The sequence below is a fragment of the Bradyrhizobium sp. HKCCYLRH3073 genome (assembly GCF_051167995.1).
In the GTDB taxonomy this organism is placed as follows: Bacteria; Pseudomonadota; Alphaproteobacteria; order Rhizobiales; family Xanthobacteraceae; genus Bradyrhizobium.
Genome location: NZ_JBNPUD010000007.1, coordinates 282,327 through 370,045, shown reverse-complemented (window position 1 = coordinate 370,045; position 87,719 = coordinate 282,327). Strand labels below are relative to the sequence as shown.

The 87,719-nt window shown below is 66.3% G+C and carries 80 protein-coding genes and 1 pseudogene (1 of these 81 only partly in view); 53 read left to right on the top strand and 28 right to left on the bottom strand.

The features are described 5' to 3' along the window. The 3 genes and pseudogenes from ACQR1X_RS19210 to ACQR1X_RS19200 form a co-directional block, all read left to right on the top strand. Nucleotides 1-3,945, top strand: a pseudogene (locus tag ACQR1X_RS19210) (hypothetical protein); the annotation flags it as partial. Next, entirely contained in the window at nucleotides 3,945-7,211 is a 3,267-nt protein-coding gene (locus ACQR1X_RS19205) for a hypothetical protein (RefSeq protein WP_434899386.1), read from the top strand. The pseudogene ACQR1X_RS19210 and the gene ACQR1X_RS19205, both read left to right, overlap by 1 nt. Further along, entirely contained in the window at nucleotides 7,165-8,166 is a 1,002-nt protein-coding gene (locus ACQR1X_RS19200) for a glycosyltransferase family 9 protein (protein WP_434899385.1), read from the top strand. Before ACQR1X_RS19205 ends, ACQR1X_RS19200 begins: the two co-directional genes overlap by 47 nt. On the opposite strand, the gene ACQR1X_RS19195 is transcribed toward ACQR1X_RS19200, so the two are convergent. From ACQR1X_RS19195 to ACQR1X_RS19185, 3 genes are read right to left on the bottom strand one after another with little or no spacing between them, the layout of a single operon-like run. Then, nucleotides 8,105-9,139 carry a class II aldolase/adducin family protein gene (locus ACQR1X_RS19195; RefSeq protein ID WP_434899384.1) on the bottom strand — a complete coding sequence of 345 codons (1,035 nt, stop codon included), beginning with the start codon at nucleotides 9,137-9,139 and terminating at the stop codon, nucleotides 8,105-8,107. The two genes, ACQR1X_RS19200 and ACQR1X_RS19195, sit on opposite strands and share 62 nt — an antisense overlap. A 14-nt stretch (nucleotides 9,140-9,153) precedes the next feature. Further along, entirely contained in the window at nucleotides 9,154-10,023 is an 870-nt protein-coding gene (locus ACQR1X_RS19190) for a TIGR01459 family HAD-type hydrolase (protein ID WP_316237500.1), read from the bottom strand. Next, on the bottom strand, nucleotides 10,020-11,294 hold the full coding sequence (locus ACQR1X_RS19185) for an FGGY-family carbohydrate kinase (protein WP_434899383.1): 1,275 nt from the start codon (nucleotides 11,292-11,294) through the stop codon (nucleotides 10,020-10,022). The genes ACQR1X_RS19190 and ACQR1X_RS19185 overlap by 4 nt, the downstream gene beginning before the upstream one ends. Nucleotides 11,295-11,474: 180 nt before the next feature. Between ACQR1X_RS19185 and ACQR1X_RS19180 the strand changes: the two genes are divergently transcribed. The 12 genes from ACQR1X_RS19180 to ACQR1X_RS19125 all read left to right on the top strand — a co-directional run bounded on the left by ACQR1X_RS19180 (nucleotide 11,475) and on the right by ACQR1X_RS19125 (nucleotide 26,634). After that, nucleotides 11,475-12,464, top strand: coding sequence for a sugar-binding transcriptional regulator (locus ACQR1X_RS19180; RefSeq protein ID WP_315804181.1), 990 nt, complete (start codon nucleotides 11,475-11,477; stop codon nucleotides 12,462-12,464). A gap of 38 nt (nucleotides 12,465-12,502) precedes the next feature. Then, the gene (locus ACQR1X_RS19175; protein ID WP_315804166.1) at nucleotides 12,503-13,942 is read left to right on the top strand and encodes an extracellular solute-binding protein; all 1,440 of its coding nucleotides are present in this window, start codon (nucleotides 12,503-12,505) and stop codon (nucleotides 13,940-13,942) included. Nucleotides 13,943-14,047: 105 nt separating this feature from the next. Beyond that, on the top strand, nucleotides 14,048-14,974 hold the full coding sequence (locus ACQR1X_RS19170) for a carbohydrate ABC transporter permease (RefSeq protein WP_434899382.1): 927 nt from the start codon (nucleotides 14,048-14,050) through the stop codon (nucleotides 14,972-14,974). Nucleotides 14,975-14,985: 11 nt separating this feature from the next. After that, nucleotides 14,986-15,843: a carbohydrate ABC transporter permease gene (locus ACQR1X_RS19165; protein ID WP_434899381.1), complete on the top strand. Its 858-nt coding sequence runs from the start codon at nucleotides 14,986-14,988 to the stop codon at nucleotides 15,841-15,843. A 6-nt stretch (nucleotides 15,844-15,849) separates the two neighbouring features. Beyond that, nucleotides 15,850-16,953: an ABC transporter ATP-binding protein gene (locus ACQR1X_RS19160; RefSeq protein WP_315804163.1), complete on the top strand. Its 1,104-nt coding sequence runs from the start codon at nucleotides 15,850-15,852 to the stop codon at nucleotides 16,951-16,953. Between the two features lie 15 nt (nucleotides 16,954-16,968). Next, a complete protein-coding gene (locus tag ACQR1X_RS19155; protein WP_434899390.1) occupies nucleotides 16,969-18,078 on the top strand; it encodes an ABC transporter ATP-binding protein in 1,110 nt (369 codons plus the stop codon). Nucleotides 18,079-18,080: 2 nt separating this feature from the next. Next, nucleotides 18,081-19,661, top strand: a complete 1,581-nt coding sequence (locus ACQR1X_RS19150) for an FGGY-family carbohydrate kinase (protein WP_434899380.1) — start codon at nucleotides 18,081-18,083, stop codon at nucleotides 19,659-19,661. Next, a complete protein-coding gene (locus ACQR1X_RS19145; RefSeq protein ID WP_434899379.1) occupies nucleotides 19,654-20,694 on the top strand; it encodes a 2-hydroxyacid dehydrogenase in 1,041 nt (346 codons plus the stop codon). The genes ACQR1X_RS19150 and ACQR1X_RS19145 overlap by 8 nt, the downstream gene beginning before the upstream one ends. An 18-nt stretch (nucleotides 20,695-20,712) precedes the next feature. Beyond that, nucleotides 20,713-21,459 (top strand): class II aldolase/adducin family protein, encoded by a 747-nt coding sequence (locus tag ACQR1X_RS19140; RefSeq protein ID WP_434899378.1) that lies wholly within the window; start codon nucleotides 20,713-20,715, stop codon nucleotides 21,457-21,459. Continuing rightward, the gene (locus ACQR1X_RS19135; protein ID WP_316181792.1) at nucleotides 21,456-22,964 is read left to right on the top strand and encodes a glycerol-3-phosphate dehydrogenase; all 1,509 of its coding nucleotides are present in this window, start codon (nucleotides 21,456-21,458) and stop codon (nucleotides 22,962-22,964) included. The genes ACQR1X_RS19140 and ACQR1X_RS19135 overlap by 4 nt, the downstream gene beginning before the upstream one ends. Before the next feature lie 213 nt (nucleotides 22,965-23,177). Beyond that, a complete protein-coding gene (locus ACQR1X_RS19130) occupies nucleotides 23,178-25,766 on the top strand; it encodes an ATP-binding protein (RefSeq protein ID WP_434899377.1) in 2,589 nt (862 codons plus the stop codon). A 655-nt stretch (nucleotides 25,767-26,421) separates the two neighbouring features. Next, nucleotides 26,422-26,634 (top strand): hypothetical protein, encoded by a 213-nt coding sequence (locus ACQR1X_RS19125; RefSeq protein WP_315804158.1) that lies wholly within the window; start codon nucleotides 26,422-26,424, stop codon nucleotides 26,632-26,634. 281 nt (nucleotides 26,635-26,915) lie between these two features. Here the strand turns inward: ACQR1X_RS19125 and ACQR1X_RS19120 are convergent, their stop codons facing one another. The 3 genes from ACQR1X_RS19120 to ACQR1X_RS19110 all read right to left on the bottom strand — a co-directional run bounded on the left by ACQR1X_RS19120 (nucleotide 26,916) and on the right by ACQR1X_RS19110 (nucleotide 28,600). Continuing rightward, nucleotides 26,916-27,488 (bottom strand): type II toxin-antitoxin system VapC family toxin, encoded by a 573-nt coding sequence (locus ACQR1X_RS19120; RefSeq protein ID WP_316237492.1) that lies wholly within the window; start codon nucleotides 27,486-27,488, stop codon nucleotides 26,916-26,918. 1 nt (nucleotide 27,489) lies between these two features. Beyond that, nucleotides 27,490-27,858 carry a hypothetical protein gene (locus ACQR1X_RS19115; protein WP_315804156.1) on the bottom strand — a complete coding sequence of 123 codons (369 nt, stop codon included), beginning with the start codon at nucleotides 27,856-27,858 and terminating at the stop codon, nucleotides 27,490-27,492. Between the two features lie 76 nt (nucleotides 27,859-27,934). Beyond that, the gene (locus ACQR1X_RS19110) at nucleotides 27,935-28,600 is read right to left on the bottom strand and encodes a helix-turn-helix domain-containing protein (RefSeq protein ID WP_434899376.1); all 666 of its coding nucleotides are present in this window, start codon (nucleotides 28,598-28,600) and stop codon (nucleotides 27,935-27,937) included. A gap of 207 nt (nucleotides 28,601-28,807) precedes the next feature. Between ACQR1X_RS19110 and ACQR1X_RS19105 the strand changes: the two genes are divergently transcribed. From ACQR1X_RS19105 to ACQR1X_RS19090, 4 genes are all read left to right on the top strand, one after another. Then, entirely contained in the window at nucleotides 28,808-30,304 is a 1,497-nt protein-coding gene (locus tag ACQR1X_RS19105) for an amidase (protein WP_316218256.1), read from the top strand. Between the two features lie 39 nt (nucleotides 30,305-30,343). Next, a complete protein-coding gene (locus tag ACQR1X_RS19100; RefSeq protein ID WP_315804153.1) occupies nucleotides 30,344-30,694 on the top strand; it encodes a RidA family protein in 351 nt (116 codons plus the stop codon). Nucleotides 30,695-30,710: 16 nt separating this feature from the next. Next, entirely contained in the window at nucleotides 30,711-31,949 is a 1,239-nt protein-coding gene (locus ACQR1X_RS19095; RefSeq protein WP_434899375.1) for an NAD(P)/FAD-dependent oxidoreductase, read from the top strand. Nucleotides 31,950-32,171: 222 nt separating this feature from the next. Beyond that, nucleotides 32,172-32,546: a hypothetical protein gene (locus ACQR1X_RS19090; protein WP_315804151.1), complete on the top strand. Its 375-nt coding sequence runs from the start codon at nucleotides 32,172-32,174 to the stop codon at nucleotides 32,544-32,546. Between the two features lie 57 nt (nucleotides 32,547-32,603). Here ACQR1X_RS19090 and ACQR1X_RS19085 read toward each other — a convergent pair whose 3' ends face one another. Next, on the bottom strand, nucleotides 32,604-33,797 hold the full coding sequence (locus ACQR1X_RS19085; protein WP_434899374.1) for a polysaccharide deacetylase family protein: 1,194 nt from the start codon (nucleotides 33,795-33,797) through the stop codon (nucleotides 32,604-32,606). Between the two features lie 240 nt (nucleotides 33,798-34,037). After that, complete coding sequence (locus ACQR1X_RS19080) at nucleotides 34,038-34,874, bottom strand: polysaccharide deacetylase family protein (protein ID WP_315804149.1); 837 nt, start codon at nucleotides 34,872-34,874, stop codon at nucleotides 34,038-34,040. 109 nt (nucleotides 34,875-34,983) lie between these two features. On the opposite strand from ACQR1X_RS19080, the gene mgtE reads away from it, so the two are divergent. The 8 genes from mgtE (at nucleotide 34,984) to ACQR1X_RS19040 (ending at nucleotide 41,671) form a co-directional block, all read left to right on the top strand. Continuing rightward, nucleotides 34,984-36,402: a magnesium transporter gene (mgtE, locus tag ACQR1X_RS19075; protein WP_434899373.1), complete on the top strand. Its 1,419-nt coding sequence runs from the start codon at nucleotides 34,984-34,986 to the stop codon at nucleotides 36,400-36,402. 81 nt (nucleotides 36,403-36,483) lie between these two features. After that, on the top strand, nucleotides 36,484-36,759 hold the full coding sequence (locus ACQR1X_RS19070; RefSeq protein WP_434899372.1) for a helix-turn-helix domain-containing protein: 276 nt from the start codon (nucleotides 36,484-36,486) through the stop codon (nucleotides 36,757-36,759). Nucleotides 36,760-36,835: 76 nt separating this feature from the next. Continuing rightward, nucleotides 36,836-37,654: an aldo/keto reductase gene (locus tag ACQR1X_RS19065; RefSeq protein WP_316181804.1), complete on the top strand. Its 819-nt coding sequence runs from the start codon at nucleotides 36,836-36,838 to the stop codon at nucleotides 37,652-37,654. 147 nt (nucleotides 37,655-37,801) lie between these two features. After that, complete coding sequence (locus ACQR1X_RS19060; protein WP_434847047.1) at nucleotides 37,802-38,674, top strand: hypothetical protein; 873 nt, start codon at nucleotides 37,802-37,804, stop codon at nucleotides 38,672-38,674. Nucleotides 38,675-38,824: 150 nt separating this feature from the next. Next, on the top strand, nucleotides 38,825-39,484 hold the full coding sequence (locus ACQR1X_RS19055; protein ID WP_316181807.1) for a glutathione S-transferase family protein: 660 nt from the start codon (nucleotides 38,825-38,827) through the stop codon (nucleotides 39,482-39,484). Nucleotides 39,485-39,723: 239 nt separating this feature from the next. Beyond that, nucleotides 39,724-39,915: a hypothetical protein gene (locus tag ACQR1X_RS19050; RefSeq protein ID WP_315718364.1), complete on the top strand. Its 192-nt coding sequence runs from the start codon at nucleotides 39,724-39,726 to the stop codon at nucleotides 39,913-39,915. Nucleotides 39,916-40,214: 299 nt separating this feature from the next. Next, on the top strand, nucleotides 40,215-41,207 hold the full coding sequence (locus ACQR1X_RS19045) for a hypothetical protein (protein WP_316181809.1): 993 nt from the start codon (nucleotides 40,215-40,217) through the stop codon (nucleotides 41,205-41,207). A 23-nt stretch (nucleotides 41,208-41,230) separates the two neighbouring features. Further along, nucleotides 41,231-41,671: a DUF1489 family protein gene (locus ACQR1X_RS19040; RefSeq protein ID WP_315804143.1), complete on the top strand. Its 441-nt coding sequence runs from the start codon at nucleotides 41,231-41,233 to the stop codon at nucleotides 41,669-41,671. 169 nt (nucleotides 41,672-41,840) lie between these two features. On the opposite strand, the gene panC is transcribed toward ACQR1X_RS19040, so the two are convergent. Continuing rightward, nucleotides 41,841-42,692: a pantoate--beta-alanine ligase gene (gene panC / locus ACQR1X_RS19035; RefSeq protein ID WP_434899371.1), complete on the bottom strand. Its 852-nt coding sequence runs from the start codon at nucleotides 42,690-42,692 to the stop codon at nucleotides 41,841-41,843. A 261-nt stretch (nucleotides 42,693-42,953) separates the two neighbouring features. Between panC and ACQR1X_RS19030 the strand changes: the two genes are divergently transcribed. The 4 genes from ACQR1X_RS19030 to ACQR1X_RS19015 all read left to right on the top strand — a co-directional run bounded on the left by ACQR1X_RS19030 (nucleotide 42,954) and on the right by ACQR1X_RS19015 (nucleotide 46,906). Next, nucleotides 42,954-43,877, top strand: coding sequence for a division plane positioning ATPase MipZ (locus tag ACQR1X_RS19030; protein WP_315718368.1), 924 nt, complete (start codon nucleotides 42,954-42,956; stop codon nucleotides 43,875-43,877). A gap of 409 nt (nucleotides 43,878-44,286) precedes the next feature. Next, nucleotides 44,287-45,177 carry an alpha/beta fold hydrolase gene (locus ACQR1X_RS19025; protein ID WP_434899370.1) on the top strand — a complete coding sequence of 297 codons (891 nt, stop codon included), beginning with the start codon at nucleotides 44,287-44,289 and terminating at the stop codon, nucleotides 45,175-45,177. Between the two features lie 148 nt (nucleotides 45,178-45,325). Beyond that, nucleotides 45,326-46,084: a VWA domain-containing protein gene (locus tag ACQR1X_RS19020; RefSeq protein WP_316181817.1), complete on the top strand. Its 759-nt coding sequence runs from the start codon at nucleotides 45,326-45,328 to the stop codon at nucleotides 46,082-46,084. Between the two features lie 105 nt (nucleotides 46,085-46,189). After that, nucleotides 46,190-46,906, top strand: coding sequence for a DnaJ domain-containing protein (locus ACQR1X_RS19015; protein WP_316237485.1), 717 nt, complete (start codon nucleotides 46,190-46,192; stop codon nucleotides 46,904-46,906). Between the two features lie 231 nt (nucleotides 46,907-47,137). Here the strand turns inward: ACQR1X_RS19015 and ACQR1X_RS19010 are convergent, their stop codons facing one another. Continuing rightward, nucleotides 47,138-48,877, bottom strand: a complete 1,740-nt coding sequence (locus ACQR1X_RS19010) for a serine hydrolase (protein ID WP_315804137.1) — start codon at nucleotides 48,875-48,877, stop codon at nucleotides 47,138-47,140. Between the two features lie 430 nt (nucleotides 48,878-49,307). Between ACQR1X_RS19010 and ACQR1X_RS19005 the strand changes: the two genes are divergently transcribed. Then, nucleotides 49,308-49,649: a phasin family protein gene (locus tag ACQR1X_RS19005; RefSeq protein WP_315718372.1), complete on the top strand. Its 342-nt coding sequence runs from the start codon at nucleotides 49,308-49,310 to the stop codon at nucleotides 49,647-49,649. Nucleotides 49,650-49,741: 92 nt separating this feature from the next. Here ACQR1X_RS19005 and ACQR1X_RS19000 read toward each other — a convergent pair whose 3' ends face one another. Further along, a complete protein-coding gene (locus tag ACQR1X_RS19000) occupies nucleotides 49,742-51,517 on the bottom strand; it encodes a TadE/TadG family type IV pilus assembly protein (protein ID WP_315804136.1) in 1,776 nt (591 codons plus the stop codon). Nucleotides 51,518-52,004: 487 nt separating this feature from the next. On the opposite strand from ACQR1X_RS19000, the gene clpS reads away from it, so the two are divergent. Next, nucleotides 52,005-52,337, top strand: a complete 333-nt coding sequence (gene clpS, locus ACQR1X_RS18995) for an ATP-dependent Clp protease adapter ClpS (protein ID WP_008960690.1) — start codon at nucleotides 52,005-52,007, stop codon at nucleotides 52,335-52,337. 422 nt (nucleotides 52,338-52,759) lie between these two features. Then, on the top strand, nucleotides 52,760-55,147 hold the full coding sequence (gene clpA / locus ACQR1X_RS18990) for an ATP-dependent Clp protease ATP-binding subunit ClpA (RefSeq protein WP_315804135.1): 2,388 nt from the start codon (nucleotides 52,760-52,762) through the stop codon (nucleotides 55,145-55,147). An 86-nt stretch (nucleotides 55,148-55,233) separates the two neighbouring features. Here clpA and ACQR1X_RS18985 read toward each other — a convergent pair whose 3' ends face one another. The 5 genes from ACQR1X_RS18985 to ACQR1X_RS18965 all read right to left on the bottom strand — a co-directional run bounded on the left by ACQR1X_RS18985 (nucleotide 55,234) and on the right by ACQR1X_RS18965 (nucleotide 59,075). Then, a complete protein-coding gene (locus ACQR1X_RS18985; RefSeq protein WP_316218264.1) occupies nucleotides 55,234-55,995 on the bottom strand; it encodes a sulfite exporter TauE/SafE family protein in 762 nt (253 codons plus the stop codon). Between the two features lie 8 nt (nucleotides 55,996-56,003). Next, entirely contained in the window at nucleotides 56,004-57,428 is a 1,425-nt protein-coding gene (locus ACQR1X_RS18980) for an MFS transporter (protein WP_316181822.1), read from the bottom strand. 99 nt (nucleotides 57,429-57,527) lie between these two features. Next, nucleotides 57,528-57,866, bottom strand: a complete 339-nt coding sequence (locus tag ACQR1X_RS18975; protein WP_315804133.1) for a c-type cytochrome — start codon at nucleotides 57,864-57,866, stop codon at nucleotides 57,528-57,530. Nucleotides 57,867-57,891: 25 nt separating this feature from the next. Further along, on the bottom strand, nucleotides 57,892-58,053 hold the full coding sequence (locus ACQR1X_RS18970; RefSeq protein ID WP_315804132.1) for a hypothetical protein: 162 nt from the start codon (nucleotides 58,051-58,053) through the stop codon (nucleotides 57,892-57,894). 65 nt (nucleotides 58,054-58,118) lie between these two features. Further along, on the bottom strand, nucleotides 58,119-59,075 hold the full coding sequence (locus ACQR1X_RS18965; RefSeq protein ID WP_316218265.1) for a helix-turn-helix domain-containing protein: 957 nt from the start codon (nucleotides 59,073-59,075) through the stop codon (nucleotides 58,119-58,121). 183 nt (nucleotides 59,076-59,258) lie between these two features. On the opposite strand from ACQR1X_RS18965, the gene ACQR1X_RS18960 reads away from it, so the two are divergent. Together ACQR1X_RS18960 and ACQR1X_RS18955 are read left to right on the top strand one after the other, a co-directional pair. Further along, complete coding sequence (locus ACQR1X_RS18960) at nucleotides 59,259-60,275, top strand: carbon-nitrogen hydrolase family protein (protein ID WP_434899369.1); 1,017 nt, start codon at nucleotides 59,259-59,261, stop codon at nucleotides 60,273-60,275. A gap of 210 nt (nucleotides 60,276-60,485) precedes the next feature. After that, nucleotides 60,486-60,878: a hypothetical protein gene (locus ACQR1X_RS18955; protein ID WP_434899368.1), complete on the top strand. Its 393-nt coding sequence runs from the start codon at nucleotides 60,486-60,488 to the stop codon at nucleotides 60,876-60,878. Nucleotides 60,879-60,918: 40 nt separating this feature from the next. Here ACQR1X_RS18955 and ACQR1X_RS18950 read toward each other — a convergent pair whose 3' ends face one another. Continuing rightward, complete coding sequence (locus ACQR1X_RS18950; RefSeq protein ID WP_434899367.1) at nucleotides 60,919-61,854, bottom strand: glycine reductase; 936 nt, start codon at nucleotides 61,852-61,854, stop codon at nucleotides 60,919-60,921. A 142-nt stretch (nucleotides 61,855-61,996) separates the two neighbouring features. On the opposite strand from ACQR1X_RS18950, the gene ACQR1X_RS18945 reads away from it, so the two are divergent. The 8 genes from ACQR1X_RS18945 (at nucleotide 61,997) to nadC (ending at nucleotide 69,183) form a co-directional block, all read left to right on the top strand. Next, nucleotides 61,997-63,010 (top strand): transglycosylase SLT domain-containing protein, encoded by a 1,014-nt coding sequence (locus tag ACQR1X_RS18945; RefSeq protein WP_434899366.1) that lies wholly within the window; start codon nucleotides 61,997-61,999, stop codon nucleotides 63,008-63,010. Between the two features lie 102 nt (nucleotides 63,011-63,112). Continuing rightward, nucleotides 63,113-63,859 (top strand): AzlC family ABC transporter permease, encoded by a 747-nt coding sequence (locus ACQR1X_RS18940; RefSeq protein ID WP_434899365.1) that lies wholly within the window; start codon nucleotides 63,113-63,115, stop codon nucleotides 63,857-63,859. Then, complete coding sequence (locus ACQR1X_RS18935; protein ID WP_434899364.1) at nucleotides 63,856-64,200, top strand: AzlD domain-containing protein; 345 nt, start codon at nucleotides 63,856-63,858, stop codon at nucleotides 64,198-64,200. The genes ACQR1X_RS18940 and ACQR1X_RS18935 overlap by 4 nt, the downstream gene beginning before the upstream one ends. Before the next feature lie 78 nt (nucleotides 64,201-64,278). Beyond that, nucleotides 64,279-64,761, top strand: a complete 483-nt coding sequence (gene tsaA, locus ACQR1X_RS18930) for a tRNA (N6-threonylcarbamoyladenosine(37)-N6)-methyltransferase TrmO (RefSeq protein WP_434899363.1) — start codon at nucleotides 64,279-64,281, stop codon at nucleotides 64,759-64,761. A gap of 15 nt (nucleotides 64,762-64,776) precedes the next feature. Beyond that, a complete protein-coding gene (locus tag ACQR1X_RS18925) occupies nucleotides 64,777-65,733 on the top strand; it encodes an NUDIX hydrolase (protein ID WP_315804123.1) in 957 nt (318 codons plus the stop codon). Between the two features lie 68 nt (nucleotides 65,734-65,801). Continuing rightward, the gene (gene nadA, locus ACQR1X_RS18920; protein WP_316181838.1) at nucleotides 65,802-66,788 is read left to right on the top strand and encodes a quinolinate synthase NadA; all 987 of its coding nucleotides are present in this window, start codon (nucleotides 65,802-65,804) and stop codon (nucleotides 66,786-66,788) included. Beyond that, complete coding sequence (locus tag ACQR1X_RS18915; RefSeq protein WP_434899362.1) at nucleotides 66,785-68,338, top strand: L-aspartate oxidase; 1,554 nt, start codon at nucleotides 66,785-66,787, stop codon at nucleotides 68,336-68,338. Before nadA ends, ACQR1X_RS18915 begins: the two co-directional genes overlap by 4 nt. After that, nucleotides 68,335-69,183, top strand: a complete 849-nt coding sequence (gene nadC / locus ACQR1X_RS18910; protein ID WP_315804120.1) for a carboxylating nicotinate-nucleotide diphosphorylase — start codon at nucleotides 68,335-68,337, stop codon at nucleotides 69,181-69,183. The genes ACQR1X_RS18915 and nadC overlap by 4 nt, the downstream gene beginning before the upstream one ends. Here nadC and ACQR1X_RS18905 read toward each other — a convergent pair whose 3' ends face one another. The 4 genes from ACQR1X_RS18905 to ACQR1X_RS18890 form a co-directional block, all read right to left on the bottom strand. Further along, complete coding sequence (locus ACQR1X_RS18905) at nucleotides 69,184-69,609, bottom strand: HIT family protein (RefSeq protein WP_315804119.1); 426 nt, start codon at nucleotides 69,607-69,609, stop codon at nucleotides 69,184-69,186. Nucleotides 69,610-69,669: 60 nt separating this feature from the next. Next, nucleotides 69,670-70,878, bottom strand: coding sequence for a GNAT family N-acetyltransferase (locus ACQR1X_RS18900; RefSeq protein WP_434899361.1), 1,209 nt, complete (start codon nucleotides 70,876-70,878; stop codon nucleotides 69,670-69,672). Nucleotides 70,879-70,980: 102 nt separating this feature from the next. Then, on the bottom strand, nucleotides 70,981-71,733 hold the full coding sequence (locus ACQR1X_RS18895; RefSeq protein WP_316237479.1) for a glycerophosphodiester phosphodiesterase: 753 nt from the start codon (nucleotides 71,731-71,733) through the stop codon (nucleotides 70,981-70,983). 30 nt (nucleotides 71,734-71,763) lie between these two features. Then, complete coding sequence (locus tag ACQR1X_RS18890) at nucleotides 71,764-72,231, bottom strand: RidA family protein (protein WP_315804116.1); 468 nt, start codon at nucleotides 72,229-72,231, stop codon at nucleotides 71,764-71,766. Between the two features lie 205 nt (nucleotides 72,232-72,436). On the opposite strand from ACQR1X_RS18890, the gene ACQR1X_RS18885 reads away from it, so the two are divergent. Further along, nucleotides 72,437-73,294 (top strand): cell envelope integrity EipB family protein, encoded by an 858-nt coding sequence (locus ACQR1X_RS18885; protein WP_315804115.1) that lies wholly within the window; start codon nucleotides 72,437-72,439, stop codon nucleotides 73,292-73,294. A gap of 8 nt (nucleotides 73,295-73,302) precedes the next feature. Here ACQR1X_RS18885 and ACQR1X_RS18880 read toward each other — a convergent pair whose 3' ends face one another. Together ACQR1X_RS18880 and ACQR1X_RS18875 are read right to left on the bottom strand one after the other, a co-directional pair. Then, entirely contained in the window at nucleotides 73,303-74,610 is a 1,308-nt protein-coding gene (locus tag ACQR1X_RS18880) for a DNA polymerase IV (RefSeq protein ID WP_434899360.1), read from the bottom strand. Next, entirely contained in the window at nucleotides 74,607-74,906 is a 300-nt protein-coding gene (locus ACQR1X_RS18875; RefSeq protein WP_315718395.1) for a DUF3572 domain-containing protein, read from the bottom strand. Before ACQR1X_RS18875 ends, ACQR1X_RS18880 begins: the two co-directional genes overlap by 4 nt. 217 nt (nucleotides 74,907-75,123) lie before the next feature. On the opposite strand from ACQR1X_RS18875, the gene ACQR1X_RS18870 reads away from it, so the two are divergent. From ACQR1X_RS18870 to ACQR1X_RS18835, 8 genes are all read left to right on the top strand, one after another. Then, nucleotides 75,124-75,489, top strand: a complete 366-nt coding sequence (locus ACQR1X_RS18870) for a response regulator (RefSeq protein WP_008964019.1) — start codon at nucleotides 75,124-75,126, stop codon at nucleotides 75,487-75,489. Between the two features lie 12 nt (nucleotides 75,490-75,501). Then, the gene (locus ACQR1X_RS18865; protein WP_316181848.1) at nucleotides 75,502-76,920 is read left to right on the top strand and encodes a PleD family two-component system response regulator; all 1,419 of its coding nucleotides are present in this window, start codon (nucleotides 75,502-75,504) and stop codon (nucleotides 76,918-76,920) included. A 710-nt stretch (nucleotides 76,921-77,630) separates the two neighbouring features. Further along, on the top strand, nucleotides 77,631-78,605 hold the full coding sequence (locus tag ACQR1X_RS18860) for an IS110 family transposase (protein WP_316239658.1): 975 nt from the start codon (nucleotides 77,631-77,633) through the stop codon (nucleotides 78,603-78,605). 626 nt (nucleotides 78,606-79,231) lie between these two features. Next, nucleotides 79,232-79,408 carry a hypothetical protein gene (locus ACQR1X_RS18855; RefSeq protein ID WP_434887032.1) on the top strand — a complete coding sequence of 59 codons (177 nt, stop codon included), beginning with the start codon at nucleotides 79,232-79,234 and terminating at the stop codon, nucleotides 79,406-79,408. 830 nt (nucleotides 79,409-80,238) lie between these two features. Beyond that, on the top strand, nucleotides 80,239-80,646 hold the full coding sequence (locus tag ACQR1X_RS18850) for a DUF1127 domain-containing protein (RefSeq protein WP_434899359.1): 408 nt from the start codon (nucleotides 80,239-80,241) through the stop codon (nucleotides 80,644-80,646). Nucleotides 80,647-81,114: 468 nt separating this feature from the next. Then, a complete protein-coding gene (locus ACQR1X_RS18845) occupies nucleotides 81,115-81,516 on the top strand; it encodes a DUF1127 domain-containing protein (protein WP_315804109.1) in 402 nt (133 codons plus the stop codon). Between the two features lie 186 nt (nucleotides 81,517-81,702). After that, entirely contained in the window at nucleotides 81,703-82,401 is a 699-nt protein-coding gene (locus ACQR1X_RS18840) for an aspartate/glutamate racemase family protein (protein WP_434899358.1), read from the top strand. A gap of 145 nt (nucleotides 82,402-82,546) precedes the next feature. Then, nucleotides 82,547-82,777, top strand: a complete 231-nt coding sequence (locus ACQR1X_RS18835; RefSeq protein WP_315804107.1) for a hypothetical protein — start codon at nucleotides 82,547-82,549, stop codon at nucleotides 82,775-82,777. A gap of 112 nt (nucleotides 82,778-82,889) precedes the next feature. Here ACQR1X_RS18835 and ACQR1X_RS18830 read toward each other — a convergent pair whose 3' ends face one another. The 5 genes from ACQR1X_RS18830 to ACQR1X_RS18810 form a co-directional block, all read right to left on the bottom strand. Next, nucleotides 82,890-84,242, bottom strand: coding sequence for a protoglobin domain-containing protein (locus ACQR1X_RS18830; RefSeq protein ID WP_434899357.1), 1,353 nt, complete (start codon nucleotides 84,240-84,242; stop codon nucleotides 82,890-82,892). A 222-nt stretch (nucleotides 84,243-84,464) separates the two neighbouring features. After that, a complete protein-coding gene (gene rpmG / locus ACQR1X_RS18825; protein WP_006611239.1) occupies nucleotides 84,465-84,632 on the bottom strand; it encodes a 50S ribosomal protein L33 in 168 nt (55 codons plus the stop codon). Nucleotides 84,633-84,751: 119 nt separating this feature from the next. Next, nucleotides 84,752-86,077 (bottom strand): LLM class flavin-dependent oxidoreductase, encoded by a 1,326-nt coding sequence (locus ACQR1X_RS18820; protein WP_316218285.1) that lies wholly within the window; start codon nucleotides 86,075-86,077, stop codon nucleotides 84,752-84,754. A 234-nt stretch (nucleotides 86,078-86,311) separates the two neighbouring features. Continuing rightward, nucleotides 86,312-87,649: an amidohydrolase gene (locus ACQR1X_RS18815; RefSeq protein ID WP_434899356.1), complete on the bottom strand. Its 1,338-nt coding sequence runs from the start codon at nucleotides 87,647-87,649 to the stop codon at nucleotides 86,312-86,314. Between the two features lie 44 nt (nucleotides 87,650-87,693). After that, on the bottom strand, nucleotides 87,694-87,719 hold the 3' portion of the coding sequence (locus ACQR1X_RS18810; RefSeq protein ID WP_434899355.1) for an NUDIX hydrolase. 733 nt of this gene lie beyond the right edge of the window; the window shows 26 of its 759 coding nt (coding positions 734-759); its start codon lies beyond the right edge, outside the window; it ends in the stop codon at nucleotides 87,694-87,696.

Below are 87,719 nucleotides of genomic sequence, written 5' to 3'. Positions count from 1 at the left end.
AACACCGCCGCGAGCTTCACGACCTACACCATGAACCACGCCGCGGTGGCGACCGCGCGCTGCGATAGCTGTCACAACGGCAACTACACCGGCCAGGGCACCAAGGGGGCGCTCGGCACCGCGTCGTATCCGAACCATGTCGCCACCGGCGGCGCCGACTGCGTCAGCTGTCACAGCAAGGCAGCCTCGGGCGGCTTCACGAGCTGGGGCGGTGCGGCGTTCAAGCATGCCGCCACCGACACCAACTGCGCGACCTGCCACAACGGCAAGACGGCGCAGGGCATGACCACGCCGCCGCACATTCCGACCGGCACGCTGCAGTGCTCGAACTGCCACAGCAACACCGCGGCGAGCTTCACGACCTACACCATGAACCACACCGCGGTGGCGACGGCACGCTGCGACAGCTGTCACAACGGCAGCTTCACCGGGCAGGGCACCAAGGGAGCGCTGGGCACCGCGTCGTACCCGAACCACGTCGCCACTGGCGGGGCGGACTGCGTCAGTTGTCATGCCAAGGCCGCCTCGGGCGGCTTCAACAGCTGGGGCGGCGCCGCGTTCAAGCATGCCGCGACCGACACCAACTGCGCGACCTGCCACAACGGCAAGACGGCGCAGGGCATGACCACGCCGCCGCACATTCCGACCGGCACGCTGCAGTGCTCGAACTGCCACAGCAACACCGCGGCGAGCTTTGCTACCTACACCATGAACCACGCGGCGGTGGCGACGGCGCGCTGCGACAGCTGCCACAACGGCAACTACACCGGCCAGGGCACCAAGGGGGCGCTCGGCACCGCGTCGTATCCGAACCACGTCGCCACCGGCGGGGCGGACTGCGTCAGTTGCCATGCCAAGGCGGCCTCGGGCGGCTTCACCAGCTGGGGCGGTGCGGCGTTTGCTCACAAGGCCACCGACACCAATTGCTCCACCTGCCACAACGGCAAGACGGCGTTGGGCATGACCACGCCGCCACATATCCCGACCGGGACGCTGCAGTGCTCGAACTGCCACAGCAACACCGCGGCGAGCTTTGCCACCTACACCATGAACCACGCCGCGGTGGCGACCGCGCGCTGCGATAGCTGCCACAACGGCTCCTACACCGGCCAAGGCACCAAGGGGGCGCTTGGCACCGCTTCGTACCCGAACCACGTCGCTACCGGCGGAGCCGACTGCGTCAGTTGTCACGCCAAGGCGGCGAGCGGCGGCTTCACCAGCTGGGGCGGTGCGGCGTTCAAGCATGCCGCGACTGACACCAGCTGCGCGACCTGCCACAACGGCAAGACCGCGCAGGGCATGACCACGCCGCCGCACATCCCGACCGGCACGCTGCAATGCTCCAACTGCCACAGCAACACCGCCGCGAGCTTCACGACCTACACCATGAACCACGCCGCGGTCGCGACCGCGCGCTGCGATAGCTGTCACAACGGCAGCTACACCGGCCAGGGTACCAAGGGCGCAATCGGAACCGCGTCGTATCCGAACCACGTTGCCACTGGCGGGGCGGATTGCGTCAGTTGCCATGCTAAGGCGGCCTCGGGCGGCTTCACCAGCTGGGGCGGCGCGGCGTTTGCTCACAAGGCCACCGACACCAACTGCGCGACCTGTCACAACGGCAAGACGGCGCAGGGCATGACCACGCCGCCGCACATCCCGACCGGCACACTGCAGTGCTCGAACTGCCACAGCAACACCGCGGCGAGCTTCACGACCTACACCATGAACCACGCCGCGGTGGCGACGGCGCGCTGCGACAGCTGTCATAACGGCTCCTTCACCGGCCAGGGCACCAAGGGGGCCATGGGCACCGCGTCGTTCCCGAGCCACGTGGCGACCGGCGGCGCCGATTGCGTCAGTTGTCACAGCAAGGCCGCCAGCGGCGGATATGTGAGCTGGGGAGGCGCGGCGTTCACCCACTCCGCGGCCAACACCAATTGCTCCACCTGCCACAATGGTTCGAGCGCGAAGGGCCTGACCACCCCGCCGCATATTCCGGTGACGGGCGTGCAGTGCTCGAACTGCCACAGCAACACCGCGGCGAGCTTCGCGACCTACACGATGAGCCATGCCGCCGTGCACGCCACGCGCTGCGACAGTTGTCACAACGGCTCGTATCGTAGCCAGGGCCGCAGAGGTGCGCAGGGGCCGGATCATAGCGCCAAGACGCAGGATTGCGGCTGCTGCCACGTGCGCGCCGCCGCCAATTTCTCCACCTGGGACGACGACCCGCAGAAGCCGGCAGCGGGCTGCTCCACGACGGCGCGGTCGGTGGTTCCTGCTCAGGCCCCGGCCGTCAAGGCGGTGACGCCGGCCTCGACCGCCAACCGGACGATGACGGCAGCAACGAATCCCGATGCAGCACCCGGTACGAACGCTGCACCGGCTACATCTCAGGCCGGCGCTGCCGCCAAGCCTGCGGCGCCATCCAGTTCGACGCTCCTGTTCAGCAGCAAGCCGCTGGCGAACACGGCTGCGACGTCGACGGCCCCGACAGCGGGATCCGAAGCAGGGGCCTCCGCCAGTTCGTCCGGTTCCTCCAATCCCGACAGTTCGGCCAAAGCTGGCGGTGCGGCGGCGTCCGTGCCGCAGCCGTCGGGGACGCCGCCCCGAATGACATCCGCGACATCACCGCTCTCGCCGAATGATCCCCGCGGCAGGCTCTTGCCTCCAACCGATACGGGCAGCGACTCGCCGGAAGCGAAGAATGCCGGTCGGCTTCCGTCGCTGCTGCCGACGTTCAATCCGAGGGCAGGGCTTGCCGGATCGAGCACCACGGAGGCCGGTTCCAGATTCAATCACATGACGGCGCAAGGGCCATGCGCATCCTGCCATAACGGAATGACCGCGCCTGGCAAACCGCCGAAGCACGTCGCAACCGCTGCGCCGTGTGAGACCTGTCACAAGAGCACGACGACGTTCAGCGGCGCCCGGTTCAGCCATACTGGAACGACGGCGGCCTGCGCGAGCTGTCACAACGGCATGGCCGCGAGCGGCAAGCCGCAGAAGCACGTAGTCACCAGCGCGCCCTGTGAGACCTGCCACAAGAGCACGACGACGTTCAGCGGCGCCCGGTTCAGCCATACTGGAACGACGGCGGCCTGCGCGAGCTGCCACAACGGCATGGCCGCGAGCGGCAAGCCGCAGAAGCACGTGGTCACCAGCGCGCCCTGTGAGACCTGCCACAAGAGCACGACGACGTTCAGCGGCGCCCACTTCAGCCACACCGGCACGATGGCGGCCTGCGCGAGCTGTCACAACGGCATGGCCGCGACGGGCAAGCCGCAGAAGCACGTCACGACGAATGCGCCGTGCGAGACCTGCCACAAGAGCACGACGACGTTCAGCGGCGCCCGCTTCAGCCACACCGGCACGATGGCGGCCTGTGCGAGCTGCCACAACGGCATGGCCGCGAGCGGCAAGCCCCAGAAGCACGTGGTCACCAGCGCGCCATGCGAAAGCTGCCACAAGAACACCGTGTCGTTCTCGGGCGCGCGGATGGATCACACCAGCCTGACTGCGCCGTGCGCCAGCTGTCACAACGGCTCCAACGCCACAGGAAAGTCGCCGAAGCACTTCGTGACCAACGTCCCCTGCGAGAGCTGCCACCGGACGGTGAGCTGGAGCTCGGTCAATTACCGGCATATGTCGGCGAGCTATCCGAACCATAGCGCGGCCATCGGCTGCACCGCCTGCCACAGCGGCAACTCGCAGGCCGTTCTGTTCAAGTTCGCGGCCTACAAGCCCGACTGCGCCGCCTGCCACGCCAGTGATTTCCGCCCGCAGCAGCACGCCAAGCTCATGAAGCCGGCGCCGATGGATTACACCGTCGCCGAGCTCAAGGACTGCACAGGCGCATGCCATATCTATGCTGACAAGTCGCAGACCACCATCGTCACCCGCCGCCAGCGGCAGCACCGGGTCAATGGAGGTGGCTGGTGATGCGCGGCTGCTTCAGACAAGCCGCGGCAGCGAGGTCGGCGGGATGGCTGATCGGTCTGCTGGCCGGCTTGCTCGCAATCCTGCTCGACGGGGTCTTTGGCGTTGCACCGGCCCAGCCGGTCATCGATCAGTTCGTCGCCAATGCAAATGCCACGACGATCGGAAACTGCAGCCTTCTGCGGGTCAATTTTCACGTTCGTGTCCGCTACACCGGGCATTTCCCGCTCGACCAAGGCAGCCAGCTCAGCGTCTCGCTGCAATTGGTCGACCGGGACGCCATCATGGCGCGGCGCCTGGTCAGGCGCGAAGGCGTGCGTGTCGACAATGCCCAGGGCTCCGGCCTCCAGGACGTCTATCTGACGCTCGATCAGAACAGGGGACCGATCCTCGTCGTCCAGTTTGCCAGCGAGTTCACCTATCAGATCGTCCAATCCGGCAGCTTCGAGCAGGTGGCGATCGTGGTGGCCCGAAAGGGTCCGGTGTCGGCGTGCAAGGTGAAGGCCCTGGTGCCGAGCGTAGCCGCCCCGGATGCGCCGAAACCGGTTGCGGTCCCCGGTGCGGCGGCGTCGGTCCGCAACGACAATCGCACGATGCAGCAGGCCTCCGCCGCGGACATCCGGTTTGCGGAGGCGTCGATGGACGAGGCTCGCGCGTCGATCAAGAAAGGCAATTTCAGCGCCGCGATCGAGCTCCTGAGGAAGGTGCTGAAACTCCCCGAGAACGGCTCGAGCGCCGAGGCGCAGGAGCTGCTCGGCGTGGCGCGGCAGAAGGCTGGCCAGACCGCTGCCGCGCAGGCGGAGTATGAAGACTATCTGCGCCGCTATCCGACTGGCGAGGGCGCCGAGCGGGTGAGGCAGCGACTCGCCGCGCTTCTCACCGCAACCAGCAGCGCGCCGGCGCGGCCGCGCGACATGCCTTCCGTCACGCCCGACGGCGGAGACATGGGGGCAGGCATGCCGACCAAGGCGGCAGGGCCGAACGGCGACACCCGCTGGTCGATGTCGGGCAGCCTCTCGACCACCTTCATCACCAACGACACGACCAGCGCCGTCAAGGACAGGGCGATTGCGCCGAACCCGAATGCGGATCCCGACGCGCACCGGGTGCATCAGAACACGCTGCTGACCAATTTTGACTTTCTCGGTACCGCCGACAACGACCGCATCAGGACCAAGTTCAGGCTGGCGTTCACCCATGAGCGCCAGTTCGATACCGGAAACGACAAATACGGCGTTTCGACCGCGCAGGTCGACTACACGCTGAAGGAAGCCGACGTGACGTTGCGCGTCGGACGGCAATCCCGCAACACCGGCGGCGTGATCGGCCGTTTCGACGGCGCGGTGCTGAGCTGGCAGAAGAGCCCGGGGCTGCGCTTGAACGTGCTCGCGGGCTCGCCGAACTGGAGCCGCTTCGACGCACCGTTCAAGGATGGCAAGACGCTCTATGGCGCAAGCATCGACTTCGGCAAGATCCTGGGTGGCCTCGAGACCACGGTCTACCTGATCACGCAATACGACCGCAACATCGTCGACCGCCAGGCCATCGGCGCCGAATTCCGCTATTTCGACGCCAACAAGTCGCTGCTCGGCCTGATCGACTACGACACGCATTTCCGCGCGCTCAACGCCGCCGTGTTCTCGGGAACGTATACGTTCGAGGACAAGTCGGTCATCAACGCCTCGTTCGACTATCGAAGAGTGCCATTTCTCTCGACCTGGAATGCGCTGCAGGGGCAGCCCTTCCTCACCCTCTACGACATGATGAAGTTCAATACCGCGGGCGAGATCAGGCAGCTCGCGATCGACCGTACGCCGACGTTCCAGTCGGCGATGGTGAGCTACTCGCGGCCATTGAATGAGACTTGGCAGGTTGCTGCCGATGCCACGGTGACCAATCTCACCGGCACGCTGCCGTCCGGCGGCGTCGACGGCACGCCGGCGAGCGGCCTCGAATATTATCTGTCGGCCCAGCTGACCGGGAACGGCATCATCAAGCCGGGCGATCTGTTCATGGGTGCGCTGCGCTACGCGAGCCTGGCGGACTCCAAGTTCTACGTTCTCGATCTTGCCACGCGCTATCCGATCACGCCCGATCTCGCCATCAGCCCGCGGCTGCGGGCGGGGTACAGGTCCGGGACCCGGACCGACCTGAAGGAGTACACGGTTCTGCCGTCGCTGCTGGTCAGCTATCTCTGGTCGAAGGAGATCAGCCTGGAAACGGAGATCGGCTATCGGTTCGTCGACAGCACGCTCGCCAACGTCAAGACGACGACCAAGGACCTGTTCGCGACGGTCACGTTGCGGCGCGATTTCAACGCCGACGGTGTCACCAAGTGCAACGCCTCGGTCGTCAGTTGCGCCTGGGCCAGGCCTGCAGCGTTGCAGGGCGGGCAGGGGGCAGGCTCGGGCGACATGCCGCTGCAATCGCGCGCGTCGATCCTGCCGTCCTACATGCTGGAGACCGGTGTGCGCTACTGGTTCAGCTCCGGGCAGAATCGCTACCGCTATTTCGCCGATCAGGCTGCGACGCTTCAGGTCTCCCGGCTCGCCTATGGCGGTATGACCGGGCACAGCGGCGAGATGTTCTTCAGGATCGATGCGCTCGACGGTCCGTTCACCAACATGTTTCTGAAGGGCTATATAGGGGCGGGCAAGATCAGCTCGGGCACGCTCGTCGACGAGGACTTCGCTCCGTTCGTCAATCCGTCGTCCAAGACCGTCAGCAGCGTGGGCGGGGGGCTGCAATATGCAAATCTCGATGTCGGTTTCAACCTGCTGGAGACCGAACGCTTCCGGCTCGGCGCCTTCGTCGGCTATCAATATTGGACGGAGACGGTGGACGCGCGGGGCTGCACCCAGGTGGGCGGCAATCCGACGATCTGCGCTCCTGCGCTGGGGCCGGGCGTGAAGGTGGTGACCGAGCAGGATCGCTGGCATAGCGGACGGGCCGGTGTCTCCCTCGACACGCGGCTGTCAGACCGGCTGAGCTGGCAGGCGGAGGCCGCCTATGTCTGGACCACGCAGAATGCGATCGACACGCACTATTTCACGTTCGGGCGCGATCCCGCCTCAGGGCAAGGAAGCGGCTTCCAGGCCGAGACCGTGCTGAACTACCAGTTGACCGACAATTTCCGCATCGGCATCGGTGGGCGCTGGTGGCATCTCAGCACCAATGCCGTCGATTCGTTCAATCAGGTCCTGAGATATACGACGGAGCGCTATGGCGTCTTCCTCCAGGGCTCCTACCAGTTCAATCGGGCAAAATAGCCGGCCGGAGGCGTCCAATCATGAACGACCGGACGGCCATCCGGCCTTCGCGGGACAAACCATCATCATCGCCGCCGATGAAGGACTGGGTAATACGATCCAGTTCGTCCGCTACGTGCCGATGGTCGCAGCGCTGGGCGCGCGCGTGATCCTCGCCGTTCAAGAGTGGTTGCTTCCGCTGTTGTCGAAGATGCCAGGCATTTCGCAGTGTGTTCCTGTCGCGGAGGCCAGCGAACTTGCGGGAGTGGATGTCCAGTGTCCGATCATGAGCCTGCCGCTTGCCTTTCGGACGACACTGGCCACGATTCCAGCGCCGGTGTCCTATTTGCCGGCGCCTGATCCGGATCGGATCCAACTCTGGCAGGAGCGCCTTGGCACCCCGGAGAAATTGCGGATCGGCCTGGTCTGGTCAGGCAATCCCAACCACCTCGACGACCACAATCGTTCCATCCCATTGCGCATGTTTTCCAGCCTGCTCCGCGAGGATGCGGCGTTCATCAGCCTGCAGAAGGAGCCGAAGGCCGAAGACAAGGCCGTGCTCCAGGAGGCGAGCGGGATCGTGGACCTGTCGGGTCTACTTGCCGATTTCGCCGATACCGCCGCGCTGATCTCATGTCTGGATCTCGTGATCACGGTCGATACCAGTGTCGCTCATCTCGCCGGCGCGCTTGGCTGTCCGACCTGGACGCTCCTGTCGTACACGCCGGACTATCGCTGGCTGCTCGATCGTGACGACAGCGTCTGGTACCCGCGCATGCGCCTGTTCCGTCAGCGCGAAAGGCGCGATTGGCGCGAGGTCATCGATCAGGTCGGAGATGCGCTTCGTGAACGGATCGTGGCGAGGGCGTCGTCCCCGCCGGTCTCTAGCGATGATCGCGTGGTCCTCCGCCGCTTCAATTCGACGACTGGCGGCTTGCCGTCAGTTGCTGGCGGTAACGTTCGGCGTCCCAGTTGAGCAGCAACTGCTCGTGCTGCGACGAGAGATAGCCGATATCGGCCGATAGCGGCAGGCGGCTGGTCACGAGCGCGAGGCAGCTCAGCATGGCCTCGGCGCCCGGGCTGGCGTCGCTGCGGATGATGGCACCGAGACCCGGCGCGAGCGCTGCGACGGGCGCGGGCAGGCGGCTCGCTTCGGCGCGCGCGAGCAGCGTGGCGAGGTCGCTGGCGCTCTCGATCGTCGGCAGGCCCGGGCCGAGAAACACGACGTGGTCCGGATACAATGAGCCGCCGGTCGCGATGGCGCGGTTGAACGGATCGGTGGCGATGCCGTGGCTACCAGCATCCTGCGGCAGGCGATAAGCGGTGCCAGCGCACAGACGGCGCAAGGCCGCTGCGTCGGCAGCAGGCGCCGGGCGTACCGGCAGCGCCAGCCGGTGCTCGACGTCATGGACCAGCGCCTCGGCCTGATCGCAGCTCTCGGCACCGACGACGAGGCCGTGATTGCCGAGGGTCAGCACGTCGATGCGGTCGCGCGCGACGATGGCGCTCACTGCGCGCGCCAGCGGCAGCCCGGGATGAAAGTAATCGAGATGGCGCCAGGCGAGCCCGTCCAGCCGCGCCGCAAAGTCATCGCGCGCATCGCGCCGCGCCGCCCAGGCGATGGTGTTGACGGCGTGCACGTGCAGCACGATCCGGTGCGGCAGCAGCGCATGCAGCGCGGTCTCGATCGAGGCGCGCAGGGGACCGGGAGCGGCCAGCGGAATGCGCTCGTCGTCAGCGGCGAGCGCGTCGCGCGCCGCCGGCAGGAGCACAGGCACGAAGATGTCCTTCGCGTCGGCATCGGCAAGCCAGGTGCCGGACGCCTTCACCCACAGCACATCATCCTGCTTGAGCGAGGAGTTGCCGCCGGCGCCTTGCACCAGCTCGATGTTGCGGCCGACCCGCGCCGACATCCGGCGCAACTCCTGAAGCTCGGCTGGCTCGCGCATTTCGCATCTCCTTCTCACCAAGAAAGGTGCTGCATCGTCCAGTTCGGCATGCGGCCGGGCGAAGCTGCGAGCTTGCGCGTTGCCGCAGCCAGGTCGGGCGCGCCGGCCAAGGTCGTGCGATGCACGCCATCGCCGAGCAGCAGGCTCTGCAGGCCTGCGGCGCGGGCGCCGGCGACGTCATGGTCGAGCGAGTCGCCGATCATCAGCACGCGGTGCGGATCCGGATCGCCGAGCTGCTCCAGCGCAGCCGCGAAGATCGGCTGATACGGCTTGCCGACGAAGCTCACCGGGCCGCCGAGCCACTCATAGGCGCGGGCCAGCGTGCCGGGTGCCGGCACGAGGCCGGCTGCACCGAACATCATCAGGTCGGGATTGGCACAGATCATCGGCACGCCCCGTGCCGCTGCTCCGGTGAATCGGTCGCGCCAGAGGTCCGGCTCGGCGAGGTCGTCATCGAGGCCGCCGAGCAGGATGAAGTCGGCGTCCCGCATATCCGTCACGAGGACGAGATCGAGCCCGTCGATCAGCGAGCAGTCGCCGCCCCTGGTGATCAGGAAGCAGGCGCTGCCGCAATCGGTGAACGGCGCGCGCGTCCGGTCGCGTAGTCCGCTCCAGGTCACCTCGCCCGAGGTGAGAATGCCGTCATAGGCCGAGCGCGGCAGGCCGAGCCGGGCGAGGCGCTCGGCATTGGCGCTCGCGCGCTTGCCGGAGTTCGACAGCACCAGGATCTGCTTGCCGGCCTCGCGCAGCCGCAGGACGCAGTCGTGCGCAGCCGGAAGCACGGTCCTGCCGTCATGCAACGTGCCCCATTGATCGAGCAGGACGTGATCGAACCGCTCGGCGATGGCGGACAGGCCGCTGATCTCGCACGCTGCCGCCGTCATTGCGGCGGTCGCTGCAGCGCCAGCAGCGCTGCGCCGTAGCTCGCTTCGGTCTGCGCGGCGACGCTGACGGGCACGCCAATGATGCGCCGGCGGATATCGGTCCAGGCGTCGTTCCGGGCGCCACCGCCGATGCTGATCACGCGCCGCAGCGCCGGTGCGCCGAGCGCGTGCAGGCGCTGATAGGCGAGCGCCTCGACGCTCGCGATGCCTTCGAGCAGCGCCTGGAAGAAGCGGTGATCCTCGGCCGGGCGCGGCGTGATCTTTGGTGCGAGGGCGGGGTCGGCGATGGGGAAGCGCTCGCCGGGTTTGGGCAGCGGATAGTAGTCGAGCCCGGTGGGCTCGTCCGGGCGCAGCAGCGGGGTCATGCGGTCCATGTCGGCGGCGGTGAAATGCGCGAGCAGCGCGGCGCCACCGGAATTCGATGCACCCCCGGCGAGCCATTTGTCACCGAGGCGGTGCGAGTAGACACCCTGATCGGCGGCGAAGATCGGCTGCGTCGCGACCAGCTTCACCACCAGCGTGGTGCCGAGCGAGGTCACCGCATCGCCTGGCGTGTCGGCGCCGGTGGCGATGAAGGCGGCGACGCCGTCGGTGGTGCCGGCGACGATGCGCGCCGACGGCGACAGACCGAGCGCGCGCGCGGTCGACGGATCGATGTCGGCGAATGGCGTGCCCGGCACCAGAATGCTCGGCAGCACGTCGCGGGGAACGCCGAGCTGATCGATCCATCGCGGCCATTCGCGCCTGACGGGATCATAGCCGAGCTTCAGCGCGTTGTTCTCGTCGCTGACGCCGTGGCGGCCGGCGAGGCGTCCGGCGATCCAGTCGGCCTGGTGCACGGCGTGCCGCGCGCCTGTCGTGGAGGCGAGCAGATGCATGAGCTTGGCGAGCGGGCTGCTCGTGCCATGCGCGCCGCTTTCGGGCGGCGCCACCGCGGCGATCCGCCTGGCTTCGTCGACCGCGCGCGCATCGTTGTACATCAGTCCGTGCGAGCGGGGCCGTCCGTCGGCGTCGATCAGCAGCAAGGTGCCCGAGGTGCCGTCGACCGCGATGCGCGCGATGGCGCCAAGATCGACGATCCTGCCGAGCTTGTCGAGCGCCGCGACCGTCGCCTGCCACCACAGCTCGGGATCCTGGTCGACGGCGTTGCCGTCCTGGCGCGGCGCGGCGAGCGGAACGGCGGCTGCGCCCTTGATCTCGCCGCGCGCGTCGACGGCGCAGGCGCGCACACCGCTCGTGCCCACGTCGATGCCGACAAACAACTCCGTCATGCGACCTCATCCCGTTGTGCGCCGGCGAGCATGCCTGTGCTTGCCCGGCGCGTCATCCCTGACGCGCTGCAGCACGTTTGGGGGATTGACGGCCGGATCGCCGTCTGCAATTTTTTGCAAGGTGTGAAGAAATTTGCAAGCAGGCATTCAAGCGTGACGACAGCTTCCGACAGGGCGCGCATGGTGGACGGCGAGGCTTCGCTGGCGACGCGCGCCGCATGGCTGTATTTCGCGGCCGGGCTGACGCAGTCGGAGGTCGCCGATCGGCTCAACATCCAGAGCACGAAGGCGCATCGCCTGATCGCGCGCGCCAGCCGCGAGGGCATGATCCGTGTCTTCGTCGAGGGTCCCGTCGCCGAATGCGTCGCACTTGAGAACGCGCTGGCCGAACGCTACGGGCTCGACTTCTGCCGTGTCGCGCCGGATCTCGGCGAGGGCGACCTGCCGCTGAAGGCGCTGGCGCTGGAGGGCGCGAGCTTCCTGCGCCAGGTGCTGGAGCGCGGCGACGACAAAATCATCGGTGTCGGCCACGGCCGCACGCTCGCGGCCGTGGTGGCGCAACTGCCGCAGACGCCGGCGCGCGACGTGCAGTTCGTGTCGCTGCTCGGTGGCCTGACGCGCAAATTCGCCGCCAATCCGTTCGACGTGATCCATCGCCTGGCCGAGCGCACCGGCGCCGAAGCCTATCTGCTGCCGGTGCCCGTGTTCGCCAACTCCGTCGCCGACCGCCGCGTGCTGATGCAGCAGTTCGGCATTGCCGACGTGTTTGCTCTCGCGCAGAAGGCATCGCTGCTATTCGTCGGCATCGGCCAGATCCATGCCGACGGCTTCCTGGTGTCGAGCGGCATGATCAAGCCGGACGAGGTCGTCGAGCTGAAGCGCGCCGGCGCCTGCGCCGACCTGCTCGGGCATTTCTTCAACGCCCAGGGCGAGCTGCTCGATCTCGATCTTTCGGCGCGGGCCACCTCGATGGCCGCTGCCGATCTGAAGAAACACCGCATCGTCGCCATCGGCGGCGGCGAGGCGAAGATCACGGCCCTGCGCGCTGTGCTGCGCAGCGGCTTCCTGAATGGCCTCATCATCGACGAGGCGACCGCTCAGGCATTGGCGACTGACAAGCCGGAGAAGACATCCGGCAACTCCAAGAACAAGAGTCGGAAGGGCAGGTAACGCGAACACGTCTCTACAAAAAACAAAGGGAGGGTTGAATGTACGATCGTGAGAAGAATCTCTTTGCGTCCTATGCCGGCAAGCGCATCAGCCGGCGTGATCTGCTCGACGGTGCCGCCAAGCTCGGCATTGCCGGTGTCGCCGCCAATGCCGCCTTTGCGTCCGCGATGTCGAAGGCGATGGCCGCTGACTTCAATTGGAAGGCGCATAGCGGCAAGACCGTCAAGCTGCTCTTGAACAAGCATCCTTACGTCGATGCGATGATCGGCGACATCGAGGCGTTCAAGAGCCTCACCGGCATGAACGTCACCTACGACATCTTCCCGGAGGACGTCTATTTCGACAAGGTGACGGCGGCGCTGTCGTCGAAGTCCGACCAGTACGACGCCTTCATGACCGGCGCCTACATGACCTGGACCTATGGTCCGGCCGGCTGGATCGAGGACCTCAACACCTACATCAAGGATCCCGCCAAGACCAATCCGGCGTTCGCCTGGGACGACGTGCTGCCCGGACTGCGGTCGTCGACGGCCTGGGATGGCGTCGCCGGCTCCGAGCTCGGCTCCGGCAAGGCCAAGCAGTGGTGCATCCCGTGGGGCTACGAGCTCAACAACATCACCTATAACCGCAAGATATTCGACAAGGTCGGCGTCAAGCCGCCGAAGAACCTCGACGAGATGCTCGACGTCGCGGCCAAGATCACCAAGGATGCCGGCGGTCCCTACGGCGTCGGTGTGCGCGGCTCGCGCTCCTGGGCCACCATCCATCCGGGCTTCCTGTCGGCCTACGCCAATTTCGGCCAGAAGGATTTCGTGATGGAGGGCGGCAAGCTCAAGGCCGCGATGAACACCAAGGCCTCGAAGGACTTCCACGAGAAGTGGGTCAGGATGATCCAGGGCTCGGGCCCCAAGAACTGGTCGACCTACACCTGGTACCAGGTCGGCACTGATCTGGGCGCCGGCGCCTCCGGCATGATCTTCGACGCCGACATTCTCGGCTATTTCATGAACGGCGGCGAGAACAAGGAGCGCGGCAATCTCGGCTACGCGCCGTTTGCGGCCAATCCGGCCGCCAAGGCGCCGACGCCGAACGTCTGGATCTGGTCGCTGGCGATGTCGAGCTTCTCCAAGCAGAAGGACGCGGCCTGGACCTTCATGCAGTGGGCGGCTTCGGTCGAGCATGATCTGTTCGGCGCCCGCAAGATGGACTTCGTCAATCCGGTCCGCGCCTCCGTGTGGAAGGACAGCGAATTCCGCGACCGCATCGCCAAGTCCTATCCGGGCTATCTCGAGCAGCACGACCTCTCGGCACCGGGAGCGAAGATCTACTTCACGGCGCAGCCGCTGTTCTTCGACCTCACCACGGAGTGGGCGGCGTCGCTGCAGAAGATGGTGGCCAAGGAGATCAGCGTCGACGAGGGCCTCGACAAGCTGGCCGAGAGCATCAACCGTCAGTTGAAGCAGGCCGGCCTCGGCTGAGGCTGGGCGCGGACTCTCCACGACCACCCGCCGGTCCGGCCGCTCCCCCACGGGCGTCCGGACCGGCCCATTCCCCGCGATGATGTGATCACGCTTGTTATGAGCATGGCTGAACTTGTCGAGACCCAGGCGGTGCCGCGACGCGCGAAACGCTGGCGCGGGCGGATGCTGCCGTATCTGCTGAGCTTGCCGGCGCTGCTGGTGTGCATCGCCATCCTGGTGCCATTCGTGACCGCGGCGATCTACTCGCTGCAGCGCTACCGGCTCAACCTGCCTTACTTGCGCGGCTTCATCGGCGTCGACAACTACATCGATTTCCTGTCCGACCCCGCGTTCTGGAATACGCTGCGGATCTCGCTCGTCTACACCGCGGTGACCGTCATCGCCGAGCTGCTGCTCGGCCTCGGCATCGCACTGCTGTTGCGCCGGCCGACGCGCTTCCATAACGCCGTCTCGATCGTGCTGCTGCTGCCGCTGATGACGGCGCCGGCGATTGCGGCGTTGATGTGGAAGCTGATGACCAATCCGAGCTTCGGCATCCTGTCCTATCTGGTCGGCCTGCTCGGCGTGACCGACTTCAAGTGGGCGTCCGATCCGTCGACCGCGCTGTTCACGGTCGTGCTGGTCGACGTCTGGGTCTACACGCCCTTCATCATGATCCTGCTGCTGGCCGGCCTGCGCTCGCTGCCGCGGCAGCCGTTCGAGGCGGCGGCGCTCGACGGCGTGCCGGCGAGCTTCGTGTTCTTCCGCATCACCCTGCCGATGCTCGCGCCCTACGTCATCACCGCGTCGCTGTTCCGGCTGCTCGATTCGATCCAGCAGTTCGACATCGTCTATGCGATGACCCAAGGCGGGCCAGGGGACCGGCTGATGGTGTTCCAGGTCCAGGCCTATCTGGAATTTTTCCAGTACACCAATGTCGGACGCTCGGCGGCGCTTTTGATGATCCTGTGGCTGATCACCAACATCCTGTCGAACATCTTCATCAAGAACTGGCTGCGGCTGCGCGAACGCGCCCACGGTCACGCCTGAGGAGGCCGCCGATGGATCATTCCAGTCTCGCCGGGCGCATCTTCCGCGGCATCGCGCTCGCGCTGGTGCTCGTCTTCTTCATGTTCCCGATCGTCTGGATCCTCATGATGTCGTTCCAGAGCAACGAGCAGATCCTGCGTATCCCGCCGCGCATCCTGTTCGAGCCGACGCTCGCCAATTACGAGGCGCTGATCTCGGGACAGCTCCGTACGGCAGCCGGCAATCTGCAGATCTCGTTCATGCGTAACCTCATGAACAGCTTCATCCTGTCGAGCGCCTCGGTGATCCTGGCGCTGCTGCTCGGCGTGCCCGCGGCCTATGCGTTCGCGCGGTTCAAGTTCCGGCTCGGCGAGACCATCGCCTTCACGCTGCTCTCGTTCCGCTTCGCGCCGCCGCTCTTGGTGCTGCTGCCGTTGTCGCTGTACTACCAGCAGCTCGGATTGAACGACACCTATTTCGGGATCGTCTGGGTCTATCAGCTGATCGCGCTGCCGCTGATCCTGTGGATCGTGCGCGGCTATTTCGAGGACATCAGCCCCGACATCGAGCACGCCTACCGGCTGGCGGGGCATTCCTGGCGCGAGGCGTTCACCCGGATCGCCGTCCCGCTGGCGGGACCCGGGATCGCGGCTGCGGGCTTGCTGTCCTTCATCTTCTGCTGGAACAATTTCGTGTTCGCGCTGATCCTGGCCTCGGCCGACAAGCAGCCGGTGACGGTGGGCGCGCTCGCCTTCGTGACGGCGTCCGGCATCCAGTATGGCCAGATCGCAGCCGCAATCGTGCTGTCGGTGACGCCGACCTTGCTGCTCGCGCTCTATGCGCAGCGCTATCTGGTCGAAGGTCTCTCGCTCGGTGCAGTGAAGGGTTGAGGATACATGGCCCGTCTCGAACTCCAATCGGTCGACAAGAGCTTCGGCGCCGCAAGCTGCGCCAAGGGCGTGTCGCTCGCGGTCGAGCCCGGCGAGATCGTCGCGGTGTTCGGCCCGTCCGGGAGCGGCAAGACCGTGCTGCTGCGCATGATCGCCGGCATGTTCGAGCCTGATGCGGGCGACATCCTGGTCGGGGGCCGTTCGATCGTCGATGCGGCGCCGGAGCAGCGCGGCATCGGCATGGCGTTCCAGAACTTTGCGCTGTTTCCGCATATGAGCGCGCGAGACAACATCGCCAGCGGCCTGCGGGCGACGGGCGCAGCCGATGTCGCGGCGAAGGTTGCGGCGATGAGCCGGCTGTTGAAGATCGAGCACGTGCTCGGCCACAAGCCTCGTGAACTGTCGAACGGCCAGAAGCAGCGCACCGCGCTGGCGCGCGCTCTGATCGGCAATCCTGAGGTGCTGCTGCTCGACGATCCCTTGCGCAACGTCGATGCCAAGCTGCGCTACGAGATGCGGCTGGAGCTGCCGAGCCTGCTGCGCCGGAGCTCTGCGGCGGTGCTTTATGTGACGCAGGATTATCGCGAGGCGATGGCGATCGCCGATCGCATTGCCGTGCTGATCAATGGCCGCCTGGTGCAGGTGGCGCGTCCGGAGGAGATCTATGCGCGGCCCGCGTCGGTTGCGGTGGCGCGGCTGTTCGGCGATCCCAGCATCAATCTCTCGGAGGTCGTGCCGGTGGTGGAGCAGGGCCGGTTGATAGCGGCTATCGCCGGGACGCAGGTCCGGCTCGATGTCGACGATCTGCCGGCGGATGCGCGGGAGCGCTGCTGGCTGGGCGTGCGGCCGGACGATGTCGCGGTGACGCGCCATGGCGGTGAAGGCGCGATCCCGGCGCGCACCGTCGCCGTCACCCCGATTCATGAGCGTGCCGTGGTGCTGCTGCGCTTTGCTGACGGATCCGAGTGGCTGGCGGCGCTGGCGCCCGAGGCGCTGGAAGCCGGCGCCGACGAGGACGTGTTCGTGCGGTTCGTGCCTGAAGCGGCGCTGCTGTTCGACCATGCGACGGGAGACCGTATTGGTGTCTTGCCGCGTCGGCAGGCGGCGTGAGGATGTGAGATGGGCATGCTCGAGATCCGCAACGTCGACAAGGTCTATCACCGTCGAGGCAAGGCGCCGGTTCACGCGGTGCGCGCGCTCGACATGGAGGTGAAGGCCGGCGAGATCGTCGCGCTGCTCGGCTCGTCCGGCTGCGGCAAGACCTCGACCTTGCGCATGATCGCCGGCTTCGAGAGTGTGAGCTCTGGATCGATCGCGCTGGCGCAGCGGCCGATCCATGATCTGGCGCCGGCGAAGCGCAGGGTCGCGATGGCGTTCGAAGGCTATTCGCTGTATCCGCCGCTGACGGTGCGCGAGAATATCGCCTTCGCCCTGAAGGCGCAGCAGTTGTCGCGCGTCGAGATAGCCCACCGCGTCGACAGCATCGCCCGCCTGGTCGAGATCGAGGACATTCTCGATCATCATCCGCGCGCGCTCTCCGGCGGCCAGCAGCAGCGGGTGTCGCTGGCGCGGGCGCTGGTGCGCGATGCCGACCTTTATCTGCTCGACGAGCCGATGGGCCAGTTGGAGCCGCAATTGCGCGCGGTGCTGCGCGGCCGCATCAAGGGCCTGCTCGCCGAGCGCGGCATGACCGCGATCTTCGTGACCCATGACCAGACCGAGGCGAGCGCGCTCGCCGATCGCATCGCCGTCATGGAGGATGGCGTGCTGCAGCAGTTCGCTGGGGAACGCGAGCTGAAGAACCGTCCGGCCAATCTGTTCGTCGCGAGCTTCATCGGCGAGCCGCCGATGAATCTGCTGGAGACTGTGGTCACGCAGGACGAAGCGAGGTTTCGCCTGGCGGTGGGTTCCGAGATGGCGTTTGAAATTCCCCGGCAGACGCTGGACGTGACAGGACAACAGGCACTGGCGCAGGCCGATCGGATCAAGGTCGGCATCCGGCCGCAGCGGATCGCGATCGGCAGCGGCGAGGCGCGGCTGCGCGTGGTCTCCAACCAGTGGCTCGGCGATCAGTCGCATATTGCGGGCGAATGCGCCGGTCATCTGCTGGTCGCGGTGACATCGAGCAAGATCGCGGCGCGGCCGGGCGATGTCGTGCCCTGCGCGCTGGAGTCACGCCATCTCCACATTTTCGGCGCCGACGGCATCTGCGTCCGCCACGCGGAGGCGCGCTGACCATGACCTCGGCTGCGACCCGCGACGTGATCATCGGCATCGACGCCGGGACCTCGGTGATCAAGGCGGTCGCGTTTGCGCGGGATGGCCGCCAGCTCGGCGAGTTCGCGATTCCGAACAGCTACACCACCTTGCCCGGTGGTCGTGTCGAGCAGGACATGGAGCGGACGTGGACCGACACTGTCGCGGCGTTGCGCGGCCTGGGCGGCGCGCTGCCGGACCTGTCCCGTCGCGTCGCCGCGATCGCCGTGACCGGGCAGGGCGACGGCACCTGGCTGATCGACGCGGACGGCCGTCCAGTCGCGCCCGCGCTGCTGTGGCTCGACTCGCGCGCGGCAGGCTTCGTTGAGACCTTCCGAGGCGGCGAGCGCAACGCCGCGCATTACCAACGCACCGGATCGGGGCTCAACGCCTGCCAGCAGGGGGCGCAGCTGGCCTGGCTGCAGGCGCATGACGCAGAGATGCTCGAACGCGCGAGTACGGCGTTCCACTGCAAGGATTGGCTCTACTTCAAGCTGACAGGCGAGCGGACCACCGATCCGTCCGAGGCGACGTTCTCCTGCGGTGACTTTCGCCGGCGCGGCTTCGACGGCGAAGCCGCGCGTCTCGTCGGCATTGCCGATTCCGCGCGCCTGTTTCCAGATGTCGTCGATGGTGTCACGACGACGCATGGCTTGACCGCGGCGGCCGCGGCCGAGACGGGCTTGCCCGATGGCGTGCCGGTGTCGCTCGGCTATGTCGACGTGATCTGCAATGCGCTTGGTGGTGGGCTGTATGATCCCGCACCCGACGTCGGCTGCACCATCATCGGCTCGACCGGCATGCACATGCGGCTGGTGAACGGCGCCGACGCGGTCAAGCTGAATGCCGAGGCGACCGGCTATACGATGCCGTTCCCGGTGCCCGGTCACTATGCGCAGATGCAGTCGACCATGGCTGCGACCTTGAACATCGACTGGCTCCTCGATGTCGCGCGCGGCGTGCTCGCCATGGAAGGCATCGCGAGGTCGCGCAATGATCTGATCCGGCGCCTCGACGAGCATGTGCTCGCGGCGAAGGTGGGCGAGCTGCTGTATCATCCGTTCATCTCTGACGCCGGCGAACGCGGCCCCTTCGTGTCCCACGAGGCGTCCGCCCAACTGGTCGGCCTGCGCATCCGCCACGGCTACTGGGATCTGATGCGCGCCGTGATGGAGGGACTGGCCTTCGCCGCACGCGACTGCTACGCGGCGATGGGACCGCTGCCGAGGGAAATTCGCCTGACCGGGGGCGCGGCGCGCAGCCGCGCGCTCGGCGCCATTCTTGGTGCGGCACTTGGCAGCACGATTCGAGTCTGCCGTCGCGAGGAGGCCGGCGCATCGGGCGCGGCGATGATCGCGGCGGTCGCGACCGGGCTCTACCCGGACATGATGGATTGCGCGGAGGAGTGGGTGAGACCGTATCTGGATGAGCCGCAAGCGCCGGATGCGGCGCTGGCGGAACGTTATGCGCAATTGTTCCCGGCCTATGTCGACGCCCGCCTCGCGGCGCGGCCGGTCTGGAAGCAGCTCGCCGCGCAGCGCTCGGGTGCCGATCATGTCTAGCTCCATCGCCATCATCGGCGACCGCTTCATGCTGCCCTCGGTGTTCGCCGAGCGCATCACGGCAATCTGCGGCGATGGCATCGACATCCGCATGCTTGAGCAGCCCTGGCCGGATGAGCCGATGGAGCACGGCTATGCCGGCTCGAAGCTCGACGGGCTCAAGGAGTTCATGGGCGATCCTGACGAGCTCGCTGAGTTCATCGGCGAGGCACCCCTGCTGGTGACGCATCTCGCGCCGATCTCGCGCGCGATGCTGGAGCGGCTGCCGAGCCTGAAATTCATCGCGGTGTCGCGCGGCGGTCCGGTCAATATCGACATGCAGGCGGCGCGCGATCACGGCGTGCTCGTCGTCAATACGCCCGGACGCAACGCCAGCGCGGTGGCGGAATTCACCATCGGCGCGATGCTCGCGGAGACCCGGCTGATCCGCAGCGGCCACGAGTCGATGCGGGGCGGCGAGTGGCGCGGCGATCTCTACCGTGCGGATCGCACGGGACGCGAGCTCGGCGAGATGACAGTCGGCATCGTCGGCTATGGCGCGATCGGCACCCGCGTGGTGAAGCTGTTGAAGGCGTTCGGCTGCAAGATCCTGGTGACCGACCCTTACGTCCAGCTCAGCGCCCAGGACCGCAACGACGGCGTCGAGCACGTCGCGCTTGCCGAGCTGCTGTCGCGCGCCGACGTCATCAGCCTGCATGCCCGCGTGACCGCGGAAACCACCGGCTTCATCGATCGCGACGCGCTGGCGCGAATCAAGCCGGGTGCGATCCTGATCAATACGGCCCGCGGGCCCCTGGTCGACTATCACGCGCTCCATGACGCGCTCAGCTCGCGGCGGCTTGCGGGGGCGATGCTCGACACCTTTGCGGTCGAGCCGGTGCCGCCGAACTGGCCGCTGCTGCAGCTCTCCAACGTCACGCTGACGCCGCACATCGCCGGCGCCTCCGTGCGCACCGTCACCTTTGCCGCCGACCAGGCGGCCGAAGAGGTTCGCCGCTATCTGGCCGGCGAGCCGCCGCTCAATCCCTGCTGACGACGAAAGGTTTTCGACATGAATCGCGAGGAACGGCTGATCCGCGAGAACATCATCGCCAAATGCCGATGGATGAATGCGTCGGGGCTGAACCAGGGCACTTCGGGCAACATCTCGGCCCGCTACAAGGACCGCATGCTGATCACGCCCTCGGCGACGCCTTATGACTCGATGAAGCCGGAGATGATCGCGGCGATGCCGCTCGAGGGTGACTACGGTTCCTGGGATGGCCCGTTGAAGCCCTCGACGGAATGGCGCTTTCATCTCGACATCATGCGCGGCCGTCCGGATGTCGGCGGCGTCGTGCACACCCATTCGACCTACGCCACCGTGCTCGCCATCGCGCGCAAGCCGATCCCGGCCTGCCACTACATGATGGCCGCGTTCGGCGGCATCGACATTCGCTGCGCCGGCTATGTGCGGTTCGGCACGGCCGAATTGTCCGAGCTTGCGCTGGAGGCGCTGGAAGGCCGCAACGGCTGCCTGCTGGCCAATCACGGCATGATCGCGGTCGGCGCCAATCTCGACAAGGCGATGTGGCTTGCGGTCGAGCTCGAGACCATCGCGAAGCAGTACTATCTGTCGCTCGCGCTCGGCCAGCCGCACATCCTCGGCGACGCGGAGATCGCCGAGACCGCGCAGGGCTTTTCCACCTATGGCCTGCAGGAGCCCAAGGCGAAAGCGGCGAAGCCGGCCAAGACCGCGACGAAGGCGCGCGCGGCCGCGCGCAACAAGCCAGAGAAGAAGCGCAGCAGCAAGCGATGAATGCGACGGGCTCACGCAGCGGATCCGATCACGGTCTGTTGGACCTCGCCGTGATCGGCGGCGGCATCAATGGCGCTGGTATAGCCCGTGATGCCGCCGGCCGCGGCCTGAAGGTGCTGCTGTGCGAGAAGGACGATTTTGCCCAGGGCACCTCGTCCCGTTCGGGCAAGCTGATCCATGGCGGTCTGCGCTATCTTGAGTACTACGAATTCCGCCTGGTGCGCGAAGCGCTGATCGAGCGCGAGGTGCTGCTGGCCTCGGCGCCGCACATCATCTGGCCGATGCGCTTCGTGCTGCCGCACTCGCCGGAGCAGCGTCCCGCCTGGCTGGTGCGCACCGGGCTGTTCCTCTATGACCATCTCGGCGGCCGCAAGCAGCTGCCGGCCAGCCGCAACCTCGATCTCGCGCATGAGCCGGAGGGTGCGCCGCTGCGCCCCGAGTTCCGGCGCGGTTTTGAATATTCGGATTGCTGGGTCGACGATGCCCGGCTGGTGATCCTCAATCTCGTCGATGCCGCGCGCAAGGGCGCCATCATCCTGCCGCGCACCCGCGCCGTGAGCGCGCGGCGCGAGGGCGATGCCTGGCGGCTGGAGATGCGCTCCGAGAATGGCGAGGTGCAGATCGTCCGCGCGCGGGCGCTGGTCAACGCCGCGGGGCCATGGGTGCAGGATGTAGTGCAGGGTGTCGCCGGGCTCAACTCCGCGCACAATGTGCGGCTCGTCAAAGGCAGTCATCTCGTGGTGCCAAAATTCTGGAGCGGATCGCAGGCCTATCTGCTGCAGAACACCGACCGCCGCGTGATCTTCGTCAATCCCTATGAGACCGATCTGGCGCTGATTGGGACCACCGACATCGTGCATGATGGCCGCGCAGACGACGTCGCTGTCGATGGTGCTGAGATCGACTATCTGCTCGCGGTGCTCGATCGCTATTTCCGGGCCGCGCCGGGCAAGGGTGATATCATTCACGCCTTCTCCGGGGTGCGGCCGCTCTACGATGACAACGCCGACAATCCGTCGGCAGTGACGCGCGACTACGTGTTCGAGGTGCACGGTGCACCCGGGCAGCCGCCGCTGCTGTCGATCTTCGGCGGCAAGATCACGACGTTTCGCCGGCTCGCCGAGCAGGCGATGGAACGCCTCGCGCCGTGGTTTCCGCAGATGGCGCCGGCATGGACGGCGGGCGCGCGGCTTCCGGGCGGCGATCTCGGCGCGCCGTTCGATCGGTTCCTTGCCGATCTCGCCGGCGCGTATCCGGGATTGCCGCGCGATGTGGTAGCACATTATGCGCGGCTCTACGGCACCCGTGCGCGCGATCTGCTCGGAGCGTCCCGCAACGTCGGCGATCTCGGCCGCCATTTCGGTGCCTCCTTCTATGAGCGCGAGCTCGTTTTCCTGCGCGAGCAGGAGTGGGCCGTCACGGCCGCCGACATCCTGGACCGGCGTACCAAGCATGGCCTGCATCTGAGCCGCGCCGAGCGCGAGGCGTTCGAGCTCCAGCTTTGATCGGGTCTTGACGCGTCGAGCCTCTCCGCGACCGCCGCAGCCCCTGGCGGGTGCCGATGACACGCCCTGGCAAACCGTGCTATCGAGCGCCCGCGATATGGATCGCGACGCGCCTGGAGACGCGGAATTCGGCACAATCCGGACCTTCGCCGATGCTTGACGCGCCGATCGATTCACAATCAAACCGCCCGACGACCTCCTGAATGCGACGCCATGCCGGACCAGATCAAAGCGAGAGCCGACCATCGGCGCGGTCCGCGGCAGGCAGGCATCGTCGACGCCTGGACAAGGTTCGCGTCCGGCTCCTGGATGGACCGGCGCTGGACTCCCTGGATCATCGTGCTGAGTGGCCTCGTGCTGGCGCTGCTGTGTGATGCCTTCGTGGCGCACATGCTTTCCGTCAACTATCGGGAGACCTATCGGACGACCGAGGCCGCCAACGGCGATCTCGCCCGCGCGCTCGAAGAATACATGCTGCGCAACATCCAGGGCGTCGACGTGCTCTTGAACACGACGATCGACAGTCTCAAGCAGGACCCATCGCTGCTCACCGCCGGCAATCCGGCGCTGATCAACGAGTTGAAGCGCAGGGTGGTGCCGTACCCCGCCGCGGGCGGCATCGTCGTGCTGGATGCGGACGGCAATCTGCTCGGCGACAGCGCCGGCAACGGAGTTCCCGGCCGCGAGAACAATTTCGCCGATCGGGCCTATTACAAGGTCCAGCGCGATGACCCCGGCCGCGGTCTCTTCATCGACGTGCCGGTGGCCTCGCGCGTGAACAGGGGTCGGTTCATCGCGGTCAGCCGCGCCTTTATGATGCCGGACGGACGATTTGCCGGCGTGATCGTCGTGGCTGTCGACTACGAGAATCTGCGGCAGTTCTTCCTGTCGCTGAACGTCGGGCAGCGCGGAACGGTGACGCTCTATCGCGACGACGGCACGATCCTGCTGCGCACGCCGCATGCCGACGATTTCGCCGGCCGCAACGTCCGGTCCAATCGGCTGTTCAGTCTCTATCTCCCGCAGGCCCCTCACGGCAGCTTCGAGGGCAGCGGCATGACGGACGGCACGTCGCGGAGCATCAGCTATCGCCGCGTCGCCGGCCTGCCGTTGGTGGTGACCGTGGCGCGCGACCCGGTCGAGTATCTGGCGGGCTGGAAGAACAATGCGCTGTACTACAGCGCCATCGCCGCCGGGCTCAATCTGCTGATCGCGGGGTTCGGCCTCGTCCTGGCGCGGCAGTGGCGGCTGCGCGCGGCCTCCGAGCAGGCGCTGCGCGACAGTTTCGAGCAGCATCTGCTGGTGACGGAGAACGTGCCCGCGCTGATCGTCCAGGTCGGCGCCGATGGTGACATCCGCTATGCCAACCGCGTCGCGCGCGAATGGTATGCGCAGCCGCCCAGCGGGATCGGCCGCAGCCGCCGGATCGACGACTACATCGATCCGGCCCGGCGCGGCGAGGTGAGGCCGAAGATCGAGGCCGCGCTGGCCGGCCGGACCGCGGGCGGCGAGGAGAAGATCGCGTTTCCCGACGGCCGCGAACGCTGGTGCGAGACCATCCGGGTGCCGGATCGCAGCCAGGACGGCACGGTGCGCGGCTATTTCGTGCTGTCGGTCGACATCACCGAGCGCAAGCGCATCGAGGACGAGCTGCGGCAGGCGCAGAAGATGGAGGCCATCGGCCAGTTGGCGGGCGGCATCGCGCACGACTCCAACAACATGCTGGCGGCGACGCTCGGCAATCTCGATCTGCTGCTCGACGCGCTCCCGCCCGGCGAGAGCTCCCGCCGCAGCATGGTCGAGCGGGCGATCGAGGCGGCGGAGCGGGTCGCCGATCTCAACCGCCGCCTGCTGGCCTTCGCCCGCAAGCAGGCGCTGCAGCCGCAGGTCACCGACGTGAACCAGCTCGTCAGCGGGATGACGACCATCCTGCAGCGGACGCTCGGCGAGAACATCGAGATCGCATTGGCGCAGGACCCGATGCTGTGGCACTGCCTGATCGACCCGACGCAATTGCAGAACGCGCTGCTCAATCTGGCGCTCAATGCGCGGGATGCGATGGACGGCGGCGGGCGCCTGACGATCACGACGACGAATGCCGTGCTCGACCAGCCGCTCGACGACGGCGACGAGCGCATCATGCCCGGCGACTACGTGACGATCGCGGTGTCGGACATGGGAGCCGGCATGCCGCCCGAGATCGCGCGCCGCGCCTTCGAGCCGTTCTTCACCACCAAGGAGTTCGGCAAGGGCAGCGGCCTCGGCCTCAGCATGGTCTATGGCTTTGCGCGGCAATCGGGCGGCACGGTGCTGATCGACAGCCGGGTGGCGGAGGGCACCTGCGTCACGCTGTATCTGCCGAGCGCGGGGCCGGGCGCCGGCAGTCGCGCGCGCGCCGGTGCGGCGCGGCTGGCGCGGCCGCAGACCGGCGAACGGATCCTCGTGGTCGAGGACAATCCGTTGGTCGGCGCCATGGCATCGACCATGCTGACGTCGATGGGCTACAGCCCGGTCGTCGTCACCCATGCGATGGCCGCGATCACCGCGCTGGAGCGGCCGGATCCGTTCGCGCTGCTGCTGACCGACATTCTGCTGCCGGATGCCATGACCGGCATCGACCTCGCGCGCGAGGTGCGCCGCAGATGGCCGGAGCTGCCGATCGTCTTCATGTCCGGCTTCGCCGATCCCTCGCTGGTGCCGGAGGAACTCCGGGCGACGACCGCGCTGCTCGCCAAGCCGTTCCGGCTCGGCCAATTGTCGGAAGCGATCGTGTCGGCCCTGGCCGGCCGGAAGGCGATCTGAGCCCGCGGCGATCATGCGGGGAGCGATCCATCATTCGTCCGATCGTCGGCGCCGTCCGGGCAAGTCGTCTCCGCCTCGCGGCGCGCGATGCGTCCGAGCTGTGCCGGTCGTTTCGCCCTCGAAAGCCGAGGGCGCGGGGAATGCCGGGTGCTGGCCGCACCCATGGCCCGCCTGCGAACAAGAATGCAGGCGGCAGGAACCACAGGTTCAGCCGAGGCATCCCGGCATTCCCCGCGCGATGGTTTTGACGGCTTATACGTCCTCTCCCCGGGGACCGGCTGTCTTGCCCCCGTCGCCCGCGCAACGCGAACGCGTTGTCGCGCGCTTGGCCTCAGCACCGGGAGGCCAGGACCCTACGATTTCGCCGGCGCAACGGCTTCGTTCGTCCGCATGACCTTCGTCACGCTGCGAGCCGCTGCGCCCACCGCATCCCACCCCGCGTGCCGTGACGATCGCGATACGCCCCTCGTGCCGAGGCGGGATGGGGAGATACAATCATGATTTCCGATAAAGCGAAAGAGGAATATTTTTCGCGCGGGGACTGGACAGTGGTGATGTAATTGAGCCGGCGGATGAAAAGAGAATTTCGGCGCAGGCGACCCCCACCGCGAAACCAGCCGGACTTCCGTCTAATTACGATGCGACCGGCCGCGAGATGATCGACGCCGTCCGCCGCGTCGTCGGCCGTCCCGACCTGCCGGTGAAGCCGTTCCCGTGGATCACGCTCTGGTTCGCGGCGCCGTTCGTGCGCTTCATGCGCGAGGCGATCGAAATGCGCTGGCTGTGGAAGCAGAGCCTCGCGCTGGACAATGGCAGGCTGGCCAGCCTGCTCGGCGCGAGTCGCATACGCCCCTCGATGATGCGGTGAGGGCGGCACTCGTGCCCATCACCTGAACCATTCACTCGCGAAAGGAGCGACCGTGATCACCGCATTGTTTGCGGCGCCGCTGACACGCGCCCAGTGTCTCATGCTTGTCCTGCTCATCGCGGCGCAGGTCGCACTCTTTGTTGCTCTGCTGATCGCGCCTGGCCAGGTTATCGACTGGTCATCCAGTCTGCGCCCGCCTGGCGCGGAAGCTCTGCCGCTGGTCGTGCGCAACCTTTCAGCCATGAAGGCCGGCTACTGGCGCGATGTCCTGAAGGCCTCCACTATGGTTCACGCCGTCTGTAAAGCAGCGCTCGACCCGCGGGGACGAGTTGCAGCAGAAGGTCGTAATCCGCGACGTTCGCGGTAAGGACGACCAAACCGAGCTTCTGGGCCTGAAGAAACAGCACACTGTCCTGAAGTGCGCGCAGCTTACCGTCTCGTTCGTAACTCTGAAGACGGCAAAGGATACCCGAAAGGAGTGCTGCGCGCCCGAGCGTGTCGCCATCAGGTGCAAAGGTGCGATGGGGTGGCATCGCTTTGATGTGCTTTCCAATCACATCGATGACCGGGGCTGTGCGCGGATCAGAGGGGTTCAATACGCCGACCGTGTGCATCAACTCCTGAATCGCAACTGTTGAGTGATTCACTTGCCGATGTGCGATCAGATCTTCGAGAATCGGAGGTGATCGATCCTGCATCTGGTCGATGTAGACGCAGGTGTCGAGCAAAAGCCCCTGTCCAGCGATCAGGGTCGCGTCAACAAATGGTAGTTGGTCATCACTTCTTCGGGGCAGCGTTTTCCACGGGTCGAACCGCGCCCATCGTCGTGCGGCATCGAAATCGAACGCCGCCACGTCAAAAACCGAGCTTCAGCTTCGGATCCGCCGTACCACGCGACCGTTTGAACACATCTGCGAAGTTGTCCTCAAGCGCGACCGTTGCGAGGGCAAATTCGATCAAGTCCGTATCCGTCTCGATGCCCGTTTGCCGCTTCGCTTGGCGGACAAGTGCAGAACTCACCCGGCCGCCGATACGACCTTGTTTGTCTTTCAGCAGACCCGACCGCTCGGCTGCCCGCATCACCGCCTCGAACCGCGTCTCGCTCCCGGCGAACTGGCCAGTTGCCGCTTCGCGGTGAATCCGCGAACTGCTGCCTGCCGCGCCCTTATCTCGGCGGGTTGGTGATTTGCCTGCGGGGGATTTGGTCATGGACGCTTCGATCATGTTAGACAAAAGCTGCTGTTGTTCAACGTAGCACTTCACCACACGGATATCAACGGAGCAGCAGACCGCTCCGCCCTCACTCCACCGCATCTTTCTTAGCGATCCTGTGCAGTTGCTCGAACAGATCCGACTGCTCGCTCGTACACAGGCACACGCCCTGCGCCGACGCCGCTTCGCCGGCGTTGAGGTAGGCGTGGCCCATGGTGCTGTCGAGATACATGCCGTCGCCTTCGTTGAGGATCTCCGGGGCGTAGAACTCGGTGTGCACGGCGATGGTGCCGCGGGTGACGAGGAAATACTCCTCGCCGCTGTGGCGGAGCAGGGGGCCGAACTCCTCGAGCGTGCGGGCGCGCACCTCGGCGATCATCGGCACCATGCGCTTTCCGATCAGGTCGGTGCACTGATAGGTGTAGGTGTAGAATCGGGTGTTGACGATCTGGCCCTGGCCGGCGCGGCTGACGCTGCGGCGGGCGGTCACCGGGCGGCCCGGCTCGGGGCGCGGCGAAGCAGGGCTGAACAGCTCGGCGATGTCCATCTGCAAGCCCGAGGTGAGCTGCAGCAGCTTGTCATAGGTCAGCGACATCAGGCCGTTCTCGACCTTGGACAGCGTCGACAGCGCCATCCCCGTTTTCTCGGCGACCTGCTTCAGCGTCAGGCCGCGCGCCTGCCGGGCCGCCTTCAGGCACTGGCCGAGCTGGGAGTGCGGGCCTTCGGCTGAAACGCTGATGGCAGTGTCTGTCAAAGCGATCTCCGGAAAATCCGTTAGCGGATCAGGCGTGCCGATGGCCGGGGCAGTTCGGGCAATCTCGCCCCAAAGCGCAGGAAATTCAATTGTGTGCTCCGACGTCCGAAGGTCATGCGTGGACAGCGGTGGAACAATGCGTTTTCAGGTCGTGCATTCGATTTCTTATATGCTAAATAGTTTTCCGAAACGGAAAAGAGAAGCCCTGTGCAATCGATTTGCGACAAGACCGCCGTCGAGCTGGTCAAGCTGCTGAAAACAAAGGCGATCTCCCCGGTTGCGCTGCTCGACTCGTGTCTGGAACGGATCGCGGCGGTGAACCCGGCGGTCAACGCGGTGGTGACCCTGGATGAATCTGGCGCCCGGGCGGCCGCCAAGCGCGCCGAGGCCGAGATCGTCAGGGGCGAGGACAGGGGGCCGCTGCACGGCCTGCCCGTGCTGATCAAGGACACCCAGGACACCGCCGGGATGCGCTCGACCTATGGCAGCCCGATCCTGGCCGATAATGTCCCGGCCGTCGACCAGGCCTCGGTGGGCCGGCTGCGCGCGGCCGGCGCGATCATCTTCGGCAAGACCAACACGCCGGAATGGGCGGCGGGCGGCAACACCCGCAATCCCGTGTTCGGCGCCACCGGAAACCCGTTCGATCCCACGCGCTCGGCCGCCGGCTCCTCCGGCGGTTCGGCGGTCGCGCTCGCCTGCGGCATGGCCCCGCTGGCCTCCGGCTCCGACACCGGCGGGTCCTTGCGCAATCCGGCCGGCTTCTCTGGCATTGTTGGGATGCGGCCGTCCTACGGCCTCGTCGCCAGCGAGAAGCGCGCCCATGGCTGGTCGTGCCTGTCGACCGACGGGCCGATGGCGCGCGACGTCGCCGACACCGCGCTGATGCTGTCGGTGATGGCAAGCGACGATGCGCGCGATCCGCTCGCCTACACCTTGCCCGGCGAGGCCGTGCGCGGCGCGCCAGCGCGCTGGGCGGTGCCGCCAGCGGTGGAACTGAACAAGCTCAGGCTCGCCTTCACCGAGGATTTCGGCTTCGCGCCGACCGAACAACTGATCCGCCGCGCCTTCCGTGCGCGCGTGTCGCGCATCGCGCCGCTGTTTGCCGAGACGCACGAGGGCGCGCCGGATTGCAGCGGGGCCGACGAGACCTTTGCGGTGCTGCGCGCCTCGCTGTTCCTCACCCAGCACGGCAGGAATTTTCGCGAAAGGCCCGACATGCTCGGGCCGAACGTGCGCGCCAATGTCGAGGAGGGGCTCGGCTACAGCCTCGAGGATTTCTCGCGCGCGAGCGCCAACCAGACCCGGATCTATCGCGCCTATCAGAGCTTCTTCGCCAGCCACGACGTGCTGATCAGCCCGACCATCACCTTGAGCCCGCGGCCCTGGGCGGAGCTCTATCCGGCCGAGATCGACGGCGTGCCGACGCGGTCCTACTTCCACTGGCTGGCGCTCGCCTATGCGGTGACCCTGGCCGGGCATCCCGCGCTCAGCCTGCCGCTCGGCCTCGACGACAACGGCCTGCCGTTCGGCCTGCAGATCGTCGGCCCGCGCGGCGGCGATGCGCTGGTGCTCGGCGTGGCCGCGGCGCTGGAAGCCGCCTTTGCCGATGACGCCGAGCTTCGCCGTCCGCGGCCGGATCTCGCAAGGCTCGCGTCGCTGCCGCCGCTGGCGCAGACGCCGGGCTTCATGGCGTGGGATTGAGGCGGCCCTCATGATCACTACATCCTGGAGCGACTAACGATGTCCGACGCCCCCTCATGGCCGTTCTCGCTGGTGCGCCGCGCCGGCGGCCTGGTGTTCCTGTCCGGCGAAGTGCCGGTCGCCGATGACGGCAGCATTCCCGAAGGGATCGCGGCGCAGACCGACCTCGTCTTCAAGCACATCGCGGAAACGCTAGCCGGCGAAGGCCTGACGCTCGACGACATCGTGTCCTGCATGGTGCACCTCGCCGACAAGGCGGATTTCGCCGCCTACAACGAAGCCTATCGCAGGCACTTCAAGGATCCGCTGCCGGTCCGTACCACGGTGCAGGCGCAGATGATCGCGGATGTGAAGATCGAGGTCACCGTCGTCGCGGCGGCGCGGACCTGAGGTAGGAGTGATGACGATGCGAAGCGCGATCGTTCTCGGTGGCGGCATGGTTGGCGTCGGCACGGCGCTGCATCTGCAGAGCCGCGGCTGGTCAGTGGCGCTGGTCGACCGCAGGGAGCCGGGCCGCGAGACCAGCTATGGCAATGCCGGCATCATCCAGAGCGAGGCCGTCCGGCCCTACGCGATGCCCTATGATCTCGCCGGCGTGCTCGACATCGCGCTGGCGCGCACCAACGACGTGCATTACAGCCTCGCGGCGCTGCCCTATCACGTCCGGCCGCTGCTGCAATATTGGTGGAATTCGTTCCCCGCGCGCCACGAGGTGCTGACGCGCACCTATGCGCAACTGATCGCGCGCGCCGCGCCCGAGCACGAGCCGCTGATCCTCGCGGCCGGCGCCGGCAACCTCGTGCGCCGCGACGGCTTCCGCGTGCTGCACCGGACGCAGGCGCAGTTCGACAAGGAGGCCAGGGAGGCCGAGGCGGTCGGCAAGGCGTTCGGCGTCAAGTTCAAGCTCTTGAGCGCGCAGCAGCTCAAGCAGGCCGAGCCCGGGCTGATCGACAGCGGCATCGGCGGCCTGCACTGGCAGGAGCCGTGGACCGTGTCCGATCCCGGCAGCCTCGTCGCCTCCTATGCCGAGCTGTTCACGCGCCGCGGCGGCAAGCTGCTGCGCGGCGATGCGACCACGCTCGCGCAGGCGGGCAGCGGCTGGGCCGTCACCACGGCGGAGGGACGCATCGAGGCCGAGGCCGTGGTGATCGCGCTCGGGCCGTGGTCGCCGGAGTTCCTGACGCGGTTCGGCTACGACATCCCGATGGTGCGCAAGCGCGGCTATCACCGTCACTACACCGGCGGCGCGCCGCTCGATCTGCCGCTGCGCGATGCGGCGCGGGGCTATCTGATGAACCCGATGGCGCTCGGCGTGCGCATCACGACCGGCGCCGAGCTGTCATCGCCGAATGCGAAATCGGCCCCGGTTCAGCTCGGCAAGGCCGAGGCTGCCGCGCGCCAGCTCATCGATCTCGGCAAGCCGGTCGAGCCCGAGCCGTGGATCGGCACGCGGCCGTGCATGCCCGACATGCTGCCGGTGGTCGGCCAGGCGGCGCGTCACAAGGGCCTGTGGCTGCATTTCGGCCACGGCCACCAGGGCTTCACGCTGGGGCCTGCGACCGGCCGCATCCTCGCCGAGCTGATGAGCGGCGAGGCGCCGAGCGTCGACGTCGCCGCCTGCGCGCCGGCCCGGTTCGGCGCATAGTGCGGGAGCCGCTGCAGCCCTGCAATTGCAGGCTGCAGCGGCGCCCGCCGGGCAGTCCCTTGTTTACCAAGCGGGCCTGTTCTGGCGCTGCAAAATCTCCACTTCACGAATTCGCAAGCCCGCTCTCCTAGGGTGACGCCGGTTGGACCAGGACGCGGGGGCGAAACGCGTTTCGTGAGTTCTGTCGTCGGCCAGTGATCCGAACATCATGTGGGGGAGCAGATGAACTTCACGGGCCTCGTGTACCGCTTCGTCTCGAATTTCGTATTTCTCGCGGCCGTCTATCTCAGCCTGAACTACGTCGAGAAGTACCAGAACCGCGCCGTGCTGGCGCTGGTGGTGCTGATCTATGCCGGCATGCGCGCCGTCACGGTGGTGCGCACCTTCCACTTCTTCGGACGGATCGAGAAGATGGAGTCGGACGTTCGCCGTCTGGCCGGCATGCTCGGCGACGGGCCGGTCGGGCAGGTGGTCAGCAGGCAGGTGGTGTCCGACGTCGGATCGCTGCGCAAGGACGGCGAGAAGAAGTCCTACATGGACCTGTTCTTCCTGGCGGCCGCCGTCATCCTCTGCGTCAGCAAGCTGGTCTCGAACTGATCGCGCGCGGCGCGGGCGAATCGTCTTCGCGTCCTCACCTGCAACATCTGCGAATGTTCAGCGCCGCCTGAGGCTGGCGAGGCGCACCGGGCGCGGCGCCGGCTTGGCGGCCACAGCCTTCGGCGCCGGGCTTTCGAGCCGGGCCAGCTGGCGCCGCTGCGCCGACAGCGGCGCGACAGGCGGCCATGCGAACAGATCGGACGCCGGCGCTGCCAAGGCCGGCGCCGCAAGCCGCCGCGCGAGCGGCGGACGCGGCCATGCCGGCTTCTGCGCGACACGTCCGACGGCCGCCGGCACGTCGAGAATGCCGAAATCATCCAGCCTGGCGCGGGCCCCCGTATCGGCGCCAGCGAGATCGACGGGCGCTATCCTCGGCCAATGCGCCACCGGGGTCTCGTCCGACGGGCGGTGCACCAGCCAATCCTCGGGCTCGGTCGGCGTCGCCGGAAGGTCCGGCGTCGCCGCCACGACGTGGACGACGCGGTAGTTCTTGGCCTTGAGCTCGGCGAGGATCTTCGGCAGCGCCGTCACGGTGCGCGCATGGATGTCGTGCAGCAGCAGGATGCCCTTGCCGCGCGCCTCCAGCCGCTTCATCGCGAGCTCGTAGACCTTGGCGCCGGAGATGTTGCGCCAGTCGTCGGCGAGGAAGTCGGCGCTCCAGAGCTGCAGGCCGAGCGAGGCGGCGTAGCTCTCCACGGAGTCGCCGCGCAGCAGGCCGGGCACGCGGAAGAACGGCGACAGCGCCGACGGATCGGTCAGCGCCGCCGTCGTCCAGGCGATGCCCTGGTCGACCTCGGGCTTGACCTGGTCGAGCGTCATCTTGTTGAAGCTCAGCGGATGGTTCTGGCTGTGGGTGCCGATGGTGTGGCCGGCGGCCGCAAGCTTCCGCACGCCCTCGGGATCGGCCTTGGCCTGGCGGCCAATGGTGAAGAACGTCGCCTTGACGCACTGGTCGGCGAGGATCTGCAGCACCTGATTGCTGTATTTCGGCAGCGGGCCGTCGTCGAAGGTGATGACGACCTCGTGATCCCGAAGCGGCAGCGTCTCCTTGTACTGCATCGCGCCGATGCGCGGATGCTCGCGCGGATCGACCACCAGGACGCGCGACGTGCCGAGCGCGTTCGGATGCCCGGGACAATCGGCCACCGGTGCGGCCGACGATCCGACACTGGAGGCGAAGCAGGCGACGGTGCCCAACAGCACTGCGAGCCATGTTGGCCGTCCGACGCAAGCCCACCAACGATCACGCATCACGCTGCTCACATTCCCTTCACGGTCCCGGCTCCTTCGGCCAGGGTCTTCCACGGTCGATGATGTGTCGCAGCCGCGGGGGGCAGGCAAGCGACCGCCAAGACATAGCAGGGATGTTCGGCTGTCGCGAGATGACATCGTTCCGGGTTCCGGTTTGCCCGCGGCTGTTGCCGGATTGCAAGCGGCAGAAATCGCCGCGATCACGGCAGTCGAGCGTAGACAGTGGTCCTGAACGACGGATTAACCACCTTCGTGCGGCGGCGTCGGCGCGGCTGAAGGGCGCTCGCTATGCTCCTCGTGATGCAAATCCTCCGGCGGCTTCGGCACCACATGGACCACGCGATAGCCGTGTTTCTTCAGGTAGCGCAGGAACGCCGGCAGCATGGCCACCGTGCGCGGCTGCGGGTCGTGCAGCAGGATGATGCCTTTGCGCGCCTGGTTCAGCCGGCTGGTCAGCCGGTGGAGAGTCTGCTGCGGCGACAGCGGGTTCCAGTCGCCGGCCCAGAAGTCGGCGCCGAACACGACGATGCCGCGTGACTGCAGCAGGTCGAGCGTCGCCGGTGTCGATTCGAAATAGGGGAAGCGAAAGAATGGCGTCGACGGCGTGGTCGTCTCGACGCCGTTGAGCGCCTTCTCGTCGGCGGCGATGCCGCGATCGATCTCAGCGACGGCCTGTTCCGGCGTGATGTGCGCGAGATGCGCATGCGTGAAGGTGTGATGACCGACGGTGTGGCCTTCGGCCGCGATCTTCCGCACCAGCGCGGCGCGGCCCGACGCGGGCTGGCCGACCAGGAAGAAGGTCGCGCGCACGCATTCCCTGGCGAGCGCGGCGAGCACCTTGTCGGTCATCGGCGGCGACGGGCCGTCGTCGAAGGTCAGCACCACCTCGCCGTCATGCAGCGGCAGCGTGTCCGGGAAGCTCTTCAGGCCGACGCGCGGATGTGTGGCGGCGTCGACGGTGAGAATGCGCGACGTGCCGAGCGTACCTTCGCGCGGGCATGCGGCAGGCGCCGCTGCGGCGACGTCAGCCGCGAGCAGCGCCGCCACGACGCCGGCCGCGTTTACCCATCCCGTCATCGATCGCCAAGGCCGCATCTTTTCCCGTTGCGCTCGCTGTTGCCGATTATGTAATGCGTGAAGCACAAATCAGACCATTTGCTCTGAAATCAAGCGCGTGAGGCACGTCATGAACGAGACATCGGACGTTGCCCATGCTGATGCAACTCTACGCGATCGCGCGCCGATGCGCACCGAATCCGGCGAGATTCGCGCCGAATTCATCGCGGCCATCGCGGCGGCCATCGCCGCCGAGGACGAGGCGTTCCTGCGCGCCGAGGTCGCCGAGCTGCACGAGGCCGATCTCGGCGACCTGATCGCGGCGCTCGCGCCGGACGACCGTGTCCGGCTGGTGGAGCTGACCGGCACCGATTTCGACTTCTCCGCGCTGAACGAGGTCGACGACGCGGTCCGCGAGGAGATCCTCGAGGAACTCGAGCCCGAGACCGTCGCGGAGGGCGTGCGCGAGCTCGAATCCGACGACGCCGTCGAGCTCTTGGAAAGCCTCGACGAGGAGGACAAGGAGGAGATCCTCGAACGCCTGCCGCCGTCCGAGCGCGACGCGCTCGCGCGCAGCCTCGATTATCCCGAGGGCTCGGCCGGCCGCCGCATGCAGCGCGAGTTCATCGCGGTTCCGCTGGGCTGGACGGTCGGCGAAGCCATCGACTACATGCGCGAGACGCGGGATCTGCCCGAGCGGTTCTACGAGATCTATGCGGTCGACGACGCACGGCATTGGCAGGGCGCGGTGTCGCTCGATGCGCTGCTGCGCGCCCGCCGTCCGGTTCCGCTGGCCGATCTGATCGACGAGGACCGCCGTCGCGTCACCGTCACCGACGATCTCGCCGAGGTGGCGCGGCTGTTCGGCAAGTACAATCTGGTCGCAGCCCCCGTGGTCGATGCCGAGAACCGGCTGGCCGGCGTCATCACCATCGACGACGTGGTCGACGTCATCGAGGAGGAGGCCGACGAGGATTTCAAGGCGCTCGGCGGCGTGTCCGGCGACGAGGAGCTGTCCGACAGCGTCTGGACCATCGCCAAGGGCCGCTTCAACTGGCTGCTGATCAATCTTGCCACCGCGTTCCTGGCGTCCTCGGTGCTCGGCCTGTTCGAGGGCCAGTTGCAGCAGATGGTCGCACTCGCCGTGCTGGCGCCGATCGTCGCCAGCCAGGGCGGCAACGCCGCGACCCAGACCATGACGGTCGCGGTGCGCGCGCTGGCGACGCGCGAGCTCGGACCGAACAATGCGATGCGGGTGGTGATGCGCGAGGGGCTGGTCGGGCTCGTCAATGGCCTGGCCTTCGCGCTCGTCACCGGCATCGCGGCCGTGGCGTGGTTCAAGACGCCCGGGCTCGGCATCGTGATCGGGCTTGCGATGATCTCGAACCTCGTCGCGGGTGCGCTCGGCGGCATCCTGATCCCGATGGTGCTCGAACGGGTCCGCGCCGACCCGGCGGTGGCCTCCGGAACCTTCGTCACGACGGTGACCGACGTGGTCGGCTTCTTCTCGTTTCTCGGCATCGCCACGCTCTGGTTCGGCCTGAAATAACCCCTGCGCCTGAACGACTTATATCGTTAATCCGGCCTTAACGCGGTTCGGCGAGACTGTCGCTCGACACGGAGTCGGACGATGCAACGCTTGCGGATGAAGGCAGATGGACGGATCGTGGAGCTGCGCGACGGCGAGGAGATTCCGCTGGCGCCCGCGGCTCCGCTCGAAGTGCGCGATCTCAGGCGGCGGGTGCATCTGACCCAGCAGGAATTCGCCGCCAAGCTCGGTGTGCCCGTCGAGACCATCCGCAACTGGGAGCAGGGCAAACGCATGCCGCGCGGCCCGGCGCGCGCGCTGCTCACCGTCATCGCGCATGCGCCCGAGACGGTGTTTGCCGCCTTAGCCAAGACTTAAGCCAACCACGGGTCGTGCGTTGGCAACGCCCGGCGTGTGCCTACATAATGTTGCACGCGCTCTGGAGTGCACGGCCATGCTGATGATCGAGGCCAACGGTGCCAGGATTCCCGCTTTGGGTCTCGGAACCTGGGAGCTGCGCGGGCGCGCCTGCAGCCGCATCGTCGAGCAGGCGCTCACCCTCGGCTACCGGCACATCGACACCGCGCAAGTCTATGAGAACGAGCAAGAGGTCGGCGAGGGCCTGCGTGCGTCCCGCGTCCGGCGCAACGAGGTGTTCCTGACCACCAAGGTGTGGACCACGCATTTCGCGCCGCACGATCTCGAGCGCTCGGCCAAGGAGAGCCTGGTCCGGCTGCGCGTCTCCGAGGTCGACCTGTTGCTGCTGCACTGGCCCAATCCGCACGTGCCGCTGACCGAGACGCTCGGCGCGCTGGCGCATGCCAAGACGCTCGGGCTCGCACGCCATATCGGCGTGTCCAATTTCACGGTCGGTCTGCTCGACGAGGCGGTGGCGGCGTCGCCGGAGCCGCTGGTGTGCAACCAGGTCGAGTATCATCCCTATCTCGATCAGACCAAGGTCCGCGAGGCCTGCGCGCGCCATGGCGTCGCGCTCGTCGCCTACAGCCCGATCGCCAAGGGCAAGATCAAGAACGATCCGACCTTGACGCGGATCGGCCGCGCCCATGGCAAGAGCCCGGCGCAGATCTGCCTGCGCTGGCTGGTGCAGCAGAGCGTCGTGGCGATCCCGCGCACCTCCAAGATCGAACGGCTGTCCGAGAACCTCGACGTGTTCGATTTCGAGCTGTCCGAGCAGGACATGGCCGACATCTTCGCGATGGGCAGTCCCGAGGGGCGGATGACCAACTTCGCCTTTGCGCCGAAATGGGATTGAGGGCGGCGCCCGCGCATTTATGCTAAAGCCTGACATGACAGGGCGCGGCCGGCGGGCCGCACGACGGCGGTTGCCGCATTCCCTGCCGATGATCGGAGCGATGGCGCGACGCGCACCTTCGCTCATGCGCGGGCGTAGTGAAGCAGCATGGAACGTTGGCAGTTCATCCGTTGGGGCATCGCCGCGTCCGTGCTCGCGCATCTCCTGATCGCCGGTGGGGTCGTGGTCTCGACCACGGTCCGGCCTTATGAGCTGCCCAAGAGCGACGAGATCGAGGTCAACATCGTCGACGCCGACGAGCCGCAGAAGACGCCCGAGCCCGTCGCCACGCCATCGCCATCCCCGACGCCGGATCTGGTGCTGCCGCAGCCGGACCCGAACGCCTCGCCGGCGGCCGCCGCACCGCCACCGCCCAGTCCGCCGCAGGACGCCAAGGAGACCCCCAATCCTCCGATGCCGGCCGCGCCGGCGGCGAAACAGCCGGCGCCGGCAGCATCGCCCAAAGCGGTGAAGACGGCCGCAAAGGCGGAGAGCAGATCCGCCGTCAAGCCGGCGCCGCCACCCGTGCCGGCACCCGCGCCGACCTATGTGCCTCCCGAACCGGATCTCACGGTGAAGTATGGGGTCATGCTCGGTCTGCCCGAGCCATTGTCTCCGTTACCGCGTCCCGGCGGCCCGGAGGACGGCAAGGACGCCGGGCCGACCGCGACGACGAACCTCGCCGCCAATCTGGAAGCGGCTCTGCGGCAGAAGGTCAGGAGCTGCGCGCGGCTGCCGGCCTCGCTGTCGCTGTCGGACAACGTGCTCATCAGGCTGCGCTTCGGCATGACACCCGATGGACGGCTGGCGACAGAGCCGGAGGTGATAGAGGTCGTCGCGGCCTCCAAGGCGATCCAGCTCAAGGAGAGCGCGGTCCAGGCGTTGAATGCCTGCCAGCCCTACGCGATGTTGCCTCCCGATCGCTACGACGAGTGGAAGGTGATCGAGATGTCGTTCACGCCACAAGATTTCGCCCGCTGATCTGCGGCCGGCGACGCATGAAGGCGGGCGCGTGGTCGGGCGCTTGTGTGTCGACGCAACGGCCGATCATCCTGTATGCGTCGCCGATAGCATGAGCGTCGACGGCGCGGCTGCGCGGGCCGTCCACGCCCAACACGGAGACGGTGCGACATGACGCTGAAGCTGGTGATCGGCAACAAGAACTATTCCTCATGGTCGATGCGGCCCTGGCTGGCGCTGCGCGGCTGCGACATCGCCTTCGATGAGATCGTGATCCCGCTCTACACCGACGATCCCGCCGACAAGGCGCGCATCCTCAAGCATTCCCCGGCCGGCAAGGTGCCGATCCTGATCGATGGCGCGATCAGCGTGTGGGATTCGCTCGCGATCATCGAATATCTCGCCGAGCGCTTCCCGCAGGCGGGGCTGTGGCCCGCCGATGCCGCTGCCCGCGCCCATGCGCGATCGGTCTGCGCCGAGATGCACTCCGGCTTTCCGGCCTTGCGCAACGAATGCCCGATGAATCTCCACCGGCCGGTGCGGCCGGTGGAACTGTCAGCCGATGCCAAGGCCAACATCGCGCGGATCGAGGACATCTGGCGCGACTGCCGTGCCCGCTACGGCCATGGCGGGCCGTTCCTGTTCGGCCGCTTCGGTGCCGCCGACGCCATGTTCGCCCCGGTGGTCACGCGCTTCCACAGCTTCGCCATTCCGGTCGCCGCCGAAACCCGCGCCTACATGGACATGATGATGGCGATGCCGGCCTTCGCGGCCTGGGTGAAGGACGGCCTCGCGGAGGACTGGGTCATCGAGCGGGTCGAGAACGTCTGAACGGTCTCGTCTGTTCGCGATTTGGTCCGTGGTGGACGAGCGCGCCCCGAGCCGCTCGTCCAGGAATACCGTTTGCGGAGCCATCCCGTTGAAGAATCTCGCAATCTCCGCGTTTGCCACGTCGTGAGGTCGCTGGTCAGGGCGGGCGGCGGCGTGATATAAGCGCGATATTTATAAAGACACGCCGGCTCGGGCAGCGGGACCAGGGGCTCTTGCCGGCATGCGAGCAGGAGAGGGCGTTGAAACACAAGTTCCCCATTGGGGCGACCGTCTATTTCACCGCGAGCAACGTCTCGCGTCCGGCGGCCACAGGCACCTACGAGATCATCCGCCAGCTTCCGACGGAAGACGACGACTGCCAGTATCGGATCAAAAGCTCGACGGAAGCCTTTGAGCGGGTTGCCAGAGAGAGCCAATTGGCCTTGTCTTGAGAACCACGTGCCGCGTCGGCGGACGCGGCCGCCGGAGACGTAGCCGAAGCGAGAGGGAGAGTTGCCACGCGTTCGGGAGCCGTGGCGCGAGACGATGACGATTGCTGCGCGATCCCTTTTGGGGATAGCGGGTAGCTCCACACCATCCGGCGCCCGCAGGCGCATGGAATCGTCTTATTGTCTTGGTGGGGCCGCAATCGATCGGGTGATCATTTGAATTTGATGATCGTTTCACGGCCGTCCCATGTAGGGACGCCATCGGGGCCGCTTTCGCTGGCCCACGTCAGGAACAAGCGCGCATGAACTCGACCTGGCCTTCCTCGTTGGATCAGCTCTTGAACTCACCGGCGTTCCCGATGTGGCTCACCGTTGCCGCGGCGGGTTTCTTTGCGCTGGTCGTCCTGACGACGCTGCTCAGGGCCGAGAAATCGGTCGCCAACGGCGCGCTGACGGTGATCACGCTGCTGGCGGTCGGGATTGCGGTGGCGTCGATGATGCGGAGCCAGGATGCGACCCCGCGTGGCGCCAATGGCGATCCTGCTGTGACCGCCTCCGTCGGCCTCTCGCCGCCCGCGCTGGCCTGCGTGGATGATCTCGCCGGCGATCTGGTGCTCGCGAATTGCGAGAAGAGCCTGTTCGGATCGGCCGAGATGACGGCCGCTGCCGTCAGCTATGCGGCGGGTATGCTGAGCCGGCTGTCCCAGGTGGGCGACGTCGCCAGCGCCAACAAGGTGATGACCGCGGAGCTGCTGGCGCTGCGCCGTGCCGTCGAGCGCGATCGCTATGGCCTGATGGCCTATGTGCTGCTGACACGCGACCGCTGCACGCCGAGCGATTGCGTGATGTTCCGTGCCGTGGGCGATCGCCAGCAACTGATGAACAACATGGAAGGGCGGACCTATGAGGGCCTGGTGACGCGCTACGCCTCGCAGTGGAATGCGGCGCCGGGCCAGCCCGTCGCTGGAACCTTTGCGGGATTGGCGCCTCCAGGGGTGGCGCCGTCGGCGCCGAGCGGCAAGCCGACGACCGCGGAATTTCCCAGCTCGGCGAACACCCCGCCGGTCAGCATCATGAATCCCGAGCCGACGGCCTCGACGCGCTCGGCCGCCCCGGCAGCCGCGGCGCCGAAACCGCCGACGCAGCTTACGCCGTCGCCCGCAGCCCCACCGAGCGTGGCTGCCAGCCACGCCCAGGCGCCGGCGGCCAAGAGGGCCGCGCCGAAGCCGAAGCCGGCCGCTGCGGCGCCTCAAGCGGCGCCTGAGCCCGCCGAGCCGGCCGCCAACAACGAATAGATCCCGCTGGTTGAACCGCCATCATGCCTCTGCACCTGATCAAGCTCGCCGTCGGCTGCGAGTCCGTGAAAGAGCTGAAGGAGTGGATCGCCGAGCGCATGCTCGCGGCCAAGAAGAAGGGCCTGCCGCAGCAGCACGTCCATGTCACGCGGATGACGCCGAAACGGGTCGAGGACATCCTCGCCGGCGGCTCGCTGTACTGGGTGATTCGCGGTGAGGTCGCCGCGCGCGAGAAGATCGTCGGCATCGAGCCGTTCCGCGACGGCGACGGCATCGGGCGGTGCCGCATCATCATGCAGCCGAAGGTGATCGCGGTGTCGCCGCGGCCGATGCGTCCGTTCCAGGGCTGGCGCTATCTGACCGCCGAGGATGCGCCGGCTGATCTCGGCAAGGCCAGTGCGGCGGGCGTCGAAGCCATGCCCGAGCCGCTGCGCCGCGAGCTGCGCGATCTCGGCCTGCTGTAGCACTTCGACGTGCCGGTGGTGTTGCGCGTGAGCATCTCACGCGCGGCGGAAGTTCTGCCTCGCTCGCAAGGGCAGGGCGTACGCTCGACGCGGCGTCGGCCGCCGTTGCCTCTGCCTTGCGGGCGAGGGAGCGCTCACGGTCTTGGCGGACCGCCGGTCTCCCGGCGCCTCACGCCGCGATATTGTCGATCAGTCGCGTGGTTCCGATCTTGGCCGCGACCAGGATGCGCTTGGGTCCCGAATCGTTCGGGGCGATCGGCGCCAGCGTCTCGGCGTGGCGGACCTCGAGATAGTCCAAGGCGAAGCCGGCTTCGGTGATCGCGGCGACGCCATCACCAACCGCGGCCTGCATGTCGTCGCCGGCGCGCAGCCGGGCCGCCAGCTCCTTCAGGACACGGTGCAGCGTCGGCGCCGCCCGCCGCTCGTCTGCCGAGAGGTAGACATTGCGCGACGACATCGCGAGTCCGTCGCGTTCGCGCACCGTACGGGATCCGACGACACGGACGCCGAGATCGAGGTCGCGCGCCATCTGGGCGACGACGCGGAGCTGCTGATAGTCCTTCTCGCCGAAGATCGCGACGTCCGGCCGACATTGCGTGAACAGCTTGGCGACCACGGTCGCCACCCCGCCGAAGAAATGCGGACGGAAGCGGTCCTCCAGCCCGGCCAACGCCGCGCCTTCCGGCACGATCCGCGTCGCGAAGCCGTCCGGATACATCGCCTTCGCGTCGGGATGCCAGATCAGATCGACGCGCTCGGCCGCAAGTTTCGCAACATCCTCCTTCCAGGTCCGGGGGTAGGACCCGAAATCCTCCGTCGGCGCGAACTGAGTCGGGTTGACGAAGATCGAGACGACCACCTTGTCGGCGCGGCGCTTCGCCTGCCGGACCAGCGAGATGTGCCCTTCATGCAGCGCGCCCATGGTCGGCACGAGCGCGATGCTGGCTTTTCTCGCGCGCAAGCTGTCGAGCTCGCGGCGGAGGGCGGAAACGGTGCGGGCGACGCGCGGGCTTCGTGACATTTTTGCTCGATCTCACAGCGAAAAATTGCGGTTGCTCTGTTCGGCCTTGACGCTCGGGCGACCGCCCTTAACAAGGACGCGGCACGCCGCTCAGCATACTTGAATACGCCTGTTAGCACGTCTCCGCATCCGATGCGGAGTTGGTAAACGCGCGCGTCAAGTAGTAGCGGAGGATGCTCCCCCGTGGGATTCACGATGACGATGCATTTCACTTGACCGCAGACGACCGTGACTCGAAGATGATCGTAAGAGGTCGACAACATGCTGGTGCAGACTAGCCAAGGACAATCGGGCTCGGCCCACGTGGTTGTGCTTGGAAACGAGAAGGGCGGGTCGGGCAAGTCGACCACCGCCCTGCATATTGCCGTGGCACTCCTGAAGGCTGGCCAGCGTGTCGCCACGATCGATCTCGATTGCCGCCAGCAGAGCTTCACCCACTACATCAACAACCGGAGCGCCTGGGCGCGCCGCACCGGCCTGCGCCTCGAGCTGCCGACGCACTACTGCATCCAGCTCGGCAGGACGTTGCAGATCGACGAGAACGAGAACACCGAGTTCCAGCAGTTCATGGAGGCCGTGAGCGCCGTCGAACGCTCGTTCGATTTCATCGTCATCGATACGCCCGGCAACGACAGCTACCTGATGCGCCTGGCGCATTCGATGGCGGATACGCTGGTCACGCCGATCAACGACAGCTTCCTCGACTTCGACGTGCTGGGAACGGTCGATCCCGCGACCTATGCCGTGACCGGCGAGAGCCACTATGCGGAGATGGTGCGTGACGTCCGGCGCAAGCGCCGCCAAGTGGACGGTGCGATGACCGACTGGATCGTGGTCCGCAACCGGCTGTCGATGCTCGGCTCCCGCAACAAGCAACTGGTCGCCGATGGCCTCAAGGACCTGTCGCTGCGGCTCGGCTTTCGCGCCATCGACGGCTTTGCCGAACGCGTCGTCTATCGCGAGTTCTTCCCGCGCGGACTGACCGCGCTCGACGACATCGACGAGGCGACCCTGGGCACCCGCCCCAATCTCGGCCACGTCACGGCCCGGGAGGAGGTCACCAGCCTGTTGCGCCAGCTCAAGCTGCCGCTGGACGAGCGCGGCCGCCGCCGCGCCGCAAACCGCGCCGAATGGTTCGCCCAGGTCGACAAGCCGCTCGACCTGCACGACATCATCAGCGCCTGAATACCGTCTGCATTCAGGCGAGACCTCGCCTGAGACATTGTGCGCGTTGAACGTGCCCGCGGCCTGGTTAAACAATCTCCTGACAGCGGTGGCGGGTAACGGCGCGTTCAGCCTGTTTGGGCCGGACGGAAGAAGATTTGTCTCAGGTCAAGGCCGCAGCCGCCAATTTCGCTAGATTACCGTCAAATTCATGACTGATTTGAACCTGACGTTCAGGGCTCAAGTCACAAGAGGGGGCGGTGGAACCCGCTCTGCTGCACAGCAACTAGGTGCGGCGCACAACGAACGGGCGACGGATACACAACATTTGGTCTTCCTGTCACAGCGCCGTTACATATATTAAACAGAACGGGTCGCGAGAGTCTTACAGGTTCAAAACTACCTTTGATTGTGCTCCCGAGGGACGAACATGAAGCGTGGAATAACCGTTCTTGTGTCTGTCAGCGTGCTGGCGGCCGTCGGCTACTTCACCGCGAGCAAGTGGGCGATCCGGCACGAGACCATCAGGTTCTATGACGCTTCGCGCGACAACCGTCTGGTCGAAGTAGCCGTGGCCGTCCGCCGCGACAAGGAGATGCAGGCCGAAGCCGGCATGATCAAGCTGCCGGTCGCGATCCTCAATCACGGCAACACCGTCAAGTTCACCGAGTACTCGTTCCTGGCCAACGTATTTGCTGCGCGCGGCTACATGGCGGTCAGCATCCAGCACGACCTGCCGACCGATGCGCCGATGGTGACGAAGATCGGCGAGCCCTATGTCGGCCGGCTGCCGCAGATCCAGCGCGGCGTCGCCAACATCCGATTCGCCGTCGAGCAGATGCACCAGGTGCAGCCGAATGCCGACTATGATCATCTGACGATTGTTGGTCATTCGATGGGCGGCGACATCTCGATGTATTTCGCCAAGCAGTATCCCGAGGACGTCCGGAAGGTGGTCACGCTCGACAACCTCCGCGTCCCGTTCGTCACCGACGGCAGGTTCAAGATCCTGTCGTTCCGCTCGAAGGACCCGCAATTCAAGACCGATCCCGGCGTGATCCCGAGCGACGACATCTGCGAGAAGGAAGGCATCACCGTCGTCAAGACGGACTTCCAGCACAACGACATGCGCGACACCGGACCTGACGATGCCAAGTCGTCGATCCAGGCCATGCTGGACAAATTCCTCGCCGACAGCGACGGCAGCACCAGCGACATCGGGCCGGTCAAGACCAATACCCCGTTGCTCGATCCGGGTCCCGTCGCGCCTTATGCGCCGGTCGGCAAGACCGCGACGCCGGCCAAGCCGCTGACGCATTGAAGGGGCAGGGGCGGGGCGTACGCCGGTCTCGCCTGATCCTTGCGGCCCTTGCGACGGGAACGAACGGCGTGTCCGGCAGATGTCACTGCCGTCATTGAAGCTGTCCATCCGCCTGCCCACATGATGCGCGTCCGAGCAAGGTGCGTGCATGGTCGATCATCGTTCGAAGCCCGGTTCTGCCCCGATCACCTCGCCCGACGATGGCTCGCGTCAGCAGCGCTTGCCGGACAATGAGCATTCCACGGCAGACGCGATTGCGGCATTCGTCGCGCAGGCCAAGGCCATGGCTCCCGCGGCTCTGGGGACCAGAGGCCGCCTCGTCTTCGCGCTCGATGCGACCCTGAGTCGCCAGCCGACCTGGGACATGGCCTGCGCCCTGCAGGCCGACATGTTTCGCGAGGCCGCAGCCCTCGGCAGCCTCGATATCCGGCTGGTGTACTACAGGGGCTTCAACGAATGTCGCGCCACGGGCTGGATCTCCGACAGCGCTGAGCTCGCCCGGCTGATGGGCAAGATCGATTGCCGCGGCGGCAAGACCCAGATCGGCAAGGTTCTTGCCGAGGCGCGGCGCCATGCGACAGCGTCCGGAATCCGCGCCGTCGTGTTCGTTGGCGACGCGATGGAGGAGAATGTCGACGAGCTCTGTGCGAAGGCCGGCGAGCTCGGGCTGTTGAAGGTCCCGCTGTTCATGTTCCAGGAGGGCCATGAGCCCGCGGCCGAGCAGGCGTTTCGCGAGATGGCGCGGCTCTCGGGAGGAGCGTGGTGCAGGTTCGATCCGGGCGCCTCCGCGCAGTTGCGCGAGCTCCTGCGCGCCGCCGCGGCCTACGCTGCGGGCGGTCGCGCGGCGCTGCTCCGGCTCGCCGGCTCCGAAGCGGGCGCGGCACGCCTGATCGGGCAGATGAAGTAGAGATCGATTTCGGCCGCCGCCAACATCAAGCGCACCGGCTCGAGCCTGCCGGTCGGGGACGCAGCCGATCATGCTTTTTGTGCCGACACGCTCTATATTCGGCCCATGACACTGATCGCTGGCGCCGTCGCCGTCATCACCCTTTATCTGTTGCTGCAGATGTTCCGGAACGCCAATCCGGCGGCGCTGGCGCGCGCGATCAAGGTTGCCGGCGGCATCGGCTGCCTTGCGGTGGCAGCTTTCACCGGCCTTCGCGGCGAGCTGGTGGTGGCGATCCCGATCGGGTTGTTCGGGGCGGGGCTGCTCGGCTGGTCACCCGGCGGGCTCGGCAATCTCGGCAGCATGTTCGGGCTGGGTGGGCAGCGCTCGTCCGGTCAGAGCTCGCGGGTGCGCTCGCAGTTCATCGAGATGGTGCTCGATCACGACAGTGGCCAGATGCTGGGCCGCTTCGTCGCCGGCATCCATGCCGGCCGGTCGCTCGACGAGTTCGATCTGCCGCAGCTCGCGGCGATGGCACCGAGCCTCGATGCCGACAGCGTCGCTCTACTTGAAACTTATCTGGACCGCCGGTTTCCCACTTGGCGTCAGCACGCGCAAGGCGATGCGGCAGGGCGGCAGCGCCGCGCGGCGTCGAGCTCCAAAATGACGGAAGAGGAGGCCTATCAGATCCTTGGCCTGCAGCCGGGCGCGGGGCGAGACGAGATCGGGCGTGCCCACCGTGCGCTCATGAAGAAACTGCATCCCGACCAAGGGGGGTCGACGTATCTCGCCGCCCGGGTGAACGAGGCCAAGGATACTCTGCTTCGTACGCATCACGGCTAACTCCGGCAACGCCACCAACGCCACAGATCGAAACTGCTTCCATCACAGCCATGTCGACATCAGCGGCTCCCGGCTCTGTCAGGCGCGATCGTGCGACATGGTGAAAAAGTTCTAGCGGCAATTCCTTGACGAGTGGTTTGCGCGAGCGCATTCGCGGCGGTGTCGCACGCGCGCAAAGAAAAAGGCCCGCGCGTGTGTCGCGCGGGCCTCATATGTCGTGATGTCGGTGCGTTAGTTGTGCACGGTCATGCAGGAGATGTCGGCGCGCTTCAGCTTCTTGCAGACGGCCTCGGCCTGATCACGATCGAGGCCGGCGAAGCGGGCGCGGATGAGGGTCTTGTCGCCCTTCGCGACCGTCTCGGTGAAGGGATCGGCCTTGCTGAGGAGACCTTGTGCCGAGCTGCGGGCCGCCTCGATCCGCTTCTGGGCCTCGGCCTCGTTGTCCAGCGCTCCGACCTGAATGATCCAGCCGCTCCGCGTGACGGACGACTTGCTCGGGAGCTCCGGCGCAGCGCTCGCGGAGGCGATCTGCGTCGGCTGGGCCGGAGGCGCGGCATAGGCCATGGCCTGCGACGAGCCTGCCGGCAGGCTGGAGGCGGGCAGCACGCCGAGAATGCCGTTGCCGGTGCCATGGCCCGGCGGCTGCGGCGGCATCTCGGGGCGGGCGGCTTCGGCGCGCACCATCGGCGGCGCCGGCTCGATCGCTTCGATGCGCTGTGCAATCGGGGCAGGCGGTGGCGCCACCGGCTGCGGGGCCGCCGTGGCGAGCTTGACCGCGCCGGCCTTGACCTGAACGGTCCTGACCTTGACGGGCTTCATCGGCTCGGTCGAACCGGGAACGATCGACATCGGCTGGGTCTGGATCACACCCGATGTCATCGGCGCGGGCTCGACCTTCGCTTCCTTCGGCGCCGCCGGCGGCAGGGCCGCGGTGGCTTCCGACAGGGTCGAGATCAGCTTGGCGGCGCGGCTCGGGGCCGGGGCCTCTGGCGCCGCCGAGGCGAGCTGGACCGTGCCCCGGTCGTCGCCGGCATCGGAGCCGCCGCGCTCGCCGATCGCCGCGACGGTGCGCTTGGTCGCGCCCTTCTCGAGGTTCTCGGCGAGCAAATTGCGCATGATCGCGTCGCGCGAACCGCCGCTGCGGCCGCCCAACACGACGCCGATCAGATGGCGGTTGCCGCGGCGCAGCGAGGTCACGAGATTGAATCCGGACGCGCGCGTGTAGCCGGTCTTGATACCGTCGACGCCCTCGACGCTGCCGAGCAGGTGATTGTGGTTGCGGATCGACTGGCCGCGATAATTGAAGACCTCGGTCGAAAAGTAGCGATAGTAGCGCGGGAAGCGGTCCTGGATGGCGCGGCCGAGGATCGACTGGTCGCGTGCCGTCGTGATCTGCTCGTCGGCGGGCAGGCCCGAGGCGTTGACATAAGTGGTGCGGCTCATGCCGAGCGAGCGCGCCTTGCGCGTCATCATCTTGGCGAAATCATCCTCGTCGCCGCCGATCGCCTCGGCAATGACCACCGCAGCGTCGTTGGCCGAGCGCGTCACAAGGCCCTTGATCGCGTCCTCGACGCGGATGGTCTGGCCGGGGCGCAGGCCGAGCTTGGTCGGCGACTGCTCGGAGGCGTGCTCGGACACCGGCATCTCGGTGTCGAGCTTCATCTTGCCCGACTCCAGGCGCTCGAACAGCAGATAGAGAGTCATGATCTTGGTGAGCGACGCGGGATGCCGCAATGCGTCCGGGTTGGTCGCGGTCAGGGTCGCGCCCGAATTGCCGTCGACGATGATCGAGGCGAAGGCCGGGCTGTAGCTGCCTTCGTCGGTATGGGGCGAGTGACGCGCGTGGTGGTGCCGATGACGCCGGCGCGCTTCTGCGCTGTCGACCGTGACCACTGCTGCCGTCGCGAGGGTGATCAGTCCGTAGACGCCAACTCGCAACAGGCGCGAGGAAGCCATTTTTTTGCGAAGCATGAAATCCCCGTCCAATTTCTGACGTGATCACCGGCTCGTAAGGCGAAATTGTGCCGAACGCCCCTTTGACCGTGCCTGTCGGACCTCCCGATCGTGCCGTGACGCTGCCTTAGCATCGAAGGGCCCGAACTGAGGTTTTGTTAAGACGCTGTTTTAGAACAGCTTTACGGTTCGGCCGACGCTGGCCGGGACCACCGGAGAGGTTAGGACGGTCGAGTTGCCAAAGGATTAAAGAAACCTTGCGGCGATGGCCGGTATTTCTGCCGAACTGACCCGGGTTGGAGCGCCTGACGGTGGATCGGGCAGCAATGCCCGGGATGGTGCATTGCACAAGATTCTTGATTGATTTTGTGCGCTGCACTATATTGTGATCGCGTCAGGGAGCCGGGGCTTCCCTGAGGGCGCTCAAAGTCAGGGAAAGGAATGCCACATGTTTAAGGTTGAAGACTTTCAGAACTACGGCAAAGAGCAGTTCGAGACCGTCGTGAACTCCGCGACGACCGTGCAGAACGGCCTCCAAGCCATCGCAACCGCCTATGGCGACTACACCAAGAAGTCGTTCGAGGACACCAAGTCGTTCGTCGAGAAGCTCCAGGGCGTGAAGTCGCTCGACAAGGTGCTCGAGGTGCAGACCGAGTTCGCCAAGTCGGCCTACGAGACCTTCGTCGCCGATTCGCAGAAGATCGCCGGGCTGTATTCGGATCTCGCCAAGCAGGCGTTCAAGCCGCTGGAAGGCATCGCCGCCAAGTTCACCCCGCCGGCCGCGCACTGACCGTTCGCGCCCGCAGGGAGCACAAAGCCCGGCTTGCGCCGGGCTTTTTTGTTGGCTGAAGGCAGAGCGCTGTCGGGGGCCCGGCGCTTCTGCTATTTGGCGACCCGCAGCTTCGACAATGCGGTGCCGATCGAGTTGAACGTGGTCACGATCTGGCTCGAACTCGTCAGCATGTAGAATTTGTCGGGACTGCTGGCGCAGTTCTGCAGCACGGTCGAGGTCGGGTCGGCGGGCGAGCTCGTGTTCACCTGGATCGTGTAGATCGTGTACATCGCGTTGCCCTTCGAATCCTTGGTGTTCTTCAGGTTCGAGCAGAGCAGGGCCTGGCGCGCGTCGATCGGGTTGCCCGAGGCTTGCGACGAGCCGTTGCCGTATTCGGGCCAGCGGTCCTCGGTGTTCAGGCCGTCCGACAGCAGGATGATGACGCGATTATAGGTGGTGTTGACGTCCTCCGCCGGCGCGCCGAGCACGCCGTTCGGAATCAGCGACTGCACGGCCCAGGCAAGTCCGATCGCCTGGTTGGTGCCGCCGGTCGGCTGCATGGCGTTGACGGCGCTCTTCAGCGAGCTCCAGCTGTAGCTGAGCGGCACGATCTCCGCGAGCTTCGTCGAGGCCGTGCTGCTGCAGTACTGGATGTTGTTCTCCATGTGCTGGTTGGCCGGGAACAGCGTCGTCACGTCGGAGGTCGCCGGCGACACGGCATTCGCGTCGTTCGGCTGGGTGCGGTCGGCGACGCATCCGGTCCAGGTGCTCTTGGTGTTGGCGACCCAGGTGTGGGTGAAGGTGTTGACCTTGCACACCGTGCTGGATCCGCTTCCCGTGCAGCTGCACGTGTTGTTCGGAAGATTGCTGCCGCTGGTCGGGCAGCTGCAATAGCTGCCGGTGCACCAGTTCACCCGCGTGCTGGTCTGAACGCTGTTCCAGCAGCCATTGTAGTAGCTGTGCGAGGCTGAATCATAGCCCGGGCAGACGTAGCCGGTGTAGCTCCCGCTCGACGGAATCCTCGAGGCGCTCGAACTCCCGGTCGCCGGGTCGCTGGTGCAGGAGAAGTAGGGAAAGCCGTTGCCGGACTTGAACGGACAGGAGGATCCCGGTCCCACCATGTCCCATTGCGATTGCGTGTAGCTGCCGTTCGGGATTGCGGCCTGATAGGAACCATTGGCAGGCTGGATCGTGGGCGGATTCTGCCAGTCGGTCCAGTCGATCCAGTCCTTGGCGTAATTGCTGGCGCCGACGTTGACGACCTTGGCGAATGGAACGACCGAGATGTAGACGTCGCCCGGGGTCTTGGCCAGCGCGCTGAGCTGGTCGATCAGCCCGCCGCTGCCGGCCACGGCGTTCTGCAGCGCGGACATCTTGCCGCTGGACGCCATCGAGCCGGTATTGTCGAGCGCGAGCGCCACTCGCATCTTCACGTCGCCCCAGGTCGATGTCGTTTTGACGCCGAAGTCCATGGTCGGAAAGCCGGCAATCCTCATGAACTGGGTGACGATCTGGCCGGAGGCCGACAATTGGATGTTGGAGGCCGACGTTGTGGTCGAGGCGGTATAGCTGGCCGTCACGGTGACGTTCTGCGCGTCCGTGCTGGTGTAGAGCGCCTTGAAATAGGCGCTTGCCTTGGTTCCGATGTCGGTTGCGCTGATGGTGCCCTGCGCCAGGTCGCGCGACAGCATCAGCGAGGTGGCGTCGAGCGCAGCCTGCATCGACGACCGCGCGGCGTTCAGCCGGCTGTAGTCGACGCCTGCGCCGACGAAGGCCAGGATGGGGACGAGCGAGATGGCGAATAGCATGGAGATGTTGCCACCGCGGTCGCAGGCGAACCGTCGGACGGCGCGGCGGCAGAAACGAATGAAGGAGACATCGGTCATGTCGCTCACCAATTATGGTTTTCTGCAGGTGTTTTCGGTTCAGCTTCGTCAAGGCCGGGTAAATCGAAACCGCGAAACACCGGGCCAATGCCCGCAGCCTGGCGCCGCGCCCGCAACCGAGCTGGTTCCCTGTCAATGCCCGCTGAATGGGCTTTGTAAAATGCGACCGGTTTGATTAACCTTGCGCCTCATCGCCGGGGCAGGGAATCGGTCCTGCCGGAGCTTCGGTCCGTCCTGGGCCTGCGCTTGCGGCAAACCGGTCGCTGACCCATATTCCTGGTGTCGGTCCGACCGGACCGGTCGGCTGGGACAGGCGATCTGGAAAGCAGGACCGGGTGGCGGAAAGCGGCCCGGCAGGGGACAGGTCGGGGCGCCCCTTATGAGAGCAACCCTCCGAGGGAAACTCTTTATTGGGAGCCTCGCAGCCATATCTAACGCGTGCAAGATGTCGCAGCCAACTTCCAGATTGAACCGATCCGCGCCCAGGATGAGCAATAACGACAACAAGTCCGGTGGCACCGGTGGCCCGGTCACGTCCGTGATCACCAAGGTCAAGCCGAAGACCAAGCGCCCCAACCTCTACCGCGTCCTGATCCTGAACGACGATTACACGCCGATGGAATTCGTCGTTCACGTCCTGGAGAAGTTCTTCAACAAGGACGTCGAGGCCGCGACCAAGATCATGCTCCACGTGCACCATCACGGCATCGGGGAGTGCGGCGTCTTCACCTACGAGATCGCCGAGACCAAGGTGACGCAGGTGATGGACTTCGCCCGCAAGCACCAGCATCCGTTGCAGTGTGTGATGGAGAAGAAATAGCCGGCTCCCTCCGCGAAGAGAGCCGCCGACGCGCGCGTCTGCGAGCCAGGGGGGCGGGGGCTCCGGCTGCTCGGGGGGCTGCCCGACTGATCGCCGCGAATCGGCGTCGGACGAAGGATCCTCGAAGGCCGCAGATTGCTGCAGACGAGGTCAGCGCGATCCGGCAGGTTTCACGTTTCGCCCGAAGAATTACGGCCGCTCCGGTCCTTATCTCTTCCCGCTCGGCGGCCTGCGCCGTTCGGTTGGCGCAAGCCCGATTTGCCGCAATGGGAACGGGTTTTGCATTGACGATCCGGTGAACCCGTAATCGAGCGGCTCGGCCGGTCTTTTGTCGCACTCGGTTATAACTATATTTGACGAAGGTTGTTGTTGCCTGACCGGGCGGCGGCGATCATGATGGCAAGGGGCCACAGAGGACGCGCATGCCGACTTTTTCTCAAAGCCTTGAACAATCCCTGCATCGTGCGCTGGCGATCGCCAACGAGCGTCATCATCAATACGCGACACTGGAACATCTCCTTCTGTCCTTGATCGATGACAGCGATGCCGCGGCCGTGATGCGCGCATGCAGCGTCGACCTCGACAAGCTGCGCGGCAGTCTCGTGAACTACCTCGAAACCGAGTTCGAAAATCTGGTCACCGACGGCAGCGACGACGCCAAGCCGACCGCAGGTTTCCAGCGTGTGATCCAGCGCGCCGTGATTCACGTTCAGTCGTCGGGCCGCGAAGAGGTCACCGGCGCCAACGTGCTGATCGCGATCTTCGCCGAGCGTGAGAGCCACGCCGCGTACTTCCTGCAGGAGCAGGACATGACGCGTTACGATGCCGTGAACTACATCAGCCACGGCATCGCCAAGCGTCCTGGTGTCTCCGAAGCGCGCCCGGTTCGTGGCGTCGACGAGGAGACCGAAGCCAAGGGCAACGAGGACTCCAAGAAAAAGGGCGAGGCGCTGGAAACCTATTGCGTCAATCTCAACAAGAAGGCGCGTGACGGCAAGATCGATCCGGTGATCGGCCGCAACTCCGAGATCAACCGCGCCATCCAGGTGCTGTGCCGGCGCCAGAAGAACAACCCGCTGTTCGTCGGCGAAGCCGGCGTCGGCAAGACGGCGATCGCCGAGGGCCTCGCCAAGCGCATCGTCGACAGCGAAGTTCCCGAGGTGCTGTCGGCCGCGACCGTGTTCTCGCTCGACATGGGCACCTTGCTCGCGGGCACGCGCTATCGCGGCGACTTCGAGGAGCGCCTGAAGCAGGTGCTGAAGGAGCTCGAGGCGCATCCGAACGCGATCCTGTTCATCGACGAGATCCACACCGTGATCGGTGCCGGTGCGACGTCGGGCGGCGCGATGGATGCGTCCAACCTGCTCAAGCCGGCGCTGGCTTCGGGCTCGATCCGCTGCATGGGCTCGACGACCTACAAGGAGTATCGCCAGCATTTCGAGAAGGACCGTGCGCTGGTGCGCCGGTTCCAGAAGATCGACGTCAACGAGCCGTCGGTCGAGGATGCGATCGCGATCCTGAAGGGGCTGAAGCCGTACTTCGAGGACTATCACCGGCTGAAATACACCAACGAGGCCATCGAGGCCGCGGTGCAGCTGTCGTCGCGCTACATCCATGACCGCAAGCTGCCGGACAAGGCGATCGACGTGATCGACGAATCCGGTGCGGCGCAGATGCTGCTGGCCGAGAACAAGCGCAAGAAGACGATCGGCATCAAGGAGATCGAGACCACGATCGCCACGATGGCGCGGATCCCGCCGAAGAGCGTGTCGAAGGACGATGCCGAGGTGCTCAAGCATCTCGAGCAGACCCTCAAGCGCGTGGTGTTCGGCCAGGACAAGGCGATCGACTCGCTGTCGGCCTCGATCAAGCTGGCGCGGGCCGGCCTGCGCGAGCCGGAGAAGCCGATCGGCTGTTACCTGTTCTCGGGTCCGACCGGCGTCGGCAAGACCGAGGTCGCCAAGCAGCTCGCGTCGACCCTCGGCGTCGAGTTGCTGCGCTTCGACATGTCGGAGTACATGGAGCGGCACACGGTGTCGCGCCTGATCGGCGCGCCTCCCGGCTATGTCGGCTTCGACCAGGGCGGCCTCCTGACCGATGGCGTCGACCAGCATCCGCATTGCGTGGTGCTGCTAGACGAGATCGAGAAGGCGCATCCGGATCTCTACAATGTGCTGCTGCAGATCATGGATCACGGCCGGCTCACCGACCACAACGGCAAGCAGGTCAACTTCCGCAACGTGATCCTGATCATGACCACGAATGCAGGCGCGGCCGACATGGCCAAGCAGGCGTTCGGCTTCCATCGCTCGAAGCGGGAAGGTGACGATCACGAGGCGATCAACCGGCAGTTTGCGCCGGAATTCCGCAACCGGCTCGACTCCATCGTCTCGTTCGCGCACCTCAACGTCGAGGTGATCGGAATGGTCGTCGAGAAGTTCGTGCTGCAGCTCGAGGCCCAGCTCGCCGATCGCGACGTCACGATCGAGCTGTCGGAGCCGGCGAAGAGCTGGCTGATCCAGCACGGCTATGACGAGCAGATGGGCGCGCGCCCGATGGGCCGCGTGATCCAGGAGCACATCAAGAAGCCGCTGGCTGATGAGGTGCTGTTCGGCAAGCTGAAGGGCGGCGGCCACGTCCGCGTCGTGCTCGTCAAGGACGAGTCCGGCGTCGAGGAGAAGATCGGCTTCGAGTTCGTCGAGGGCCCGGTCACGCCGAAGTCCGAAGTTCCGGCGGCGCGCAAGCGCAAGCCGAAATCCGGCGGCGGCTCGAAGGGGCCGGCTCCGAAGGGACCGCTGGTCAAGGCGTAAGCCTGACGCGACGAGATGAGTACGAAAGGCCGGCCGTCGCGCCGGCCTTTTTCGTTGACGGGAGGTGCTTTGATGCGACGTCCGGCTCAGGCCGGCTTGACGAAGAAATACACCGTCAGGCCGCAGCCGACGGCGATGATGAAGCGGCGCACATGGGCCGGCGGGATGATCTGGCTGAGCCGCGCGCCGACGAAGCCGCCGACCATGGCAGCGCCCATCATCGTCAGCGTCTCCAGCCAATGCACGCGGCCCGAGAACGCAAAGATGGCGGAGGCCGTCATATTCATGAGCGCGGCGAGCAGCACCTTCATGCCGTTCATGGCGCGGATGTCGCGCAGGCCATAGAACACCAGCGCGGCCAGCATCAGGATGCCGATGCCGCCGCCGAAATAGCCGCCATAGATCGCGATCACGAACTGCACCGCCTGGATGGTCCGCGGCCCGAACCAGCGCGCGCCATCCTTTGGCGTAAAGCGCATGCCGAATGCGAACACCATCGTGGCGAACAGCAACAGCCAGGGCACCAGCCGGCTGAAGGCGGCCGACGGTGTGACCAGGAGCAGCGCGGCGCCGAGCGTGCCGCCGAGCAGGCTGATGATCGACAGCCGCACGAGGTCGTGACGCCACGGCGCCTTTGCGTCGTTCAAGATCTCACGGGAGGCCCAGGCGCTGACGAACTGGCCGGGGCACAGCGCGACGGTGCTGGAGGCGTTGGCGTCGATGGCCGGGATGCCGGCCGCAAGCAGCGTCGGGAAGGTCAGGAACGCGCCGCCGCCGGCCAGCGCATTGACGATACCCGAGCCGAAGGCGGCGAGGGCGAGCAGGGCCAGCATCGTCCAGTCCGTCATCGCTGTCGCTACTCGCCCTTCAGCCGCTGGCCGTCCTGGACGCGGACGCGCTCGGCGCCGCGGGCGCCGGCCGGCGACAGCCTGAGCATGCTCAGGAATGCGCCGACCAGCGCGAAACCGACGCCGGTCAAGAGCGACAGCCGCGTGCCGTCGGTCGTGTCGATCGCCAGGAACATCGCGACGAGGGCTGCGCCCGTGGTCTGGCCGAGCAGCCGCGCCGTCCCGAGCATGCCGCTGGCGCCGCCCGCGCGCTCGCGCGGGGCGGCCGCGATCATCGTGCGGTTGTTGGGCGTCTGAAACAGCCCGAAGCCGCAGCCCGCCAGCGCCATGCGCCAGACGACGTCCCATGCCGACGGCTCGCGCGGCAGCAGGCCGAGCGCACCGAGCCCGCAGGCGAAGATCACCAATCCGATCCCACCAAGCAGGCCGGCCGGCACGCGCTCGACCAGCCGGCCCGCCAGTGGCGCGGTCAGGCCGACCGCGATCGGCCACGGCGTGATCAGGAGACCCATCTGCACCGGCGAATAGCCGAAATGGCTTTCGAGATAGAAGGGGATGGCGACGAAGGCGAGCATCTGGCCGCAGAACGACGAGATCGAGGTCGCAATCGACAGCGCGAACACCGGGATGCGCAAGAGGTCGAGCGGCAGCAGCGGCGAGGCCATGTGGGTCTGGCGCCAGACCAGCCACACGCCGGCCGTGATGGCGACGACGAACTCGATCGCGCAGGTCACCAGCGCCTCGCCATGGCCGAGGCTGTCCACGGCGGCGATCAGGAAGCCGAAGGCGACCGCGCTCAGCGCCGCGCTCTGCCAGTCGAACATGTGCGGGGCGCGCGGCGTATGCGGCAGGAAGCGGAAGCCGAAGACGAAGGTGACGATGCCGAGCGGCACGTTGATCGCGAACAGCCACGGCCAGCTGCCGACGGCGAGAATGCCGGCGGCGATGGTCGGACCGACCGCGGCGGACACTGCGACCACCATCGCATTGATGCCGATGCCGCGGCCGAGCAGAGCGTGCGGGTAGGTGAAACGTACCAGCGCCGAGTTGACGCTGAGGATGCCGGCGGCGCCAAAGCCCTGCAGGATGCGCGCGAGCGTCAGCAGCAGCAGGCTGTCGGCGAGCGCGCAGAACGCGGAGGCCGCCGTGAACAGCACGAGGCCGGTGAGATAGACCCGCCGATAGCCGATGATCTCGCCAAGCGAGGCCAGCGGCAGCAGCGAGATCGTGACCGCGAGCTGGTAGCCGTTGACGATCCAGATGGAGAACGCCGGGCTGGCGTTCAGGTCGCGGGCGATCGTCGGCAGCGCCACATTGGCGATGGCGCCGTCGACCACGGCCAGCACGATGCCGAGCGCGATCGTCACGATCGCCCAGGTGCGCTGCGGCAGCGGCAGTCCGTCGGCGTGCAGACCTGGGGTCGTCGGCGTCATCATGCGGGCTCCGGCCGCTGCCGGGCCGCGGACAATGGACGGGAACGGGCAACACGGCGGTACATATCCCGTTCCACGCCGGCGGAGCGCGCCGACGCGTCACCGCCGTTTGGGGCGGACCTGAATCGCCTTGAGATAGTTGGCCGCGGCTTCCGCCTCGGGCCGGTCGAACTGGAAGCTCGGCATGTCCTTGTGAATGGTCGACAGGCCGGCCTGCAGCCGCTGGGCGAAATCCTCGTCGTAGAGCTTGCTGTCACCGAAGGTCCTGAACGGGGGCGCGTCGGGGTGCGGGCTGGCGCCCGTGAGACCTACGGCATGGCATCGGCTGCAAAGGCTTTGCAAGAGCGCTTTTCCACGCTTCTGCTCGCTGTCCAGCGCATGGCTTGGGCCTGTGAGCAGGCACGTCAAAGCCAACCCAAGCCCTGCTCGCATGATCATGTCACGTTCACCCGACTTATCCGGCCTACCAGCGGCCGGTGGCCTTTCCATAGGCGTAAAGCCCGATCAGGCCAATGCTCACGATCGTCGAGCCGATCAGGATGATCAGATCCCAACGGGGAGGATCGTCATCATCCCGGTTCAACGTCAGCAGGGTAAACAGAGCCTTCAAGGCAAAACGGCGCATCGCAGATCCGGCCCGGCCGACCAGCGCATGCGGCCAGCGCGTTGCAAGGGAGTTTCGAGGGGAGTTTAGCGCTTCAACGTGCTGCGCCGCCACTCGCGTGGCGACAGGCCGAACTGCTCGCGGAACACGCGGCCGAAATGCGAGAGGTCATTGAAGCCCCAGGAAAAGGCGATCTCGCTGATCTGACGATGAGCCAGCATCGGCGAGCCGAGATCGCGCCGGCACTGCGTGAGCCGCTCGGCCAGCACGAAGCGCTGGAACGACGTCTCCTCGTCCGAGAACAGATCGTTGACGTAGCGCGCCGAGAGCCCGAGCTCGCGTGCGATCTCCGGCAGTGAGAGGTCGGCGTCGGACAGCCGGGTGCGGACGTGCGCCTTGATCCGATAGAGCAGCGCTGCGCGGTGGCTCGAGGCGGGCAGGGGCTGGGTGCACAGCCGCTCGGCCAGGGTCATGGCGAGCAGGTCGGCGGCCTGGTCCGCCAGCCGTTCGGCATGCTCGGGGCCGATGCGCTCGGCGCGCTCGCAGAGCCTGACGATGAAGTCGTGGGCGAGTGGCTGGAGCGGGCTGTCGGAGCCGAAGCTGATCGCCGTTACGGTCTCGGTCGGACCGATCCGGCGCTGCAGCATCTCGCGCGGGAGCTTGAACACGATCTGCTTGAACGCGGCGTCGAACTGCAGCTCGTACGGGCGGGTCGTGTCGTAGATCGCGAACTCCCCGGGCCTGATCACGGTGTCGCGGCCATCCTGGACGACGCCGCCGATCCCCTCGCGCCCGAGCGCGATGAGGATGAAGTCGGCATCCGCCCGGGAGATCCGCTGCGAGGTCCGGTGCACGCGCTGCCGGTCCGAGGCGACCTCGGAGCACACGGCCCGTCCCAACGCGGTGTGGGTCACCGAGCCGCGAAACGCGCTGCCGAGATCGGAGGTGCAATCGAGCCCGACATAGACGTCGCAGACGATGTCCTGCCACAGCGCCAGCCGGCGGTGGCCCGGGCTTCCGTCGGTGGTGAACAGGATCGGCATCGCTCCGTCTCCTCCTGCACCTGTGCCTGCGGCAATGCAGCAAATTCCGGGCCGGCTCGATCTTCGTCGCAGCCGCAGTCGAATGTTCGTTCCCTGGGAGACGAGCGCGAAAGCCGGCTGGCGTCAATAGTTGGCCGGGTCGCGGCGCCACCCGCCGCGCACGGGCATCAGGGAGCAGCAGCGATGGGACTGGCACATCCGAAATACAAGGTGGCGGTGGTGCAGGCGGCGCCGGCCTGGCTCGACCTGGACGGCTCGATCAAGAAGACCATCGCCCTGATCGAGGAGGCGGCCGACAAGGGCGCCAAGCTGATCGCGTTTCCGGAGGTCTTCATCCCCGGCTATCCCTGGCACATCTGGATGGACTCGCCGGCCTGGTGCATCGGGCGCGGCTTCGTGCAGCGCTATTTCGACAATTCGCTGGCCTATGACAGCCCGCAGGCCGAGTCGTTGCGCGCCGCGGTGCGCAAGGCCAGGCTGACGGCCGTGCTCGGCCTCTCCGAACGCGACGGCGGCAGCCTCTACATCGCGCAATGGCTGATCGGCCCGGATGGCGAGACCATCGCCAGGCGCCGCAAGCTGCGGCCGACCCATGCCGAGCGCACCGTCTACGGTGAGGGCGACGGCAGTGACCTTGCGGTGCATGATCGTCCCGACATCGGCCGGATCGGCGCGCTGTGCTGCTGGGAGCATCTGCAGCCGCTGTCGAAATACGCGATGTACGCGCAGAACGAGCAGGTGCATGTCGCGGCCTGGCCGAGCTTCTCGCTGTACGATCCGTTCGCGCCGGCGCTCGGCGCCGAGGTCAACAATGCGGCCTCGCGCGTCTATGCGGTCGAAGGCTCGTGCTTCGTGCTGGCGCCATGCGCCACCGTCTCGCAGGCGATGATCGACGAGCTGTGTGACCGGCCCGACAAGCACGCGCTGCTGCATGTCGGCGGCGGCTACGCCGCGATCTTTGGTCCGGATGGCTCTTCGCTCGCCGAGAAGTTGCCGCCGGAGCAGGAAGTCCTGCTGATCGCAGAGATCGATTTGGGCATGATCGGCATCGCCAAGAATGCCGCCGATCCGGCGGGACACTATTCGCGCCCCGACGTCACGCGGCTGCTGCTCAACAAGAAGCCGCTCAACCGGGTCGAACAGTTCGCGCTGCCGGTCGATGCGGTCGCTCCCGGCGAGGCGCCATCGGCGGCTGGCTGACAGTCCCGCACCGTGACCATAGAGTCGGAGTGGCTCGACCGGCACTCGACGTGCTCCTATACCATCCGCTGGAAATTTGATGGGCTGCGCCGATACCCGGGCGGCTGCCTTCACCCTTGAAATTTTCTGGCACAACCGCATCGGTGATTGCCCGGACGACTTGCGTTCGCTCTCTAATTGCTTCACGATTTCGTGGGCAAGGGGGGAATCATGTTCGTAGAGTGGCGCAATATTGGTCTTTTGGGTGCTTTGCTTCTGGGGGCCTGTGCTTCTAGTTCGGCCGACATCACCCCGAGCTATGTCTCTCCAATGATCTATCAGTCCTACACCTGCCAGCAGCTTGCTATGGAGGCCCAGAGTGTCTCTTCCCGCGCTGCCGTGCTTTCGGGGGCCCAAGACAAGCAGCGGACAAATGACACGATTGCGACCACCGCTGCCGTCGTGATCTTCTGGCCAGCAGCATTTCTGGTCGGAGGAGATAAACAGACTGCTGCAGAGCTGGGCAACATGAAGGGGCAGATGGTTGCCATCGAGCAGGCATCGATAGCTAAGAAGTGCAATATCCAGTTTCAAAGGCCCGAGCCGAAGGCTGAAGAAAAATAGGCTGTTCGATTCCGATGATGTCGAGCTAACTCAATAGTATCTAGCCCGATGTCTCACGAACCTGCCGGGCGATCGCCTTTTGCGCATCGAACTCGGCGCGCCGCCGCGCCAGCTCCTCCGGCGCGAGCATGGCGGGGTTGCTGTAGTCGCGCTTCCAGCCGTGATCCTCGCTCCACTGCAAAGGTGATTGCACGGTCGTGCGTGCGGCTGGTGAACTCTCGAGGACACGTAAAGCCAATTCGAGCGTGAAGGCCTGCGAGGCCGCGTCGTGCGGCTTGCCGGCGGAATTGCCGAGCGGAAAATCCGAGAACAGGAAGCGCGGCGCGGCGGCGTGCTCGACGATGTCCTTGGCGCAGCCCATGACGACGGTCGCGACGCCGTTCGCTTCGAGATGCCGTGCCACCAGGCTCACGGTCTGGTGGCAGACCGGACAGTTCGGCACCAGCACGACGGCGTCGATCGCGTCGGCGCGGCAGCGCGCGAGAATCTCCGGCGCATCGGTCTCGATCGTCACGCGGTGGCTGCGATTGGTCGGCGCGCCGAAGAAGCGCGGTCCGACCGCGCCGATGCGACCTTCACCTGCCAGCCTTAGGAGCTGTGGTAGCGGAAACCAGGTGCCGGCATCCTCGGCCGAGGTGTGCACGCGATCATAGGCGATGTGGGAAATGCGCAGGTCGTGCTGCGCCGACGTGTCGCCGTCATAGACGGAGTAGAACTTGGCGCCGCCATTGTAGGGCGCGCCGGGACCTTGATCGCCTTTGGCGGGATCGAAAGGCGCGGCCGTGGTGACGATGGTGACGCGCGACTGCGCGAGCGGCTTGCGCAGCGGCTGAAACGGCGCCGACGTGTAGTGGGCCCAGCGATAGGGCGTGTCATAGCCGATCGCCAGATAGTAGTCGCGCGTGCGCGCCATATAGGACAATGGCGCATCGCTGTCGGGCGCGAAGCCGAGTCTGTCGTCGGTCGGTGCGGTCATCCGTCGCGCTCCCTGCAGGACTTGGGGATTGCTAGCCGGCTCGTTCGCTGTGTCAAGGCGCCGCGCGGTGGAACCCCGCATGGTCTTCGGCTTTGTCTGTCGGCAGAATTCCAACCATTGCACCGCGCCCACGATGCTTTCCATGGTTTCCGTTGCTCGCATTGCCTGTCTCGGCCTTGCCTTGATGCTGACCATGCCCTTGTCCGGCGTGGCGGCGGAGCAGGCCTCCGACCGCGACGTTGCCGTGCCGGCTGATCCGAAGGATGGCGCGCGGCAGGATTCGCCGCAGGAGGCTGCGAAGCCGGCAGACGCTGCAGCAGAGGGCCCGGAGAACAAGACCGACGAGTCCAAGGAGAGCGGCACGCGCGAGGCGATCTGCCTGATGATCGAATCCGCAGCCAAGGCGAATGGTCTGCCGCTCGAATTCTTCGCCCGCGTGATCTGGCAGGAGAGCCGCTTTCAGAGCGACGCAGTCGGGCCGGTCACGCGCAACGGCCAGCGCGCGCAGGGAATCGCCCAGTTCATGCCGGGCACGGCGAACGAGCGCCAATTGCTCGATCCGTTCGATCCGGTTCAGGCGCTGCCGAAGTCGGCGCAGTTCCTGGCCGAGCTGCGCGATCAGTTCGGCAATCTCGGGCTCGCGGCGGCGGCCTACAATGCGGGGCCGCGCCGGGTGCAGGACTGGCTCGCCGGCAAGGGGCAGATGCCGTGGGAGACCCGCAACTACGTCTCGGCCATCACCGGTTCGTCGATCGACGATTGGGCCGCGGCGGGGAAGGGCGGCAAGATGCCGCCGAGCCCGCCGCCGACCTCGTGTCATCAACTGATGGCGCTGCTGAAGCGTGCGCCGAACCCGTTCGTCCGCGAGCTTGAGCAGCATGTCGCGCTGGCGGCTGCGAAACCGTGGGGCGTGCAACTGGCTGCCGGCTTCGATCGCAATCGTGCGCTGTCGATGTACGCCCGCGCCATCAAGGGGCTCGGCACCATCATCGGTGACCGCGACCCCAGCCTGCTGTCGTCGGTGATGCGCTCGCGCGGCAACCGGGCGTTCTACCAGGTGCGGATCGGTGCCGAGAGCCGGCCCGAGGCGGACGGCCTCTGCAACCGCATCCGCCGCGCCGGAGGCGCCTGCTTCGTGCTGCGCAACCGGGTCTGACGCGGGACGGATTGCGCGCCGCGCAGAGCCGCGCGCGCGTGACGGCGGTTGACGCGAGCGGCTTTCGAAAGCCTTATCTTGGTTCGTTCCGCTGGGCCGCCCGTGACACTTCCTCCGCTCGATTCGCCGCAATGGCATGGTTCACTGCGCGCCTTCGGCTGGGGGCTGCGCGCGACGTCGGCGACCATCCTGTCGCTGGTGCTGTTCGTCACCTTCATCGGCATCGGCGCGCTCGCGCACGACACCCATTTCAGCATGCTCTGGGCGATCCTCTCTACCGCGCTGGTATGGGCCGGTCCGGCGCAGATCATCCTGGTCTCCACGCTCGGCTCCGGCCAGACCATTCTGCAATCGGCGATCGCGGTGACGATGAGCGCGATCCGGCTGTTTCCGATGGTGGTGGCGGTGCTGCCGCTGATCCGCTCGCCCCAGACCAAGCGGCGGCACCTGGTGCTGATCGCGCATTTCACTGCCGTGACGCTGTGGGTCGAATGCTATCGCTTCCTGCCGCATGTGCCGCGCGAGCGCCGCATCGCCTTTGTGCATGGGCTCGGCACCGGCCTGATGGGGATTGCGCTGATCGCGACCGTCATCGGCTATCTTCTCGCCGCCAATCTGTCGCAGACCTTCGGCGCCGCGGTGCTCTTGCTGACGCCGCTGGCGTTCCTGTTCTCGACCCTGCGCAACGCCAGGGAGCTTGCCGATGTGCTCGCGCTCGGCCTTGGCCTGGTGCTGTATCCCCTGGCCGCCCAGCTCAACAGCGGCGTCGACATCCTGGTCAGCGGCGTCGTCGCCGGAACGCTCGCGTTCGGCGCGCACAAATGGCGCGAGCGGCGGGGGCTGGCATGAGCGACTTCATCGGCGATTGGCATGCGCTCGTGGTGCTGCTGGTCGCGGGCGTGATCCCCAACCAGATCTGGCGCCTGCTCGGACTGTGGTTCGGCAGCGGGCTCGACGAGGGCTCGGACCTGCTGATGTGGGTCAAGGCGGTCGCGACCGCCATCTTGGCGGGGGTCATCGCCCAGATCCTGGTGCAGCCGCCGGGCGCGCTCGCCAGCGTGCCGTGGGGCCTGCGCTACGGTGCCGTCGTTGCCGGACTTGCGGCCTTCATGGCGACCCGTCGCTCGATCTTCGCCGGCGTCGTCTGCGGCGAGGCCGTGATGCTGGCCGGCAAATGGTGGCTCGGCTGAGATGCGTGATCTTGCGCGGCCGCAATTGCGGTGAGCCGGGGTTCGGATAGATTGCCGGGAAGACCTGAGGACTCCGCAATGACCGCTGATACCGATCTCCGCCCGGGCGAAGTCGCCATCGACGCGCCGCAGCCGCGCGACGCCACGCTGTATTTCATCGGCCGTATCCGCACGCCCTGGACCTCGCGTCTGGAGACGCCGCGGCAGGGCAGCTTCGAGGGGCCGGTGTGCCGGCTCGAGATCTTCGAGCCCTGGGTGCCGGCGCTGCAGGGCATCGATCGTTTCAGCCATCTCCAGGTGCTGTACTGGCTCAACCGGGCGCGCCGTGATCTCGTAAAGCAGAGCCCGCGCCATCATGATGGCGAGACCCGGGGCACCTTCGCGCTGCGCTCGCCGGTGCGTCCCAATCCGATCGGCGTGTCGACGGTCCGCTTCGTCGCGCTGGAGGGCAGCACCGTTCTGGTGCGCGGTCTCGACTGCCTCGACGAGACGCCGCTGATCGATCTGAAACCGGATCACTGCGTGTTCACGCCGGCGGCGGCTGGCAAGGATGACAAATAGGACCGACAGATCCGGATGTCGAAGGTGAACAAGCGGCCGCAGAAGACGGTGACGGCTCTGGATGCGATCACGGCGGACCTCGTCGCCGTGCTGGTGGCGGTGACCGACGGGCAGCCCAGGATCATGACGATCGAGCACGCCGCGGCGCTGCCGAGCGGACCGTTTCAGTTCGGGCACCGCTCGCTGCAGACCGGCCTGCGCGCCTGGGTCGAGGCCCAGACCGGCCATCCCCTGGGCTATGTCGAGCAGCTCTACACCTTCGCCGACCGTGGCCGTACCGGCGATCCCGACGCGCCGCACCGGATCTCCATCAGCTATCTCGGCCTGACCCGTGAGGAGGAGGGGCGCGAGGGCGCGGATGCGCAATGGTCATCCTGGTACGACTACTTCCCGTGGGAGGATCATCGCGACGGGCCGCCGGCGATCCTGGCCAAGATCATCGCGCCGAAGCTGAAAGCCTGGGCCCGATCCGCCGACGAGCCGACGCTGCAGAAGACCAGGTGGCGGCGCGCCGCCATCACCTTCGGCCTCGATGGCCGCGAGTGGAACGAGGAACTGACGCTGCAGCGCTACGAGCTGCTGTATGAGGCGGGGCTGATCCCCGAGAGCGTGCGCGAAAAGGGAGGCGATCCGATCGTGCCGGGCCGCGCCATGACGGGTGATCACCGCCGCATTCTCGCCACCGGCATCGCGCGGCTGCGCGCCAAGATCAAATACCGGCCGGTCGTGTTCGAGTTGATGCCGGAAGAATTTACACTCCTGCAACTGCAACGCAGCGTCGAGGCCTTGGCAGGCCGGCTCGTCCACAAGCAGAACTTCCGCCGCCTCATCGAGCAGCAGGAACTCGTTGAAGAGACAGGCGCAATCGCTGCCGACACGATCGGTCGGCCGGCCAAGCTGTTTCGCTTCCGGCAGGGCGTTCTGGCCGAGCGGGCGGTGGTCGGAACCAAGCTGCCGCTCTCGCGGTCTTGATCGCCCGCTCTTGACAAGGCTTATGCTCAGGATAAGTATAAGGCATCTTATGCTCATGGAGAGTATAAATGGCCGATCTTGTCCTGCCCGCCGTCGCGCCGAATGCATCGCTTGCTGAGCGCCTGAGGCGGGTGATCCCGCCGCCGGAATGGGCTGTCTTCGAGGACGATGTCGAAGCCATCCTGGCGCTGAAGCGCCGGCGCAATGCCGTGGTGCTGGCGCACAACTATCAGACGCCCGAGATCTATCACGGCGTCGCCGACATCGTCGGCGACAGCCTGCTGCTGGCGCGCGAAGCGACCAAGGTCGATGCCGAGGTGATCGTGCTCGCCGGCGTCCACTTCATGGCCGAGACCGCCAAGCTGCTCAATCCCGACAAGACGGTGCTGATCCCCGACGTGGAGGCGGGCTGCTCATTGGCGGAGTCGATCACCGCCGCCGACGTCCGGCTGATGCGCGCGCGCCACCCGGGCGTGCCCGTGGTCGCCTATGTCAACACGTCGGTGGCGGTGAAGGCCGAGTCCGACGTCTGCTGCACGTCCGGCAACGCGCGCGCGGTCGTCGAGTCGCTCGGTGTCGATCACGTCATCATGCTGCCGGATGAATATCTCGCGCGCAACGTCGCCGCACAGACCAAGGTCAGGATCACGGCCTGGAAAGGGCATTGCGAGGTCCATGAGCGCTTCAGCGCCGATGACGTCCGCACGCTACGCGACAACCATCCCGGGGTCACCGTGCTCGCGCATCCGGAGTGTCCGCCGGAGGTGGTGGCGGAGGCCGACTTCGCCGGCTCCACTGCGGCGATGTCGGACTTCGTCGGAGCAAGACGGCCGGTCCGGGTGGTGCTGCTCACGGAATGCTCGATGAGCGACAATGTCGCCGTGCTCCATCCCGACATCGAGTTCATCCGCCCCTGCAATCTGTGCCCGCACATGAAGCGGATCACGTTGAAGAACATCCGCCATGCGCTCGAGACCAATACGCACGAGGTCACGATCGATCCCGCGATGGCCGAGCGCGCGCGGCGCGCCGTGGAAAGGATGCTGGCATCATGAGCATCGATGTTTCGAAGTTGGCTGGCCGTCCCGTGATCATCGGCGGCGGAGCCGCAGGTCTGATGACGGCGCTTCAGCTCGCGCCCGAGCCCGTCGTGCTGCTGTCGAAGTCGCCGCTCGGCGCGGAGGCATCGAGCATGTGGGCGCAAGGCGGACTGGCCGCGGCGGTTGGCGATGACGATGATCCGTCGCTGCATCTGAAGGACACGCTCGCTGCCGGAGCGGGATTGTGCGACGAGTCCGCCGCGCGCCGTATCATCGATGCTGCGCCGGCCGCGGTCGAGCGCCTCGCCCAGCTCGGCGTCGCGTTCGACCGGCATGCGGACGGACGCTGGCGTCTGGGCCTGGAGGCCGCGCACAGCCGCAAGCGGATCGTGCATGCGACCGGCGACGGCACGGGACGCGAGATCATGCGCGCACTGATCGCGGTGGTCAGGCGATGTCCCTCGGTGACGCTTCTGGAGGGCGTCGAGGCGCGCCGGCTGATTGTCGACGACAACGCGATCCAGGGCGTGGTTGCGGTGCGCGGCGATGCGGCTCTGATCCTCGCCACGACACGCGTCGTGATCGCAACCGGCGGCATCGGCGGGCTGTTCCTCGACAGCACCAATCCCACCGGCTGCTTCGGCCAGGGGCTCGCGCTGGCGGCGCGGGCCGGGTCCGTGCTGTCCGATCTCGAATTCGTGCAGTTTCACCCCACCGCGTTTGACGGGCCCTCGCGGCCGCTGCCGCTTCTCACCGAGGCGATCCGCGGCGACGGTGCGGTGCTGATCGACGAGACCGGCACGCGCTTCGTGGCCGACGAGCCGGGGGCCGAGCTGGCGCCCCGCGACGTGGTGGCGCGCGCGGTGTGGCGGCGCCGCGCGCAGGGACACCGTGTGTTGCTCGATGCGCGCGACAAGCCGGGCAAGGATTTCGCCGCGCGCTATCCCGTGATCAGCGCCTTCTGCCGCATGGCGGGCATCGATCCCGCGCGCGATCCGATCCCCGTGCGGCCGGCCGTGCACTATCATATGGGCGGCGTCGCTGTTGACGCGATGGGACGCAGCACGGTCGAGGGCTTGTGGGCCTGTGGCGAGGCCAGCCGCACCGGCCTGCACGGCGCCAACCGGCTCGCCAGCAACTCGCTGATGGAAGCGATCGTCTGCGCGCAATGGGTGGCAGAAAGCGTGGCCGGCGCGCCGCAGCGTGTGGGCAAGCCGTGCGCGGTGGCGGTCATTCCGCCGGCGTCCGATCCGTCGGCCGTACGGCCGCTGCTGTCGCATGCGCTCGGCGTGATGCGCGAGCGCCGCACGATCGCGGCGGCCGTCAGCAGCCTGCTTCCGCTGGCGGAGCAGGCAGGGCCCGCGGCTGATCCTGCGCTGGTCGGCCTGATGCTCGCGGTCGCGGCGCATGCCCGTGAGGAGAGCCGCGGCGCGCATTTCCGCAGCGATCGTCCGGACACGCGGACCGTCGCGCAGCCGTCCAGCTTCACTCTGCCCGAGGCGATTGCGGTTGCGCGCGACATCGTCGAGGCCGAGCAGACGCCGTTGAGGAGTGCAGTGCCATGAGTCTCAATCCTCTCTCGCCCTTGCTCTACGAGCCGCTGGTGCGCATGGCGCTGCTTGAGGATCTCGGCCGGGCCGGCGACATCACCACCGATGCCATCGTGCCGGCCGAGCAGCGCGCATCGCTGAAGCTGCGGGCGCGCCAGCACGGCGTGATCGCGGGCCTCGATGTGGCGCGCTGCGCCTTCCAGACCGTCTCGCCGGACGTGCGCCTGGAGGTCGTGCGGCCTGATGGCAGCGCCGCGGCGCCGGGAGACACGATCGCAACCATCAGCGGCCCGGCGCGGGCGCTGCTGACCGGCGAGCGCGTGGCGCTCAACTTCCTCTGCCGCTTGAGCGGGGTCGCCAGCGCGACGGCGTCGCTGGTCGCGGCGGTGAAAGGGACCAAGGCGCAGATCGTCTGTACCCGGAAGACCACGCCGGGCCTGCGCGCGCTGGAGAAATATGCGGTGCGCGCCGGAGGCGGCGGCAATCACCGGTTCGGGCTCGATGACGCCGTCCTGATCAAGGACAACCACATTGCCATCGCCGGCGGCATCAAGGCCGCCATCACGCGCGCGAAGGCTCATGCCGGCCATCTCGTCAAGATCGAGGTCGAGGTCGACACCTTGGCGCAGCTGGAGCAGGCGCTGACGCTCGGCGTCGACGCGGTGCTGCTCGACAACATGACGCCGGCGGAGCTCGAAACCGCGGTGGGCATGATCGGCGGCAAGGCCATCGCCGAAGCCTCGGGCCGGATCACCGTGGAGACCGCGCCCGCGATCGCCGCGGCCGGCGTCGACCTGATCTCCGTCGGCTGGATCACGCATTCGTCGGCCGCGCTGGACATCGGGCTCGACGAGGCCTGATCAGCCCTTCAGCGCCGCAATCAGCTTCGCCGCGTTCTCCTCCAGCACCTTCGGATCTTCCTTGCGGCTCGCGGGCGGCAGCAGGGAATCGCCATTGTGGCGCGGCATGATGTGGACGTGCAGGTGGAACACCATCTGCCCGCCGGCATGCTCATTGAACTGCTGCACGGTGATGCCGTCGGCGGCGAACGCGGTCTTGGCCGCGCGCGCGATGGTCCGCACGGCACGGCCGACATGGAGGTAGTCCTCCTCGGTGATATCAAGGATGTTGCGGGCCGGCACCTTCGGGATCACCAGCGTATGCCCGGGGACGCGCGGCATGATGTCGAGGAACGCCAGCACGTGGTCGTTCTCGTAGACCTTGGTGCAGGGGAATTCGCCGCGCAGGATCTTTGCGAACGGATTGTTGGGATCGTAGGCGGTCATGGGCAGTCCCTTAAGCGGTTCTTCTTGGTGCGCCTTACTCTCACCGGCAGGTGTCGCCGGTCAAGACGGCTCGTCCATGCCTTTCCGGAACGGTCCGGATTCGGCGAGCTCGCGGCCGGCCTGCTCGACATAGGCGCGCTCGCGCTTGAGATAGTCGTCGATGGCGCGGCGCAGGCCGCGGTCGGCGATGTAGTGGGCGGAGTAGGTAGTCTGCGGCAGGTAGCCGCGCGCGATCTTGTGCTCGCCCTGGGCGCCGGCCTCGACCACGGCAAGCTTGTGCTGGATCGCAAAGTCGATCGCCTGGTAGTAGCAGACCTCGAAATGCAGGAATGGATGGTGCTCGATCGCACCCCAGTTGCGGCCGAACAGCGTGTCCGAGCCGATGAAATTGATGGCCCCGGCGATCCAGCGGCCGTCGCGCCTGGCCATCACCAGCAGCACGTCCTCAGCCATGGTCTCGCCGATCTGCGCGAAGAACTTGCGGGTCAGATACGGCCGGCCCCACTTCCGCGAGCCGGTCTCCATGTAGAACGCGAAGAACGCGTCCCAGGCGTCCTCGGTGATGTCCTTGCCGGTCAGCCAGTGGATGGTGATGCCGGCGGCCAATGCGTCGCGCCGCTCGCGCTTGATCGCCTTGCGGTGGCGCGAATTCATCGTCGCCAGGAAATCGTCGAAGCTGGAAAAACCCTGATTGTGCCAGTGGAACTGCTGGTCGGTGCGCTGCAGGAAGCCTTGCGTGGCGAGCAGCTGCCACTCGGACTCCCGGGCGAAGGTGACATGGACCGAGGACGCCTCGCTGATCCCGCACAGCGCCTTGAGCCCCTGCGCAAGCGCATTGCCGATCAATTCCTGGTCCTGGTCGGCGCGGATCAAGAGCCGCGGCCCGGTCGCCGGCGTGAACGGGACCGACACCTGCAGCTTCGGATAATAGCGGCCGCCGGCGCGCTCATAGGCGTCGGCCCAGCCGCGGTCGAAGACGTATTCGCCCTGCGAATGGGACTTCAGATAGCACGGCACGACGCCGAGGATCTCGTCGCCGATCTTCGCCACCAGATGGCGCGGCGCCCAGCCGGTACGCAGGGTGGCCGAGCCAGAGGCTTCGAGCGCCGAGAAAAACGCATGTGAGATGAACGGATTGTAGCCGCGGCCGCAGGCGGGAGATGAGCCGGGACCAACGCGACCGCCGGGATTGGCGCAGGCATCCCATGCGGCCGCCGGGATCTCGCTGATCCCGGGAACGGCTTCGAGCGTGATCTCAGGCGATGCCATCGAGTCCTTGTCAAACCGGCCGGCACGGGACGCCCCGGCCGGGACGTTCCAGATGCCACGCCCTGAAGATCGTGCATCGCAGCAGCGAGTTCAAGGCCGGCGTCACGTCTCCGGCGTAAACCCCTCGAAGATCATCTGATCCGCGTAGCGGGCCGCAGCGGCGCGCTGCTCGGGGGTGCGGACGGTCCAGGTCAGCAGCGGGCAGCCGAACACATTGCGCGCGATCCAGGGGGCCGGCGCAGGCAGCTGGTCGACCCAATAGGCGACGAAATGCGGCTGGCTGCTGAAGCCGTGCTTCAGATGCAGCATGCTGTCGCGCTGCGCCTGGGTCAGCTTGGCCCAATAGCCGTCCTCGTAGCTGCGCTGCGCGACGATGCCGCGCGTCAGCTTCGGCATGGTCTCGCGCAAGGCACGGACCTGGTCCGGATCGAACGACATCCCGACCACCGGGCCGGAGTAGGACGCCAGCACCTCGGCCATGCGCCGGACCAGCCGGCGATCGCCCTGGAACGTGCTCTTGACCTCGACGACCAGCGGCACGCGTCCGGCGATCAGGTTGCAGAGGTCGCCGAGCGTCATCATCTGCTCGTCGGTCTGCTTGAACTTGATCGCTTTCAGCTCTGCCGCGGTCTTCTCGATCAGCGGGCCGGTGCCCTCGGTGAGGCGTCCGAGATCATAGTCGTGATGCACCATGGCCTCGCCATCGGCCGACAGCTGGATGTCGCATTCGATGGCGAAGTTGCCGGCCACGGCGCCGCGTGCGGCGGCCGGCATGTTCTCGATGATGCCGCTGACAGCATCGTGAAGGCCGCGATGGGCGACGGGGCGGGCCGTCAGCCAGTCAGGTGCGCGCATTCGCCCCGTCCATTGTCTTCAATTTCGAACTCACTCAACCTCGAACACGCCTTCGACTTCCACCGCCGCATCGGACGGCAGGGCCGAGACGCCGACGGTGGTGCGGGCGTGGCGGCCCTTGTCGCCGAAGGCGGCGACCATCAGGTCGGAGGCGCCGTTGAGCACCTTCGGTCCGTCGAGGAAATCCGGCGCCGAATTGACGAAGCCGCCGAGCCGGACCACGCGCACGACCTTGTCGAGATCGCCGACCGCCGCCTTCACCTGCGCCAGCAGGTTGACGCCGCAGCCCTTCGCGGCCGCATAGCCGTCCTCGATCGACACGCCGCCGCCAAGCTTGCCGGAAGCGATCATCTTGCCGTCGCCGCCGAGGCAGACTTGGCCCGACACGAACAGCAGATTGCCAGTGCGCACGAACGGGACGTAATTGGCCACCGGTGCCTTTGGTGCCGGCAGTGTGATGCCCTGTGCCGCCAGGTTCTGTTCGACCGTACCCGCCATCTCAAATCCCCGTTCTGTCGCCTGAAAGCCGGTCCCGTGCCGGACCGCGGCCCTGTTTGGCGCAGTTGCCAGTGACATGCAAGCTGCCAGCACCGACGCGATTCCGGCGCTTTAAGCGCACGTTTCCGTGAGACAGCCGCAGTTGCGACGCAATGCAGCGGTCTCTAATGTGACGGTTTAGCGATACGTCCTCCGAGGAAAACTCATGGCTCATTCGTTTCGACTGTCGATGGGAGCGCTCGCCGTCGCGGCGATCACGTTCGGTCCGGCGCAGGCCGGGGCGGCGGTGCCGTTCCTGCCGCATCAGGCGCTCTACGACCTGAGCCTGGTCAAGTCGCGCGGTTCGAGCCCGGTCAATAGCGCGCGCGGCCGCATCCTCTACAATTTCTCCGGCAACGCCTGCGACGGCTACACTTCGGAATTCCGCCAGGTCTCGGAGCTCGATCTCGGGGAGGGCAAGGTGACCCTGAGCGACCTGCGGTCCACCGCATGGGAGGACGGCGCCGGGAAGAGCTACCGCTTCAAGATCGACTCGCGCATGAACGAGCAGGCCTCCAGCCCGGTCGACGGGATCGCCGAGCGCACCGGCGATCACATCACCGTCAAGCTCAAGCAGCCCGAGGCGAAGACCTTCACGCTCGACGGCTCGACCGTTTTTCCGACCGAGCAGATTCATCGCATCATCGCCGCCGCGCGCGAGGGCAAGTCGCTGCTCGAGCTGACGGTCTATGACGGCTCGGACAATGGCGAGAAGGTCTACAACACGCTGACCGTGATCGGTGCGCCCGTGCCGGCCGACAAGGCCGCCGCCAAGCCCGACGCCTCGACCGACAATGACGAGATGAAGAAGATGACGCGGTGGCCGGTGACGGTCAGCTATTATGACCGCGACGCCAAGCGGGCCGAGGGCGAGCAGACGCCGGTCTACGCGATGTCGTTCGAGCTCTACGAGAACGGCGTCTCGCGCGCGCTCGTGCTCGACTACAATGATTTCGTCATCGCCGGCGCGCTCGGCAAGTTCGACGTCAAGGACGTGAAGGACGGCAAGCCCTGCAGCAATTGACCGGGGCGTCATTCGGTCTGCTCCGGGCCGTCATAGGCGATGCCGCGGATCACCGCGGCCTGGCCGAACTTCTTGCGTAGCGCATCGATCGCGCGCTCGGCCGAGGCCGAGCGGCGGTCGAGCATGTCGGTGTCGGAGGCCTCCGAGCCCGGGCGCAACGCGCTGACGCCTGTGCCCATCAGCCGGAACGCCGTGCCGTCGGTCTCGCGCGCCAGCATCTCCTTGCAGATTGCGAAGATCTTGCCGGCGAGCTGCGTCGGCGCCGCGATCGATTGCGAGCGCGTTCGTTGGCGGAAGTCCGCGGTCTTGAGCTTCAGCGTGATGGTCGAGCCGGCGAGCTGGCTCGCCTTCAGCCGCGCCGACACCTTCTCCGACAGCCGCCACAGCGTCTTTTCCAGCCTCGCGTAGTCGCGGATGTCGGTGTCGAAGGTGGTTTCGCTGGAGATCGTCTTGGCGCCGCGATCGGCCACCACCTTGCGGTCGTCGATGCCGCGCGCCAGCCGCCACAGCCTGCGGCCGTCACCGCCGAACTGCTTCATCAGCTCGATCTCGTCGGCGCGCTGCAGGTCGGCGATGGTGCGGAAGCCCTGGTTCGCCAGCCGCTGCTGGGTGGCAGGACCGACGCCGAAGATGAAGCCGACCGGCTTGTCGGCCAGCATCGTCACTGCCTCGTCCTGGTCGAGCGCGGCGAAGCCGCGCGGCTTGTCGAGATCGGAGGCGATCTTGGCCAGGAACTTGTTGCAGGACAGCCCGACCGAGACCGTGATGCCGATGTCGCGCTCCACGTCGCGGGCGAACCGCGCCAGCACTTTCGCCGGGATCATGCCGTGGACGCGCTCGGTCCCGGAGAGATCCAGGAACGCCTCGTCGATCGACAGCGGCTCGACCAGCGGCGTCAGCGCCTGCATGGCCTGCCGGACCTCACGTCCGACGCGGACATATTTCGCCATGTCCGGGGGAATCACGGCCGCCGCGGGACACAGCTCCAGCGCCTTGAACATCGGCATCGCCGAGCGGACGCCGTAGGTGCGGGCGATGTAGCAGGCCGCCGACACCACGCCGCGCTTGCCGCCCCCGATGATCACGGGCCGATCGGCGACCTCTGGATTGTCGCGCTTCTCGACGGTTGCATAGAACGCGTCACAGTCGATATGGGCCAGCGTCAGCGCGGGCAGGGCGCGATGGCGGACGAGGCGCGGCGAGCCGCAGGCGGAACAGCGGCGCGCACCATCGTCGAGGTCCGTCAGGCAGTCGCGGCAGAAGCAGGTCGGCCCGCTGACCGCGCGCGACCCGCTCGCTGGCGCTGCTTCGGTCACGGCACGTCGCGCTCCCACTGCCGGTCGCCCAATACCTGCCGTGCGGCCATGATATTGGTGGGATGTAACTTGGAGTGGGCGGCAAAAGCCTTTACCGTCTCGTCATCGCGCAGCACGAAATCGAGCACGCTGACCAGGAAATTGGGGTCGGCGGCCGAGGATCGCAGCGTCTCCGGCCCGATCCCGGTCTCGGCCAGGAAACGGCCCAGCCGCTCCGGTTCGCCGGCCAGGAAGCCGAGGGCCTGAACTGCAACGATTTCAGCGACTTCGCGCGGATTTCGAACGGGCTTTTTCAACGGCGGATTTGCCTTTCCGTTAACTTGTCGGCTCTACTTTGCGCCCATCATGCCCGAGTCTTCGGAATGGGTTCAAGCAAGTGGAAACCATCTCGGGGAAAGATGGAATCCCACCTTAACGGGTTTGAACGAATCTGGGGCTAGTTTGAATTAGATGAGTAGCGGTGGACAGTCGTCCGCCAGAGGACATGCCGGTGTCAGTGATTCGGAGGGGCGGATGGGCAAGACCGTCCTGATCGTGGAAGACAATGAGCTCAACATGAAGCTCTTCCGCGATCTGTTGGAAGCCCACGGGTACCAGACCTCCGGTACGTCCAGCGGCGTGGAGGCGCTCGACATCGTGCGCCGGACCCGCCCCGATCTGATCCTGATGGACATCCAGCTGCCGCAGGTCTCGGGCCTGGAAGTGACGAAATGGATCAAGGACGATCCGGATTTGCGTGCCATCCCGGTGGTGGCAGTGACGGCCTTTGCGATGAAGGGCGACGAGGAGCGCATCCGCGAGGGTGGCTGCGAAGCCTATCTTTCCAAGCCGATCTCGGTCGGAAAATTCATTGAAACGGTACGCCGCTTTATCGGCTAAGGAGTTTCTGCAGTGTCCGCGCGTATCCTCGTCGTCGACGACGTCCCGGCCAACGTCAAGCTGTTGGAGGCGCGGCTGTCGGCCGAATATTTCGACGTGCTGACCGCCGCGAACGGCGCCGAGGCTCTGCAGATCTGCCAGCGCGCCGAATGCGACATCATCCTGCTCGACGTCATGATGCCGGACATGGACGGCTTCGAGGTCTGCCGCAGGCTGAAGTCGAATCCGGCCACGCATTTCATTCCGGTCGTCATGGTGACGGCGCTCGACAGCCCGTCCGACCGCGTGCGCGGCCTGGAGGCCGGTGCCGACGACTTCCTCACCAAGCCCGTCTCCGACGTCGTGCTGATCGCGCGCGTACGCTCGCTGACGCGGCTGAAGATGATGACCGACGAGCTGCGCATGCGCGCGCTGACCTCGCTCGAGATCGGCGTGCAGGCGCCCGAGCGCAACGCGGTCGCCGACGCCGGCAAGGGCGGGCGGGTGCTGCTGGTCGACGACCGGCCGTCGTCCTACGAGCGGCTCGGGCCGATGCTGGCGACCGAGCATTCCATCGACGTCGAGACCAATCCCGCCGAGGCCGTGTTCAACGCCGCCGAAGGCAATTACGACCTCGTCATCGTCTCGCTCGACCTCAACGATTTCGACGGCCTGCGGCTGTGCAGCCAGTTGCGCTCGCTGGAACGCACGCGCCACGTGCCGATCCTGGCGATTGCCGATGCGGAAAACAATTCGCGGCTGCTGCGCGGGCTGGAGATCGGCGTCAACGACTATCTGCTGCGCCCTGTCGACAAGAACGAGCTGCTGGCGCGCGCCCGCACCCAGATCCGCAAGCGCCGCTACACCGACCATCTGCGCGACAACGTCCAGAACTCGATCGAGATGGCGATCACCGACGCGCTGACGGGCCTTCACAACCGCCGCTACATGGAGACGCATCTTTCGACCTTGGCCGACCAGGCCGCGAGCCGCGGCAAGCCGCTGGCGCTGATGATGCTCGACATCGACTACTTCAAGTCGATCAACGACAATTACGGCCATGATGCCGGCGACGACGTGCTGCGCGAGTTCGCGATGCGGGTGCGCAAGTCGATCCGCGGCATCGATCTCGCCTGCCGCTATGGCGGCGAGGAGTTCGTGATCGTGATGCCCGAGACCGACCTCCACGTCGCCGGCATGGTCGCCGAGCGGCTGCGGCGCTCGGTCGCCAACGAGCCGTTCGCGGTTCACAAGGGTGAGAAGCGCATCGAGGTCACGGTCTCGATCGGGCTGTCGACCCTGGAGCAGAAGGGCGAGCCGATCGCCGACGTCATGAAGCGCGCCGACAATGCGCTGTACCGGGCCAAGAACGAGGGTCGCAACCGCGCGGTGGCGATCGCCCCGGTCCATCAGCCGACCTTCCTGCCGCAGGCCGCCGGCCGCGGCCGCTAGAGGGGCAGGGGGGCTGCGCTCTCTTCGTTCTCGGCTGAAGTTGCCGCGCATCTGTCCAACGCCCTCCATCTGCCATCGAGCGATTCCGGGCCTCGTGCTTCGAGACGCGCCGCAAGCGGCGCTCCTCAGCATGAGGGTTGAGAGCTTCGCCAAGATCTCTCCAACATCCCTCCGAGACCACGCCAAAACCACGAACCTCGTCCTGAGGGCACGCCGCAGGCGTGCGTCTCGAAGGACGGCCGCGGGGCTGATGCATCCTCGCGAGGAAGACGTGCTCCATCGCGTAGGGCTGCGTTCACGTGTGCTTTCCGTTCAGACATGACCAATCGTCCTCGCCGCGCATCCGCGCCCGAGCTCTGCCATTCAAAACCCTCTTCGAGAACAGAGGGCGCAGGGAAGGCCGGGTGCTGGTCGCACCCATGGTCCGCGTGCAGAAAGAAAGCACGCGGCAGAACCACAGGTACGAGCCGGACATCCGGCCCTCCCTGCGCGATGGCTTTACGGCTTACTCCGTGCTCTTGTGTGTTCGAAACCTGCCAGAATGTGCGAACGGGCGGTTCTGACCAACCGCCCGTCGCTGGATCTGAGCCCGATCGTGCTCAAAGGCCCTAGAGCCTGTCGGGGAGCGTGGGACAGGTCCGGTGTCTTCCTTCAACCCGAACAGTTGCACGGGCTTCGAGCCCGCACCTTGCAAGGAAGGGAGCTGGATGATGGCACAGAATGATCTCGTTGTCGCGGGTGTCGATGTCGCCAAGGATAAGGTCGATGCTTGTACCCGAGCGCCCGGGTCCAAGCAGATGTTTGAAAGGACGAAGGAAGGCCAGCGCGACTTCGTGGCGTGGCTGCGCCGGCACGGCGTCACCAAGGTCGTGATGGAGGCCAGCGGCGGCTACGAGCGGGAGTGGGCCAAACTGGTGCGAGCCGCCAAGATCGACGTTCGTATCGTCGATCCAAAGCGGGTGCGGAGCTTCGCTCAATCGGCCGGGCGCCTGGCCAAGAACGACAGTATCGATGCGGACACGATCGCCTGGTTCGCCGAGACCTTCAACGAAGCTGCGGTGCAAGCCTACGATGCCGCCCGAGAGAAGCTTCAGCAGATGGTCAATGTGCGCCAAGCGACGAAAGATATGCTGGTCAGACTGAAGAACCAGGGCGAGCATAAATTGCCTGTAGAAGTACAGCGTCTGCATACGCGCATCGCCAAGGCGATCAGCGCCGAGCTGGCCGAGCTCGAGGCAGAGATCTCCGCCCTGATCGAAAGCACGCCGCATTTTGCGGAGCTCGCCGAGATCATCGAAAGCGTTCCGGGCATCGGCCGCACGACGTGTGCTACGCTGATAGCAACCATGCCGGAGCTCGGCCAGACCAGCGACAAAGCCGTCGCGGCGCTGCTGGGTGTTGCGCCGTACGATGATGACAGTGGCCGGCGTCGCGGGGATCGGCACGTCAAGGGCGGACGCCGCAGAACTCGCAACACATTCTACATGGCCTGCGTGGGCGCCGCGACGCGGTGCAATCCAGTCCTGAAGGCCTTCTACGAGCGCCTGCTCGCCCAAGGTAAGTTGAAGAAGGTCGCGCTGACCGCCTGCATGCGCAAGCTGATCTGCATTCTCAACGTCATGGTCAAACGCCGCCAAAAGTGGAATCCGGCGCTCCACGTTGTGAACGGGTCGAGCGCCTCATAGCCGCTCGGGCTCCGCCCGAGCGCACGCCAAGCCAACAGACCGGCGAGCGGACGGGGTCAAGGCCGTCAGCCGCCGAAGGCGGTGGCGCGCCTTCGCGCCAGCCTTGAGGCCGGCCGATCACCGGTCTACAAAAAAGACAGTTGCTCCCCGGGGACCGGCGTTCTTGCCCCCGTCGTTAGCGCGCTCGTCGCAGCGCCGACTTGGCCTCAGCGTCGGGAGGCCAAGACCACACGGCTTCACCGTGCGCATCAGGATGTTCGTCCGCGCGGCCAAGCCACGCTGCACCCCGACACGCCCACCGCAACCCACCTCACGCTCGTGACGATCGCGATGCGCCCCTCATGGCGAGGTGGGATGAGCGGTGTGTAGCATGATTTCCGAAAAAAAGAAAGTGGAAATTTGCGATCTGGACGGTCCACGATGGCGATCTCGTTGAGATCGTTTGAGAAGTTCGCTTTCCGGAGCCGTCGGCTCCCCGAATCCACGGACGCCGGACGGAGTTCATTCTTCGCGGATCTCCAGGGCGCGTCCCAGAAGATGACGCCGGGGTTGATCGTGCTACGCACTTCACTGACCTCGTGCTAGCATGCACTTGCAAGAGGATCTGTGATCTTCAGGGGAAACCAATGAAGCCGCTGCGTATTGGTGCTCTGACGGGCGGACTGATGGTGTGCGGACTCCTGCTTCTCTACGCGTTCGGCGTGGAGGCCAATGCCCCGGTGATGGCAGTCCTGGCAGGTGTTGCCGCATGGTTGGCTGGCTTCATCGAGGATCGTTTCATTGCCACTCGGCCGGTGCCGTAGGGCTGATCGGCGCGGCGTGATCCGCTGGAACGCCTGCGAGGCGATATTCGGGCCAGTAGGAACAGCATTACGATGCTTGACCATATCTCTCAGGCAATCAGCAAAACACATGTCCTCGCAGTTTTGCTCGATGATGAGCAGCGGCGTGCGATGGCCCTGCTGCTACGCGATCGTCTAGGTGTAATTTCTCTCGAGCACGCGCCCTGGGACAATTCCGAGGCGCCCCGGGGCCTGCACAGGACCGACGGATGGCAATTGATCCCGACCTATGTCGGCAGGCGCGAATGCGTGATGATTGTTGCGGGGGCGAGCGCGTGTTGGACATTCCGTAACGGAGCGGATCTGCTCCGTGTCCTTGAGGAGTGCCCGCCAATGGAATTTTACGTCTCCGACAAAGACGCCAGTTACCTCCTCTGCTGTAATCACCACGACTTCGTTATCGGTTGGGGCGATGCCGCAGGATGGGTTGCAAGCGGATGCCCGAACGTCGGCTGGGCCAATAGACTGCATAGGGCGGATTAGCGCAGCGCAATCCGCCGCTTGTCCGCCCAACGACACGCCGTAGACTCATCAGTTCGAAGTACTCGCGTCAGAGATGCGCGATGGTGCGAAACATCTCTTGATTTTGTCAGATATCGGTGGTATCCGGCTCCCATGAGCACATCGATCCGCATCGTCAACTTCAGCCACATGACCCGCTTCGGCCGGGCCGTGGAAGGAGTCGCGCGCTAGGAGTTTGACGACGCGATGTTCTCACCAGGCCCCGCCGGCATCGGACGGGGCCTTTTGTTTGGCCACGCTCCCTGCCGGCACAACAGCAGGAGCGCAGGATGCCACCCCACCAGACCAATTCGATCATCGACGCCGGGCACGTGTCAGGGCTCAACGTCGATCTCTCGATCGCCTCAGTCAAAGACGCGATCAGCAGCGTGCAGCCATCGACGCAGTCCATGACCTCCATCGCAGCCTTGCGAGACGTGTTGTCGGAAAAGGACGCGGCCGGTCCGCCGGTCAGGCCGACCTGGCTGATCATCCGCCTGATCGGCCGATGCTGGCGTGCCATTCAAGCATGGCAATGCCGCGAGCGCGTGCGGGCAATCCTCTACGAGCTGAGCGAACGCGAGCTCACCGATATCGGCATCACGCGCGCCGAGATCGAGCACATCGCCGCGCTGCAGACGCTCGACAGGTTGAGGGATGATCCATATCCGGGCGGCGTCTCGCGTCGGGGAATGTAGTCGATCGCGGGCGTGGCGACCGCGGCGACAGTCGACCAAGAGCACAAGATGATCGCCGCGACGTCATTGCGAGCGTCAGCGAAGCAATCCAGGGTCCCGCACACGACTCTGGATTGCTTCGCTGCGCTCGCAATGACGGCGGTGAGATCGCGCTTCTCTCCGGACACCATTCTGCCGGAAACGTCGTGCGCGCGGAGTTTGGCAGAACACAAGCCTCGCATAGGTGCTCATCTGCGAGCGCAGGAACTACATGCCTTGATCCGGCGCAATCTCCATGGTACATGCAGATCATGATCAACGTCGTGCGCAACTCCAACCGCAAACATACGACCCGCCGCAGTCGGGCCGTGGGAGGAGTCGTGCGCTAGGTTTTCGACGACACGATCATTCCACCAGGCCCCGCCGGCATCGGACGGGGCCTTTTGTTTGGCCACGCTCCCTGCCGGCACCACGCAGCAGGAGCATCCGATGCCACCCCAGAGCCACCTCACTGCCGAGATCGCGCGCAATGCCGCCACGCGCGATCGTCCTCTCACATTGCTGAAGAACGCGGCGCACCAGGTGCCAGCCGCGCCGCGTCCAGACGCATCCGTCACGGTGCTGCGCGACGCATTGTCGGAAAAGAATGCGGCGGGGCCGCCAGGCCTCACGGCTCCGGGACTGTTCGGCCTGTTCGCAGGCTATTGGCTGGCGTTCCAGGAGAGCCGCCGGCGCCGGATGATGAGACTGCATCTGCGGGACCTGAGCGAGGCGCAACTGGTGGATATTGGCCTGACGCAAGGCGATCTCGACCATATCGCGGCTCACCGCGCGCTCGATCGCCTCAGGCACGACATGGCAAATGTCATGATGTCCCGCGGCGTGATGTAGCTGCGGACCGGCCAGCGCGAACGGATCTCTCGGCAGGGCGGATCAGCGTGTGATCTGCCCTGGCGATGCCGTGCGCGCGTTCTGTTGCAATGACGGAGGATGGTGCGCGTGGGCGGCTGGCGATGCTCACGCTCGGCCGCCTTTCGCGCTATCATCGTCGGCGACGTTGATGGGATGGAACGACGAATGACACGACACATCGGCATCGTCGGCTGCTCCGCCGAGGGCGCGGCGCTCTGCTATCGCACGATCTGCAAGGAGGGTGCCGACCTGCTGGGGCCGCATGCCCATCCCGAGGTGTCGATGCACACGCCGTCGCTCGCCGACTACGTGGCCTGCCTCGATCGCGGCGATCTCGATGGCGTCGCCGAGCTGATGCTGACCTCGGCGCGCAAGCTCGCTGCGGCTGGCGCGGATTTCCTGATCTGTCCCGACAACACCATCCACCAGGCGTTGCCGCTCGTGCTGCCACGCTCACCGTTGCCGTGGCTGCACATCGCCGACGAGGTTGCCAAGCAGGCGGTCAGGAGAGGCTACAGGCGTATCGGCATCACCGGCACGACATGGCTCGTCGACAGCAATGTCTATCCGGACAGCCTGATGGCACACGGATTGGCGTTCGCGCGTCCAGAGGAGGCCGATCGCGTCGAGGCCAACCGCATCATCATGGATGAGCTCGTCTACGGGCGGTTCGAGCCGCCCTCCGTCGCGACCTTTCAGAAGATCATCGCGCGGCTGAAAGGTGATGGCTGCGACGCCGTCGCACTCGGCTGCACCGAGATTCCGCTGATCATCGACGATGCCAACTCGCCTCTGCCGACGTTGGATTCGACGCGTCTGCTCGCGCGTGCTGCGCTGGCGCGGGCGATGTCCGGCTCCGGCTGAGAATTGCGGCAAGGCGCTGATCGTTCACAGCGGGATGTGCAGGCCGCATTGGCTGCGACGCTCGCCATCCGGTCTTCGGACGCACAGTTCCGTCGGAACCCCCTTGGGCGGGAAACGTTTGTTTCAGCCCAAGCAGGAGCGCCCAATGAAGAAGCTGATGTTTGCGGTTGCCGTGTCGCTGTCCGTTCTGCCGTCATTCGCCATGGCCCAGGGCCACATGGGGACGCCGCAGGAGCAGAAGGCGTGCGCGCCGGATGCCAAGCGCTTCTGTCGCAGTCAGCTCGGCGATGACTTCGCAGTCCAGAACTGTCTGACGCAGAACCGGACCAAGCTGAGCAAGCGCTGCTCGGCGGTGTTCCAGAGCCACGGGATGTAGCACGCCCGGTGCGTCGGCCCGGTTCAGTGCAACGTCGTCCGCCGTTCCTGCGACGCGGAGGAATGGCGGGTGATGCTCACGCTGACGCGCCCGGCGCGCCGGCTGAACCGGGCTACGCCGCGCGCACCTTGCGCAGGAATGTCTCCAGCTCGTCCTTGAGGTGATCACTCTCGCGCGACAGCGAATGCGCCGACGCCAGCACCTGCGATGACGCGGCGCCGGTGGCGCTGGCGCCCTTGCTGACGTCGCCAATGTTGCCGACGACGCGCGCAGTGCCGCCGGCGACCTCCTGCACGTTGCGCGAGATCTGCCCCGTCGCGGCGCCTTGCTGCTCGACGGCGGCCGCGATGCCGGCCGCGATCTCCGAGATCTGCTGGATGGTGCCGCCGATCTGCTTGATCGAGGCGACCGAGGACTGCGTCGCGCTCTGGATGCCTTCGATCTGCTGGCCGATCTCCTCGGTGGCTTTCGCGGTCTGCGACGCCAGCGCCTTGACCTCGGAGGCGACCACCGCGAAGCCGCGGCCGGCGTCGCCGGCGCGCGCCGCCTCGATGGTGGCGTTCAGCGCCAGCAGGTTGGTCTGGGCGGCGATCGAGGTGATCAGCTTGAGCACGTCGCCGATGCGCTCGGCGGTGCGCGACAGCTCGCTGATGCCGACATCGGTCTGCTCGATCTGGCGAACGGCCTCCTTGGCGATGGTGGTCGATTCCCTGACCTGCCGCCCGATCTCATGCACCGAGGAGGTCATCTCCTCGGCGGCCGAGGCGACCGACTGCACGTTGGTCGAGACCTGGCCCGAGGCCGAGGCCGCGCTGGCCGACAAATGCTGGGTCTGCTCGGCGGTCTTGGTCAGCGTGTTGGCCGAGACCTCGAGCGTGCGCGCGTCGGCATGGACCTTGTTGATGATCTGGCCGACGGTGGATTCGAACTCGTCGGCCATGCGCTGCATGGCGGCGTGCTGCTCGGTCTTGGCCGCATCGAGATAGACCGAGATGGCGAGATCCATGTCGATCATCGCCGCCTTGGTGATCGCAGCCTGCAGCGCGGCCTTCTTCTCGCGCGCCGCCTTGCCGCCGAACCAGCCGTCCGCGATCTCCGTCTCGATCGCCTTCTGCAGCCCGGTCACGATCAGCGAATAGCCGGCGATGTACCAGCGCGGCTCCAGCCCCATCCGGTTGTGGGCCTCGCCGATCCGGGTCACCGATTTCACATAGGCATCGTCGAACTTCGCGGTCGCCAGCGACATCCAGTGATCGTGCTGGGCCTGCTTGGCGTGCCGCATCGTGGCCGGGCTGGAGAACATCTTGGCGAGATGCGGGACCTTGCCGACATGGGCATAGAACTGGTCCAGCAGGCCGGGCAGCACCTTGCCGATCAGCGGCCGCAGCTCCCGCAGCGCCTCCCGGGTCGCATGGTCGATGCCGATGAAATCGAGCCGGGATTGCAAAGTCTGAAGATCGGTCATCGCTGGTCTGCCGGTAAGATAAGGAGGGAGACGCTACTGAGGGTGCGCCGCTACCCCAAATCGCACGGGTTTGGTTGATGGCTCCTTAAGTCGGGAACCGGATTCAGCCGCGGCCCATGGACCGATCAGATGGGAGATGGCCCGTGCCGCAGGAGTGGAGGCATCGGCCCAATAAAAAACGGGGCCGAAACGGCCCCGTTGAAGTCGCAGCAGACCGCGATCTTACTTGATCTTGGCTTCGCGGAATTCGACGTGCTTGCGCGCGACCGGGTCGTACTTCTTCTTGACCATCTTGTCGGTCATGGTGCGCGAGTTCTTCTTGGCGACGTAATAGAAGCCGGTGTCGGCCGACGACACGAGCTTGACCTTGATGGTGACCGCCTTGGCCATGTCTTGAACCTCTGGAATCGGGGATAGGGTGGGCACCGGCCAAAGAGGGGGCGCCGTTGGCCGGCAACCTACCCAGCCAGCCCCCAAAGTCAAGGTTTGAGGGCCAGATTCTGGGGTGCCTAGGCTGGGAAGAAGCGGTTTTTCGGCCGGGGCAGGCCGAGATTCTCCCGCAAGGTCGGCCCCTCATACTCCGTCCGGAAGATCCCGCGGCGCTGCAGCTCGGGAATCACCTTGTCGACGAAATCGTCGAGCCCTGCCGGCAGGAATGGGAACATGATGTTGAAGCCGTCCGACCCACGGCTTTCCAGCCACTCCTGCATCTGGTCGGCGATCGTCGCAGGCGTGCCGACGAAGGACAGACCGCCGTAGCCGCCGACCCGCTGCGCCAGTTGCCGCACCGTGAGCTTGTCGCGCGCGGCGACATCGACTAGGCGCTGGCGGCCGCTCTTGGAGGCGTTGGTCTCGGGAATCGGCGGCAGCGGGCCATCGGGATCGAAGCCGGAGGCGTCGGTGCCGAGGATGACCGAGAGCGAGGCGATGGCGCTGTCGTCATGCACCTTGCTGTCGAGCAAAGCGCGCTTCTCCTTGGCCTCGTCGACGCTGTCGCCGACCACGACGAAGGCACCGGGCAGGATCTTCAGATGCTCCGGATCGCGGCCGACCTTTTCCATGCGGCCCTTGATGTCGGCATAGAGTGTCTTTCCATCCGCGAGGCTACCGCCGCCGGTGAACACGGCCTCGGCCGTCTCTGCCGCGAGCTGCTTGCCGTCCTCCGAGGCGCCGGCCTGTACGATCACCGGCCAGCCCTGCACCGGGCGGGCGATGTTGAGCGGTCCGCGGACTTTCAGATATTTGCCCTTGTGATCGAGCACATGCATCTTCGCAGGGTCGAAGAACAGCCCGCTCTCGACATCGCGCACGAAGGCATCGTCGGCGAAGGAATCCCACAGGCCGGTGACGACGTCGTAGAACTCGCGGGCGCGCTTGTAGCGCTCGGCGTGCTCCATGTGATCGTCGAGGCCGAAATTCAGCGCGGCATCCGGGTTCGATGTGGTGACGATATTCCAGCCGGCGCGCCCGCCGGAAATGTGGTCGAGCGAAGCAAAGCGGCGGGCGACGTGATAGGGCTCGTCGAAGGTGGTCGATCCCGTCGCGATCAGGCCGATGTTCTCGGTGACCGCCGATAGCGCCGACAACAGGGTGAACGGCTCGAACGACGTCACGGTGTGGCTGCGCTTCAGCGCGTTGATCGGCATGTTCAGCACGGCGAGATGATCGGCCATGAAGAAGGCATCGAACTTGCCGGCCTCGAGCTTGCGGATCAGTTGCTTGAGATGCGCGAAGTTGAAATTCGCGTCCGGCCAGGCGCCGGGATAGCGCCACGCGCCGGTGTGGATGGAGACCGGGCGCATGAAGGCGCCGAGCTTGAGTTGACGAGGGGCCATGTGGGGGCGTCCGGGATGATTGCTCTCGTCAGCAGATAGGAACTCGGCTGATGCGTGTCAGCCACCCGCCGCAGAACACGATTTCGTTTTTGGTGGCGGAGGTAGCACACTCATTCCGGCGTGGGCCACGCAGCCGACACAAACAATGATGCCTTTCGCCGGGACAACACCTCCCGTGTGGCTGGACCGCCCAACTCGTGGCGAGCGTAGCGCAGCCTGTCGCGGCCGGACCCGCTACTGCCCCTGCGCCCGCGCGTCGAACGCCGAGAGCACCGCGAGCGTCATCGCGGTGACGCCGGTCACGATCGTCGGCTTGGGCACCGGGGCGAATTGCGGCGAATGGTTCGGCGGCAGCGGCGGCCCGCTGCCGTTGCGCGCGGCGGCGACGCGCTCGGGCTCATAGACGCCGATGCCGAAGAACATCGAGGGCACGCCGGCCGATACGAACTCGGAATAGTCCTCGCTGGTCGTGGTCGGCGGGACCAGCATCAGCTTGTCGCCGAAGGCGGCGCGCAGCACCTTCTCGCCGGTCGCGACGACGCCCGGATCATTCATGACGGCCTTCGCGCCCTCGCTAATCTCGATCTGCGGCGGCGGCGCATCGGCCATGGCGGCCACGGCCTTCGCGGTGCGCTCGATGCCCGCCACGAGCTTGGCGCGCACCTCAGGCTTGAAGCTTCTGATCGTGCCGACCACCAGCGCGTTGTCAGGAACGATGTTGCCGGCGGTGCCGCCATGGATCGCGCCGATGCTGACGATGCCGAACTCGGTCGGATCCTTCTCGCGGCTGATCACGCTCTGCACGTCGACGACGAAGCGGGCGGCCATCATCACAGGATCGATCGTCTGGTGCGGAGCCGCGCCGTGACCACCCCGGCCGTGGAAACGAACGAACAGTCCATCCACGCTGGAGGAGCCGATTCCCGTGCGATAGGTAAGTGAGCCATAAGCGAAGCCGCCGTCGTGCAGGGCGAAGCCGACATCGGGCTTTGGAAAGCGCGTGAACAGGCCGTCGGCCAGCATCGCTCTTGCGCCCGCGACCTCTTCCTCGGCCGGCTGGGCGATGAACATCAAGGTGCCTTTCCACTTGTCCTTCATGCCGACGAGCGTCTTGGCCGTCCCGACCCAGCTCGCCATGTGCACGTCGTGGCCGCAACTATGCGCGACGAAGGTCTCGTGTCCGTTCCAATTGGCCTTGTCGCGGCTGGCGTAGGGCAGGCCGGTTTTTTCTTCCATTGGCAGCGCGTCGAGCTCGGTGCGCACCATGATGGTCGGGCCGTCACCATTGCTGTACAGCGCGACCAGGCCGGTCTTGCCGACCTTCTCGGTCACGTCGAAGCCGAGCGCGCGCATCTGCTCCGCGAGCTTTGCCGCGGTCTTCACCTCCTGGAAGGCGAGCTCGGGATGCGCGTGCAGATCCTTGTAGAGCACATCGAGCGCGGGATAGTCGCGCTCGAGCGATGCGGCGATGGTGCTTTTCAGCGCTGAGACGTCGAGCTCCGCATGCGCCGGCGTCGCGGCGAGGGCGATCAGCACGGCGGAGGCGAGCAGAAGGCTGCGAGACTGCGTCATGGATTGGCTCTCCGATGAACGCAATCAGTCTAGTCCCGTTCAGCTCAACCGCCCAGCACGTCCTTCTGCA

What these genes read in the sequence shown, in the direction of transcription:
- ACQR1X_RS19205 (WP_434899386.1), top strand. Translation starts at nt 3,945, where the DNA reads ATGCGCGGCTGCTTCAGACAAGCCGCGGCAGCGAGGTCGGCGGGATGG.
- ACQR1X_RS19200 (WP_434899385.1), top strand. Translation starts at nt 7,165, where the DNA reads ATGGCGTCTTCCTCCAGGGCTCCTACCAGTTCAATCGGGCAAAATAGC.
- ACQR1X_RS19195 (WP_434899384.1), bottom strand. Translation starts at nt 9,139, where the DNA reads ATGCGCGAGCCAGCCGAGCTTCAGGAGTTGCGCCGGATGTCGGCGCGG.
- ACQR1X_RS19190 (WP_316237500.1), bottom strand. Translation starts at nt 10,023, where the DNA reads ATGACGGCGGCAGCGTGCGAGATCAGCGGCCTGTCCGCCATCGCCGAG.
- ACQR1X_RS19185 (WP_434899383.1), bottom strand. Translation starts at nt 11,294, where the DNA reads ATGACGGAGTTGTTTGTCGGCATCGACGTGGGCACGAGCGGTGTGCGC.
- ACQR1X_RS19180 (WP_315804181.1), top strand. Translation starts at nt 11,475, where the DNA reads ATGGTGGACGGCGAGGCTTCGCTGGCGACGCGCGCCGCATGGCTGTAT.
- ACQR1X_RS19175 (WP_315804166.1), top strand. Translation starts at nt 12,503, where the DNA reads ATGTACGATCGTGAGAAGAATCTCTTTGCGTCCTATGCCGGCAAGCGC.
- ACQR1X_RS19170 (WP_434899382.1), top strand. Translation starts at nt 14,048, where the DNA reads ATGGCTGAACTTGTCGAGACCCAGGCGGTGCCGCGACGCGCGAAACGC.
- ACQR1X_RS19165 (WP_434899381.1), top strand. Translation starts at nt 14,986, where the DNA reads ATGGATCATTCCAGTCTCGCCGGGCGCATCTTCCGCGGCATCGCGCTC.
- ACQR1X_RS19160 (WP_315804163.1), top strand. Translation starts at nt 15,850, where the DNA reads ATGGCCCGTCTCGAACTCCAATCGGTCGACAAGAGCTTCGGCGCCGCA.
- ACQR1X_RS19155 (WP_434899390.1), top strand. Translation starts at nt 16,969, where the DNA reads ATGCTCGAGATCCGCAACGTCGACAAGGTCTATCACCGTCGAGGCAAG.
- ACQR1X_RS19150 (WP_434899380.1), top strand. Translation starts at nt 18,081, where the DNA reads ATGACCTCGGCTGCGACCCGCGACGTGATCATCGGCATCGACGCCGGG.
- ACQR1X_RS19145 (WP_434899379.1), top strand. Translation starts at nt 19,654, where the DNA reads ATGTCTAGCTCCATCGCCATCATCGGCGACCGCTTCATGCTGCCCTCG.
- ACQR1X_RS19140 (WP_434899378.1), top strand. Translation starts at nt 20,713, where the DNA reads ATGAATCGCGAGGAACGGCTGATCCGCGAGAACATCATCGCCAAATGC.
- ACQR1X_RS19135 (WP_316181792.1), top strand. Translation starts at nt 21,456, where the DNA reads ATGAATGCGACGGGCTCACGCAGCGGATCCGATCACGGTCTGTTGGAC.
- ACQR1X_RS19130 (WP_434899377.1), top strand. Translation starts at nt 23,178, where the DNA reads ATGCCGGACCAGATCAAAGCGAGAGCCGACCATCGGCGCGGTCCGCGG.
- ACQR1X_RS19125 (WP_315804158.1), top strand. Translation starts at nt 26,422, where the DNA reads ATGATCGACGCCGTCCGCCGCGTCGTCGGCCGTCCCGACCTGCCGGTG.
- ACQR1X_RS19115 (WP_315804156.1), bottom strand. Translation starts at nt 27,858, where the DNA reads ATGATCGAAGCGTCCATGACCAAATCCCCCGCAGGCAAATCACCAACC.
- ACQR1X_RS19100 (WP_315804153.1), top strand. Translation starts at nt 30,344, where the DNA reads ATGTCCGACGCCCCCTCATGGCCGTTCTCGCTGGTGCGCCGCGCCGGC.
- ACQR1X_RS19095 (WP_434899375.1), top strand. Translation starts at nt 30,711, where the DNA reads ATGCGAAGCGCGATCGTTCTCGGTGGCGGCATGGTTGGCGTCGGCACG.
- ACQR1X_RS19090 (WP_315804151.1), top strand. Translation starts at nt 32,172, where the DNA reads ATGAACTTCACGGGCCTCGTGTACCGCTTCGTCTCGAATTTCGTATTT.
- ACQR1X_RS19085 (WP_434899374.1), bottom strand. Translation starts at nt 33,797, where the DNA reads ATGCGTGATCGTTGGTGGGCTTGCGTCGGACGGCCAACATGGCTCGCA.
- ACQR1X_RS19080 (WP_315804149.1), bottom strand. Translation starts at nt 34,874, where the DNA reads ATGACGGGATGGGTAAACGCGGCCGGCGTCGTGGCGGCGCTGCTCGCG.
- mgtE (WP_434899373.1), top strand. Translation starts at nt 34,984, where the DNA reads ATGAACGAGACATCGGACGTTGCCCATGCTGATGCAACTCTACGCGAT.
- ACQR1X_RS19070 (WP_434899372.1), top strand. Translation starts at nt 36,484, where the DNA reads ATGCAACGCTTGCGGATGAAGGCAGATGGACGGATCGTGGAGCTGCGC.
- ACQR1X_RS19065 (WP_316181804.1), top strand. Translation starts at nt 36,836, where the DNA reads ATGCTGATGATCGAGGCCAACGGTGCCAGGATTCCCGCTTTGGGTCTC.
- ACQR1X_RS19060 (WP_434847047.1), top strand. Translation starts at nt 37,802, where the DNA reads ATGGAACGTTGGCAGTTCATCCGTTGGGGCATCGCCGCGTCCGTGCTC.
- ACQR1X_RS19055 (WP_316181807.1), top strand. Translation starts at nt 38,825, where the DNA reads ATGACGCTGAAGCTGGTGATCGGCAACAAGAACTATTCCTCATGGTCG.
- ACQR1X_RS19045 (WP_316181809.1), top strand. Translation starts at nt 40,215, where the DNA reads ATGAACTCGACCTGGCCTTCCTCGTTGGATCAGCTCTTGAACTCACCG.
- ACQR1X_RS19040 (WP_315804143.1), top strand. Translation starts at nt 41,231, where the DNA reads ATGCCTCTGCACCTGATCAAGCTCGCCGTCGGCTGCGAGTCCGTGAAA.
- panC (WP_434899371.1), bottom strand. Translation starts at nt 42,692, where the DNA reads ATGTCACGAAGCCCGCGCGTCGCCCGCACCGTTTCCGCCCTCCGCCGC.
- ACQR1X_RS19030 (WP_315718368.1), top strand. Translation starts at nt 42,954, where the DNA reads ATGCTGGTGCAGACTAGCCAAGGACAATCGGGCTCGGCCCACGTGGTT.
- ACQR1X_RS19025 (WP_434899370.1), top strand. Translation starts at nt 44,287, where the DNA reads ATGAAGCGTGGAATAACCGTTCTTGTGTCTGTCAGCGTGCTGGCGGCC.
- ACQR1X_RS19020 (WP_316181817.1), top strand. Translation starts at nt 45,326, where the DNA reads ATGGTCGATCATCGTTCGAAGCCCGGTTCTGCCCCGATCACCTCGCCC.
- ACQR1X_RS19015 (WP_316237485.1), top strand. Translation starts at nt 46,190, where the DNA reads ATGACACTGATCGCTGGCGCCGTCGCCGTCATCACCCTTTATCTGTTG.
- ACQR1X_RS19010 (WP_315804137.1), bottom strand. Translation starts at nt 48,877, where the DNA reads ATGCTTCGCAAAAAAATGGCTTCCTCGCGCCTGTTGCGAGTTGGCGTC.
- ACQR1X_RS19005 (WP_315718372.1), top strand. Translation starts at nt 49,308, where the DNA reads ATGTTTAAGGTTGAAGACTTTCAGAACTACGGCAAAGAGCAGTTCGAG.
- ACQR1X_RS19000 (WP_315804136.1), bottom strand. Translation starts at nt 51,517, where the DNA reads ATGACCGATGTCTCCTTCATTCGTTTCTGCCGCCGCGCCGTCCGACGG.
- clpS (WP_008960690.1), top strand. Translation starts at nt 52,005, where the DNA reads ATGAGCAATAACGACAACAAGTCCGGTGGCACCGGTGGCCCGGTCACG.
- clpA (WP_315804135.1), top strand. Translation starts at nt 52,760, where the DNA reads ATGCCGACTTTTTCTCAAAGCCTTGAACAATCCCTGCATCGTGCGCTG.
- ACQR1X_RS18985 (WP_316218264.1), bottom strand. Translation starts at nt 55,995, where the DNA reads ATGACGGACTGGACGATGCTGGCCCTGCTCGCCCTCGCCGCCTTCGGC.
- ACQR1X_RS18980 (WP_316181822.1), bottom strand. Translation starts at nt 57,428, where the DNA reads ATGACGCCGACGACCCCAGGTCTGCACGCCGACGGACTGCCGCTGCCG.
- ACQR1X_RS18975 (WP_315804133.1), bottom strand. Translation starts at nt 57,866, where the DNA reads ATGATCATGCGAGCAGGGCTTGGGTTGGCTTTGACGTGCCTGCTCACA.
- ACQR1X_RS18970 (WP_315804132.1), bottom strand. Translation starts at nt 58,053, where the DNA reads ATGCGCCGTTTTGCCTTGAAGGCTCTGTTTACCCTGCTGACGTTGAAC.
- ACQR1X_RS18965 (WP_316218265.1), bottom strand. Translation starts at nt 59,075, where the DNA reads ATGCCGATCCTGTTCACCACCGACGGAAGCCCGGGCCACCGCCGGCTG.
- ACQR1X_RS18960 (WP_434899369.1), top strand. Translation starts at nt 59,259, where the DNA reads ATGGGACTGGCACATCCGAAATACAAGGTGGCGGTGGTGCAGGCGGCG.
- ACQR1X_RS18955 (WP_434899368.1), top strand. Translation starts at nt 60,486, where the DNA reads ATGTTCGTAGAGTGGCGCAATATTGGTCTTTTGGGTGCTTTGCTTCTG.
- ACQR1X_RS18950 (WP_434899367.1), bottom strand. Translation starts at nt 61,854, where the DNA reads ATGACCGCACCGACCGACGACAGACTCGGCTTCGCGCCCGACAGCGAT.
- ACQR1X_RS18945 (WP_434899366.1), top strand. Translation starts at nt 61,997, where the DNA reads ATGGTTTCCGTTGCTCGCATTGCCTGTCTCGGCCTTGCCTTGATGCTG.
- ACQR1X_RS18935 (WP_434899364.1), top strand. Translation starts at nt 63,856, where the DNA reads ATGAGCGACTTCATCGGCGATTGGCATGCGCTCGTGGTGCTGCTGGTC.
- tsaA (WP_434899363.1), top strand. Translation starts at nt 64,279, where the DNA reads ATGACCGCTGATACCGATCTCCGCCCGGGCGAAGTCGCCATCGACGCG.
- ACQR1X_RS18925 (WP_315804123.1), top strand. Translation starts at nt 64,777, where the DNA reads ATGTCGAAGGTGAACAAGCGGCCGCAGAAGACGGTGACGGCTCTGGAT.
- nadA (WP_316181838.1), top strand. Translation starts at nt 65,802, where the DNA reads ATGGCCGATCTTGTCCTGCCCGCCGTCGCGCCGAATGCATCGCTTGCT.
- ACQR1X_RS18915 (WP_434899362.1), top strand. Translation starts at nt 66,785, where the DNA reads ATGAGCATCGATGTTTCGAAGTTGGCTGGCCGTCCCGTGATCATCGGC.
- nadC (WP_315804120.1), top strand. Translation starts at nt 68,335, where the DNA reads ATGAGTCTCAATCCTCTCTCGCCCTTGCTCTACGAGCCGCTGGTGCGC.
- ACQR1X_RS18905 (WP_315804119.1), bottom strand. Translation starts at nt 69,609, where the DNA reads ATGACCGCCTACGATCCCAACAATCCGTTCGCAAAGATCCTGCGCGGC.
- ACQR1X_RS18900 (WP_434899361.1), bottom strand. Translation starts at nt 70,878, where the DNA reads ATGGCATCGCCTGAGATCACGCTCGAAGCCGTTCCCGGGATCAGCGAG.
- ACQR1X_RS18895 (WP_316237479.1), bottom strand. Translation starts at nt 71,733, where the DNA reads ATGCGCGCACCTGACTGGCTGACGGCCCGCCCCGTCGCCCATCGCGGC.
- ACQR1X_RS18890 (WP_315804116.1), bottom strand. Translation starts at nt 72,231, where the DNA reads ATGGCGGGTACGGTCGAACAGAACCTGGCGGCACAGGGCATCACACTG.
- ACQR1X_RS18885 (WP_315804115.1), top strand. Translation starts at nt 72,437, where the DNA reads ATGGCTCATTCGTTTCGACTGTCGATGGGAGCGCTCGCCGTCGCGGCG.
- ACQR1X_RS18870 (WP_008964019.1), top strand. Translation starts at nt 75,124, where the DNA reads ATGGGCAAGACCGTCCTGATCGTGGAAGACAATGAGCTCAACATGAAG.
- ACQR1X_RS18860 (WP_316239658.1), top strand. Translation starts at nt 77,631, where the DNA reads ATGGCACAGAATGATCTCGTTGTCGCGGGTGTCGATGTCGCCAAGGAT.
- ACQR1X_RS18855 (WP_434887032.1), top strand. Translation starts at nt 79,232, where the DNA reads ATGAAGCCGCTGCGTATTGGTGCTCTGACGGGCGGACTGATGGTGTGC.
- ACQR1X_RS18850 (WP_434899359.1), top strand. Translation starts at nt 80,239, where the DNA reads ATGCCACCCCACCAGACCAATTCGATCATCGACGCCGGGCACGTGTCA.
- ACQR1X_RS18845 (WP_315804109.1), top strand. Translation starts at nt 81,115, where the DNA reads ATGCCACCCCAGAGCCACCTCACTGCCGAGATCGCGCGCAATGCCGCC.
- ACQR1X_RS18840 (WP_434899358.1), top strand. Translation starts at nt 81,703, where the DNA reads ATGACACGACACATCGGCATCGTCGGCTGCTCCGCCGAGGGCGCGGCG.
- ACQR1X_RS18835 (WP_315804107.1), top strand. Translation starts at nt 82,547, where the DNA reads ATGAAGAAGCTGATGTTTGCGGTTGCCGTGTCGCTGTCCGTTCTGCCG.
- ACQR1X_RS18830 (WP_434899357.1), bottom strand. Translation starts at nt 84,242, where the DNA reads ATGACCGATCTTCAGACTTTGCAATCCCGGCTCGATTTCATCGGCATC.
- rpmG (WP_006611239.1), bottom strand. Translation starts at nt 84,632, where the DNA reads ATGGCCAAGGCGGTCACCATCAAGGTCAAGCTCGTGTCGTCGGCCGAC.
- ACQR1X_RS18820 (WP_316218285.1), bottom strand. Translation starts at nt 86,077, where the DNA reads ATGGCCCCTCGTCAACTCAAGCTCGGCGCCTTCATGCGCCCGGTCTCC.
- ACQR1X_RS18815 (WP_434899356.1), bottom strand. Translation starts at nt 87,649, where the DNA reads ATGACGCAGTCTCGCAGCCTTCTGCTCGCCTCCGCCGTGCTGATCGCC.